General features: G+C 37.5%; 108 protein-coding genes and 7 tRNA genes (2 of these 115 running past the window's edge). 47 read left to right on the top strand and 68 right to left on the bottom strand.

The features are described 5' to 3' along the window. From DHW03_RS17985 to glmM, 5 genes are all read right to left on the bottom strand, one after another. Window positions 1-482, bottom strand: the start of a protein-coding gene (locus DHW03_RS17985; RefSeq protein ID WP_109927207.1) for a cytochrome ubiquinol oxidase subunit I. It extends 850 nt beyond the left edge of the window; only the first 482 of its 1,332 coding nucleotides appear in the window; the start codon lies at window positions 480-482; its stop codon lies off the left edge, out of view. A 198-nt stretch (window positions 483-680) separates the two neighbouring features. After that, window positions 681-1,580: an MBL fold metallo-hydrolase gene (locus DHW03_RS17980; RefSeq protein ID WP_109927206.1), complete on the bottom strand. Its 900-nt coding sequence runs from the start codon at window positions 1,578-1,580 to the stop codon at window positions 681-683. A gap of 69 nt (window positions 1,581-1,649) precedes the next feature. Then, on the bottom strand, window positions 1,650-1,853 hold the full coding sequence (locus tag DHW03_RS17975) for a hypothetical protein (protein WP_109927205.1): 204 nt from the start codon (window positions 1,851-1,853) through the stop codon (window positions 1,650-1,652). Window positions 1,854-2,054: 201 nt separating this feature from the next. Next, the gene (locus DHW03_RS17970; protein ID WP_109927204.1) at window positions 2,055-3,203 is read right to left on the bottom strand and encodes a cysteine desulfurase family protein; all 1,149 of its coding nucleotides are present in this window, start codon (window positions 3,201-3,203) and stop codon (window positions 2,055-2,057) included. 70 nt (window positions 3,204-3,273) lie between these two features. Next, window positions 3,274-4,662 (bottom strand): phosphoglucosamine mutase, encoded by a 1,389-nt coding sequence (gene glmM / locus DHW03_RS17965; RefSeq protein ID WP_109927203.1) that lies wholly within the window; start codon window positions 4,660-4,662, stop codon window positions 3,274-3,276. A gap of 326 nt (window positions 4,663-4,988) precedes the next feature. Here glmM and DHW03_RS17960 point away from each other — a divergent pair, with 326 nt between their 5' ends. The 4 genes from DHW03_RS17960 (at window position 4,989) to DHW03_RS17945 (ending at window position 8,629) form a co-directional block, all read left to right on the top strand. Continuing rightward, the gene (locus DHW03_RS17960) at window positions 4,989-5,720 is read left to right on the top strand and encodes a class I SAM-dependent methyltransferase (protein WP_109927202.1); all 732 of its coding nucleotides are present in this window, start codon (window positions 4,989-4,991) and stop codon (window positions 5,718-5,720) included. Then, window positions 5,717-6,280, top strand: a complete 564-nt coding sequence (locus tag DHW03_RS17955) for a phosphatase PAP2 family protein (protein ID WP_109927201.1) — start codon at window positions 5,717-5,719, stop codon at window positions 6,278-6,280. The genes DHW03_RS17960 and DHW03_RS17955 overlap by 4 nt, the downstream gene beginning before the upstream one ends. 1 nt (window position 6,281) lies before the next feature. Then, on the top strand, window positions 6,282-7,001 hold the full coding sequence (locus tag DHW03_RS17950) for a ZIP family metal transporter (RefSeq protein WP_109927200.1): 720 nt from the start codon (window positions 6,282-6,284) through the stop codon (window positions 6,999-7,001). 83 nt (window positions 7,002-7,084) lie between these two features. Beyond that, window positions 7,085-8,629, top strand: a complete 1,545-nt coding sequence (locus DHW03_RS17945) for a cryptochrome/photolyase family protein (protein WP_109927199.1) — start codon at window positions 7,085-7,087, stop codon at window positions 8,627-8,629. A gap of 30 nt (window positions 8,630-8,659) precedes the next feature. On the opposite strand, the gene DHW03_RS17940 is transcribed toward DHW03_RS17945, so the two are convergent. From DHW03_RS17940 to DHW03_RS17895, 11 genes are all read right to left on the bottom strand, one after another. After that, window positions 8,660-9,157: a 2'-5' RNA ligase family protein gene (locus DHW03_RS17940; protein ID WP_109927198.1), complete on the bottom strand. Its 498-nt coding sequence runs from the start codon at window positions 9,155-9,157 to the stop codon at window positions 8,660-8,662. Between the two features lie 89 nt (window positions 9,158-9,246). Then, a complete protein-coding gene (locus DHW03_RS19550) occupies window positions 9,247-9,600 on the bottom strand; it encodes a hypothetical protein (RefSeq protein ID WP_240618570.1) in 354 nt (117 codons plus the stop codon). A gap of 132 nt (window positions 9,601-9,732) precedes the next feature. Then, window positions 9,733-10,923 (bottom strand): serine hydrolase domain-containing protein, encoded by a 1,191-nt coding sequence (locus DHW03_RS17930; RefSeq protein ID WP_109927197.1) that lies wholly within the window; start codon window positions 10,921-10,923, stop codon window positions 9,733-9,735. 153 nt (window positions 10,924-11,076) lie between these two features. Then, the gene (locus DHW03_RS19365) at window positions 11,077-11,220 is read right to left on the bottom strand and encodes a DUF5522 domain-containing protein (RefSeq protein ID WP_165825460.1); all 144 of its coding nucleotides are present in this window, start codon (window positions 11,218-11,220) and stop codon (window positions 11,077-11,079) included. 83 nt (window positions 11,221-11,303) lie between these two features. Then, window positions 11,304-12,245: an MBL fold metallo-hydrolase gene (locus DHW03_RS17925; protein ID WP_109927196.1), complete on the bottom strand. Its 942-nt coding sequence runs from the start codon at window positions 12,243-12,245 to the stop codon at window positions 11,304-11,306. An 81-nt stretch (window positions 12,246-12,326) separates the two neighbouring features. Next, the gene (gene coaE / locus DHW03_RS17920; protein WP_109927195.1) at window positions 12,327-12,938 is read right to left on the bottom strand and encodes a dephospho-CoA kinase; all 612 of its coding nucleotides are present in this window, start codon (window positions 12,936-12,938) and stop codon (window positions 12,327-12,329) included. Continuing rightward, window positions 12,938-13,885 (bottom strand): CdaR family protein, encoded by a 948-nt coding sequence (locus tag DHW03_RS17915; protein WP_109927194.1) that lies wholly within the window; start codon window positions 13,883-13,885, stop codon window positions 12,938-12,940. The genes coaE and DHW03_RS17915 overlap by 1 nt, the downstream gene beginning before the upstream one ends. A gap of 196 nt (window positions 13,886-14,081) precedes the next feature. Further along, window positions 14,082-14,393: a preprotein translocase subunit YajC gene (yajC, locus tag DHW03_RS17910; protein ID WP_109927193.1), complete on the bottom strand. Its 312-nt coding sequence runs from the start codon at window positions 14,391-14,393 to the stop codon at window positions 14,082-14,084. A gap of 58 nt (window positions 14,394-14,451) precedes the next feature. Further along, window positions 14,452-14,898, bottom strand: coding sequence for a DUF1573 domain-containing protein (locus DHW03_RS17905; protein ID WP_109927245.1), 447 nt, complete (start codon window positions 14,896-14,898; stop codon window positions 14,452-14,454). Window positions 14,899-14,958: 60 nt separating this feature from the next. Further along, window positions 14,959-15,909 (bottom strand): transcription antitermination factor NusB, encoded by a 951-nt coding sequence (gene nusB / locus DHW03_RS17900; protein WP_109927192.1) that lies wholly within the window; start codon window positions 15,907-15,909, stop codon window positions 14,959-14,961. A gap of 48 nt (window positions 15,910-15,957) precedes the next feature. After that, window positions 15,958-17,046 carry a Glu/Leu/Phe/Val family dehydrogenase gene (locus tag DHW03_RS17895; protein WP_109927191.1) on the bottom strand — a complete coding sequence of 363 codons (1,089 nt, stop codon included), beginning with the start codon at window positions 17,044-17,046 and terminating at the stop codon, window positions 15,958-15,960. A gap of 711 nt (window positions 17,047-17,757) precedes the next feature. Between DHW03_RS17895 and DHW03_RS17890 the strand changes: the two genes are divergently transcribed. After that, window positions 17,758-19,548: an ABC transporter ATP-binding protein gene (locus DHW03_RS17890; RefSeq protein ID WP_109927190.1), complete on the top strand. Its 1,791-nt coding sequence runs from the start codon at window positions 17,758-17,760 to the stop codon at window positions 19,546-19,548. A 78-nt stretch (window positions 19,549-19,626) separates the two neighbouring features. Further along, complete coding sequence (locus DHW03_RS17885; RefSeq protein ID WP_056090700.1) at window positions 19,627-19,950, top strand: DUF3276 family protein; 324 nt, start codon at window positions 19,627-19,629, stop codon at window positions 19,948-19,950. Between the two features lie 189 nt (window positions 19,951-20,139). Here the strand turns inward: DHW03_RS17885 and DHW03_RS17880 are convergent, their stop codons facing one another. Next, window positions 20,140-20,601, bottom strand: a complete 462-nt coding sequence (locus DHW03_RS17880; protein ID WP_109927244.1) for a DUF5362 family protein — start codon at window positions 20,599-20,601, stop codon at window positions 20,140-20,142. Between the two features lie 157 nt (window positions 20,602-20,758). Here DHW03_RS17880 and ychF point away from each other — a divergent pair, with 157 nt between their 5' ends. After that, on the top strand, window positions 20,759-21,853 hold the full coding sequence (gene ychF, locus DHW03_RS17875; RefSeq protein WP_109927189.1) for a redox-regulated ATPase YchF: 1,095 nt from the start codon (window positions 20,759-20,761) through the stop codon (window positions 21,851-21,853). 245 nt (window positions 21,854-22,098) lie between these two features. Here the strand turns inward: ychF and DHW03_RS17870 are convergent, their stop codons facing one another. Together DHW03_RS17870 and mgtE are read right to left on the bottom strand one after the other, a co-directional pair. Further along, window positions 22,099-22,719, bottom strand: coding sequence for an HAD hydrolase-like protein (locus tag DHW03_RS17870; RefSeq protein WP_109927188.1), 621 nt, complete (start codon window positions 22,717-22,719; stop codon window positions 22,099-22,101). Between the two features lie 9 nt (window positions 22,720-22,728). Continuing rightward, window positions 22,729-24,105 (bottom strand): magnesium transporter, encoded by a 1,377-nt coding sequence (mgtE, locus tag DHW03_RS17865; RefSeq protein ID WP_109927187.1) that lies wholly within the window; start codon window positions 24,103-24,105, stop codon window positions 22,729-22,731. Window positions 24,106-24,445: 340 nt separating this feature from the next. Here mgtE and DHW03_RS17860 point away from each other — a divergent pair. The 4 genes from DHW03_RS17860 to DHW03_RS17845 all read left to right on the top strand — a co-directional run bounded on the left by DHW03_RS17860 (window position 24,446) and on the right by DHW03_RS17845 (window position 29,174). Beyond that, window positions 24,446-24,517 (top strand) — tRNA-Arg (locus DHW03_RS17860). A 208-nt stretch (window positions 24,518-24,725) separates the two neighbouring features. Beyond that, entirely contained in the window at window positions 24,726-26,210 is a 1,485-nt protein-coding gene (locus DHW03_RS17855; protein ID WP_109927186.1) for an alpha-amylase, read from the top strand. A 200-nt stretch (window positions 26,211-26,410) separates the two neighbouring features. Further along, entirely contained in the window at window positions 26,411-26,965 is a 555-nt protein-coding gene (locus DHW03_RS17850) for a YciE/YciF ferroxidase family protein (RefSeq protein WP_109927185.1), read from the top strand. 16 nt (window positions 26,966-26,981) lie between these two features. Then, window positions 26,982-29,174: a catalase gene (locus DHW03_RS17845; RefSeq protein ID WP_109927243.1), complete on the top strand. Its 2,193-nt coding sequence runs from the start codon at window positions 26,982-26,984 to the stop codon at window positions 29,172-29,174. A 93-nt stretch (window positions 29,175-29,267) separates the two neighbouring features. Here the strand turns inward: DHW03_RS17845 and DHW03_RS17840 are convergent, their stop codons facing one another. After that, a complete protein-coding gene (locus tag DHW03_RS17840) occupies window positions 29,268-29,747 on the bottom strand; it encodes an ankyrin repeat domain-containing protein (RefSeq protein ID WP_109927242.1) in 480 nt (159 codons plus the stop codon). 272 nt (window positions 29,748-30,019) lie between these two features. Here DHW03_RS17840 and DHW03_RS17835 point away from each other — a divergent pair, with 272 nt between their 5' ends. The 6 genes from DHW03_RS17835 to DHW03_RS17810 all read left to right on the top strand — a co-directional run bounded on the left by DHW03_RS17835 (window position 30,020) and on the right by DHW03_RS17810 (window position 35,474). Next, window positions 30,020-31,075, top strand: coding sequence for a sensor histidine kinase (locus DHW03_RS17835; protein ID WP_109927184.1), 1,056 nt, complete (start codon window positions 30,020-30,022; stop codon window positions 31,073-31,075). A gap of 19 nt (window positions 31,076-31,094) precedes the next feature. After that, a complete protein-coding gene (locus DHW03_RS17830) occupies window positions 31,095-31,535 on the top strand; it encodes a response regulator (protein WP_109927183.1) in 441 nt (146 codons plus the stop codon). Further along, the gene (locus DHW03_RS17825; RefSeq protein ID WP_109927182.1) at window positions 31,535-33,154 is read left to right on the top strand and encodes a hybrid sensor histidine kinase/response regulator; all 1,620 of its coding nucleotides are present in this window, start codon (window positions 31,535-31,537) and stop codon (window positions 33,152-33,154) included. The genes DHW03_RS17830 and DHW03_RS17825 overlap by 1 nt, the downstream gene beginning before the upstream one ends. Window positions 33,155-33,684: 530 nt before the next feature. After that, the gene (locus DHW03_RS19200) at window positions 33,685-33,894 is read left to right on the top strand and encodes a hypothetical protein (RefSeq protein WP_133248555.1); all 210 of its coding nucleotides are present in this window, start codon (window positions 33,685-33,687) and stop codon (window positions 33,892-33,894) included. A gap of 616 nt (window positions 33,895-34,510) precedes the next feature. After that, entirely contained in the window at window positions 34,511-34,873 is a 363-nt protein-coding gene (locus DHW03_RS17815) for a response regulator (protein ID WP_109927180.1), read from the top strand. Between the two features lie 340 nt (window positions 34,874-35,213). After that, on the top strand, window positions 35,214-35,474 hold the full coding sequence (locus DHW03_RS17810; protein ID WP_109927179.1) for a hypothetical protein: 261 nt from the start codon (window positions 35,214-35,216) through the stop codon (window positions 35,472-35,474). A 7-nt stretch (window positions 35,475-35,481) separates the two neighbouring features. Here the strand turns inward: DHW03_RS17810 and DHW03_RS17805 are convergent, their stop codons facing one another. The 6 genes from DHW03_RS17805 to DHW03_RS17780 form a co-directional block, all read right to left on the bottom strand. Further along, on the bottom strand, window positions 35,482-37,560 hold the full coding sequence (locus DHW03_RS17805) for a CehA/McbA family metallohydrolase domain-containing protein (protein WP_109927178.1): 2,079 nt from the start codon (window positions 37,558-37,560) through the stop codon (window positions 35,482-35,484). A 122-nt stretch (window positions 37,561-37,682) separates the two neighbouring features. Beyond that, on the bottom strand, window positions 37,683-38,324 hold the full coding sequence (locus tag DHW03_RS17800) for a hypothetical protein (RefSeq protein WP_133248554.1): 642 nt from the start codon (window positions 38,322-38,324) through the stop codon (window positions 37,683-37,685). Window positions 38,325-38,457: 133 nt separating this feature from the next. Next, entirely contained in the window at window positions 38,458-38,754 is a 297-nt protein-coding gene (locus tag DHW03_RS17795) for a GNAT family N-acetyltransferase (RefSeq protein ID WP_109927241.1), read from the bottom strand. Between the two features lie 31 nt (window positions 38,755-38,785). After that, entirely contained in the window at window positions 38,786-39,049 is a 264-nt protein-coding gene (locus DHW03_RS17790; protein WP_109927176.1) for a hypothetical protein, read from the bottom strand. Between the two features lie 103 nt (window positions 39,050-39,152). After that, window positions 39,153-39,953 carry a response regulator gene (locus tag DHW03_RS17785; protein ID WP_109927175.1) on the bottom strand — a complete coding sequence of 267 codons (801 nt, stop codon included), beginning with the start codon at window positions 39,951-39,953 and terminating at the stop codon, window positions 39,153-39,155. Window positions 39,954-39,979: 26 nt separating this feature from the next. Further along, window positions 39,980-40,681 carry a LytR/AlgR family response regulator transcription factor gene (locus tag DHW03_RS17780; RefSeq protein WP_109927174.1) on the bottom strand — a complete coding sequence of 234 codons (702 nt, stop codon included), beginning with the start codon at window positions 40,679-40,681 and terminating at the stop codon, window positions 39,980-39,982. Window positions 40,682-40,919: 238 nt separating this feature from the next. Here DHW03_RS17780 and DHW03_RS17775 point away from each other — a divergent pair, with 238 nt between their 5' ends. The 5 genes from DHW03_RS17775 (at window position 40,920) to DHW03_RS17755 (ending at window position 46,417) form a co-directional block, all read left to right on the top strand. Beyond that, window positions 40,920-41,546, top strand: coding sequence for a peptidase M16 family protein (locus DHW03_RS17775; protein ID WP_109927173.1), 627 nt, complete (start codon window positions 40,920-40,922; stop codon window positions 41,544-41,546). A 139-nt stretch (window positions 41,547-41,685) separates the two neighbouring features. Then, on the top strand, window positions 41,686-43,035 hold the full coding sequence (locus DHW03_RS17770; RefSeq protein WP_109927172.1) for a M20/M25/M40 family metallo-hydrolase: 1,350 nt from the start codon (window positions 41,686-41,688) through the stop codon (window positions 43,033-43,035). 42 nt (window positions 43,036-43,077) lie between these two features. Next, a complete protein-coding gene (locus DHW03_RS17765) occupies window positions 43,078-43,545 on the top strand; it encodes a TspO/MBR family protein (protein WP_109927171.1) in 468 nt (155 codons plus the stop codon). A 47-nt stretch (window positions 43,546-43,592) separates the two neighbouring features. Further along, window positions 43,593-45,890: a patatin-like phospholipase family protein gene (locus tag DHW03_RS17760; protein ID WP_240618569.1), complete on the top strand. Its 2,298-nt coding sequence runs from the start codon at window positions 43,593-43,595 to the stop codon at window positions 45,888-45,890. Further along, on the top strand, window positions 45,887-46,417 hold the full coding sequence (locus DHW03_RS17755; protein ID WP_109927170.1) for a hypothetical protein: 531 nt from the start codon (window positions 45,887-45,889) through the stop codon (window positions 46,415-46,417). The genes DHW03_RS17760 and DHW03_RS17755 overlap by 4 nt, the downstream gene beginning before the upstream one ends. A gap of 88 nt (window positions 46,418-46,505) precedes the next feature. Here the strand turns inward: DHW03_RS17755 and tamL are convergent, their stop codons facing one another. Beyond that, window positions 46,506-48,932, bottom strand: a complete 2,427-nt coding sequence (gene tamL / locus DHW03_RS17750; protein ID WP_109927169.1) for a translocation and assembly module lipoprotein TamL — start codon at window positions 48,930-48,932, stop codon at window positions 46,506-46,508. Here tamL and DHW03_RS17745 point away from each other — a divergent pair. The 4 genes from DHW03_RS17745 to DHW03_RS17730 all read left to right on the top strand — a co-directional run bounded on the left by DHW03_RS17745 (window position 48,923) and on the right by DHW03_RS17730 (window position 50,781). Further along, on the top strand, window positions 48,923-49,669 hold the full coding sequence (locus tag DHW03_RS17745; RefSeq protein WP_109927168.1) for a TrmH family RNA methyltransferase: 747 nt from the start codon (window positions 48,923-48,925) through the stop codon (window positions 49,667-49,669). The genes tamL and DHW03_RS17745 overlap by 10 nt on opposite strands. A 68-nt stretch (window positions 49,670-49,737) precedes the next feature. Then, a tRNA-Cys gene (locus DHW03_RS17740) sits at window positions 49,738-49,811 on the top strand. A gap of 33 nt (window positions 49,812-49,844) precedes the next feature. Beyond that, window positions 49,845-50,015, top strand: a complete 171-nt coding sequence (locus tag DHW03_RS17735) for a spore protein (RefSeq protein ID WP_109927167.1) — start codon at window positions 49,845-49,847, stop codon at window positions 50,013-50,015. A 100-nt stretch (window positions 50,016-50,115) separates the two neighbouring features. Then, window positions 50,116-50,781: a DNA alkylation repair protein gene (locus tag DHW03_RS17730; RefSeq protein ID WP_109927166.1), complete on the top strand. Its 666-nt coding sequence runs from the start codon at window positions 50,116-50,118 to the stop codon at window positions 50,779-50,781. A 438-nt stretch (window positions 50,782-51,219) separates the two neighbouring features. Here the strand turns inward: DHW03_RS17730 and DHW03_RS17725 are convergent, their stop codons facing one another. From DHW03_RS17725 to DHW03_RS17715, 3 genes are all read right to left on the bottom strand, one after another. After that, window positions 51,220-52,248, bottom strand: a complete 1,029-nt coding sequence (locus DHW03_RS17725) for a quinone-dependent dihydroorotate dehydrogenase (protein WP_109927165.1) — start codon at window positions 52,246-52,248, stop codon at window positions 51,220-51,222. A gap of 114 nt (window positions 52,249-52,362) precedes the next feature. After that, window positions 52,363-53,013, bottom strand: coding sequence for an NAD(P)-dependent oxidoreductase (locus tag DHW03_RS17720; protein ID WP_109927164.1), 651 nt, complete (start codon window positions 53,011-53,013; stop codon window positions 52,363-52,365). 64 nt (window positions 53,014-53,077) lie between these two features. Continuing rightward, window positions 53,078-53,488 carry an Rrf2 family transcriptional regulator gene (locus tag DHW03_RS17715; RefSeq protein ID WP_109927163.1) on the bottom strand — a complete coding sequence of 137 codons (411 nt, stop codon included), beginning with the start codon at window positions 53,486-53,488 and terminating at the stop codon, window positions 53,078-53,080. Between the two features lie 205 nt (window positions 53,489-53,693). On the opposite strand from DHW03_RS17715, the gene DHW03_RS17710 reads away from it, so the two are divergent. The 6 genes from DHW03_RS17710 to DHW03_RS17685 all read left to right on the top strand — a co-directional run bounded on the left by DHW03_RS17710 (window position 53,694) and on the right by DHW03_RS17685 (window position 61,627). Beyond that, window positions 53,694-55,601, top strand: coding sequence for an ABC-F family ATP-binding cassette domain-containing protein (locus DHW03_RS17710; protein WP_109927162.1), 1,908 nt, complete (start codon window positions 53,694-53,696; stop codon window positions 55,599-55,601). Between the two features lie 320 nt (window positions 55,602-55,921). Further along, a complete protein-coding gene (locus DHW03_RS17705) occupies window positions 55,922-57,199 on the top strand; it encodes a type IX secretion system plug protein (RefSeq protein WP_109927161.1) in 1,278 nt (425 codons plus the stop codon). 145 nt (window positions 57,200-57,344) lie between these two features. Then, complete coding sequence (locus tag DHW03_RS17700) at window positions 57,345-58,304, top strand: formylglycine-generating enzyme family protein (RefSeq protein WP_109927160.1); 960 nt, start codon at window positions 57,345-57,347, stop codon at window positions 58,302-58,304. A 35-nt stretch (window positions 58,305-58,339) separates the two neighbouring features. Further along, window positions 58,340-59,659 carry a Gfo/Idh/MocA family protein gene (locus DHW03_RS17695; protein ID WP_109927159.1) on the top strand — a complete coding sequence of 440 codons (1,320 nt, stop codon included), beginning with the start codon at window positions 58,340-58,342 and terminating at the stop codon, window positions 59,657-59,659. 15 nt (window positions 59,660-59,674) lie between these two features. Next, complete coding sequence (locus DHW03_RS17690) at window positions 59,675-60,670, top strand: FAD:protein FMN transferase (RefSeq protein ID WP_109927158.1); 996 nt, start codon at window positions 59,675-59,677, stop codon at window positions 60,668-60,670. A gap of 30 nt (window positions 60,671-60,700) precedes the next feature. Continuing rightward, on the top strand, window positions 60,701-61,627 hold the full coding sequence (locus tag DHW03_RS17685; RefSeq protein ID WP_109927157.1) for a hydroxypyruvate isomerase family protein: 927 nt from the start codon (window positions 60,701-60,703) through the stop codon (window positions 61,625-61,627). A 107-nt stretch (window positions 61,628-61,734) separates the two neighbouring features. Here DHW03_RS17685 and gyrB read toward each other — a convergent pair whose 3' ends face one another. Then, entirely contained in the window at window positions 61,735-63,693 is a 1,959-nt protein-coding gene (gene gyrB / locus DHW03_RS17680; RefSeq protein ID WP_109927156.1) for a DNA topoisomerase (ATP-hydrolyzing) subunit B, read from the bottom strand. Window positions 63,694-65,186: 1,493 nt separating this feature from the next. Between gyrB and DHW03_RS17670 the strand changes: the two genes are divergently transcribed. The 3 genes from DHW03_RS17670 to DHW03_RS17660 all read left to right on the top strand — a co-directional run bounded on the left by DHW03_RS17670 (window position 65,187) and on the right by DHW03_RS17660 (window position 67,150). Further along, window positions 65,187-65,783 carry an OmpH family outer membrane protein gene (locus tag DHW03_RS17670; protein WP_109927154.1) on the top strand — a complete coding sequence of 199 codons (597 nt, stop codon included), beginning with the start codon at window positions 65,187-65,189 and terminating at the stop codon, window positions 65,781-65,783. Window positions 65,784-65,849: 66 nt separating this feature from the next. After that, entirely contained in the window at window positions 65,850-66,332 is a 483-nt protein-coding gene (locus DHW03_RS17665) for a nucleoside deaminase (protein ID WP_109927153.1), read from the top strand. Between the two features lie 59 nt (window positions 66,333-66,391). Then, window positions 66,392-67,150 (top strand): EcsC family protein, encoded by a 759-nt coding sequence (locus tag DHW03_RS17660; protein ID WP_109927152.1) that lies wholly within the window; start codon window positions 66,392-66,394, stop codon window positions 67,148-67,150. A 3-nt stretch (window positions 67,151-67,153) separates the two neighbouring features. On the opposite strand, the gene DHW03_RS17655 is transcribed toward DHW03_RS17660, so the two are convergent. Continuing rightward, complete coding sequence (locus DHW03_RS17655) at window positions 67,154-67,558, bottom strand: RNA-binding S4 domain-containing protein (protein WP_109927151.1); 405 nt, start codon at window positions 67,556-67,558, stop codon at window positions 67,154-67,156. A gap of 147 nt (window positions 67,559-67,705) precedes the next feature. On the opposite strand from DHW03_RS17655, the gene DHW03_RS17650 reads away from it, so the two are divergent. Both DHW03_RS17650 and DHW03_RS17645 read left to right on the top strand, forming a co-directional pair. Beyond that, a complete protein-coding gene (locus DHW03_RS17650; RefSeq protein WP_205941024.1) occupies window positions 67,706-68,524 on the top strand; it encodes a 2,3,4,5-tetrahydropyridine-2,6-dicarboxylate N-succinyltransferase in 819 nt (272 codons plus the stop codon). Between the two features lie 69 nt (window positions 68,525-68,593). Then, window positions 68,594-69,721: a glycosyltransferase family 4 protein gene (locus DHW03_RS17645; protein WP_109927149.1), complete on the top strand. Its 1,128-nt coding sequence runs from the start codon at window positions 68,594-68,596 to the stop codon at window positions 69,719-69,721. On the opposite strand, the gene DHW03_RS17640 is transcribed toward DHW03_RS17645, so the two are convergent. Next, complete coding sequence (locus DHW03_RS17640; protein ID WP_165825459.1) at window positions 69,714-70,271, bottom strand: DUF4136 domain-containing protein; 558 nt, start codon at window positions 70,269-70,271, stop codon at window positions 69,714-69,716. The genes DHW03_RS17645 and DHW03_RS17640 overlap by 8 nt on opposite strands. 193 nt (window positions 70,272-70,464) lie before the next feature. Here DHW03_RS17640 and DHW03_RS17635 point away from each other — a divergent pair, with 193 nt between their 5' ends. From DHW03_RS17635 to miaA, 4 genes are all read left to right on the top strand, one after another. Further along, window positions 70,465-71,031 (top strand): L-threonylcarbamoyladenylate synthase, encoded by a 567-nt coding sequence (locus DHW03_RS17635; protein ID WP_109927147.1) that lies wholly within the window; start codon window positions 70,465-70,467, stop codon window positions 71,029-71,031. Between the two features lie 90 nt (window positions 71,032-71,121). After that, window positions 71,122-72,585, top strand: coding sequence for a CCA tRNA nucleotidyltransferase (locus tag DHW03_RS17630; protein ID WP_109927146.1), 1,464 nt, complete (start codon window positions 71,122-71,124; stop codon window positions 72,583-72,585). A gap of 98 nt (window positions 72,586-72,683) precedes the next feature. Beyond that, complete coding sequence (locus tag DHW03_RS17625) at window positions 72,684-73,334, top strand: IS1096 element passenger TnpR family protein (RefSeq protein WP_109927145.1); 651 nt, start codon at window positions 72,684-72,686, stop codon at window positions 73,332-73,334. Between the two features lie 70 nt (window positions 73,335-73,404). Further along, the gene (gene miaA, locus DHW03_RS17620) at window positions 73,405-74,331 is read left to right on the top strand and encodes a tRNA (adenosine(37)-N6)-dimethylallyltransferase MiaA (protein ID WP_109927144.1); all 927 of its coding nucleotides are present in this window, start codon (window positions 73,405-73,407) and stop codon (window positions 74,329-74,331) included. 50 nt (window positions 74,332-74,381) lie between these two features. On the opposite strand, the gene DHW03_RS17615 is transcribed toward miaA, so the two are convergent. From DHW03_RS17615 to rpsU, 25 genes are all read right to left on the bottom strand, one after another. Next, window positions 74,382-75,665, bottom strand: a complete 1,284-nt coding sequence (locus DHW03_RS17615; protein ID WP_109927239.1) for an SGNH/GDSL hydrolase family protein — start codon at window positions 75,663-75,665, stop codon at window positions 74,382-74,384. Between the two features lie 11 nt (window positions 75,666-75,676). After that, window positions 75,677-76,900 carry an OmpP1/FadL family transporter gene (locus tag DHW03_RS17610; protein WP_109927143.1) on the bottom strand — a complete coding sequence of 408 codons (1,224 nt, stop codon included), beginning with the start codon at window positions 76,898-76,900 and terminating at the stop codon, window positions 75,677-75,679. 81 nt (window positions 76,901-76,981) lie between these two features. Beyond that, on the bottom strand, window positions 76,982-77,293 hold the full coding sequence (locus DHW03_RS17605) for a DUF3467 domain-containing protein (protein WP_109927142.1): 312 nt from the start codon (window positions 77,291-77,293) through the stop codon (window positions 76,982-76,984). Window positions 77,294-77,427: 134 nt separating this feature from the next. Then, window positions 77,428-81,714: a DNA-directed RNA polymerase subunit beta' gene (rpoC, locus tag DHW03_RS17600; RefSeq protein ID WP_109927238.1), complete on the bottom strand. Its 4,287-nt coding sequence runs from the start codon at window positions 81,712-81,714 to the stop codon at window positions 77,428-77,430. A gap of 91 nt (window positions 81,715-81,805) precedes the next feature. Further along, window positions 81,806-85,609 (bottom strand): DNA-directed RNA polymerase subunit beta, encoded by a 3,804-nt coding sequence (gene rpoB, locus DHW03_RS17595; RefSeq protein WP_109927141.1) that lies wholly within the window; start codon window positions 85,607-85,609, stop codon window positions 81,806-81,808. Window positions 85,610-85,766: 157 nt separating this feature from the next. After that, window positions 85,767-86,144 carry a 50S ribosomal protein L7/L12 gene (rplL, locus tag DHW03_RS17590; protein WP_109927140.1) on the bottom strand — a complete coding sequence of 126 codons (378 nt, stop codon included), beginning with the start codon at window positions 86,142-86,144 and terminating at the stop codon, window positions 85,767-85,769. A 65-nt stretch (window positions 86,145-86,209) separates the two neighbouring features. Continuing rightward, window positions 86,210-86,731: a 50S ribosomal protein L10 gene (rplJ, locus tag DHW03_RS17585; protein WP_109927139.1), complete on the bottom strand. Its 522-nt coding sequence runs from the start codon at window positions 86,729-86,731 to the stop codon at window positions 86,210-86,212. A 2-nt stretch (window positions 86,732-86,733) separates the two neighbouring features. Next, complete coding sequence (gene rplA, locus DHW03_RS17580; RefSeq protein ID WP_109927138.1) at window positions 86,734-87,432, bottom strand: 50S ribosomal protein L1; 699 nt, start codon at window positions 87,430-87,432, stop codon at window positions 86,734-86,736. A gap of 20 nt (window positions 87,433-87,452) precedes the next feature. Beyond that, window positions 87,453-87,896: a 50S ribosomal protein L11 gene (gene rplK / locus DHW03_RS17575; RefSeq protein WP_010601094.1), complete on the bottom strand. Its 444-nt coding sequence runs from the start codon at window positions 87,894-87,896 to the stop codon at window positions 87,453-87,455. Between the two features lie 175 nt (window positions 87,897-88,071). Beyond that, complete coding sequence (locus DHW03_RS17570; RefSeq protein WP_133248553.1) at window positions 88,072-88,725, bottom strand: hypothetical protein; 654 nt, start codon at window positions 88,723-88,725, stop codon at window positions 88,072-88,074. A gap of 1 nt (window position 88,726) precedes the next feature. Next, window positions 88,727-90,058 (bottom strand): hypothetical protein, encoded by a 1,332-nt coding sequence (locus DHW03_RS17565; protein ID WP_133248552.1) that lies wholly within the window; start codon window positions 90,056-90,058, stop codon window positions 88,727-88,729. Window positions 90,059-90,438: 380 nt separating this feature from the next. Then, window positions 90,439-91,059, bottom strand: a complete 621-nt coding sequence (locus DHW03_RS17560; protein WP_109927135.1) for a hypothetical protein — start codon at window positions 91,057-91,059, stop codon at window positions 90,439-90,441. 643 nt (window positions 91,060-91,702) lie between these two features. Then, window positions 91,703-92,227, bottom strand: coding sequence for a hypothetical protein (locus DHW03_RS17550; RefSeq protein WP_109927133.1), 525 nt, complete (start codon window positions 92,225-92,227; stop codon window positions 91,703-91,705). 3 nt (window positions 92,228-92,230) lie between these two features. Next, window positions 92,231-93,511 carry a hypothetical protein gene (locus DHW03_RS17545; protein ID WP_133248551.1) on the bottom strand — a complete coding sequence of 427 codons (1,281 nt, stop codon included), beginning with the start codon at window positions 93,509-93,511 and terminating at the stop codon, window positions 92,231-92,233. A 208-nt stretch (window positions 93,512-93,719) separates the two neighbouring features. Then, entirely contained in the window at window positions 93,720-94,259 is a 540-nt protein-coding gene (gene nusG / locus DHW03_RS17540) for a transcription termination/antitermination protein NusG (RefSeq protein WP_109927131.1), read from the bottom strand. Between the two features lie 9 nt (window positions 94,260-94,268). Then, window positions 94,269-94,466, bottom strand: a complete 198-nt coding sequence (gene secE / locus DHW03_RS17535) for a preprotein translocase subunit SecE (protein WP_025143264.1) — start codon at window positions 94,464-94,466, stop codon at window positions 94,269-94,271. A 92-nt stretch (window positions 94,467-94,558) separates the two neighbouring features. After that, a tRNA-Trp gene (locus tag DHW03_RS17530) sits at window positions 94,559-94,629 on the bottom strand. Between the two features lie 76 nt (window positions 94,630-94,705). Beyond that, entirely contained in the window at window positions 94,706-95,893 is a 1,188-nt protein-coding gene (tuf, locus tag DHW03_RS17525) for an elongation factor Tu (protein WP_109927130.1), read from the bottom strand. A gap of 126 nt (window positions 95,894-96,019) precedes the next feature. Then, window positions 96,020-96,091: transfer RNA gene (locus DHW03_RS17520), tRNA-Thr, on the bottom strand. Between the two features lie 82 nt (window positions 96,092-96,173). Next, a tRNA-Gly gene (locus tag DHW03_RS17515) sits at window positions 96,174-96,246 on the bottom strand. An 84-nt stretch (window positions 96,247-96,330) separates the two neighbouring features. Next, window positions 96,331-96,416 (bottom strand) — tRNA-Tyr (locus DHW03_RS17510). A gap of 39 nt (window positions 96,417-96,455) precedes the next feature. Beyond that, window positions 96,456-96,528: transfer RNA gene (locus DHW03_RS17505), tRNA-Thr, on the bottom strand. Between the two features lie 229 nt (window positions 96,529-96,757). Further along, entirely contained in the window at window positions 96,758-97,105 is a 348-nt protein-coding gene (hpf, locus tag DHW03_RS17500) for a ribosome hibernation-promoting factor, HPF/YfiA family (protein WP_109927129.1), read from the bottom strand. A gap of 14 nt (window positions 97,106-97,119) precedes the next feature. Then, window positions 97,120-98,004 (bottom strand): tyrosine-type recombinase/integrase, encoded by an 885-nt coding sequence (locus tag DHW03_RS17495; protein ID WP_109927128.1) that lies wholly within the window; start codon window positions 98,002-98,004, stop codon window positions 97,120-97,122. 154 nt (window positions 98,005-98,158) lie between these two features. Continuing rightward, the gene (gene rpsU, locus DHW03_RS17490; RefSeq protein WP_109927127.1) at window positions 98,159-98,353 is read right to left on the bottom strand and encodes a 30S ribosomal protein S21; all 195 of its coding nucleotides are present in this window, start codon (window positions 98,351-98,353) and stop codon (window positions 98,159-98,161) included. Between the two features lie 223 nt (window positions 98,354-98,576). Here rpsU and DHW03_RS17485 point away from each other — a divergent pair, with 223 nt between their 5' ends. After that, window positions 98,577-98,963, top strand: coding sequence for a hypothetical protein (locus DHW03_RS17485; RefSeq protein WP_109927126.1), 387 nt, complete (start codon window positions 98,577-98,579; stop codon window positions 98,961-98,963). 304 nt (window positions 98,964-99,267) lie between these two features. Here the strand turns inward: DHW03_RS17485 and DHW03_RS17480 are convergent, their stop codons facing one another. Together DHW03_RS17480 and DHW03_RS17475 are read right to left on the bottom strand one after the other, a co-directional pair. Next, on the bottom strand, window positions 99,268-100,419 hold the full coding sequence (locus tag DHW03_RS17480) for an acyl-CoA dehydrogenase (protein ID WP_109927125.1): 1,152 nt from the start codon (window positions 100,417-100,419) through the stop codon (window positions 99,268-99,270). Between the two features lie 220 nt (window positions 100,420-100,639). After that, the gene (locus DHW03_RS17475; protein ID WP_109927124.1) at window positions 100,640-101,539 is read right to left on the bottom strand and encodes a ComEA family DNA-binding protein; all 900 of its coding nucleotides are present in this window, start codon (window positions 101,537-101,539) and stop codon (window positions 100,640-100,642) included. A gap of 98 nt (window positions 101,540-101,637) precedes the next feature. Between DHW03_RS17475 and DHW03_RS17470 the strand changes: the two genes are divergently transcribed. From DHW03_RS17470 to DHW03_RS17455, 4 genes are all read left to right on the top strand, one after another. Next, window positions 101,638-103,389, top strand: a complete 1,752-nt coding sequence (locus tag DHW03_RS17470) for a lysophospholipid acyltransferase family protein (protein ID WP_109927123.1) — start codon at window positions 101,638-101,640, stop codon at window positions 103,387-103,389. A gap of 342 nt (window positions 103,390-103,731) precedes the next feature. Further along, window positions 103,732-104,559, top strand: coding sequence for a lysophospholipid acyltransferase family protein (locus DHW03_RS17465; protein WP_109927122.1), 828 nt, complete (start codon window positions 103,732-103,734; stop codon window positions 104,557-104,559). A gap of 156 nt (window positions 104,560-104,715) precedes the next feature. Beyond that, window positions 104,716-105,879 carry a hypothetical protein gene (locus tag DHW03_RS17460; RefSeq protein ID WP_109927121.1) on the top strand — a complete coding sequence of 388 codons (1,164 nt, stop codon included), beginning with the start codon at window positions 104,716-104,718 and terminating at the stop codon, window positions 105,877-105,879. 207 nt (window positions 105,880-106,086) lie between these two features. Further along, entirely contained in the window at window positions 106,087-106,287 is a 201-nt protein-coding gene (locus tag DHW03_RS17455; RefSeq protein WP_109927120.1) for a hypothetical protein, read from the top strand. Here the strand turns inward: DHW03_RS17455 and DHW03_RS19360 are convergent. Next, window positions 106,284-106,445: a FeoB-associated Cys-rich membrane protein gene (locus DHW03_RS19360; protein ID WP_165825432.1), complete on the bottom strand. Its 162-nt coding sequence runs from the start codon at window positions 106,443-106,445 to the stop codon at window positions 106,284-106,286. The genes DHW03_RS17455 and DHW03_RS19360 overlap by 4 nt on opposite strands. Window positions 106,446-106,578: 133 nt before the next feature. Between DHW03_RS19360 and DHW03_RS17450 the strand changes: the two genes are divergently transcribed. Further along, complete coding sequence (locus DHW03_RS17450; protein WP_109927119.1) at window positions 106,579-106,875, top strand: hypothetical protein; 297 nt, start codon at window positions 106,579-106,581, stop codon at window positions 106,873-106,875. A gap of 199 nt (window positions 106,876-107,074) precedes the next feature. Here DHW03_RS17450 and DHW03_RS17445 read toward each other — a convergent pair whose 3' ends face one another. From DHW03_RS17445 to pheT, 7 genes are all read right to left on the bottom strand, one after another. Then, complete coding sequence (locus DHW03_RS17445) at window positions 107,075-108,505, bottom strand: hypothetical protein (protein WP_109927118.1); 1,431 nt, start codon at window positions 108,503-108,505, stop codon at window positions 107,075-107,077. A gap of 110 nt (window positions 108,506-108,615) precedes the next feature. Next, entirely contained in the window at window positions 108,616-111,372 is a 2,757-nt protein-coding gene (locus DHW03_RS17440) for a TonB-dependent receptor (RefSeq protein WP_109927237.1), read from the bottom strand. A 150-nt stretch (window positions 111,373-111,522) separates the two neighbouring features. Beyond that, a complete protein-coding gene (locus tag DHW03_RS17435; protein WP_109927117.1) occupies window positions 111,523-112,038 on the bottom strand; it encodes an Mpo1 family 2-hydroxy fatty acid dioxygenase in 516 nt (171 codons plus the stop codon). Between the two features lie 83 nt (window positions 112,039-112,121). Continuing rightward, window positions 112,122-113,693, bottom strand: coding sequence for a ribonuclease Y (rny, locus tag DHW03_RS17430; RefSeq protein ID WP_109927116.1), 1,572 nt, complete (start codon window positions 113,691-113,693; stop codon window positions 112,122-112,124). A 288-nt stretch (window positions 113,694-113,981) separates the two neighbouring features. Then, window positions 113,982-114,272: a cell division protein ZapA gene (locus tag DHW03_RS17425; RefSeq protein WP_109927115.1), complete on the bottom strand. Its 291-nt coding sequence runs from the start codon at window positions 114,270-114,272 to the stop codon at window positions 113,982-113,984. A 34-nt stretch (window positions 114,273-114,306) separates the two neighbouring features. After that, window positions 114,307-114,597 carry a hypothetical protein gene (locus tag DHW03_RS17420; RefSeq protein ID WP_109927114.1) on the bottom strand — a complete coding sequence of 97 codons (291 nt, stop codon included), beginning with the start codon at window positions 114,595-114,597 and terminating at the stop codon, window positions 114,307-114,309. A gap of 31 nt (window positions 114,598-114,628) precedes the next feature. Beyond that, window positions 114,629-115,343: the end of a phenylalanine--tRNA ligase subunit beta gene (pheT, locus tag DHW03_RS17415; protein ID WP_109927113.1), read on the bottom strand. It continues 1,685 nt past the right edge of the window; the window shows 715 of its 2,400 coding nt (coding positions 1,686-2,400); its start codon lies beyond the right edge, outside the window — the gene reads right to left on this strand; its stop codon occupies window positions 114,629-114,631.

The raw sequence follows: 115,343 nt of genomic DNA, 5'->3' as shown, positions 1-115,343 counted from the left end.
TTGCCATTTTCAAAATCAAAGCCTGCCGGACTGTTCATCCAAGAATTGGCGGCTACCACTAAAATTCCTGAAGCTAGTCCGCTTACGCCTACCACCATTCCGGTAAACCAATGAAACCACTTGTTAAGCTTATTCCATCCGTACAGAAAGAACCCTAAGGCAATGGCCTCAATAAAAAATGCGGTTCCCTCTAAAGAAAATGGCATTCCGAAAATTGGGCCAGCGTGTTCCATGAATTTAGGCCACAGCAAACCAAGCTCGAACGACAGCATGGTACCTGATACGGCTCCGGTGGCAAAAAAGATAGCCACTCCCTTACTCCAAGCTTTGGTTACATTTTTATAAACTTCATCGTTTGTTTTAAGCCATTTATAATGAGATACCGCCATAAAAAAGGGCATAACCATACCAATACAAGAAAAAATAATGTGGAAGCCCAGTGATAAGGCCATTTGAGATCGCGCTGCGAGAAAATCATCCATATCTGATGAGATTTAGTATATGGCAAATATAGTTGATAATGCTTTATCAATATGAGATTTGACTCTTCCAGTTTCTTTTTTCTGAAATATAGAATGTTTATAAATTGAAAAAATATTTGGAGAAATTAATGCATAAAAAAACCGCAGATTTTAGGTTAGAAGGCCTAAATATCTACGGTTGAGATTAATTTTGAAATTTTATGCGCCTGTCAACTCTTCGTAAGCAGCAGTCAAACTTCTTTGAATGCCATCACCTTTCCACTCTGGTGCGCCAGGAATTTCAGTTGCTTTTAAAATATCTTCTTTGCTTTTACCCAACTTAATTTCACCGCCAACGAATGTCATTAAGCTTTTTAAATAATTTTGGTAAGCTTTAATATCGGCTTTATTGCCGGTCACCTTTTCTGGATCTAGACTGTGGCCCCAAATAAATAGCGTATCGTTATCAAATTGATTGGTTATTTTATCTAAAGCGGTAATCCAATTGCCAATGTGTGCTCCATTTTCTCTGTCGATATATGGAAATCTTCTGTTGAATACTAAATCGCCCACATGCACAATATTTGCGTTTTCAAAATGGTAAACGGCATCTCCGTTGGTATGACCAGAACCATAATAGTATGCGCTGATTTTTTCGTCGCCAACTGGTGCTTTCCATCCTGTTCCGAAAGTGGTATCTGGAAGTAATTGTTTATCTAAATTATTCGCCTTTTCTGCGCCTCTTTTTTGATTGACCAAAGCGTTTTGATGTGCGACAACTTTTTCGGCTATACCTTTAAATGAAATGTTACCTGCAGTATGATCGCCATGATGATGGGTGTTGATTAAATATTTAAATGGCTTATCGTTAAGTTTTTTTAATTCTTCAATTACATGTGGTGCCGTGGTTGGAAACTGTGAATCGATTACAGCAAAACCACTCGACGAATTTAACCAGCCGATGGTTCCACCCTGCTCGGTAAAAATACCCACATTATTGCGCAGCGCCTTAAAATTGTATGCCCTTAACGATTGTTGTTGCGCAAAAACATCTGTTTTGTACATCGAGAGCAAGGCCATTGCTAAAGCTGAATTTTTAATAAAATTTCTTCTTTCCATTTGAGATTAATCTAAAAAACCACAGCAAATGCCGTGGTTTAAATTTAATAATTTTTGTTGGTAAAATTGTTAAATGGCTGATCCTGGAGTTGTACCAGGTTCGTGCCCTGGACCAAAAGAATTGTTCTTGCGATCTTTGTCTTTGTTAAAGAGATTTGTGGTCACCTTTGATGATTTATTTTCATCTAAAGTTCTATCTTCTTTAACATCTTCAGCAGTCTTATTTAGTAAGTCGTTCTCAACAACTTTTCCTTTTTCTTTATTGGTTTCCATAGTTATTGTAAATTGATGTACTAATGGAACAAGTGAAAAATTATATTGTTTTTGTTAGTTGTTTTGAGAATGTTATTGTTGGTATGTTTGGTGGCTCACCAAACCTTGAGTTAACTTAAACGCATTGAAGAACCGCCATTAAAGGAAACAAAAAAGTCTCGATTTGCACCGAGACTCTCCTATTTGGTTAGTAAATATTTTTTAGGCTAAAGCATTTTGCTTAACAACCATTTTCACCTTCTCGATCACATAATCCAATTCCTCTTTAGTGGTGTATTTACTAAAAGAGAAACGAACAGAAGGGCGATTTGGGTCGGCGTTGATTCCATTTAAAACATGCGAACCTATATTCGATCCTGATGAACAAGCACTTCCGCCTGATGCACAAATGCCATTGATGTCTAAATTGAACAACAACATATCGGCCATATCCATTTCTGGGAAAGAAACATTTAATACGGTGTAAAGACTTTTATCGGTAGCAGTTTCGCCATTGAAAGAGATTCCGGGTACTTCTGCGATCAGTTGTTCTTTTAAATAGTTCTTTAAACCTTGAATGTGATTTTGGTGCTGTTCCATCTCGGCATAGGCAATTTCTAAGGCTTTTGCCAAACCAACAATACCATAAACATTTTCGGTACCACCACGCATATTGCGTTCCTGTGCGCCTCCGTAAATCATCGGTGGTATTTTAATATTGCTATTTACATACAAAAACCCAACTCCTTTAGGGCCGTGCAACTTGTGTGCGGCACAAACGATAAAGTGTGCTTTAAGCTCGCGTACATTATGTGGATAATGCCCCATCGTTTGAACGGTATCTGCATGATAAATTGCATTGTACTTCTCGCAAATATCACCAACCTTAATCATATCGGTTAGCGTTCCCAATTCATTATTGGCGTGCATTAAAGAAACAAAACTGCGTTCGTTACTCTGCAAAAGAGATTCTAAATGCTCCAAATCAACATTTCCCTTTTTGTCGATATTTACAAAACTGAGTTTATCGATCTCTCCATTTTTTAGCATCATGTTGAGTGTATGTTCAACCGCATGGTGCTCTATTTTTGAAGTAATGGCATGCTTAATTCCATAAGCCGATATACCACAACGAATAGCGGTATTGTCTGCTTCAGTACCACCAGAAGTAAAAAATATTTCGGATGGAGATGCATTTAGCAAATTGGCTACCGTTTTACGTGCCTTTTCCACCAAGGTTCTAACTTCACGACCAAGCGCATGAATGGCAGATGGATTACCAAAATAGTTTTCCATAACATTCGTCATCTCGGCGATTACAGCTGGATCTAATGGTGTGGTAGCCGCATTATCTAAATAAACCCTTTTCATTGTATGAATATTTGAAATTTTGGATAGTTAAAATTGAAATGTTGAAAGCAAAACCCTATAGTTTCTGAAATTAATTCAGTTTCAATATTTCTTTGATATCAGAAATGATTTTATTTGCCAAACTCTCGGCAACAGTTTCATTTTCTGCTTCACTATAAATTCGGATAATTGGCTCTGTATTAGAACGACGCAAATGTACCCATGTTTTATCAAATTCTATTTTTAAACCATCTATCGTACTATAAGGCTGGTTTTTATATTTCTCCTCTACCTGTTTTAATAAATTATCGATATCCATTTCTGGCGTAAGGGTAATTTTGTTTTTCGATATATGGTATGCAGGATAACTACTTCTTAAAAGAGAGATGGATTTTCCGAATTTTGCTAAATGTGTTAAAAACAAAGCAATGCCAACCAAGGCATCTCTACCATAATGAGATTCTGGATAGATAATTCCACCATTTCCCTCGCCGCCAATAATGGCATTGGTTTCTTTCATTTTATTTACCACATTCACCTCTCCTACCGCCGAGGCGTTATATTCTGATCCAGATTTTTCAGTAACATCGCGCAAAGCTCTGGTAGATGATAAATTTGACACCGTATTGCCTGGCGTATTTTTCAACACATAATCCGCAACAGCAACTAAAGTATATTCTTCTCCGAACATACTGCCATCTTCATTTACAAAACATAAGCGATCTACATCGGGATCAACCACAATGCCTAGATCTGCATTTTGCTTCTGTACTTCTTTTGAAATGGCTGTTAAATTCTCTGGCAAAGGCTCTGGGTTGTGTGGAAAATGGCCATCTGGTGTACAATACAATTCGGTAACTCGTGTAACGCCTAAAGCTTTTAACAAAGCGGGGATGAATATCCCTCCGGTAGAATTCACACAATCAATTACGACTTTAAAATCAGCATTTTTAATGGCCTCAACATCAACCAAGGGTAATGCTAAAACTTTATCAATGTGTTTTTGAAGATAGGTATCGTTTTGAACAACCTTGCCAATTTTGTCAACTTCTGCAAATTCGAAATTTGCACTTTCCGCAAGTTCTAAAACTTCAATCCCATCTGTATCGCTGATAAACTCGCCTTTATCGTTAAGAAGTTTAAGGGCGTTCCATTGTTTTGGATTGTGGCTGGCTGTTAAAATAATTCCACCGCCAGCGTTTTCATCTGGTACGGCAATTTCAACCGTAGGCGTTGTAGATAAGCCTAAATCAATCACCTCAATACCCAATCCTTGCAAAGTGCCGACAACCAAGTTATTAACCATTTCGCCAGAAATACGGGCATCGCGACCTAAAACTATTCTTTTGTTATTTGTTTTTTGTACAACCCAACTGCCAAAAGCAGCGGTAAATTTCACTATATCAACGGGTGTTAACCCATCTCCCGCTTTTCCGCCAATTGTTCCTCTTATTCCCGAAATCGATTTTATTAAAGTCACTTTGTGTATTTTATTTAAAGTTCAAAAATAAGAAAAAAAACAAGATGGGCACTATTTAGAGCCGAATCCCTTACTTAATTTACATTGATTTTATATCTATTTATACGATAGATTTTACAGAAATTGGAGTATTGATTGGGGGGAAATGGGTCAGGATTTTTAGAAGCTTTTGCAAGCTTTATGGAAATCACCTAAGCCAATCTACAGTCAAAACACCAGATTCAACTTAATCTTTATGCAATAATGTTGCATAAAAAACACTCAAAACTTTACCATCACTAACAAAACCTTATATTTGTGCCTTTCCAAAATAAAATTGGCTTAATATGCAGCGCAAATGGTTTCAGTATTGGTTTAACTCACCCTATTATCATATTCTATACCAACAACGAAATGATGCAGAAGCCGAATTTTTTATAGATAAACTTACTGATTTTCTCCACCCCAGTACCGATTCTAAAATGCTTGATATTGCTTGTGGCAAAGGGAGACATTCTATTTACCTCAACAAGAAAGGTTTTGATGTTACGGGTATAGATTTATCAGAACAAAGCATAAAATATGCGAAGGCATTTGAAAATGAAAAACTTCATTTTTTAGTGCATGACATGCGTAGATTATTCTACATCAACTATTTTGATATTGCATTGAATCTCTTTACTAGCTTTGGCTACTTTGATACGGAGAAAGATCATGTTAATGCCTTAAAAACCTTTAGGAAATGTTTAAAGGCAGATGGCATTTTGGTGGTTGACTATTTCAACACCGAAAAAATTGTTAGGAACCTAAACTCCTGTGAAACCAAATCGTTAGATGGTATAACCTTTAACATCACAAAAAATGTAAGTGAAGGTAAAATCATCAAGAAAATAAATTTTGAGGACAAAAAGAAGATTTACAATTTCGAAGAACGTGTTCAGGCTTTTAGCTTAGAAGATTTTACCAGGATGATTACAAAGGCTGGCATGGTAATTCAAAATACCTTTGGAAGCTATTCGCTGGATAATTTTGATGAATCGAATTCGGATCGCCTAATTTTAATTTGCAAAAAAGGATGATAGAAAGCATACAGCAATTTGATGTTGATCTGTTTTTGAAAATCAATCGGGGTTTATCAAACGGATTTTTCGATTGGTTAATGCCCCTACTACGAAACCGGTTTTTCTGGTCGCCACTCTATTTGTTTATTGTTGTTTTTTGTATTGTACAATATAAAAAACAAGGCTATTACATTATTGGAATGTTGCTTTTCACCTTTGCTTTGGGCGATTTAATTGCATCGCGTTTGATAAAACCTTTTGTTGCCCGGGTGCGCCCATGCAATGATTTAAGCTTGGCGACCGACATCATCCATCGGGTACCCTGTGGTAGCGGTTTAAGTTTTCCATCAGCACACGCAACCAATCATTTTGCTATTGCCGTATTTTTAATTTTTGTGTTTTATAGCCGTTGGAAACCCATTTTGCCAATAGGGATATTTTGGGCAGCCAGTATTTCCTTTGCACAAGTTTATGTGGGCGTTCATTACCCGGTAGATATTACGGTGGGTGCGCTATTGGGCACAACAATCGGCTTCGCCACCTCAAGAATTTTTAAAACTTTACAACCAGATTTTTAATATGGAAGCTTGGAAATTTTGCGTACTCTTTTTCTGTGCTTTTTTAGGTGGTTCTGCTATATTTTTAGTAAAGAGCGATAAATCTAAATTGTTAAAGCTGATTTTATCCTTCAGCGGGGCATATCTTTTTGCCATTACGGTTTTGCACTTAATTCCAGATGCTTATAGCGGTACGGACAGTCGCGAGATTGGAATATTCATACTGATTGGATTTTTACTCCAAATCTTTTTGGAGCAATTTTCTGAAGGGGTTGAGCATGGACACATCCACAAGCACCACGATGGACAGGTTTTCCCTTATGGAATTATGATTAGCTTGTGCTTACACGCTTTTTTAGAGGGTATGCCACTGGCAAAAGACCAACATAACGAACTCATTTTCGGTATTGCATTGCACCATATTCCCGCAGCCTTTGCCTTAGCCAGTATTTTAATGCAAAATCATTTTAAAAAAGGCAGTATCTTTATGTATTTGCTTCTTTTCGCAGTGATGGCGCCACTCGGTTTTTATGTAAGCATTGGCTTAAGCAACGGAACAATTGGTGGAGTGGATGCCTATTTTAATAAAATAATGGGCATTGTAATTGGGATTTTCTTACACATCTCCACTACAATTTTATTCGAATCCAGCGCAGACCATAAAATTAATACACGTAAAATGGTGGCTGTTTTATTGGGCATCGGCGTGGCACTTATTGGGTTCTTTGCTGGAGGACACTAATTTTTTTCCCTCTGGAATGCGATTCCAAAATCAAAAATGTTGGTATTTGTGTTAAAAGCTATACACTTTACAGTTAATTCTTAATGAAAAGCAAATACAAAACATTACGATTAATATTAGGCGACCAACTCAACCTTCAGCATTCCTGGTATGCAAGTCAGGATGCATCCATTCTGTACGTAATGATGGAGGTTCGGACCGAAACCGATTATGTTTGGCACCACATTCAAAAAGCTTGTGCATTTTTCGCCGCAATGGAAAATTTTGCAACAACTTTAATCGAGCACGGACACCACCGGATCTATCTAAAACTGGATGACCCCTCAAATAAACAAAGCTTCGAAGCGAATTGCGATACAATCATCAAACAATATGACATTGACAAATTTGAATATCAATTGCCTGATGAGTATCGGCTTGATGAATGCTTAAAAGCCTATTGTAAACGATTAGACATTCAGACTGAAGCCTTTGATACTGAGCACTTTTACACTCAACGTGATGAGCTGGGCACATTCTTTTCTGGAAAGAAAGGTTTGCTCATGGAGAATTTTTACCGCGAAATGCGAAAAAAACATCACGTACTGATGGATGGTAAAGAACCCGTGGGTGGAAAGTGGAATTTTGATCAGGAGAACAGAAGTAAATTACCAAAAAACCATAAGCCAAATGCACCAATGTTATTCAATAACAACGTGCAAGCAGCCTTTAATCGCATTACAAAAGCTGAAATAAAAACGATTGGCAATATAAATCCCGAGCAATTCTATTGGCCAATTAACCGAAAACAGGCTATTAAACTTCTCCATCATTTTACAGCATATTGCCTGCCTTTGTTTGGTACTTTTCAAGATGCCATGCACACTGATGAATGGTCTATCTACCATTCCCGCTTATCATTCGCAATGAACGCCAAAATACTGTCTCCGCAGGAAGTAATTGGTGCGGCCATTGCAAGCTGGGAGCAAAATAAAAAAGGCATATCCATCAATCAATTGGAAGGTTTCATCAGACAGATTATCGGTTGGCGAGAGTACATGCGTGGGGTTTACTGGCTCAAAATGCCCGATTTTGAGAAATTGAACTATTTCGACCACCAAAGAAAATTGCCAAATTGGTATTGGACAGGTAAGACAAAAATGAACTGTTTGAAGCATAGTATTAGCCAATCGTTGGAACATGCTTATGCCCACCACATCCAGCGACTGATGATTACGGGAAACTTCGCTCTGCTGGCCGGTATTCATCCCGATGAGGTTGACTTCTGGTATTTGGGGATTTATATTGATGCCATTCAATGGGTAGAAATTACCAATACCAGAGGAATGAGTCAATATGCTGATGGTGGCATCATTGGTTCAAAACCTTATACCGGAAGTGCCAACTACATTCATAAGCAAAGCAATTATTGTGAAAATTGCCATTATGACCGAAGCAAAAAGACAGAAGATAATGCTTGTCCGTTTAACAGTCTGTATTGGAATTTCCATGATCTTCATCGCGAAAAGCTAAGTCTAAATTTTAGGCTTTCCACTGTGTATCGCTTATGGGATAAGATGGCGCCTGCGAACAAGGAGGCGATTTTAACACGTGCCAACTGCTACCTAAATCATCTAGAAGATTTATAACCTTAATCCTATTCAAATTATAGTGGTATATTATTTATTTTCCATGAACGGGAACGAGCGATAATGTTGCCAAGGTCCATCAAGATAGTGCCACAAATCAAGTCCTTCTATTGAAATTTCAAAAGGCTTAAACGTTTGATTTAATTCGTTTAACAAAGCCTTTGCCTCTTCTGGGCTGACCTTATTTTGAATGGTGATGTGTGGCCTAAAGCCTTGCAAATCCTGCGGACTTAAATGTTCTTGAAAAGCCTTGACCAATTGGTGGCGCAAAGCGGAAAGTTCATTACTTTGGATGAAATAAGCAACTCCTCTCCCGGTGCTTTGCAAACGCTCTACAACAGCATTAAATTTTGAATGGGTAATGGATTCAACTACCTCTTCAATATTGGGAATATGAGGTAACTTATGGAAGAGCGTAAGGTGGGCATCAAGAAAGTTTCGTTCTACAGGAAAATGTTCTTTCCGCAACCCGTTAAAAAATAGCTGAGCGTTTTGATCTAATTTAGCCGTGAGGATGTTCGTGTGCATGTTATTTAAGTCCAAAGGTTGGGAAGGGATTTTATCTTAATAAATAAACGGGCTGTAACAATGATAATAAAATTATTGGGATTTATGTTTTAAAGATTTTGAAGATAGGGTTTCAACCGGGGAAATTCTGATTTCCAATATCGCCTATGAATTTCAATAAGCACCAACCCATTTCCTGCCCTGTACCCATATATGGCAGCCGCGGCAGCGTCTTTTTCAACTTTTAAAGATTTGATCGATTTTGGCTTAATCAAACTATCAATTAATCTAGCTTCTATGCTATAATGATGGTTGTTGATCAAAACAAGACACCAAGGCCCAGATGGGATCTTCGTTACAAAACTCGGTGGTATCTTCTTTACAGGCTGTTGAGAATAAGCTTGGTTAGTGATTAAAGTAATGATACAGGTGAGGAGCAATAAAAATGGAACGTATTTTTTCATATATACATGATGTTCAGTATTTACCATTCCATAAATATTTGGATATTTTTTGGAAAGCCCAATTTTCAAACCTTTAATAAAGACGAATGAACAATCTTATTCACATTGATCACCTTAAACTTATTAGCCCCTTTAATTTTTGCTATTTTTTTGATTATAAGGTACATAATTTTCCCATTGCCATGGCGTAAAGGTGTCTCCAATGGCGTAAGCTAATAACTCTTTAAATATACTTTCACCATTGTCGTTGTTGGTCATAATTACAATCGCAATCTTTTTATCTGGAAAGCAAACCGAATAGTGTCCCCAACCATCATCATGTCCTTCTTTAAAAAATGCCCTTCCGTAAGGCGTTTTAAACACGCCAACACCTAATCCATAACCTAAATCAATATTGTCATTATCGGGTCCATCTACAATTGCTAATGGCCCAAACTGACTTTTGGATCTGATTCGAATTTGTTGACTTGTCATGGCCTTAAAAATCTTTTGTGAGAGACCTTCACCACTAATCAATGCAAAATAGAATTTTGTAAAATCAGCCAAAGTGGTACTCATAGAACCACCTGCACTGGCTTCTTTCCACTTCATGAGTTCGTAAGTTTCGCCCTTTGCATTGTGTCCATAACATATATTGTCATCGAAACGTGCTTGCCAAACCTGACTCGTATTTATCATATTAAATGGCTTGAAAACCCTTTCCTGAGAGATGGTCTCATAGTCCTTTCCAGTAATCTGCTCGATAACGAACTGTAGTAGGTAAAGTCCCTCTCCCGAATAGCTATATCGTGTGCCTGGATCAAACTTAAATTTAAGTTTTTTATCGGGTTCAAACCAGCGCCAATTTGGAAAACCTGTAGTATGGGTAAGACACATGCGAGCGGTTATCACTTTATACCGATTATCTTGGATAAGATCTTGATAACCTCTCCTCCAACCTTCTATCTTATAAGCTGTTAAAGGCTTTTTCAGATAATCTACAAGAGGCTTGTCGAGGTCAATCACTTTTTCCTGCACCAGCTGCATTACGATATATGCAAAAACGGTTTTGGCAAATGAAGCTCCATACATCACCGAAGAGGATTGGAAAGGAATTTTTTTGGGCACATCCGCAAAGCCAAACGTTTCAGTATAAGCAGATTTATTGTTATTAAATACAGAAATGGCCACACCTGATACATTTGCGGTTTGCATTAAGTATTCAATTTTTTTGTGCAAACTATCTGCAGGAATTTGGCTTCCATCAAGTCGTTTGATAACCTGTGCGAATGTAGATATAGAAAGAGTTAGAAATACGGAGCAAATAAAAATTCTGAATCTCATAGGGAGCGAGGATTTGGATGGTTTAATTTACTTATTTTATGCGTTTAAGAAGGTTTTGAGGTATGGTTATGAAAATGCTTCTCTAAATTACAAAAATCGATTTATGCTAGCAATTAGCCAAATACCCAATTTGTTGTTGCAAGGTGTGAAAAGCTATTTCTTCTCTTTTTCTTTACCATATCCCCACGGACAATGCTTGCATTTGTTTTTACAACAATAGCCACGCTTTAAGTGGTAGGCTTCTGTAAAAACCATAAAACCATCTTCGTTAAAATAAAAATCCTCTCCTTCTTTCATGTTCAATAAACGAATTATGCTGTTACATCGCGGGCCGTAGATTACCTAACAAGCTCATTACAAATTTGTTGTAAACCGATTTATCAATTTAAAATTTTAACTTCCAATTTACCACCAAAATACTCCTTTAGGGCTCTACCGTCACCATGTAATGTCCAAACCTGGCTGGGTTGTACTTTTTCTATGGTTTCTAAAATTGCATCCCAATCGGCATGGTCAGAAATATAAAGCGAAATTCCATTTTGTTGCTGTAAGTTTTCCCACCCAGAAGCAAAAGCCCTTACAACATTTATCGCCTTGTGGTAACTGTGAAACACCATCGGTGGAACAATATAAACCTGGTTTTCAGAATTGTTCTTCATTACTTTTCTATCGTACATTTTGTACGTGCCTAGCTTTACGCCATAATCTTCGTAAATTTTAACAAAGGGCATAATGCTAAAATGAATCATAATATTTCTGGTTGGACAATATTGGTTAATTAATTGAATCATTCGTTGGCTTTTTCCCAAAGCATAAGCGCCCAACATAATGTTTGCGGATGTTGCGTTTAGTTTCTTAATCTCTTCAGCAGGATCTGGATGTTTGGTTTGTGGTTTTGCAAATGTGCTTTCCGTAATTAAAACATCGGCCTTAACAAATTCAAAAGCTTCGCAAGTTGAATCCGGTTCTATTTTATAATCGCCGGTGTAAAGGTATTTCGTGCCTTGATATTCCATCATCACCTGGGCAGAACCCAAAATATGCCCTGCTGGATAAAACGAGATGGTAACATCTTTAATTTTAAAACTTTGATGATACGCTTTGGTATGAAAATCTACAGCCGCAAATTTGCGGTAGCGGTGTTTCATAAACGTTTCTGTAGGTTTTGTGCAATATACATTAGCACTTCCCCCTATTGCATGATCTCCATGTGCATGAGATACCACCGCCTGTTGAACAGGCTGTTGAGGATCTAAATAAAAATCGCCATAAACACAATACAATCCGGTTGGAGTAATGGTAATAAAATCATCTAAAATCATAAAGGGGATTTATTTGTAGAGTTGCGTCTTGAAGAAACACACATGGTTATAATAATTGATGGGATAAAAAATGGAGTGCAATCAAGATTTTTTGAAATGGCTAGCCGCGTCTAAAAACGCTCGATGCAGCATCATAACTTGCTCGATAATAGAATGTTCCTCATCGTTAACGATAAAATGATTGGCCATCTTCATTTTTTCTTCGTCAGATAGCTGCTTGTCCATCCTAGCCTTCACCTGCTCGGCAGAAACCCCATCTCGAAGCATTACTCTATCCAATTTAGTTTGTAATGGAGCGGTTACGAGAATGGATGTATCACACATCTTGTAAGATTGACTTTCGAATAGCAAGGCCGCCTCTTTTAAGGTATATGGAACATTGCTGGGAATTTGACTTTCCCAAACATCATAGGCCCTGAAAACTGCGGGATGAACGAGCGCATTCAATTTAGCCAATGCGGCCTCATCTTTGAAAACAATACCTGCTAGGTGTTTATTATTCAGTTTTCCATCTTCAAAATAGCTCTCGCTACCAAAGGTATCTTTTATGCCTGCTATCAAAAGTACATCTTCAACCATGATTTCTTTCGCAACGGTATCTGCGTAAAAAACCGGAATTCCCAGTACTTCAAATACCTTGCAAACAGTTGTTTTGCCACTTCCAATCCCCCCAGTTATGCCAACTTTATACATTATTTTTCTATAATAAAATCTACTTTTGAAGGATATGTGCTGATGAGTTTACAGTAATTCGGAAACTGGGTTATTTTTACGGTAAACTGATTGTGGTGTAAGTTCTGCCATTCATCTGCATCTACAGTGGCGGTAATGAAACCCTCGTCCACCTGCGCAAAATTACTTAGTGCAACCAAAAAGGTTACCTTAACTTTTTTTGGATAAAGTTTAATGCTGTTGTAATTTCTATTGTTAACAATCTTTAAAGGCACTTCAACGGTTTTCTCTGTAAATTCATCCACCGGCAATTTTACTTCTACCGATGATGGAAAAATACTAACATTTTTATGTGTACTGTGTTGCATCCAAACCCTAGCCTTTGCACTGCTTTGTACATTGCTTAGTTTTAGTGTATCTGTTGACCATGAGTCTATTTTCTCCAATTCTTCTATTGGTCCGGTAACGGTTACAAATTTTGGATTGAGCAGTATCTCGCTGGATATGCCATATTGCTTTACAAATGCTACTTTTTGAACCAATTTGATTGGCACACGCTTTACTGTTCTTTTGGTAAAATCGAAATATAAAGTATCTGGCTTAACTGAAATTACTTTTTGAGAACTTTCCAATTGCTTATTTACATTATATAGCTGATCAGAAAATACAACAAATTCTTTGGTGTTAAGCTGATTTAAACTTACAGAGATGGATTGAGGGTTTATTCTAAGTCGAGCAAATAGCAATTGCCAACCCGTTCCTTCTACTTGCAAATCAACCGTATCCGACTGCAATGGATGAAAGGCACGCTTTTGGGGAAAATTTTTATAAATCAATACCGTCTTTGCGGTATAAACATATTTATTATTTAAAGCCATAAAAAGCCACGCCCCAACCGCCAACACTAGGCAGGCCAGCAAGCTTAAAACACGTCTTTTCTCTATTTTGGTTAACTTAATAAAGGGCATAATAAATAAATGTGAACAGCAAATCGAATATTAGCAACAACAATATAGCCAAATGTACAAAACTAAACAGGCAAAAAAACAAATCTCCTAGGTTTTGTCTATTGTGATAGGTACTGCTAAGGCTTCAATTTGTTCATCAACTGTAAATAAGAAAGGCTACCCATTTGAGTAGCCTTAATTTGTAAATTTATTGGAATTATGCTTTAGGCGTAACGGCTTTTGTTGCATCTAAAGATACAGCCGATTTATCAAAACGAATTTTTGCACCGCTTTCTACCTCGATTAAGAAAGTGGTTTCGTTTAAGTCTATAATTTTGCCGTGGATGCCCGCTGTGGTAATGATTTTATCGCCTTTACCCAATTCGGCCACTAACTTTTTGTGATCTTTTGCTTTTTTAACTTGCGGGCGAATCATGAAGAAGTAGAAAACCACCATGATTAATACCATTGGTACCACCGTACCCAACATACCACCACCTGCTGCTTGTAAAATTACTGTTGATATCATTTTTGTTTATTTTTTGATTTAAAAATTAGAGCAATAAAAATTGCCCATTACGGATTGATTATTTTGTAAGCACCTCACCTACTAAATGCACTTTATTGATGGTAGGATTTGCATTTGAGGTAATTGTAATCACCTTATCTTGCATATCCATTTTACCTGTACTGTTAAAAACAACCTTTATCGATCCTTCTTTGCCCGGTAAAATTGGTTCTCCCGGAACCTGTGGAACTGTACAGCCGCAAGTTGCCGTTGCGTTTGATACGATTAATGGACTTTTACCTGTGTTTTTAAACTTGAAATTGTGTTGCACTAATTCGCCTTGTTTTATTTTTCCGAAATCGAAGATATCGCGTTCGAATGTCATAACAGGTGCATTTGGTGATGCAATCTTGCTTGTTGTATCGTTGCCTACCGAAACCGTTGAGGCCTCAGGATTATTGGTATTTGCATTGCGACACGCCACAAATGTTAATGAAGCAATAGCAAGGATGAATATTTTTTTCATAGAAATATATTTTAAAAGGAGTTGATTTTCTGCGATAAAAGCAGAAAACCAATTCAATTTTTATTCTTCAATTAACCCACGACCGATTTTCTTAATGGTATTGGTTTTTTTAAGATCGCCTAAAATTTTGTCCAAAATACCATTTATAAAGGAGTTACTTTTCGGTGTACTGTAATCTTTTGATAACTCCAAATATTCGTTGATGGTTACCTTAACCGGGATAGATGGGAAGTTTAGAAGTTCGCAAATCGCCATTTTCATTAAAATGGTATCCATTAATGCAATACGTTCTGATTCCCAATTTTTTGTTCTTTCGGCAATCATTTCTTGATACTTAGCATCATTTTGCAATGTATAAACAAACAAATCCTGCACAAACTTGCTATCTTCAATCCAATCTGCGCTAATTTCGGTTAGCTTATTTTTAAATGGATCTTCTGAAGTAAAGTTTTTCAGTGTTTTGGCCACCATGCCTTTCATCACTTCATGATCTACCTGCCAATTGATAAATTTTTCTTCAAAAACCTGAATAATAGCCTGATTTTTTAGAATAATTTTTCTAAAAATATATTTGATAATATCTTTTGATGATTCTAAACTTTCGTTCGGATCAGCAAGATACGCTGCATATTCTTGTGATGTTTTTAGGGAATTGTAAACTGTTTTACGAATTTCTGGATCGAAACCCCAATCTACTTTGTATTTTTTTATCGCCGATACATACTCGGGATTTTGCTGCATCAATACACTAAACCTATTGTGCAGTAGCTTTAAATTTGGATTTAAATCATCTGCCGTTTTAATGTGCTTGTTTGCACGCTCCGCAGCATCGTTTGCCGTAAACTCGGTAACTTCTACCATGAGCGATATCATCCAGATGTACATTTCGTACACGCTATCGATGCTTTGCATTAAAGTTTTTAAATCACCTTTAATGTCTTTCTTGTCTGCCATTTGCCAAGCAAAAATATTTTGCAAAGCTTTGATTCTTAAGTGCCTTCTATTTAACATGAATGTAAGAACGAGTGTGGTTTTTGAAAACCTATTTTAATAATTAATTTAATATGACGATTTAATTTTTTTAACATCTTCGATCCGTTTTTCAGCAATTCGGTTTGCGGCGATATTGGTTGGTATATGATCTGTTTTACTTAATTTGATAACATTACGGGTTGCATCATAAATGTTTTCTGTTAGCTGTACGGTACGCTTTTTTCCAAAACCCGTTAGCTCAGAATAGCAGGATATTAATCCACCAGCGTTAATTAAATAATCTGGTGCAAATAAAATTCCCTTTTTTAAAAGCAACTCGCTATCTGCAACTTCATCTTTTAATTGGTTGTTTGCCGAACCCGCTATAATGGCAAATTTCATTTTTTCAATCGTTTTGCTATTTACTGTAGCACCCATTGCACATGGAGCATACACATCGGCATCAATTCCAAAAATTTTATCTGCTTCTATGGTTTTCGCCTTGTATTTACGGGCAACGTAGGTTAATTGCTCTTGGTTAATGTCGCTTATTAACACTTCAGCATTTTCTTTTCTAAGCAAAGCAACAAGGTGTTCGCCAACATTGCCAATTCCTTGTACTACAATGGTTCTGCCAGCCAACATATCAGTACCAAAAACCTCTTTAACACTGGCTTTGATGCCTAAATAAACCCCTTGCGCTGTAAATGGAGCTGGATTTCCGGCACCACCTATCGATTCTGGCACGCCCGTAACATGATTGGTTTCCATACGGATAAATTCCATGTCGCGGGTGTTGGTTCCCATTTCTTCTGCCGTAATAAATTCGCCATTCAAGTTTTTAATAAACCTGCCATAGCTGCGCATTAAAGTTTCAGTTTTGTCTTTTCTAGAATCGCCGATGATTACGCCTTTACCACCACCCAAATTTAAACCGGTAATGGCTGCTTTGTAAGTCATGCCTCTCGATAAACGCAAAGCATCTTGTAAAGCCTCAGCCTCGGTGGCGTAGCTCCACATGCGTGTACCGCCCAAAGCAGGTCCTAAAGTCGTATCGTGAATGGCAATAATTGCTTTTAAACCTGTGTCAGGATCATTACAATAAACCAATTTTTTGTGCCCATAGGCACTTAACTGATCTAAAATTGAAATATCTGACGAAGAACTTGCTGGCATATTGTATGTTCGGCTAACTTGTCGCAAAATTAAAAATAAAAACCGTTAATACACGCATTAAAATAAACAATAACAAAATTTGTTCGCCAAGTGCAGGGGCTATTATCTTATTGTTGTAAAAATGATTAGGAAATGAACGTTCAGCTTTTCATCTGAAACACCTGTCCCGCTTTTACTGCTGCCAATTTGAAAAAAATTGGCATTCGTGCAATCGGGTTTATGATTCACGGCTATTGCAATATAGCATCGTTGTTATTAAACCCGATCGGAGCGAGCACGAAGTGAAACGGAGTAAAGCAGAGAGCGGGACTGCATAACCAAAAGCATTACTGAACGTTCATTTCCAAAAAATTATTTGTTTCGCAACAGAAGGCTAAATAAAAATTAATGAGAGCGACCAGGGATTAAAACGGAGAGCGGGACTGCATAACCAAAAGCATTACTGAACGTTCATTTCCAAAAAATTATTCGTTTCGCAACAGATGCCCCAATAAAGATTAATGCGAGCGAGCAGGAATTGAAACGGAGAGCGGGACTGCATGACCAAGAGCATTACTGAACGTTCATTTCCAAAAAATTATTCGTTTCGCAACAGATGCCCCAATAAAGATTAATGTAAGATAAATTTTTATGGTATCTGAGCCTCCTACCACGGCCTTACATGGATATTTATGTGGCTCGAAATAACAAATTTATCTAAGTTTGTAAAATATGAAACATCTGAGCAGATTAAATAAGTATTTTCTAAAATATAAATGGTGGATTATCCCTGGAAGTATTTTCGTTGTCATATCTAACATTTTTGGCGTTGTGCCTGCCCAGGTTATTGGTTATGCGGTAGATTTAATTACCGAAAACATTCAGATTTACAATCTTTTTCAGGGCTTTGATCGGCAAGAAATCATTTACAGCATCTTTAGCAGCAATTTGCTCTATTTCGGCTTATTGGTTATTGCGCTCTATATATTGCGTGGATTATTTCTTTTTTTCATGCGTCAAACCATCATATTGATGTCTAGGCATATCGAGTTTGATATGAAAAACGATATTTACCAGCACTACCAAGAACTGAGTTTGGGCTTTTATCGCCGCAACAACACGGGCGACTTAATGAACCGAGCTACAGAAGATGTAAACCGGGTAAGGATGTATGTAGGGCCAGCCATTATGTACACCATTAATACCTTCGTTTTATCGGTATTAATTATTTGGTCGATGTTTGATGTGAATTCTAAACTGGCTACCTATTGCTTATTGCCACTTCCCTTTTTAGTGGTGATTATTTATTATGTAAATACATTAATTTTTAAAAAAAGCGGAAAAATTCAAGAACGTTTATCCGATTTATCCACTTTTGTGCAAGAACGTTTTTCGGGCATCAGGATTATAAAATCTTATGTTAGAGAAGATTATACCAGAGAAATCTTCGAAGTACAAAGCACAGCTTATAAGAGAGACTCGATGAGCTTGGTTAGGGTATCGGCCTTATTTTACCCAACCATGCTTCTACTAATTGGTTTAAGCACGATACTAACCATTTATATCGGCGGAATCCAAGTGATGAATGGCAGCATTACGGCTGGCAACATTGCAGAATTCATTATTTACATCAACCAACTTACCTTCCCGGTAACGATGCTGGGCTGGGTAACCTCTCTAATTCAAAGGGCTGCAGCTTCACAAAAAAGGATTAATGAGTTTTTGGATATTCCTTCTGATATTCAATCTAAACAAAGCGAAACATTTGATTTACAGGGCAACATTAGCTTTGAAAACGTAAGTTTCACTTACCCTGATACGGGCATTGTTGCTTTGAAAAACGTAAATTTCGAAATTAAAAACGGCGAATTTGTAGCCATTATTGGCAAAACAGGTTCAGGTAAATCTACCTTGGCCAATTTAATTATGCGCATGTACGATGTTCAAGATGGACAAATTAAGATTGATGGAAAGGATCTAACTAATCTGAACTTAAAAAATTATCGTGGGCAGATTGGCTTCGTGCCCCAAGAAGTTTTTCTTTTTTCGGATAGCATAAAAAATAATATTGCCTTTGGTTTAGATGAAGTTACGGATGAGCAAGTGTTTGATGCCGCAAAAAATGCCTCGGTGTACCACAACATAATGGATTTTGAAGAACGCTTTGAAACCATGCTGGGTGAACGTGGGATTACGCTTTCAGGCGGGCAAAAGCAACGGGTATCCATCGCAAGAGCACTAATCAAATCGCCAAAAATTTTAATTTTCGACGATTGTCTCTCAGCGGTTGATACCAAAACGGAAGAAGAAATTTTGCAAAATCTAGGTGAAATTATGCTTGGAAAAACGAGTATTTTGATTGCGCACAGAATTTCGACGATTAAAAATGCAGATAAGATTTTGGTGCTTGATGAGGGCAAAATTATCGAACAAGGCACACACCACCAATTACTTAGCCTAAATGGCGCCTACACAGAGATGTATAACAACCAACTTTTAGAAGAAGAAAGCAGAAGTATTTAAATTCTGTTAAATACTATTTTGAACTTTAAATATTTGCTTTATATTTACCGAAACCAAAAACCAACATCAATACCAACCATGGGAGAATTCGACAACAAAGAGAGAGAAGAAGTTTTTTCAAAGAAAGTAAGAGCAGGTAAGAGAACTTATTTTTTCGACGTGAAGGCTACTCGTTCGGGTGATTATTATTTAACAGTTACCGAGAGCAAGAAAAGATTAGAAGACGGGGTATTCGTAAAACATAAAATCTTTTTATACAAAGAAGATTTCGAGAAATTTGCTGAAGGCTTAACAGAAACTGTTGAATACATTAAAACTCACCAAGATGTTGTTGAAAAACGTTATGAATATTCTGAAAATGGAGAACATAGCGCTAAAACAAATGATGATTTTTCTTTCTAAGTTTATAAATTTCTATATAAAGCCTTTGTTTAAACCACAAAGGCTTTTTTGTATGAGTTCTAATTTGCTGGCATTACAGCATTAATCCATTTCCGAGCGCTTAAAAATAAATCGATTTAGCTGAATTGAGCGCGTTTAACATCTATCTCAACTAACAATAAAAATGTGCTGCTTTAGGGCTTAGGCTAACTATTTCATAGCCAGGCTTGCACCCACGATGAAAATCATGAGGAAATAAAGAAATATAATTGCGATTGTCATGATGCCCCAAAACTTAAACAACGATTTCATGTTAAGCATGGCTTCATTTAAGCTCTCCTGCTCCCCATATAAAACGGCATGCTTGCCTTTATTTGAAAATCGAAACAATAATAAGCTTGGGTAGAAATAGATAAGTGCAATAACGAAGTACATGATGGTTAAGCCAATTCCACCAATACTGGCTAGCGGGCCTAATTGATTTAGCATGGCTGGATTAGCGTTTACCGCGGCACCAATGCTTAAAGAGCCTAAAATCAAAAGTGCTGATAAGATAAAGCCAATGATGGATAAGAACTTGCTCCATTTTGTAATTTCGTAAATGTAGCTGCGCATTTCTTCGGTAACCACTAATTTTACTTCTTGAGGAACGTCTTGTTCTAAATCTTCCATAACCTTAAATCTATAATTTGGGTTAAACTTAGATAAAATATCAATTTCATACAAGCGAAAGGATTTAAATAAAGGTTTTAAAAGCTTATCTTTGCCGACTTTAAGAAAGGTGACAGGTGGGGTTTTTAATCGTAAATTAAATAATTTTAAAATATAAATGGCATTACAATGTGGTATAGTGGGTTTACCAAATGTTGGAAAATCGACACTTTTTAACTGTTTATCAAATGCGAAAGCACAAGCGGCCAACTTTCCGTTTTGTACAATTGAGCCAAATGTGGGGGTAATTACCGTACCTGATGACCGATTGACGAAACTTGCTGAACTGGTTAAGCCGAATAAAGTGCAACCGAATACAATTGAGATTGTTGATATTGCTGGCTTAGTTAAAGGTGCATCAAAGGGAGAAGGCTTAGGTAATCAATTTTTGGGGAATATCCGCGCTACAAATGCAATAATCCATGTTTTACGTTGTTTTGATGATGGCAATGTGATTCATGTTGATGGTTCCGTAGATCCAATTCGCGATAGAGAAATTATTGATACAGAATTACAGCTGAAGGATTTGGATACAGTTGACAAGCGCATTCAGAAAGTAGAAAAAATGGCTAAAACCGATAAAGATGCTAAGCGCACTTTTGAAATTTTGACCGTTGTAAAGGCTCATTTAGAAAGTGGCAGATCAATTCGTACGGCACCACTTCCTCAGGATGATTTCGACTATATTGAAGATTTGGGTTTATTAACCCAAAAACCAGTAATGTACGTTTGTAATGTTGATGAAGCTTCGGTTATTAACGGCAATAAATACGTTGATTTGGTTAAGGCAAATGTTGCCGATGAAAATGCGGAAGTTTTAGTAATTTCTGCGAAAATTGAATCGGAAATTGCTGAACTGGACAGCTATGAAGAACGTCAAGAATTTTTAGCTGATTTGGGTTTAACTGAATCTGGCGTAAATAAATTGATTCGTGCTGCATATAAATTATTAAACCTTTATACCTACTTTACTGCTGGTGTACAAGAGGTTAGAGCCTGGACCATTACCAAAGGTTTTACAGCACCACAGGCCGCAGGCGTAATCCATACCGATTTTGAGAAAGGTTTTATTCGTGCTGAAGTTATAAAATACAACGACTTTGTAACCCTAGGATCTGAAAATGCCTGTAAAGATGCAGGTAAATTAGGTGTTGAAGGTAAAACCTACATTGTTGAAGATGGAGACATTATGCACTTTAGGTTTAATGTTTAACCTACCCATCAGCTAGGAGAAAATTAGCTAATTAATGAATGATTGAATTTTGAATGAAACCGGCAATTTGCTCCAACATTCAAAATTCAATCATTCAAAACTCATTCATTCAAAATTCAATCATTCAAAACTCATTCATTCAAAATTCAATCATTCAAAACTCATTCATTCAAAATCCAATCATTCAAAACTCATTCATTCAAAATCCAATCATTGCTTCACTCAAAACCCAGACAGTCCTTGGCTTAAACTTCCAAACCAAAAGCAGCCAACTGTATCTTGGTGTCTTCGTAACTCGTATGATGTATGCCTTTTAGCCCCAAACCTTCTGCTACTTGTACAAAGAGCATCCGATCATCAATATACAAACTGGTTGCCACGTCACTTTGAGAAATATCGATAGCAACCTTAAAAATATCTGCATCGGGTTTGCGGAAATGAACAAAGCTTGAGGAAACAAAAAAATCGACAAACTCATTGAGTTTAAAGGTATTGATTCGATACTGATTAAGCTCCCTCCCTTCATTACTAATTACGGCCACTTTTAAATTATATTTCTTTTTCAAATCGCAAATGAGCGCAATCATTTCAGGATAAGGCAATGATTTTTTGAACATAAATTCTTTAAAATCATCGTAGCTAAAGCTGCGCGCTTCGAAAAACACAATTCTTTCCAAATATTCATTTAGGGTTAACTTCCCTACCTCATAAGTGTCAAAAGTAAGGTGATGGCGTTCTTCCAAATCAACAGAATCAAGATTGAAAAGTACCGCAGCCTCTCCCCTCGCTTGTCTGTCCCAGCCATTGGTTAATAAAACGCCGCCGATATCGGTAAATAAGGTTGTAATTTTCTTTTGGTTTTCCATGGATGTGAGTTATAGTAAAACGCCTTTCAAAAATAAAACTGCAAAGCTGAAATAGATAATTAGGCCGGTAACATCTACAAGCGTTGCAACAAATGGCGCAGATGAAGTTGCTGGATCGGCGCCCAGTTTTTTAAGCAAAACGGGTAGCATAGAGCCACTTAAAGAGCCCCATAACACCACAAAAACTAAAGAAACGCTAATGGTGGCGGCTATGAGGATCCAATGTTCGCCATATACGTTAGGTGCTGCAACATGCCAAACCAAAATGCGCAAAAAGCCAATCACCCCCAAGCATATACCCAGTAAAAAGCCCGAGGTAATTTCTCTACGCATCACTAGCCACCAATCTTTAATGGTTACTTCTCCAAGTGCCATCGCTTGAATGATTAGGGTTGAGGCCTGTGAACCGCTGTTGCCGCCACAAGAAATGATTAATGGGATAAATAGCGCCAATACGGTGGCTTTATGAATTTGACCTTCGAAAAAGCCCATGGCTGTAGCGGTTAGCATTTCGCCGATCATTAAAATGGCCAGCCAACCCACACGCTTTCTAACCAAATTGAAAATCGAAGTATCTAAATAGGGTTCATCCAAAGCGGCCGAACCACCAATTTTATGCATATCTTCTGTATATTCTTCGTTGGCAATCCATAAAATATCATCAACGGTTACAATACCTAAGAGAATGTTGTTTTCATCTACCACGGGCAAAGCCACGCGGTTATTCATACGGAAGATATTAATGGCGTCTTCCTGCGGGTCGTTGGCTTTTAAGGCGATAAAACGTTTATCGGTTAACTCGCCAATTATAGCATCCGGATCGGCGAGCAAAACCTCACGGATTCGAATATCATCCAAAAGCACGCCATCTTTATTGATAACATAAACTACATCAATGGTTTCCGAATTTTTTCCATACCGCCTAATGTGTGCCAGCACTCGGGTGATAGACCATTCTGGCTTTACGGCGATGTAATCGGGTGTCATTAACCGCCCGATACTATCTTCTTTGTAGCCTAAAAGTGCAAGTGATTCTTTACGTTCTTCTGGTGGCAGAAGCGTAATCATCTTTTTTACAACATCGCCTTTAAGCTCGCTAAAAAGTGCCGTTCGATCATCAGGGGGAAGATCTTTGATGATTTGATTGAGCTTGTTGCCTGAAAGTTTTTTGATGATTCGCTCCTGAGTAGGGAAATCAAGAATCCGAAAAACATTTACCGCCCGATTTAGAGAAATGGTTTCGATGAATTTGGCTGCGTACTGGGGAAGCTCATCAATCAGTTGTTCTACATCAGAGATATTCAGTTCATCCAGATATCGCTTTAAAGCCTTATCGTTCTCTTTTTCAAGCAGTTCCTGAACCTCTTCTACAACCAATTCTTCCATAAACAACTATTTTTTTTATTACATGCCTAAACCTTTATAAACGGTTCGCAAAGGTGCGCTTTTATTTTTAAAAAGCCAATTTTGATTGCCCTATGACTAATTTTTAGCTTCTTCTGAAACATCAGCCTATGTTCGAAACAAGATTTTTTTTCTTCCATTTACATCAACTACAATTTGAGACAAATGAGGTTTATTTGGATCCTCCCCAACCATTTGATTCCTCCATGGGAGCTAAATTAACAGAGAATGCGAAAGCTTGTTTGCATCAGCTGCAATAAACTTAATTTTTGCTTAGATATTACCATAAACTAAGTTTAGGATTTTCTATATTTGCACCGCCGTTCCCGTAGTTCAATGGATAGAATTATGGTTTCCGGTACCATCGATATGAGTTCGAATCTCGTCGGGAACACAAACGAGACATTAGGTTAATCCATAATCTTTGTCTCGTTTTTCTTTTCTAGCCCTCTCAATAAATTCCCACTGCTCCAATTATTGCTTTCTTGAACCAATAACGAACATTGATTTTCTATTCGATGCTTGATGCAAACTTTTTGATTGCTCATGATGTTGTATGGCAATTACGATCTACAACCAAAGTCGTAACTAGAAAATAGAATATGGAAAATTTTACAATGTTGCAGTATTTTCAGTGGTACTATCCTGCCGATGGAAGCTTATGGAAAAAAATGATAACCGAGGCTAATGAGCTTAAAACATTTGGGATTGATACTTTATGGATTCCTCCGGCACACAAAGGTATGGATGGAGGGCAATCTACGGGCTACGATGTTTATGACCGTTACGACCTAGGAGAATTTGATCAAAAGGGCAGCATTGCCACCAAATATGGCACCAAGCAAGAACTGATTGAAGCTGTAGCTGCCGTTCAGGCCGCTGGCATACAAGTTTATGTAGATATTGTGCTCAACCACATGGGTGGTGGAGATGAGACAGAGGAGGTAATGGTGCGGAAGGTAAATCCTGATAATCGAAATGAATTTATTTCTGATCCATACCCCATTGAAGCCTATACCAAATTTACCTTTCCTGGCAGAAATGGAAAATACTCAGAATTTCAATGGGATTTTCAGTGTTTTACAGGCGTAGATTATGATGACCGAACTGGTGAAAGTGCCATTTTTAGCATACAAACCGAATATGGAGAAGGTTGGCAGGATGTATTAGATACAGAAAATGGCAATTATGATTACTTAATGCTTTCTGATATAGATTTTAGAAATCCAAATGTAGTTGAGGAACTTAAAAGATGGGTAGAATGGTATCATGAAACTACAGGCTTTGATGGCTTTAGGTTGGATGCCATCAAACACATGCCGGCTGAATTTTTTAACGATTGGCTGGATCATATCCGCTCGGTAACAGGTAAAGAACTCTTTACTGTTGGCGAATATTGGTCGCCAGGACAGTTGGATGCTTTATTGCAATACATCGAGGCTACTCAGGGCCGAATGTCGCTTTTTGATGCCTGTTTGCAGGCCAACTTTTCTACAGCTTCTAAACAGGGTTCAGATTTCGATTTAGCTACTATTTTTCAAGATACTTTAGTTTCAGTACGCCCAGAACTTGCGGTAACCCTAGTAGAAAACCACGATACCCAGCCCCTACAATCATTAGAGCAAACCGTTGAATATTGGTTTAGACCTTTAGCCTATGCGATGATTTTGCTTAGAGCAACCGGTTATCCCTGCATTTTTTATCCAGATTTATATGGAGCAAGCTATTGTGACGAAGGTAATGATGGTGAAAAGCACGAAATTAAATTAGAGGCCGTGCCTGAAATACAAACCATGCTCGGTCTGCGTAAAAATAATGTTTACGGCAATCAAAGAGATTATTTTGACCATCCAAATTGCATCGGCTGGACGGTTGATGGCGCGGAAGAAAAACCTGGATCAGGTATAGCAGTTCTATTATCAAATGGCTCTGATGGCTTCAAAAAAATGGAAGTGGGCGCTGCTTTTGCAGGCAGGGTTTTCCGCGATCGTTTAAATGTAATTGATAAAGAGGTAGTGATTGATGAAAATGGTTGGGGCGAATTTTACTGTGGGGCTGGCTCGGTGTCGGCTTGGACGGCAGACTAAGATTATTCCATTAGGGATTGCCTGTAAAATCGCTAATTTTTTTGTTATTTCTTTTGGGTATTAATCGCCTTCAATAGGTTTTAATACGCCGTGGTTTTTACTGTATTTTAAGTATTTGTATCAAGAATGCATTTAAATGAATTTATGCAAAACTTTATCTTAAAAACGTGGGTTGTAAAACCAACAGCTAAAGATACATTATGAAAAATCAAGAAAATGGCGGTAGCCCAAAATTTGCCAGTAAAACAAACCAACAAGATGCACCCGCGCTGAGCGAACTCTTTAAGGACTCAATAGCTGATCTTTATTGGGCAGAAAACCATTTGGTAAAAACGCTTCCTAAAATGATTTCAGCTGCTACGGCACCAGAACTTAAAGATGCGATAACTTCCCACCTAGAAGAAACAAAAGTTCACGTTCAAAGACTTGAACAGGTTTTCGAACTTCTCGGTGAAAAGGCAATTGCAAAAAAATGCGATGCAATGGAAGGCATTACTAAAGAAGGTGAAGGCATTGTTGAGGAAACCGAAGCAGGTACCGCAACGCGAGACGTAGGAATTATTCTTGCTTCGCAAAAAGTTGAGCACTATGAAATTGCAAGTTACGGTGGCCTGTATCAATTGGCAACAACGCTTGGCCTAACCGAGATTGCCGATATTTTAGAGCAAACCCTGGCCGAAGAAAAATTAGCGGATGGCAAGCTAACCGACATTGCAGAAAACGAAATTAATTACAAAGCTGCCGAAGAGGCATAAAACTGAGGCAAACACCATGGCTAAAAAAACATCAGAAAAAAGTAAAGCACCTGCTCAGCAGGAAAATGATAAAACAAATCAATTGGAATCATTCGTTGCCGATTCAAGCGGACAATTCATGACCACAAATCATGGATTGAAAATCAATGATGATCAGAATTCACTTAAGGCTGGCGATAGAGGTGCTACTTTATTGGAAGATTTTATTTTAAGGGAAAAAATTACACATTTTGACCACGAGCGTATTCCAGAAAGAATAGTGCACGCAAGAGGATCAGCAGCACATGGAACATTTAAGGTATATGAAGATATGTCTGAATGGACAAAAGCTGCCTTCTTATGTGATCCAGGAGCTGAAACACCAGTATTTGTCCGTTTTTCTACTGTTGCTGGCTCAAGGGGATCAAGCGATCTTGCTAGAGATGTACGCGGCTTCGCCGTAAAGTTTTACACCCAAGAAGGAAATTTCGACCTTGTAGGAAACAACATGCCTGTATTTTTTATTCAGGATGCCATTAAGTTTCCCGATCTTATCCATGCAGTAAAGCCAGAGCCAGATAATGAAATGCCTCAGGCGGCTTCGGCGCATGATACATTTTGGGATTTCATCTCACAAATGCCAGAATCATCACACATGGTGATGTGGGCCATGAGCGATCGCGCACTTCCACGCAGTTACAGAATGATGGAAGGTTTCGGTGTGCACACATTTAGGTTTGTAAATACAGAAGGTGTTGCCAGTTTTGTGAAATTTCATTGGAAACCACTCCTTGGCGTTCATTCCGTAGCTTGGGATGAGGCACAAAACATTTCTGGAAAAGACCCAGACTTTCATAGAAGAGACTTATGGGATGCCATTGAGGCTGGTGCATTCCCAGAATGGGAACTCGGTGTTCAAATTGTACCTGAGGCAGATGAGTTTAAATTCGAATTTGACTTATTGGACCCAACAAAGTTGATTCCTGAAGAACTTGTACCTGTACAACGCATCGGCAAGATGACCCTTAACCGTAACCCTGAGAATTTCTTTTCAGAAACAGAACAGGTTGCATTCCATGTTGGTCATATCGTACCAGGAATAGATTTTACAAATGATCCGCTTTTACAAGGTAGATTGTTCTCCTATACCGATACACAGCTTATTCGCTTAGGCGGTCCAAATTTCCATGAAATTCCGATAAATCGACCTGTTGTGCCTGTAGCCAATAACCAGCGAGACGGCTATATGAGACAAACCATCAACAGAGGAAAAACAAGTTATGGCCCAAATGCCATTGCCAACAACGATCCACAACAAGCTAAAGCAGCAGAGGGTGGCTTTGTAAGTTACAACGAACGCATTGATGCCAAAAAGATTCGCGCAAGAAGCAGAAGTTTCTTCGATCATTTCTCACAGGCACGCTTATTCTTTAATTCTCAAAGCGATCCAGAAAAAAATCACATCACCGATGCATTGAGTTTTGAACTCGGAAAGGTAAAATCGGTGGCGATAAGGGAGCGTATGCTTGCCGTACTTGCACAAATTGATAAGGGCCTTGCAGGCGAAGTGGCTTATGCTTTAGGATTGCATATTCCAAAAATTGCTTTAGAAGATCTAAATAATAGCATTCCAGCGGATGGTGATAGAGCAGAGTATGCTTCAACCAATCCGAAAGGAAGCTTGGCAACATCTGATGCCTTGAGCATGGCACATACGGTAAAGGATACAATTAAAACCAGAAAAATCGCCATTCTTGCAGCCGATGGTGTAAATGAGAAATCATTAAGCTCGGTTAAAGATGCACTCATTGCAGAAGGTGCAGTGGTTCACATCATCGCTCCTAAATTGGGTGAGATTATTTCCGAAGAAAATAAGAAAATTTCGGTTGACGAAAGCCTGCTTACCGCTGCTTCGGTATTGTATGATGCTGTGTATGTACCTGCAGGTGGAAATTCAGTAGCAACACTAGAAGCTGAGGCAGATGCCATACATTTTCTAAATGAGGCTTTCAAGCACTGTAAAGCCATAGCGGCAGATGAAGGTGCATTGCAAGTTTTGGAATCAACTTACTTCTTTAAAAAACTTCCTGCTGATTATGAAGAGGAAACTGTTTTACGAGAAGGAATAATTGTTGGCGATCATGCCAGCAGTTTAACCAAAACGTTTATCAAGATGATTGGTATGCACCGATTTTGGGAACGCGAAAATCCACGAAAAATCCCTGCATAAGGGCACAAAAAAACTGAAGACTTTTTAAAGGTCTTCAGTTTTTTTTTGATTGAAAATTAACCAATCAAAAAGATTATAAACTTATGCCATCAACTAAGCTGGAGTGCTCAGTATTTGTAATCCAATTTCATTTCCTTGTAAAGCCGCAAATTCTGCCGCTGTTTTGCCTTTAACATCCAAAATTGACGGATCTGCACCGGCATCCAACAATAGTTTCAACACATCATTCCGCCCGAACATGGCTGCGAACATCAGTGCAGTACCACCATTGCCATGCTGTAAGTTTAAGTTTGCGCCTTTATCAATCAATAGCTTAGCAATTTCTATATATCCTTTGAATGATACGCCCATCAGTGCAGTATTTCCCCCGGCATCAGCAGCATCCAAATCAGCCCCAGCATCGATAAGTAATCTTGCGGCCTCCAATTGATTGTTGTAGCAGGCAATAATTAAAGCCGTATAGCCTTTTTCATCTCTATAGTTCAAATCTACATTCCTGTTGATGAGCTCTTTGATAACTTCCAATTCGCCTTTTCTAGCTGCTGGAATGATAAGAAGATTTAGATTTTCCATGCATCTACAACCATATTTAACGCTAAAGGTTTTTATAAAATTTAGCCAAGCAACGATTGCTTGCTCACTAACCTTCATTTCGCTAATTGCTCGGTTTGGCGCGGATTAAGACATGGTATTGATATAGTTACATACCTAGCCCGATTAATACCAAAGAATATGCTTATAATGAGTATTATTATGTTAGCTTTATACATTGGCCAGACAGCCTATTCCCCATCATTCTGTTTGGTTTAACCCCCCTCTTATTTTAAGCCGCTGAGCAGAAATTTATGAAAAAAAACGACTCTGATCAGCTAATTATTGCCAAGCGTGAAATTGCTTTCCAAAATGAGGAAAAAGAGAATAGCGCGACTGAGCTCGACATTGCCAAGCATGAAATTGCCTTTCAAAACGCCGAAAAAGAAAAACGTGCAGAGGAGCTAATTTTGGCCAACCGCGAACTGCTCTTCCAAAATGAGGAAAAGGAAAAGCGTGCCAAAGAACTTGTACTTGCAAATAAAGAACTTGCTTTTCAAAACCGCGAAAAAGAAAAACGAGCTAAAGAGTTGATTGCCACAAACAAAGAACTTAAGAAAGCACAAGACAATATTCGCAAGTTGAACGATGAACTCGAACAAAAAGTTGTAGAGCGCACCGCACAATTGCAATTGGCCAATAAAGAATTAGAATCCTTTTCTTATTCTGTATCGCATGATTTAAGGGCACCAATCCGGGCAATAAACGGATATACCAAAATCCTGCTCGAAGATTACTCAGAAAGTTTTGATGAAGATGGAAATCAGGTTTTGGACGCCATCATCAGCAACTCAAAAAAGATGGGTTTACTCATTGATGATCTACTCGCCTTTTCTAAATTGGGCAGAAAAGAGGTGTCGCTTTCTGCGATTAATATGAACGAACTTTTAGAATCTGTTCTGGGCGAGTTTATTACATCAAGCGGAAAGAATAATCAAAAATTTGAAATCAAAAAACTCCCCCCTGCTTTGGGAGATAAGTCGCTAATTAGGCAAGTTTGGATTAATCTCATCTCAAATGCAGTTAAATACAGCGGACACAAGCCAAATCCAAAAATCCAAATCGGCTCTACAACTACAGGCAATGCGGTTACATACTACATAAAAGACAATGGTGCAGGCTTCGATATGCAATATTACGACAAACTTTTCGGGGTTTTTCAGCGCCTGCATTCTCAGGATGAGTTTGAAGGAACAGGAATTGGGCTGGCCATTGTGCATAAAGTGATCATTCGCCACAATGGCAATGTATGGGCAACCTCTGTGCTTGGAGAAGGTGCTTGCTTTTATTTCAGCCTTCGCAAGGCTTAACACATTAAAAAATTAAAATATGAATTACAATAATGTAGAAATCCTTTTTGTTGAAGATAGCCGAGACGATGCAGCCTTAACCATCAGAGCACTTAAAAAAAGTGGCTTTACCAATAAACTTCACCACGTGATTGATGGTGCAGAAGCATTAGACTTTATTTATTGCAGAGGTACTTACGTTTCCCGATCTTTAAAAGACCTACCGAAACTAATTTTATTGGACGTTAAAATGCCCAAGGTATCTGGCATACAGGTTTTGGAAAAACTAAAATCTGATGTGGATTTGAAATCCGTTCCGATTGTGATGCTTACGTCCTCCAACGAGGGGCCAGATATTGAGCAATGTTTTGCTTTGGGCGCAAACAGTTATATTGTTAAGCCTGTAGATAGCGATAAATTTTTTCAATCGATAAAAGAGTTGGGCTTATATTGGATGATTCTTAATCAACCCTCAACCTAATGTCAACGCTAATTCACCCGATATTACGCATTCTTCTGCTGGAAGATAGCGATACAGACGCCGATCTGATTTGTCGCGTGCTCAAAAAATCGGGTTTACTTTTTGATATTCGCATTGTTTCTAATCGAGAGCGTTACGAAGAGGCACTAACAGATTTTTTGCCTCAGCTTATTCTTTCAGATTATGCACTACCCGCTTTTGACGCGGTGAGTGCATTCCGTATGAAACAGACAAATTTCTCACACATTCCATTTATCATCATATCAGGCATTATTGGCGAAGAAAATGTTGTCGAACTAATCAAAGAAGGCGTTACCGATTACGTTTCTAAAAACAGCCTACCCACTTTGCCTTCCAAAATATCACGTGCTATTAGAGAGGCCGACGAAAAAAGAGAAGCCGAGCAGCATGCCTTAGATTTGGCTATACTTTCTGCCAGATTAAGGAAACGTAAAGAAGAGTTGCTAAATTCAAATAGGCTGCTGCAAGATGAAAAAGAAAAGGTTAAAGCCATTAACGCCGAACTTCACCTGCTCAACGCAGAGCTGGAAGAGCGAGTGAGCACACGCACAAAATCTTTAGAAGATAGCGAAAGTCAGTTTAGAAGCATGATGGAAACCATTCCACAAATCGCATGGACCAATACCCATCAAGGAAAAATGATTTTCATCAATCGCAGATGGTCAGACTATACCGGTTTTTCCGAAAAGCAAACTGGTCCGAAAATGATCAATCGCCTCATTCACCATGAAGATTTAAAAACATCTTTCAGGCTATTTGGCGCCATCCTTGCCGATGGTTTAGGGGGAGAGTTTCAAGTGCGCATACGCCGCGGCGATGGCGTTTACCGCTGGCATCTGGTGCGACTTATGCCCATCGAAAAAGGTTCGCAAGCCAACCAAATTTGGATTGGTACGGCTACCGATATTCAGGAGCTTCGTTTATTGCAACAGCAAAAAGATGATTTTATAAGCATTGCAAGCCACGAACTTAAAACCCCAATCACCAGCTTAAAACTATCCCTTCAACTTTTAGATAAGATTAAAGAGAGCAATTCTGCACGCATCCCTGCACTGGTAAACTCTGCAAACAAGAGCTTAGAGAAAGTAAACGTATTGATTGAAGACCTCCTCAATGCCGGTATGGCAAGCGAAGGGCAACTGCACATCAGCAAAAGGAAAATACCTTTAGCAGAAATCGTTTGCGATGGATTCAAGCATCTAAACACCGAAGGGCGTTATGCGGTTAAACTTTCTGGCGATCTTGATATAGAAATTGAGGCTGATCCGGTTAGGATAGGTCAGGTAATCACAAATTTTGTAGATAATGCCGTAAAATACGCGCCACTATCCTTCGAAATTCAGGTGCATATTGAAAAGCAAGCAGAGAAGATTAAAATTTCTGTGAAAGATAATGGCCCAGGCATCAGGCCGGAAAACCTCCGTCATCTTTTTGATCGCTATTATCGGGTTGACACCAGCGGGAGCAGTTATAGTGGCCTTGGCTTAGGCCTTTTCATTTGCGGCGAAATCATTCGTTCGCATCAAGGCGAAATTGGCGTAGAAAGCCAACTCGGTTCCGGCTCAACCTTCTGGTTTACACTGCCGCAGCAAAAATAGAAGCTTGCTTCACACATTTTAGCTTTCGAAGGCTATTTATTTGATTGGATAAGCCACACAGAAATTATTTCTTTTATTTTGGAAAGGTGCTGTACTGCTTCATCGCTCGCCGCAGTCCGTCTTTCCGCTAAATCCCCGATTGAAAAAATCGGGGGATACCGCTTCAATACGGTTTAGGAACGCAGGCTTTTACAAATAGCCATTGGGCTATTGGTTTAATAATCATTTGGGGAACCCCTCAAACACTCAAACAATCGTTAACACTGTTTGGGAAGATGCCTATGCCAAGCACATCAAACAGAAGTAAAATAGACCCGATTGTAATGAAGCCATTCTTCATGGCGTAATGGAAAGCGGGACAGTAGAAACCGACAGGCATTGCAACTGCTCTCCAAGTTTTGAATACATGCTTTGAGTGGAGGCAAGTTTATTTCCTTAGATCAGCCACACCGAAATTATTTTTTCCAATTTGGAAAGGTGCTGCACTGCTTCTTCGCTCACCGCAGTCCGTCTTTCCGCTAAATCCCCGATTGAAAAAATCAGGGATACCGCTTCAATACGGTTTAGAAACGCAGACTTCTACAAATAGCCATTGGGCAATTGGTTTAATAATCATTTGGGTAACACATCAACCAACACTCAAACAATCGTTAACACTGTTTGGGAAGATGCCTATGCCAAGCACATCAAACAGAAGTAAAATAGACCTGATTGTAATGAAGCCATTTTTCATGGCGTAATGGAAAGCGGGACAGTAGAAACCGACAGGCACTGCAACTGCTCTCCAAATTTCGAATACATGCTTTGAGCGGAGACAAGTTTATTTGGTTGGATCAGCCACACAGAAGTTATTTCTTTTATTTTGGAAAGGTGCTGTGCTGCTTCTTCGCTCACCGCAGTCCGCCTTTCCGCTAAATCCCCGATTGAAAAAATCGGGGGATACCGCTTCAATACGGTTTAGAAAGGCAGGCTTTTCCAAATAGCCATTTGGGCAATTGGTTTAATAATCATTTGGGTAACACATCAACCAACAGTGAAACAATCGTTAACACTGTTTGGGAAGATGCCTATGCCAAGCACATCAAACAGAAGTAAAATAGACCCGATTGTAATGAAGCCATTCTTCATGGCGTAATGGAAAGTGGGACGGCAAAAACCGACAGGCACTGCAACTGCTCTCCAAATTTTGAATACATGCTTTGAGCGGAAACAATTGTAACATACACCGCCTTTCTAATGCCAAATCACACACCTTTTTAGAATAATAATCATCAATAAATCAATTAATTACGGATTAACATTTAAAAACTAAATCGATTTTATATGTTTGTAATACTAACTTAAATATAACCTCTTATGCCGAAACAAATTATGATTGTTGAAGACAATGATGAGATCCGAGAGATGTTAGAGTTCCTTCTTCAAAGTGAAAAATATACCGTATGTTCATTTGCTGATGCTGCTGGTTTTAGAGCACAGATTTCAAAAGTTAGGCCCGATGCGCTTATCTTCGATGTATCGCTTCCGGATGGAAATGGTTTAGACCTGTGCAAAGAACTGAGATCGGATCCTGCAACCGTGCATCTCCCAGTAATCATTATGTCTGCCTCAGGCGATCTTTCGGCCATGAGTAGAGCATGCCAAGCAGACGACTTTATTAAAAAGCCTTTTGATATATACGATTTCATCTGCCGTGTAAAAAAACAAATGGTGGGTTGATCATTATACCTTAAAGAAATACACTTCAACAAATATTGGATTGGGGGTAGTTTCCTATTAAATTAATTTCTAAGATGACAGGAATTTATTTACACAATTTTAGTATTGGCCTAAGCAAATTTCAAAACCAATTATAAATCTGTTTGTTACTTTTGTAATTCCTTCATGTTTGAGCGCATGTAAGGGGTTTAGATGGAACGGGCTTGTTAGCTCGTTCCTTTTTTTTTCGCCAATTGAGCAGATTCAACTTTCGCTTAACATTAAGTCACATTCATGTTACCAAGAACAATAGGGTAAAATTACCGTAGTATTAATTAGAGATAAATAGGACTTTTAACGCATGGAAAGTTCAGACAACATAAGCAAAATGAGTTCCTTTTTAAGAAAGGTTAAACAACTTAGGGGTTTTGGCGATATGGATTCTTACAGTTTGGTTAGAGAGTTCAAAAATTTGGTCAATGCATCTGATGGAGAAATTGAGAACATTATCGAAAATATGGCTTCTCCTCAAACTTGGAATTATGGCAAAAATGCATTCATTCAAAACGTAGAAAACATTATTCAGGATATTGCAGCTGAAAAAATGCTAGAGCTATCCTAACCACCAATTATTCTAACCATACCATTTGTGTAAAAGCACCATTTGCAGCAATATCCCAGGCTTCAACCCGTACCCAGGTTTTGCCCTTTAAGTTAATGGGCAAACTAAAGTTTTGCTTTCCAAATGCTTGAGTCTGATTTAAACTTATCCGTTCGCGATATACTTTATTTCCGTCGCCAGAAATGATTTCTAGATAATTGAGCGGAAAAGTCCAATTAAGTTCTATATTAACCATTGCCTTAGCTAGGGGATTGAGTTTTAAAACCGTTCCAGCTGGTTTGCCATTGATGTTAAATTTTGGGATGAGTACCTCCCCCGTTGATACAAAAAATCTTCCATTTTTAATTACATCTAAAACGGGTTGCCATCCATCTTCATATCGTGGAAGTTTATCCATTTGAAGGTAATTTACATTTAAATGCGCATACATCTCATTCTGTTCGGTAATGGTAAAAATATCTGCTTCAGAAATGACATGCTTTTTTAAGCCCCAATTGGCCATATCATCCATTAAATCAAGTACACGCTTACTTAGAGTGGGCAGAGAGAGGTCTGCGGGAATCGCTTTCCAAGCGGCACCCATATAGGTATCCGACTTAAAGAAAGCCTCATCTTTATATCGATCAGGATAACCCGTTGATGCCTTTGTACGGGCATGAGCTACCCAGGCCAATCCCTTTTCTTGCTCTAATAATTTCAGCATTTCATCTTGATTACCAACGTGATATACTTCCCCATACTTACTATCATTTACTTGAAATGGCGTATTGTCTTTTCTAGACATTATCCAATAAATCGGTTTTGGAAACAAAGCAAGCCAATGGCCACCATAAAAATTATTTGCTTCTTCGCCTGGTAAGAGCAGAAAATTAGGATCAGATAAACGCCGTGTTTGTTCAAATAGCGAGTTTAATTCTTTCAAACGTGTACTGTCTGGACCTTTAGGATGGCCAGGTCCATGAAACTCCGCAAGCTTTACAATATTCAAGCCTGCATTTTTTAATACTTCTACAAACTCAGGTTTTTCTGGAACGGGTTTGCCACTAAGTGCCACGTCAGAAATAAATTCATTATGAAAATGACTTGCCATCGTTTTATATCCCTGTAGCGGCGCATAGGTATCGTTATGCGTAAACTGCTTAACTTCGTTTAATGTTGCTTCGGCTTTTTTGGTAGAAATTAGGCAGAAAAAATTTAATCGTTGCTTTGTATTGGGTTTTGCATTGAACCATGGTACATAACGTTTATCGCCCAGTGGATCTTGGCGAATACCAATACCAAACCCTGGTACTAGGTTCAAATAGTGGCTTCCATACCATGTAAATTTGAGGTTGAAGGCTTCATCCAAAGGGTAAAAGTATTGATGCGGCGCTGGAAATAAGGCTAAACTACCGCCTTCATTCTCTCCAATTACGGTACGATATTTAACTTCCAAATTTTTGCTCTCATCTGTTAGTGAAGGTTTTGCAAATTGAATTTTCTTTTTCACATCAGACCAAGCAATGCTTCCCCAAACATCGGTTTTACTGGTTAAGCCTGCATCGTACAAAATGGCGGTAGAATCTGCCGTTGTAGAAACTACAGCTGCTACGTTAAATAGCGGGCTACCGTTAAACAAGGTAATTTCCAAGTCACCACTAAAGCTCTGGGATTGAAGCTGAGAGATCTTGATTATCGTTCTTGAGCCATTTGTTTCCACAGAAGCTTTACGTTTATCAAATTTGATGAGGTTGGTGGTGTAAGGTTTCGAAGGTACTTTATCAAAAAACACGTCCCAGCCACCACTTGATGCACTAAGCGTTCTCTTTCCAACTCGAAGTATGAAAGCTGGGTCAAGGTTTCGCGCAACCACCTTAAAATCGCCATTTTGGTTTAACAAAATGCGATTGAACAAAGGCTTATCTTGATCAAGATCTAAAATCATTTTCCCGATAGTTTTTTGCCCCGTTGGCCAAGTCACGGTGATGAGCTTCTTATTTATAAAAATTTTTGATCCATTTTTCTTTAAGCGCGATAAATCTACTGGAACCTGGGCATATACAAACTGAACATTGACTAATAGAAGCCATAAAAGAAATCTTCTCATTTCGGATGATGTATTTAGGTTAGATCAAAAATTCTATTGCAAGATAATGTAGGTTAAACGTTTTACCTAATTTATCAGGAAAAATGTTAAGAGCAAAAAATGTGAGTTAATCTATATCCGCCTTAATAAATGCCCACAATTATTCGGTTATCATCTCCCGACACTTGTTTCAATTGCCCAAGTCTGTCCTCACCGTCGTATCTGTCAAAATAACTGAAAATAACATCACCTATCGATTTAACATTTCCGATAAGTTCGTCCTCTGAAAATCGATCGAAATAATCGACACCCATTCCATCGATTGATTTCACCTTACCAATCTTTTCTTCGCGGTCAAAGCGGTCGTAATAGCTTATAAGGGTATTGCCTAGGGATTTAATTTTCCCTAGTTCATTCGCATCCTGAAACCGGTCGTAATAAGTTATGTTTAAATCATTAATTGATTTGATTTTGCCTTGAATTTCCGTGGAACTGAATTGATCATAATAATCAAAGATAATGCTGCCTATCGATTTAAGTTTACCTTGTTTATCAATTCCATCAAATCTGCCGTAATATTTTATGGCTTGCCGAGCTGGGTAAACATCTAAAATTTCACCATTTAAATTCAGTGTTACTGTGCAACCATTTACATCAATATTTACAGATTGGATGCCAAGCTTGTAGTTTGAGTTCCCCACATTAACTGAAGAAAAGCTTTGCGCGCTCGCCATGAGCCCTATGCCCATCGCTAAAATGAGCAAGAAATTGCGTTTAAAATTCATAATTATTCCATTTGTGTGTAGGATAAATATAATCATTACAGCCAAAAAATTATTTTCCAAGCAAAAAATAGTTGAGCAAAAAAAATCTCCAACCTGACGTAGATTGGAGATTTCAAATAGATATGGGTATAAGCTAATTTTCTTTTTTCCAAATATCGGCGTATAAATCTGGATGACGATTAAATTGGGCATGAACGTAGGGACATAATGGAATTACTTTAAGGTTCTGTGCTCTGGCATAGGCAACCATCTCAGCAAGCAGTTGGCCTGCATATCCATTTCCCGATTGATCCTCATCTACCTCTGTGTGGTAAACTGTTAAATCATCACCACTTATTTCGACAATCATTTCTCCGATTTTTACTTCTTCAAGATATAAATTGAATGCACTCGGCTCATTCGGAAAGGTTTCAAATTTTATTTCTGCCATCTTAATTTTTATGAAAAATCGAATTTTGGATTTAAAAATCAACCTCAGTTAAAAGCAGTCCTCTTTCCCCTGTTGAGGTTTCTATGGTGTGCAAACCTTTGGCCGATTTCTTAGACAACTCAATCGCCTTTATAATTAAATGCTTTGCAGAAAACCGGAGATTATTTTGCAAACATAAAAGATAATCATTATCTACTTTGTGAAAATCGTAACTGTAACCATTCTTTTGAAGGTTAATGATACTGTTTGTTAGAGATGGATTAAAAATTCTTAATCCTTTTTTTTTGCCTGTCATAATCCATCAAATATTTTAGATTAAATCATCATAATAAATATAGCAATAAGAAATACAAAATGAAAAAATTATAAACAATTGAATTTCAGATGACTAAGAACAACTAACCCGCAGATGCTAAAAATTCTCTCGCCTCATCCCTAGCCCTTTTACAAACTAAACTGATAATTCCAACTCGTGCTTTAAGCTGTTCGAAATTTAGGGCTTTTCTTTCTATGGCATCTAAATGAGCGCCAAGTTTTGAACGCATACCCATGATAAAAATAGTGGAGTGCATTTGGTGCGCCACAAATTTCAGTTCTGCCACATTTTCGTTTACCAAACACTCATCTAACTTGTTTAAATTTTCAGAAATCTTTTCGCAGAATTGTTCTGTTAATCGCTTCTCAAACACTTTATCGCCCATGCTAATTTGCTTCAAATAGTCAAAATCTATAGTTCGGTATTCTGGAACTTTATTGATTTTTTGCTGTTTGGAGGCTGCCTGAGTAAAGATTTCTTGAGGTAGAAACTGCGAAAGCACAGCCACTAACTCCAGCTTACTTATGGGCTTGGAAAAACAGGCATCCATACCCGTTTCAAAACATTGATCTTTCACCTCGTCAATCTCGTGCGATGTTATTGCCACAATTGGGGTATCTATATTTAAAACCTCTCTAATTTCTTGAGCGGTATTGTAACCATCCTTTATTGGTAGCTCAATATCCAATAAAATAAGCTTATATTTTTGTTTTCTAAGTTTTTCAATGGCTTCAAAACCATCACTTACAACATCATAACTCACCAAGTATTCTTTAAAGTAATAAGCAAATAGTTTTTGATTGATGGGATTGTCTTCTACCAACAATAAATCAATAGAGTTATTTTGAACGTCGTTTTTCAAATTTTCTTTTTCACAGATCATAATAACATTTTTAAATAAGGTTTATTTTAAAGTATGTGCAACCTTTTATTTAAGGCTGAACGGTAAGCATCAGAAACTGGAACGAAGTTTTTGTTTATAACCAACGTGCTGCCTTCTACAGTATCTATTTTGCTTAGGTTAACAATAAATGACCGATGCACCCTGGAGAAAGTGTCGGCAGGTAATTTATCTTCTACTGATTTTAAGGAAGAATGAATGGAATGAATTTTATCCACCAAATAAATTTTAACATAATCACCCTGTGCCTCCAGGTAACAGATATCATTTAACTTAATACGTCTTATTACATTAGAATCCCTTATGAAAATAAATTCATCTTTCCTCAATCCTAAAAAAAAAGCACTGTTCTTGTGTTTGTAAAGGCTTTTTGCCTTAATAACCGAACGTAAAAAGCGATCGGGTGAAACAGGTTTTGTAATATAATCCACAACATTCAAATCAAATGCTTCGGCCGCATAGTCTTTCTTAGAGCTAATAAAAATGATTAATGGTTTGGTTTGCCCAAGGCCTTTAACCAACTCTATCCCAGAGATCCCTGGCATTTCCACATCTAAAAAAATGAGATCAATTTTATTGGTCTCAATGCATTGGTAGGCTTCATTCGCATTTTTACATTCGGCAACCAGGTTAAGCGATTCCTCAAACGTAACCAAGTGTTTAATCACACTTCTACAAATTATATCATCATCAACTATGAGGCAGTTCATCTAGCTTTCAACTATTTCCGAATTAAATCTAATACAACCTATTGAGAAACTTTTAGATATTCTACTAATGAACAAAATGAATAAATTTCCAATTTTTAAAAACCACCAAATAATCCAACCCGTATATTACCGCATTCAACTATTGTTTATGCCTTTATATCTCTCTACCATGGGCTTAACCAAATCGCAAGCCTAATTTTGCTGAAAATTAAATTGGATATAACATATTAAAACACGAATGTACAAGCTAAAAACAACCCTATTATCTGCTCTAATTCTACTATCATCTCTATATACTAATGCACAAAATGGTTATAAAGAGCCCATTAATTTTAAGTTAAAAAACGGTATGACCATCATTGTTTCCGAAAATAGTCGATCGGAAAAGGCCTTCTCAAGCTTCACCTTAAATGCAAAAGCATTTCCAAATAAAAAAGATGGTGTGGTAGAATTGTTGAATGCAGTGTTTAACGTGGGTGTTCAAAAAAATACACACATCAGTTTTAAAGATCAAAGCGGAAAGCAATCTACTACTCGCACGGATTTGGATGCCGATTTAGCTGCATTTGCTTCATACATTGAACATGCACAGATTAATCAGAATACCTTTAATCTAGCTAAAGCTAAACTTCTAACAAGCTTAAAGCTTCAGGATTATGATTACGATCAAACCGTAACGGAGAAATCCATCAATGCCTTGTCTTTATCTGATGTTCAAGATTTTTACAACAGCATTACGCCAGATAAAACTTATTTAACCATTGCTGGTGATGTGAATTTAAATGACGCCAAAAACTCAGCAAAAAAAGCATTTGGAAACTGGAGCAAAGGAGAGTACAATACCATTGCATCGCTTTCAAAATAGTAAGTTGTCTTCCTTATATATCATTGGCCTTTCGATTGAATTCGAAAGGCTTTTTTATGTTTAAATTGTTACAGTTAACCTAATTTTATGCATAAATTCATTAAGATGAATCAATACATTAGTATTCTTATTCGGAAACATGAAAAAAATTTACTCCCTCATCATTTTACTTGCTTTAGGATTAACCGTTAAAGCTCAAACGATTGTCAATCGCAATACTGAAATTGAGAAAATGGTTAAGGCCGTTCAGCCCGACTCTTTGAAATCCTACATTTCTAAAATGGTATCTTTTGGAACAAGGAGCACCATCAGCGACATCAAAAGCAAAACAAAAGGAATCGGTGCGGCCAGAAACTGGGTACTTAGCAAGTTTAATCAGTTTGCAAAACAAGGTGATGGCAGATTAACCGCATTTTTAGATACCGTAACGCTAAAAGCCGACGGAAAGAGAGTTGATAAAGATATTCTTCTAGGCAATGCAGTGGCCATTTTAAAGGGGACGGATGCAAACGATAAAAGGGTGTATGTGGTGAGCGGACATTTAGATAGCCGTGTTACGGATGTGATGAATAGAACCAGCGATGCCCCAGGCGCTAATGATGATGGAAGTGGAGTTGCTGGTGTTATTGAAGCCGCTAGAATAATGAGTCAATATAAATTTGCTGCGACCATCATTTTTGTTGCCGTAAGCGGCGAAGAACAATCTTTATTGGGATCTGGTTATATGGCAATGAAGGCCAAAAAAGAAGGTTGGAACATTGATGCCATGTTAAATAACGACATGATTGGAAGCAACAACAGTAGTGAAACGCTGATTATTGACAACACCAAATTAAGAGTGTTTAGCGAAGGCTTGCCAAGTTTCGAGCTCGAAAAGAACGCAAAAAGCATTCGTCAGTTTGGATTAGAAAATGATGGAAAAAGCAGACAGTTAGGCCGTTACGTTAAAGAAATTGGCGAACGTTATGTAGATCAACTCGAAGTAAAATTAATTTATAGAAACGACCGCTTTCTACGTGGAGGGGATCATACACCTTTTGTAGAGAATGGATTTACAGCCGTTAGAATTACAGAGATGAACGAAAATTTCGATCACCAGCACCAAGATTTGAGAACAGAGAATGGCATTAAATACGGCGATTTACAAGAGTTTATGGATTTTGAATACCTCCGAAAAAACACAGCTGTAAATATTGCGGTACTTGCAAACCTATCAAAGGCACCGTCAGCCCCTACAGAAGTTAAGGTTGATGTGAAAAACTTGAGCAATTCTACCTTGCTGTATTGGAAAGCACCTTTAAATGGAATGGCAAAGGGCTACTACGTTTTAATGCGAGAAACCAGCAGCCCTGTTTGGGAAAAGAAATTTTTTACTAAAGCAACAGAACTTAGGGTACCCTACAGCAAAGACAATTATCTTTTTGCAGTTCAAAGCGTTGGAAACGACGATAGTGAGAGTTTAGGCGTAGTACCTAGTATCGGAAGGTAGAAAACTTTAGGTTTTCTCGTTGTTTAAACTCAAATTAGCGGTATGAAATTCTTGGCATTTATTTTAAACCTGGCATTAACCCTAAGCATTGGTGCATTGGGTGGTTTAGCAACGGCACAATCTGTTAAAGTTTGGTATCCAACCTTAAATAAGCCTTCATTTAATCCGCCGAATTGGTTATTCGCACCGGTTTGGACAACCTTATACATCTTAATCGGAATTGCAGCCTATTTGGTTTGGCTTAAGCGTAAAGAAATTGTGCACTTTCCAAGAACGGTTGCCATCTATCTAATCCAACTCATTTTAAACCTGGCCTGGTCGTTTATTTTTTTCTATTTACATGAAATTGGTTTCGCATTGGCAGAGATTATTTTAATGTTGATTGTAATTGTAGTGAATGCAGTTATGTTTTACAAAATCGATAAAAGGGCTGGATACCTATTTATTCCCTACATACTTTGGGTAAGTTTTGCATCATTTTTAACATACAACATCCTCATATTAAACTAATTTAAAAGAAAACCCTATTTTTAGGGGTGTTTACTTTTAAAAGATATTTGCTGATCCTATTCGTGTTGTGCTGTAACCAATTGCAGGCGCAGAAGGTTGGCCTTGTTTTTAGTGGAGGCGGCGCCAAAGGTTTGGCTCATATTGGTACGCTAAAGGCACTAGAAGAAAACCACATTCCGATAGATTACATCACCGGAACATCAATGGGTGGCATAGTCGGAGCCATGTATGCCGCAGGTTATTCTCCAGATCAGATCGAAAAAATTGCACTAAGCAACGATTTCCAAAATTGGGTGAATGGTCGTTATACAAGCGATTACACCTATTACTTCCAAAAAAACGAGGCTAACGCCTCTATGCTCAATGCTAAAGTTGTAATTGATACAGGCTTCCATTTTACTTTCCGCTCTAATTTAATTAACGATATCCCCTTAAATTTCGCCTTTTTAGAACTTTTTTCACAGGCTTCCGCAGCATCTAAGGATAACTTCGATAATCTGTTTGTACCCTTCAGATGTATGGTTGCAGATGTGCTCTCACAAAAAAGCATCACCGTAAGCAAAGGGAGTTTAGCCGAAGCCGTACGTGCCACCATGACAGTTCCAATAATTTACAGACCAATAAAATTAGACGGACAATATGTTTTCGATGGCGGACTTTACAACAACTTCCCTGCGGATGTGATGGAGAAAGAGTTTAAGCCCGACTATGTGATTGGTGCAAATGTTTCGTCAAAAACCTACAACGAATATCCCAAAAACAACGATGATCGATTGATGAATCGTTTTCTGGTATTTATGTTCCTTTCTAAATCAGACTCTACAATGATTGGAAAAAACGGAATTTACATTCAACCCGACTTAACCAATTATAGCGTTACCAATTTCAGTCCTGTTGAAGAGTTGATACAAAAAGGTTATAACGCCACCATGGCAGATATGCCAAGAATAAAAGCGCTAATCAGCAAAAGAGTAAGCGATGAAGAACTTGCCAAGCGTAGGGCGAAATTCAATAGTCAAAAACCTGAACTCGTTTTTAGCAACGTAACCGTGAGCGGCGTAAACAGTCAACAAAAAAAATACATCGAAAGACTTTTCAAAAGCGACAAGGAAACCTTTAATCTTCAAGATATTAAGCGAGGATATTACAAGTTGGTAGCCGATCAAACCTTTGAAACTGTATATCCCAGAATATCCTACCAAGCCGCAACGGATAGTTATACTTTTCAAGTCGTGGCCCAACCCAAAAAAAGCTTTAAACTGGGCGTAGGCGGCAACATTTCTACCCGCCCAATTAGCAATGTTTTTCTCGGTGCCGAATACAATTTCCTCAATAGAAAGGCATATACTTTTGGCACAAGTTTTTACTCTGGCCGCTTTTACGAATCGGTACAAGTTAATGGCCGAGTAGATTATCCAACAAAGCTCCCATTATTTTTGGCTGCAGAACTTACTTATAACCATTGGAACTACTATAATACCAGCCAGATTTTCATCGAAAACCCCCGCCCGATTTACATAGAACAATCTGACAGAAAAATAGATTTGATGGTGGGCTTGCCATTAAACTACAATACTAAAATTGTTCTTCACTCTACTTTTATAAACAACAGCGACCGATACAGCCCCAACAATACTTTCGCCGTTGGCGATTTACTGGACGAAACAAATTTTAACGGCTTTAGAGGATCAGTAAAACTCGAGAAAAACTCCCTCAATCGAAAACAATATGCAACGAATGGTCAAAGCTTCTCGTTGAGTTTTAATTATACCACAGGAAGGGAAAATTATGATCCAGGAAACATTTTCCGCAACACCCCTGGTTATCCAAAGGTTCCAGAATCCAGCCATATCCGCCATTGGGGAAGCATTAAGCTCACCCAAGAAAATTATTTTTTACATTTAAACAGATATACGCTTGGATATTTGGTGGAGGGCGTGATTTCAAATCAGCCCTTATTTAGCACCTACTACTCTACCCTTTTGGTAGCCCCCGCATTTTATCCCCTGCAAGATAGCCGTTCGCTTTTTCTTGATCGATTTAGGGCCACAACTTACCTTGCCGGCGGAATTAAAAATATTTATAATTTTAGAAAAAATTTAGATTTTAGATTAGAGGGTTATTTATTTTTACCCCACAAAGAATTTGAATTGAATAACTTCCAGGATGTAGATTATACAAAAGCAATTACTAAACTGCGTTATGCAGCCACAGCCGGCTTGGTTTACCATACGCCAGTAGGCCCTGTAAGCTTAAGTTATAACTTATATAACGATGCAGTAAAAAGAAATGGTGTATTATTGCATATTGGCTACTTAATTTATAATAAACGTTCTATCGAATGAAACGAATACTTCTACTATCCATTTTATGTTTAAGCGGATTTTTTGCTTCGGCACAAACCGCTGCCATTAATAATTTTTTGGTAAAAGAAAATCTACTTAAGAACAGTAAGCTGGCCATTATCTCCGCCGATTCTTTAAACAACCCAAATGAAAAAATTAACGGGATCTACACCTTCAGCGTTAGTGGCTTTACCCAAAGCCTAAAATTTAACGATGGGATAGCCGTTTTGCAGCTCCCAATTGCTAAATCAACGTTCGTTTACATCAAGCATCAAAACGATAGCGGTACGCACAGTAAGTTGGTATATGTGTATAAAAAAGAAGCCGATTTAACCCCCTATCCCATCAACAGTTTGTGGCTTTTTATCATCCCGATTGTGTTGGTTATTATCGCATTTGCTTTTAGGAAGCTGATTATTTTTGTTGTAATTGCATTTTTAGTATTCGTTTACTTCAACCACAGCAGCGGACTAAACTTAGCAACCTTTTTCGAAAGTATATTTGACGGATTGAAAAATCTATTTTGATGCTATTTTAAATCAATATTCAATTGCAACGCTCTATTAATGGCGTTAACCTAAATAAGATAAAGCTCAACTCCATCGATTAAATCTGTTAGAAAGGCATCCCGATACCGAAATTATATTGTATAAATCGGTAAGTATCAGGCGCATGTGTGAGATTGTATTTATTTTTAAAATCACGCGCTCCAGAAAGAAATTTTCCAATCACCCATTGTTCCGAACCAGAGAATTGAGGGTCTTTAAGTTTTAAGCCAATATCAAATCTGAAAACAAAATATTGAACATCATACCTTAAACCAAACCCTGTACCTATTGCCACTTGCTGAGCCAGCTTACTCAACTTAAATAAAGTAGCCTCGTTTGTGGTAGTCGCTCCATTTGCATCAGTAGAGGTTGTTTTGCTTACATTCCAAACGTTACCCGCATCAATAAAAGTAGCCCCTTTTAATGTAGCACCAAAGAATTTTTTGGCGAGCGTAAATCGATATTCAAAATTGGTTTCTATTTTAAACTCACCCAACTGATCCAGTCCAAAAAGTGATTTTCTTAACAAATCACTAGGCAGTACATCCCTGTTGTAATTTCCAGGTCCGATAGTTCTAGCCTGCCATGCCCGAATACCACTAGATCCACCAGCAAAAAATAGCTTTTCGAAGGGGATACCCGTAATTACCGAGTTTCCATAGGCATAAGCAATACCCGTATTTAAGCGAGCAATGAACTGTTTCTCTCCACCTAAAGATTTGTACCACCTCAAATCTACCTCAGGACGAACATATTGATTGAACGGCAAACCGAAAATCTTCGCTGGATCATTATTTGAGGGATCATTTTTTGCACCTGTAAGTTTTGATATGCCCTGAAGGAGGTTGCCTGCAATATCCATTCCCGCTCTTAGGTAAACAAAGGTTCTAAACTGACTTAACTTATCGGCATTTAAAGAATAGTTGTACTTCATGCCCAAGGTTAAATCTTTCCGAGCCAATAGCGCAGCATAATACAAGTTGTTTAAAACCGTAGTTGCATCCACACCATCAAATAGGTTACCAAATCTATACTCAAAATTCAACGGGGTAAAGGAGTGCAGTTTAGATTTGGTTTCAAACCAATCGTAAGTGATAGAGTTGATGAAAATACGCCTCACAGAAATATCCTGTTGCAAAGCATAAATGTAGCTTGAAGAAAATGTTGTATGCGGCATTCCATTCCCACCTAAAGTGGGATTATAAAAAGGAATCATCAAACGAGGCACAGTTATACTGGCACTAATGGAAAAATCGCGTTGGTAAATGTCTTTAAAAGGCGAAGTACCATTTCCAATTCGAGATTGCAAACCACCTTTAAGTTGAAGTTCAAACCGCTCTGCACCTCTAAACAAATTGTTATTGGTATAGGTATTACTTAAGTTAAATCCAATCGTACCACCATTAAAGGGCACCTCTCCCTCAACACGGTTGCTCATTACCTTCTGAGGAATCAACTGAATGATTGGGTTTATTTTGTTCGATGTACTGTCTCTGTTGAAATAAGTGATTTTTACATTCTTAAAAACATTCAGCTCATACAAACGATCGTAGGTTAAATTCTCGTTGCGAATGTCATACAGATCGCCTTGCTTTAAAAAATCGTACCGGGTTATGGGATTTCTTCGGTATCGCTTTGATAAATCCGTAAAAGACAATCCGCCCGAAGTATCTCTGCTCACATAATTTCGCAATGAATCTGGAAAACCATCAGGACTTGGCGCAATAACGAGGTAGGTGGTTCCAATGTTGTATTGCCTATGCTGCCCTTTTTCAGGATCAGTAACATTCAACCTTAAATCAACTTTGTTTGTTTTCGAAGAAGCTTCAGCGCCAACTACATCGAAATTAACATACGGACGAAGGAAATAAAAATACCCATTCTCTTTCATCACTCTGTGAATCTGCTCCCGTTCGTAACTCAAAGAATCCTCATCATACTGCATCCCCTCCCGAAGATGTGTTAATCCAGGCTTATTGGCATCATATAGTTGTTTAATCTTTGCATTGGGAATCGAGTTCGATAATCGATCAACAACATAAGCAGGCCCAGGCTTAGCTGTAAAATTCACCTCCGCCTTTTTGTCTTTAACTTTAATATCAGAAGTAACCTGAGCTTGAAAATAGCCCTTGCTTTTTAAAAATTTTTGGATTTGAGTACGGGAAATTTCGACCAAAGTGCTGTCTAAAATAGCAGGCGGCGTACCAAAGGGTTTAATGTTATTCGTTTTATAACGACCATCTTTCGTATTGAATAAATTGTAAAGCGGAACGTTTATGCTAAATGCAGAAGCTGGTCGGATGTCTTTTTGAACATAATTGTAGGCTTGCTCCTCAAATTTCTTGTCTATACTATCAATCGTAACTTTCTTAACGATAGATTGATAATCTGCGATGTATTTTGTTGATGAACATGCCTGCATTAACACAATAATAAATAGTAATATTGCAGGGCTTTTCAGTTTAATATTTATTAAGTATTTGTATGCTTTCAAAATCTCAGATCAGTTTTGTTAAATCGTTACATCAAAAAAAATATCGCAAAGAGCATGGATTGTTTCTGGTTGAAGGTATAAAATCATTTAAAGAATTTATACAATCGAGCTTCAAAATTCACAGCCTCTTCTATACAAGTGAACAATACATTTTGTTACCCAAATTGCCAGCAAATATAAACTTATTTGAGGTAAACAACGCTGAATTAGGCAAGATTAGTACATTACAAGCGCCACAAGGCTTAATAGCTTTGGTTTATATCCCTAAAAAGGAAAAAATAAATCATCAAGCGCTTAAAAATCAGTTTTCACTCGTGCTTGATGGGGTTCAGGATCCAGGAAATATGGGTACGATTATAAGAACAGCAGATTGGTTTGGATTTAAAAATATCATCTGCTCTGAAGACTGTGTAGAGGCCTACAATCCAAAAACCGTACAAGCCACCATGGGTTCATTGGCGAGAATAAACATCTATTACGAAGATTTAAATGAACTACTGGATGAAAACGACATTCCAGTTTTCGGAGCACTTTTGGATGGTCAATCTATTTACCAAACCAATTGGGGCAACGAGGGACTAATTATTTTAGGAAACGAGGGAAAGGGGATTTCTGATGATGTGATAAAAAAAATTAATCAACCTGTCACCATTCCTAGAGTTGGAGCAGCCGAATCTTTAAACGTAGCCGTTAGTGCTGCAATTTTTTGCGCTGAACTAGTGCGAGTTAAAAATTAAAAGGTATATTTATTCATTTATATTTGCTAGGTAAGTATTAATTGCTATTTTTGCACCCTTGAATTCAAGGTCGAGTGGCCGAGTGGCTAGGCAGAGGTCTGCAAAACCTTCTACAGCGGTTCGAATCCGCTCTCGACCTCCATTTGTACAAATAAAATTATAAAAGGTTATTACCATGGCAGTTACCAGATTAAAAAGAAAAGACAGAAGAAATAAAAACTTTGCTCAACAAGATGTAGATTTTTTAAAAAGAGCAACTAACATCGAGTTAGGAAGTCGCTCTGCACAACCTAAAAACGACCAATTGGCTAAAAACAACGCTGTTTTAGCTGCTTTGGCAAAATAGTTTTTAATCTTCTTAAGATTTAAAGCATCCTATTGATCACAGGATGCTTTTTTTTTGTGCCCAGAATTTCAATAAATTTATAGCATAAAATTTATCTGGTATGAATCTTCAAGAAACCATATCCACACTTAAATCACTTGCAGACGAAAAAGTCCGTAAACAACATTTAAAAAATGGAGCTAGAGAAAATCTCTACGGCGTCAAGATGGGCGACATTCGAGTTCTGGCGAAGAAAATAAAATCCAATCAAACCTTAGCGCTCCAACTTTGGAAAACAGAAAACATTGATGCCAGATTGCTGGCCATTTTGATACTCAAAGCGAAGGATTTATCCCCCAAAGATGTTGAAGATATGGTATCATCCGAATCATTTGCTTGGGCGGCTGATTGGTTATACAATTACATCATTAAAGAATATCCCGATAATGAACAATTTAGAGCGCGGTGGATGGACTCTGACGACAAAATGCTTGCCCGTGCTGGCTGGAGTTTAATGAGTGGACGAATTGCCAGACAACCAGAAGGTATAAACATCGCCGCTATTTTGGATCGCCTAGAAGCGGAAATGCCAAGTGCGGCACCAGAAGTTCAATGGACGATGAACACAACTTTAGCACAAATTGGCATCCACCATCCAAATCACCGAGCGAGAGCATTATCTATTGGTGAAAAACTTGGAATTTATTGCGATTACCCCGTTTCAAAAGGCTGCACCTCTCCCTTTGCACCTATTTGGATAAATGAAATGGTAAGAAGACAAAAATAGAGAAAGCTTAAAATCTTAGAAAACACCTTATTTACATTCGCAAAATCCCAAACATTTTCGCTAGATAAATCCAAAATTAAAATCGGCCAAATCTGTGTTAATCTGCGCTACCTGATCTGTGTTAACCTGAGGTAATGAATCTGCGTTTATCTGCGGGAAAAATTTTGATAAACATTAACCCTTAATAACCTAAGCAAGAAAAACTAAAATCTGCCTAATCTGCGCTACCTGATCTGTGTTAATCTGCGGGAAAAATTTTGATAAGCATTAACCCTTAATGACCTAAGCAAAAGAAAACTAAAATCTGCCTAATCTGCGCTACCTGATCTGTGTTAATCTGCGGGAAAAATTTTTTTTAAGCATTAACCCTTGATGACCTAAGCAAAATAGAACTAAAATCTCCCACAACACAACAATCAGTAATCCACCTAAAACACTCTAAACCAAACTTTTGCAGATTTGCTTAATCAACCCAGGCCCTTCATAAATAAAACCTGTGTACAACTGAACCAAACTCGCACCAGCATTAAGTTTATCTTGAGCATCCTGAGCAGAGTGGATTCCCCCAACGCCAATAATTGGAAAGGCTCTATTCGATTTTTCTGAAAGATATTTGATCACTTCTGTTGAACGCTCTTTTACAGGCTTACCACTCAAACCACCCATCTCCTCGACCAAATTTTTCTCCGTTGTGAGGTTATCTCTACTAATCGTGGTATTGGTAGCAATGATTCCTGCAATCCCCGTTTCCGCAACAATCTCAATAATATCATCTAGTTGAGCATCCGTTAAATCGGGGGCTATTTTCAATAAAATCGGACGAGCAATATCATTTTTACGGTTACGTTGCTGAAGGGTATTCAAGATTTTTTTAAGTGGTTCTTTTTCTTGCAATGCTCGCAAACCAGGTGTGTTGGGCGAACTTACATTCACCACGAAATAATCAACAACATCAAAAAGCCGATCGAAACATTTGATGTAATCACTAACCGCATCTTCGTTAGGGGTGGCTTTATTTTTACCGATGTTTCCACCAACAACAATATCAGGATGCTTATCTTTTAGTAGTCGCAGGCGCTCTGCCATCACATCAACCCCTTTATTATTGAAACCCATCCGATTAATCAGGGCCTCATCATTTGGCAAACGGAACATTCGGGGTTTATCATTCCCTGGCTGGGGCATCGGAGTAACGGTACCAACCTCAATAAAACCAAAGCCGAGATTGCTAAGCGCTTCCACATACTCACCATTTTTATCAAAACCTGCGGCTAAGCCAACAGGATTTCGAAACTTAATCCCAAAAACCTCTCTCTCCAAACCCTTGATGTGAACATCGAAACTACTTCTAATGATGGTTTTGCCGAGTGGAAATTTATCATTAAACCATTTTAACCGCTTGACAACGAAATAATGAACGTTTTCAGGATCAAATTTGAAGAATATTGGTTTAATAAGGCGATACATGCAACGAAGATAAATAAAATATGGAAAATGTAAAGATGGAAAGAAGGATAAAGGTATATTCCGCAATTGCCCCCTCACATTTTGCCATATTTATTCTAATCTGTTCATTTTTGTTTAGTAGGCAGCTGTAAATTGCTCCTGGTGGTGTGCGTTATTTTCCAGCTCATCAGCCAAAACGATCGACAAATCTTCGACAGATAAAATGGAACGACCATCCTCATTAAAAACAGGAGAAGTTTTTCCCAAGCGATACTTACCTGTACGACCAACCGTAATGCCAGGGTGCATTTCAATCGCCGGACTAAAAAACAACCAATCCAGTTCCTTTTCTTGTTTTAAAACCTTAAAATAATCTCTTACGGCAGATGCTCCAGGATAAATCTCTTTCGGAAATTGAGGGCCATCTACAAGTTGCTTGCCATCAATCTGCAAAGTGCCTGCACCCCCAATAAATATATAACGTTTCAGGCCAGAAGCTTTAACTGCTTTATGTATGGCCTCTGCGCCCCCGAGTGTTTCCTCATAAAGATTTGGATTGCTCCATCCTGGGTTAAATGCACTAATCACCGCGTCAGCGCCTTGTAACGCGGCTATTAATTTAACGGTATCCATTACATCAACAGCAACTTTGGTTACTTTTTTGTCTTCGCTTTCAATTTTATCAATATCGCGGGCTATTGCGATTACTTCATTTCCACGACTAACCAATTCGGTTAAGAGTGCTTTGCCAACAAATCCTGAGGCGCCTATTAATGCTACTTTCATTTTAATTGAATTTTAATTGAATTTTAATTGTAATATATTTTATGACAGTTTTGTTTAAAAATTTTTATTGGAACTTCGAAGTAAAATCTGCCAAGGTTTGACTGGATAGATTTTTAATTAAGGCGCTTTCCGCATCGCTGTAAAGGGTATCCAAGTGCTGGTTAATTTGACGACCAATTGGGCATTTTGGGTTCGGTTCATTTTTGCTTTGCCCGAGCAGATGATGGTTTCTTACAGCAAGGTACACCTCACCAAGATTGATATCAATCGCATTTTTAGCCAAATAAGATCCACCACCTTTCCCTTCCTTGCTATCTACAAAACCATGCTTGCGTAAATTCATGATTTCTTTACGAACCAAAACAGGATTAATATTAATGCTTCCAGCCAAATATTCTGAGCTCACAACCGCCCCCTTAGCATCGTCTAGCAAAGTGAGAATGTGCAAAGAAATGGGAAATCGGCTGTTGTTCATTCTGTAATTTTATTTGTTACAGTACAAAGGTAGATAGATTTTTATAGAATCCAAATTTAATTTTATGCTTTCAGCTTCAGTTTCTAGGAAGAAATGTAAAAATTTCGGGGTGCTTATGAAGATAAAAAGGAAGTAAAAATTCCATTAAACCTATTTCACTTTCCACCTAAAAAAAGCCTTTAAATTTCGTACTTTTGCAGCCGAAATGATTTCAATAAATAATTTAACATTCCTTATTGGCTCCAGAGCCTTATACGACGAAGCAAATTGGCACATCAAACCAGGCGATAGAGCCGGATTAATTGGAGCCAACGGGACGGGAAAATCTACACTTTTAAAAATAATTGTTGGCGAGTATGCCCCTACCTCCGGTACGGTTTCTATGTCTAAAGACCTGAAAATCGGTTACTTGAATCAGGATTTACTTTCATACGATTCTCATCATAGCATTTTGCATGTGGCCATGGAAGCTTTCGAGCGCCAAAATCAATTGCACGATGAAATTGAAGAATTGCTTAAAAAAATCGAAACCGATTATAGCGAAGAAGTTTTATATAAACTGAGCGATAAACAGCAAGAATTTGAAGCTTTGGATGGATACAACATCGAATACAGAGCAAACGAAATTTTAGCAGGTTTAGGATTCAGCACAGCAGACCAATTACGCCCGCTGAATACATTCTCTGGAGGATGGCGGATGCGTGTAATGTTGGCTAAAATTCTGCTTCAAACTCCAGACATTTTATTACTGGATGAGCCAACCAACCACATGGATTTACCTTCAATTAAATGGTTGGAAAACTATTTGATGGGTTTTGAAGGGGCTATTGTCATCGTTTCTCACGATAGATATTTCTTGGATAAGATTGTAAACCGCACCGTAGAATCTCGCAAGGGAAAACTAAATGTTTACGCCGGTAACTACAGTTTCTATGTTGAAGAAAAAGCACTTCGTGGAGAAATTCAGAAAGGTGAATTTAAAAATCAGCAAGCTAAAATTAAGCAAGAAGAGCGCCTAATTGAACGTTTCAAGGCAAAAGCGAGTAAGGCCAAAATGGCCCAGTCTCGAATGAAGGCTTTAGACAAAATGGAACGTGTAGATGATGTGGACGATGATAACCCAACCGTTAACTTCGCCTTTAAGTTTACGAAGCCATCTGGCAGACATGTTGTGCGCATTGAGCATGCAACCAAGCATTATCCAAACGTACACATTTTGCAGGATGCAGAAGCTGTAATTGAAAAAGGAGATAAAATAGCCCTGATTGGCGCGAACGGTAAAGGTAAATCTACCTTATTGAGAATGATTGCAGGAGCGGAGAAATTTGAAGGCTTTTGCGAAACCGGCCACAATGTTACTACCACATTCTTTGCACAGCATCAACTGGAATCACTCCACCTAGAGAATTCCATTTTAGAGGAATTACAAGCCTTTGCGCCTAAACATTCGGATACAGAGCTGAGAAGCATTTTAGGTTGTTTCTTATTTACAGGCGATGATGTTTTCAAAAAAATTAAAGTGCTTTCTGGAGGAGAAAAATCTCGAGTGGCATTGGCAAAATCATTAACTACCGATTCAAATTTCTTAATTCTGGATGAGCCGACCAACCACTTGGATATTCAATCGGTTAACATCTTGATACAGGCATTGCAACAATTTGAAGGTACCTTTATCGCGGTTTCTCACGATAGATACTTCTTAGATAATGTAGCCAATAAAATCTGGTTTATAGAAAACGAACAGATAAAGCAATACCCGGGTACTTATGCCGAATATGAAGAATGGAATAGCAAGCGCGTAATTCCCGCGTCTAAACCCATTCCAATCCAGATGCCAGAAAAAGTAAAAGAGCAACCAAAACCAGCGACTCCAAACTCGGCCAATCAGCTCAAAAAGTTGAATGAAGAATTGAAAAAAACTGAAACTTTAATTGCTGAGTTGGAGCAAAACGTTAAAAGTATAGAAGCAGAACTGGCAGATGAAAATGTTTATGGTAAGGCCGATAAATTGGCAGAAGCAAATAAACGTTACCTCGCCACCAAAAGTGAATTGGATAAAAGCCAAAGTAGATGGGAAGAATTGGCCGGAGAGATTATGGAATTAGAAGGTTAAGCAAAACGCCGACAGAATTAGGGAATGTATCATATTCAAGTTACGTCTGAGGTTAACAAATAATATTTTGTAGCAAAATCATAACGAATTCAAGAGTCAAATTCTGCTTTTGAATTTTTTAACGGTTATTTTTGTGTCTTTTGTGGTTCAAAATAAAATTTTGTCCGCTATAGTTAATTTGGTTTATGATACATCCTCTTTCTTAAAAATTTGAGGGGAAGCAAGGAAAATAAAGTCATCAGTTTCTTTTTAAACTTCAAATTAATTCAAAAATCAGCACCAACCTTTTTTCTCTGGCTTTTACTCTGTACATTTATTCCATGCAGAAAATATTATTTACGATTTTATTTTTCATTCCTACCCTAATCTTTGCGCAATCAGATAAAACCTTTACTTACGAAAACAAAATTTATCTACCCAATATTAAAACCGTTCTTTGCTACAACAGCAATAAAGAACAAAGCCTGCCAGTCATTTTATTAAATTCTGCCGAAACCTTAACATTTGGTTTTGACGATCTATTGGCAGGAACCAAAAACTATTGGTACACCATCGAACATTGCACAGCAGACTGGCAGCCATCGCGCATTTCAAGCATCGATTACCTAGAAAGTTTCAATGATGATCGAATTCTAAATTACCGGTACTCATCCAACACCACCAGAAAATATACCCACTACGAACTCACCCTTCCAAATAACCAGATTCAGCCTAAAATTGGCGGTAACTATTTGCTAAAGGTTTACGAGGATGGCGATTTGAAAAAACCAGTCATTTCTCAACGTTTTTACATAGTGGATAGTCAGGTGGCGGTTGCAGCCGAAGTAAGCAATTCTATGCAGGTTGAAGATCGAAACTACAAGCAGAAAATAAACTTTACCATAAACCACAGCATTCCGATTGCCAATCCATACCAAGATGTGAAGGCTGTAGTCATGCAGAATTTTAATCCAAACACTGCCCAAATCAATACTAAACCTTCTTTCATCCGACCAAATCAATTGGTATATAACGACCTCACCACCAACGATTTTTGGGGCGAGAATGAGTTCAGAAAATTCGATACCCGAAGCTTACGGTACAAAGCAGATAACGTTAAAGATATTTTCAGAGATAATGAATCAGTGAATGTGATGCTATTTCAAGATGCACCACGAAATACAAGTGCATTTGCAAACCAATACGATGAAAACGGCAATTATTTCATAAGAAATACCGACGGCCGCGATGATCGAACCGAATCAGAATATACAGGTGTGCTTTTTACACTGAATGCCCCAGCGCCAAGCCCAAATGGTGAGGCTTATGTACTTGGCAGATTTAACAACTACACATTAAGTAAAGAAAACAAATTGCTTTATGATGCCAGCAGGAAACAATTTTATGGCAACATCCTGCTAAAACAGGGCTTATATGATTATGAATATGTTTGGTTCGATAAAGCCACCAATACCATCGAAACCAAACCTTTTGAAGGTGCCTTTTTCCAAACAGAAAACAGTTACCAAATCTTTGTTTATTACCGCAAGCCCGGCGCTCGTTGGGATACATTAGTAGGTTATGTAAATCTCAGTAATAAGCCTTCTGATAGGAGATAAATCCTTTTACTAACCGGATTAATTGTCAATTATACCTTTATTGTTACACAAATTTTCTTGATTTAAAATCAGAGTATTTACTTTAGTATTTATATATTGAGAAACCAAAAATGCTCATTTAAAAAAGCATCCCTAACCAAGTATTATGATCAAGAAATTAATCGCTTCGGCATTAATCTTTTTACCCTATTTGCCTGTTTTTGCACAGCAGGATTCAAAATCTTATACCCAAAACATTAACGGGACAAAATTAACTTTCGAAATGCTTGCTATCCCAGCGGGTAAATTTAAGATGGGCAGTAAAGCGGGCAAAGCTGATGAACAACCCATCCATGATGTAGAACTAGATGCCTTTTGGATCGGAAAATACGAAGTAACTTGGGATCTTTTCGAACCTTTTCTCTACCGAGATTATGAGCAAAAGGCCAGCACTGAAAAAATTTCTGCCGAAGTAGATGCCGTAACCCGACCAACAAAACCGTATCTCGATATGACCTTTGGCATGGGAAAAGAAAATCAGCCAGCATTGGCTATGACGCAATACAATGCCATTCAATTTTGTAAATGGCTATACGTTAGGACAGGAATTTTTTACCGCTTACCTACCGAAGCCGAATGGGAATATGCCTGTAAAGCAGGTACAACAACGGCTTATTCTTTCGGTAACGATGCTTCCAATCTTAAAGACTACGCATGGTTTAAAGAAAACAGTGGCAATAAAACCCATCCCGTTGGGCAAAAAAAACCAAACAATTGGGGCATTTACGATATGCACGGCAATGTAGCTGAATGGACATACGATCAATATCTTCCAGATTTTTACAAAACCGATAAAAGCACCAAAAATCCAGTAGCCGTACCCGAAAAATTGTATCCAAATTCAGTACGAGGGGGATCTTATGATGAAGTGGCAAAAAATTTAACGTCATCGGTTAGGTTGGCATCCGACCCATCTTGGAAACAGCTCGATCCCCAAATTCCGAAAAGCAATTGGTGGTTTCCAGAAGCCCCTTTTGTCGGAATGAGATTGGTAAGGCCAGCAAAAGCTCCATCAAAAGAAATCATTGATGCCTACTATAACAAATCACCAATAAAAGATTATTAAGAGCAACATACAAAGACCAATATAAACCAACAACAATGGAAAAAGAACCACTTACCCAACAACGAAGAGATTTTTTGAAGGCATCTGCCCTACTCGCAGGTGGCGCAATCATCAGCAGTATTCCACTAGCGAGTGCCTATGCCTCTGGCACAGACACCATCAAGATTGCCCTAATTGGTTGCGGCGATCGAGGAACAGGTGCAGCGTTTCAGGCTTTAAGCACAAAGTTCAACATTAAACTTGTGGCTATGGCCGATGCTTTCCAAGACCGATTAGACAGCAGCTACCAAGCTTTAAGCTCTAAATTTGCAGCTAAAATGGATGTTCCAAAAGAACGTCAGTTTGTGGGCTTTGATGCCTATTTAAAAGCAATTCCATTGGCCGATGTGGTTTTATTGGTTACGCCCCCAGGTTTCAGACCAATCCATTTTGAAGAAGCCGTAAAGCAGGGCAAACAAATTTTCATGGAAAAACCCGTTGCAGTTGATGCCCCTGGTATTAGAAGGGTGTTGGCCGCAGCAGAAGAAGCCAAAAAGAAAAAGCTAAACGTGGTGGTAGGCCTACAAAGGCGGTATCAAACCAATTATCGCGAAGCCATGAAACGCATTAATGATGGCGCTATAGGCGATATTGTTTCTGGTCAGGTATATTGGAACAGCGGAGGGGTTTGGGTTCGGCCACGCACAGCTGGTCAAACCGAGATGGAATATCAAATGCGCAATTGGTATTATTTCAACTGGCTATGTGGCGATCATATTGTAGAACAACATGTGCACAATTTAGATATAGCCAATTGGATTAAAAACGAACACCCCGTTTCGGTGCAAGGAACAGGTAGCCGCGCTTGGAGAACGGGCATAGATTATGGTGAAATTTACGATAATCATGCGCTAGAACTGACTTATCCTGACGGTGCAGTAATTTACAGTCAATGCAGGCATTTTGAAGGCACAAGCAATCGCGTTGATGAATCTTTCCAAGGCACCAAAGGAAAAATCTACCTTTCTGGAAGCAACGAAGCGGTAATTTGGGACGCTAAAGGACGAGAAATTTATCGCCACGATACCAAGGGAAACAAAAATCCGTACCAAACCGAACACGATGAGCTTTTTGAAGCCGTATCCAACGGAGAATATAAATTTGCCAATGCCGACTACGGAGCAACTACCACTTTAACAGGCATAATTGGGCGATACGCAACCTATTCAGGTCAAACCATTAAATGGGATGAAGCTTTAGCGGCTGATAACAGCCTGATGCCAGATCGTTTGGCTTGGGATGCCATGCCCAAAGTGCTTCCAGACTCAAATGGATTGTACCCCTATGCCATGCCTGGAAAAACCAAAGTTATTTAGTGCTAAATTTGATTCATGTACAGTAAGCATTTACTCTTTTTATTGCCTATTTTACTCTTATTTTCTAATGAGGGTGAAATTAGGCAGTACCAGATAAAAGGCTTTGCTCAAGGAACAGATTACACCATAACCTATTATGCAACAGATAGTTTAGTTAGTCAAGCCAATATCGACAGCATTTTGAATAGAATTGATTTGTCCATGTCTCTGTACAAAAAAGGCTCATTAATCAATCAATTTAATACCAGCGAAAAAGAAATTAAAACCGATGCCTTGATAAACGAGGTATTACAAAGAAGTTTTCAAATTAATGAAGATACCAAAGGGATTTTCGATATTACAGTTGCCCCTCTAGTACAGGCCTGGGGCTTCGGACCAATAGAAAATAGAGTTGAGCCTGATAGTTTAGCCATAAAGGCCATTTTAAATTGTGTAGGGATGAAAAATCTGACGTTAACAAAAGGCTATTTAAGTAAAACTAAACCTTGCATACAAATAGATTTGAACGGAATAGCGCAAGGCTATAGTGTGGATGTTATTGCAAGTTACTTAAATAAAAAAGGCATTAAAAGCTACATTGCCGAGCTGGGTGGCGAACTTAGAGTTTTAGGACCGAAGCCCGATGGAAAACCCATGAGGGTTGGTATTGAGGGGCCAGATAGCGATGGTACGCCAATAATTAGGCACATAGCTTCCTTAAATTTTGGTGCCATAACCACCTCAGGCAATTATAGAAAATTTCATCAAAGCGGAAACCGAAGCGTATCACACTTAATTGATTCTAAAACCGGTTATCCCTTAAATAATGAAATGATTAGCGTTACCGTGTTTGCAGATGATGCAATAACCGCCGATGGCTACGACAATGCTTTAATGGGCATGCACTTAAATGAAGCAATAAAATTTGTGGAAGAAAGAAAAAATCTCGAGGCCTATTTTGTTTACCACACAAAAAATGGAGGGGTTGCAGACACCTTAACAACAGGCTTTAAAAAAATGATTATCCAATAAATCGGCTTTCAACCAATTAAAACGCAACAAATGAAGAGAAGTGAATTTATCAGAAACACCTTGTTAACCGCAGGCGCTTTAACTGCCGGAACAGGCATCACCAATAGTTTTGCAGGCGAACAAGACATCTCCCTTGCAGACAAAACCTTTAATCTCGATTATGCGCCACATCAAGGCATGTTTGAAAACCATGCCGGGAAAGGTTTTCTGGATCAGATTCAGTTTATGTACGATAAAGGTTTCAGATCAATTGAAGACAATGGTTTTTTAAACAGATCTGTAGAGGAACAAGAAAAGATAGGCAATTTGCTCTCCAAACTCGGCATGCGTATGGGCGTTTTTGTGGTAGATGGTGGCGACAATTGGAAAACGTCATTAACAACGGGCAAAAAAGAGTTTAAAGATAAATTTATCGAAACCTGTAAAAAATCGGTAGAGGCTGCAAAACGATGCAACGCCAAATGGCTTACCGTGGTGCCGGGTTTTTACGAACGAAATTTGCCCTACGGAAATCAGTTTGCAAATGTAATTGATGCCATGCGTGCCGGTGCAGAAATTTTCGAACCTCATGGCTTAATTATGGTTTTAGAAACCCTAAGCGATACCCCAGAACTATTCCTTCAAAAAACCAACGAAACCTATGCCGTTTGCAAAGCTGTAAAAAGCCCATCTTGCAAAATTTTATATGATATTTACCACATGCAGCGCACAGAAGGCGATATCATTAAAACCATGGAACGTTGTTGGGATGAAATTGCCTACGTTCAAATTGGCGACAACCCAGGCAGAAAGGAGCCCACAACTGGAGAAATCAATTACAAAAACATCTTCAAATTTCTGCATAAGAAAGGTTACAAGGGTGTTATGGGCATGGAACACGGCAATTCCAAAGGCGGAAAAGATGGCGAATTAGCTGTAATTTCTGCCTACAGAATGGAAGACAACTTTCTAAGCTAACAGAGAAATCAAATTTTAAGCACAAACAATCAAAGCAAAAAAAACCTCTTCAAATATGAATTCGAAGAGGTTTTTATATTTAAGATGGCCCAGTGGGGTTTTAGCAATTAAGCATCAATCTTGGCGTATTTAGCATTGCGTTCAATAAACTCTCTACGTGGAGCAACCTCATCGCCCATTAACATAGAGAATGTATGATCACATTCTGCAGCACTCTCAATGGTAGCTTGTAATAAAGTACGAGTAGCCGGATTTAAAGTGGTATCCCAAAGTTGTTCAGCATTCATCTCACCCAAACCTTTATAGCGTTGAATGTGTACACTGTCTTCTTTACCACTACCTTTCAGTCTCTGTACCGCAGCATCGCGTTGTACATCATTCCAGCAATATTCAAAATCCTTACCTTTTTTAACTTGATAAAGTGGTGGCGATGCGATGTAAACGTAGCCAGCTTCAATTAACGCCCTCATATAACGATAAAAGAAAGTTAAAATGAGCGTGGTAATGTGCGATCCATCAATATCCGCATCCGTCATGATCACGATTTTGTGATAACGAAGTTTTGTTAAGTTCAAAGCTTTATCATCCTCAGGCGTACCAATGCTTACCCCAATTGCGGTAAACATATTCTTAATCTCATCGTTTTCGTAAATTTTGTGCTCCATGGCCTTTTCAACATTCAAAATCTTACCTTTTAAAGGCAAAATGGCTTGAATATTTCTATCGCGACCTTGCTTAGCTGTTCCACCTGCCGAGTCACCCTCAACAAGGTAAATTTCGCATTTTTCAGGGTCACTATCAGAGCAATCGGCCAGTTTACCTGGCAAACCAGAACCGCCCATAACACTCTTACGCTGAACCATTTCACGAGCTTTACGAGCAGCTGCTCTAGCCGTGGCTGCCAAGATCACTTTATTGACAATCATCTTCGCTTCTTTCGGATTTTCTTCCAAATAAGCACCCAATGCCTCGCCAACAGCAATATCAACCGCACCCATTACTTCGGTATTGCCAAGCTTGGTTTTGGTTTGTCCCTCAAATTGAGGTTCTTGCACCTTAACCGAAACTACAGCAGTTAAACCCTCTCTAAAGTCATCACCCGTAATTTCCATTTTCAGGTTTTTCAACAAACCCGATTTATCCGCATAACTTTTCAGTGTACGTGTTAAACCCCTACGGAAACCTGCAATGTGTGTACCACCTTCGTGGGTATTGATGTTGTTTACGTACGAGTGTACATTTTCCGAGTAGCTATCATTGTATTGAAAAGCCAACTCAACAGGAACACCATTCTTAATACCATCAATGTAAATTGGCTCAGGTAAGAACGAGGCACGGGTTCCGTCCAAAAATGTAACAAACTCTTTTAAGCCACCTTCCGATTGGAAAACCTCCGATAGGAAGGTTCCATCCTCTAAAGTTTCGCGTTCATCTGTTAAGGTTAATTTAATGCCCTTATTCAAAAAAGCCAATTCGCGTAAACGGCCAGCTAATGTATCGTATTTATATTCAGTTGTTTGCGTAAAAATTGTAGCATCCGGACTAAAAGTTACAATCGTACCACGTTTATCCGTTGTACCTGTTTCCTTAACATCGTATAAAGGTTTACCAATGTTATACTCCTGCATCCAAATTTTACCCTCACGGTGTACTTCGGCTTTTAAGTGTGTAGACAATGCGTTAACGCAACTTACCCCAACACCGTGTAAACCACCAGAAACTTTATAAGTATCTTTATCAAATTTACCACCCGCGTGTAAAACCGTCATTACGATTTCCAGTGCCGATTTATTTTCTTTTGTATTAATTCCGGTCGGAATCCCACGACCATTATCTTCTACTCTAATCGAGTTGCCTTCTAAAATTCTTACATCGATTGTATCAGCATGGCCGGCCAAAGCCTCATCAATTGAGTTATCTACAACCTCGTAAACCAAATGGTGTAAACCTTTAACACCAGTATCACCTATATACATCGAAGGGCGCTTACGCACCGCTTCTAAACCTTCTAAAACCTGTATATTATCTGCCGAATAATTTGACTTTAAATCCTGTTCTTCGCTCATATTTTAATTTGAAACAATAAGTATCAAAAATACGCAAATTTTGGCAATTAAACTAATATGTGGATAAGTTTTGAACTACCGATTCATCCGCAAGAAAATGCTTTCTAGAGGGTTTAAATGAACTTTTGAAAAGCAAAACCTGTGTTTCAATTTGGCGTTACTCCCGCTTTACATTACAAGGCCCGATGAAGAATCGGGCGCTTTCCATTTCAATCGGGTTTGGCCAGCAAAACCACCTCATTTTAACTTAATCCCCTCCCCTCAACCGTAAACAAAAACATCAAGGCATCAGTCAACTAAATCATTGATAGGCAAACCGTTGAATCATCAATCGATGCATCACCCACCAATTTTGCATTAATAAATCTTATAACCTTGGTACGCCACAAAACATGATTTTTACACCGTTCGCCACCTAACAAAGCATTTATTTTCTGCGCCTTTAAACCATTAATAGAAGCACCAATGCGCCACCTAAACCCGACATAAGCGAGCACGAAGTAAAGCGTTTGGCGGGACGAACATTAAAATGAAATACTGCAACTGCTTTCCAAAACATTTAAAAGAGTTTAGGTTCCAAGCTTTTACCGAAGATGATGCCCCAACTATACTTGAAAATCTCTCATGCTTTGCAAGCCCCCAAACATGATTTTTCATATCATTCTCCACCTAACAAGCGTTTAATTTATGCACCTTGACACCATTAATAGAAGCACCAATGCGCCACCTAAACCCGACATAAGCGAGCACGAAGTAAAGCGTTTGGCGGGACGAACATTAAAATGATATACTGCAACTGCTTTCCAAAACATTTAAAAGAAGTTAGGTTCCAAGCTTTTCAGCGGGGATAATATTGCGCATCGAATTAAGACCTCTCGTGCTCGTCAAGCCCCCCACATGAACTTATACCGTTCGCCACCTAACAAGTGTTTGTTTTCTGCGCCTTGATACCACTAATAGAAGCACCAATGCGCCATCTAAACCCGACATAAGCGAGCACGAAGTAAAGCGTTTGGCGGGACGAACATTAAAATGAAATACTGCAACTGCTTTCCAAAACATTTAAAAGAAGTTAGGTTCCAAGCTTTTCAGCGGGGATAATATTGCGCATCGAATTAAGACCTCTCGTGCTCGTCAAGCCCCCCACATGAACTTATACCGTTCGCCACCTAACAAGTGTTTGTTTTCTGCGCCTTGATACCACTAATAGAAGCACCAATGCGCCATCTAAACCCGACATAAGCGAGCACGAAGTAAAGCGTTTGGCGGGACGAACATTAAAATGAAATACTGCAACTGCTTTCCAAAACATTTAAAAGACTTTAGGTTTTCAGCGCGGATGATGCTGAGACTACAATCGAAAATCTCTTCTACTTGGCAAGCCATCAAATGATATTGTAAAGCAGAATTACAAACTATTAGCGGCCTTAACCACTCTTAAATTGCATATAAAAACTAATTTATATAAGTTTGCTAAAATTTATTAAACAACAATGGAAAGAAGAACCTTAAAAACCTTTGGTTTATTAGCAACAGCAGCTATAATTACTACATTTTCTGCATGTCAAAACAAAGACACTAAAACTACTGAAACAAAAAAACCAGATAGCACTGCTGCAGTTTCTGCCACTGAGAAAATCGTATTTGTAAATTCTGATTCTCTATTAACCAAGTACGATTATTACAAAGACCTTAAAGTTAAGTTTGAAGGTAAATCTAAAAACGCACAGGCAGATATCCAAGCCAAAGGACAAGCTTTCCAAAGAGAAGTAGCTCAATATCAGCAAAATGCAGGTACCCTTGCAGCAGATGTACGCAAAGCTACAGAAGAACGTTTAGCACGTAAGCAACAAGAATTGCAAACCTATCAGCAAAATGCTGGCGGTGCTTTGCAAAACGAACAAGCTGCAGAAAACGAAAAATTATACGATAAAGTTGCCGCTTACCTAAAAGGTTACGCAAAAGAAAAAGGTTATAAAATGGTGTTAACCTACTCAAAAGGAAACAGTGCAATTTTATTTGCTGATGAAAGTTTGGATGTAACATCTGAAGTAATTAAAGGCTTAAACGCAGATTACACTAAAAAATAATAACCACATATTTTAAAAGCATGCCCCGCGTAAACGGGGCATTTTTTTTGCTTTAACATTTGCGAGATGAAAGATCAGGAACAACACGAAGAATTTATGCGCATGGCCATTGCGCTGTCTGAACAAAATGTAAAAGAAAATATAGGTGGCCCCTTCGGGGCCGTAGTGGTAAAAGATGGAAAGGTGATTGCAAAATCGGGAAATAAAGTAACCACAACTAACGATCCTACAGCACATGCAGAAGTTTCGGCTATACGCTTGGCCTGTACAGAATTAGGCACCTTCGATTTAAACGGATGTGTAATTTACACCAGTTGCGAGCCCTGCCCAATGTGCTTAGGGGCAATTTATTGGTCGAGAATTGGAATGATTTATTACGGCAATACCAAAGCCGATGCAGGCAAAATTGGTTTCGACGATAAATTTATTTACGACGAGTTAGATAAGCCAATGAACAATCGCAGTTTACCAATTTTACAGTTGCTCAGAGATGAAGCTAGTGAGGCTTTTAAGCTTTGGGAAAAATCACCAATGAAAATCGATTATTAAGATTTCTATTTTTTGAAACAAAATGCCAAGTTCTAAAGTCTAATGTTAAATGATATAATATGACCTACGAACAAAAGATTAGCAGCGAGTTGGATTTTTGGAAGTTTAAAACGCTACAAAATCCATCGCTATTGAGCAAAGTTACGGATGGCGTTCAGAAAAAAATTAACAGTTTTATTCCCGATAAAGTTCATCAGGCCATAACCGCAGCCATTAAGCAAATGGTAAAGGCAGTACTTTTTGGTTCAACCTTTACCACATCAAAGCCAATAACCGATTTAACCTTGATGCACCGAGAAGCGTTGGTGAAGCAAAAAATAGAAAATTATAAAAAAACTGGCGCAGCGGAAGGCGGAATTACAGGTGCAGGCGGCTTTTTAATGAGCCTGGCAGATTTTCCGCTGCTACTGGGTATTAAAATGAAAATGCTATTTGATATAGCAGCAGTTTACGGTTACGATGTGAAAGACTATCGCGAGCGCTTATTTATCCTGCATATTTTTCAATTGGCCTTTTCCAGCAAAAAAGAAAGCAAGAATGTGTTTATCAAAATGCAAGATTGGGATAACCAAGCACATAAATTGCCAACCAATATCGATGAATTTGATTGGTTAACCTTTCAACAACAATACAGAGATTACATTGATTTGGCCAAGCTTGCGCAAATGTTGCCTTTTGTTGGCGCAGCGGTAGGCGCCATAGCCAACTATAAATTAATAGAAAAACTGGGTAAAACCGCTATGATGAGTTATAGGATGCGCCATTTTAACGTTCAATATGCCATAAACAGCAATCCTACAGTGAAAACTCTAAGCTAGAAATTAGTCGTCATTATCCTCAAACAAGCCTCCAATTAAATCGTCGGTTTCTCGCCTATCTTTTTTGGTAGGCCTACCCGTTCCACGATCTCGTTTTAAATTTGGGGCATGAAACATCGATTTAAAAGCTTGGGTTTCTTCAACAGGTGTTAAATCCTTGTATTTGGTTAATGCCGTGGGCGAATCGGTTCGGTTGTAAGAAAGCTCAACCACTTCGATAATTTTCTTTTCAATCCCTTTAGAAACCGAATACACCTCTCCTACTTTTACAATTGATGAAGGTTTAAGGTTTTGCCCATTGAGCTTTACCCGTCCAGCCTTGCAAGCATCAGTTGCCAAACTTCTGGTTTTAAACAACCGAATGGCCCACAAATATTTATCGATTCTAAGTTTTTCTGTCTCTGCCATAAAATTCAAAAGTAACAAATTTGAACTATATGTAGTGTTGATAGCTTGTAATACCTTGTAAACAATTGGAAGCGAACAAAACAATTTAAACAATTAACCATTTAATAAGTAAAAATTGATTTATTTTGCGTAAAATTTAAAAACATCATGTATTCAGATTTAAAGAAACTAATTGAAGCCGCTTGGGAAGATAGAACCCTTTTACAATATAGCAACTATTGCGAAGCCATTGAAGCCGTTATAATGGGCTTAGACAAAGGTGAAATTCGCGTTGCTGAACCTGTTTTAAACTCTTGGGGCATTAATGAGTGGGTAAAGAAGGCCGTAATTTTATATTTCCCAATTCGCGAGATGAAAGAAATTAAAAGTGGCCCATTTGTTTACCACGATAAAATGGATTTAAAAACTGACTATAAAGCAACAGGCGTACGTGTTGTGCCAATGGCAAGTGCTCGTTACGGTTCGTTTTTAGCAAAAGGCGTAATCATGATGCCTTCTTACGTAAATATTGGTGCTTATGTAGATGAAGGTACCATGGTAGATACTTGGGCAACAGTAGGCTCTTGTGCACAAATTGGCAAACGTGTTCACCTAAGTGGCGGTGTAGGTATTGGTGGTGTTTTAGAACCTGTACAAGCTGCCCCGGTAATTATTGAAGATGATTGCTTCTTAGGCTCTAGAGCGATTGTAGTAGAAGGAGTTAAATTAGAAAAAGAAGTTGTTTTAGGCGCCAATGTAGTTTTAACCGCATCAACTAAAATTATTGATGTTACTGGCCCAACTCCTGTAGAATATAAAGGCATAGTTCCTGCACGTTCTGTGGTAATCCCTGGAAGCTATACCAAAAAATTCCCAGCTGGCGAATATCAAGTACCATGTGCTTTGATTATTGGCAAACGTAAAGAAAGCACAGATAAAAAGACATCGCTTAACGATGCGTTGAGAGAAAATAACGTAGCCGTATAAATGGCTTAGGTAAAAGGTTTAAGGCAAAAGAAAGCCATAAACCTTTTATTTTAATCAGAATAAACCTGTATGAATATTGGATACGATGGCAAAAGGGCTGCGAATAACCTAACCGGATTGGGCAATTACAGCCGATCGTTGATAGAAAGTTTAGCATTCCAATACCCAGAAAATCAATATATTGTCTATTCACCAAAGGTGAAGGCTTCCAAGCAAATCAGCACCTTTCTTCAAAACCAAAACATTAAGTTAGCGCTACCAAAAAACGGTAGTTTCTTATGGCGTAGCTTAAACATTCTAAAAGATTTAGTTCGGGATGATATTCAAATTTACCACGGCCTAAGTCACGAAATTCCCTTTGCCATTCAGCATACCAGAATCAAATCTGTGGTTACCATTCACGACTTAATTTTTCTGCGTTTTCCAAAGTATTATAAATTTATTGATCGCAAACTTTATGAATGGAAAAGTAAATCAGCCTGCAAGCGTGCCGATAAAATTATCGCCATAAGTGAAAAAACCAAAGCCGATTTAATTGAATTTTACCAAATTGAACCCAATAAAATTGAAGTGATTTATCAAAGTTGCGATGACCACTTCAAAAGCCCATTCGATGCATCAACATTAAGTAGAATCAAAGCCACTTACAAACTCCCAGAAAAATACATTTTAAGTGTAGGCACGATAGAAGAAAGAAAGAACTTAAAATTAATCGTTACGGCTTTAAAAGACGTTCAGGAAGATTATAAATTGGTTGTAATTGGAAAGCAAACGGCCTATTTCAAAACAGTTGAAAAGGAAATTGACCGATTGGGATTGAGGAAACGAATCCTATTCCTACAAAACATCCCTTTCTCTGATTTGCCAGGCATCTATCAACTGGCATCCATATTTGCTTACCCTTCTTTTTACGAAGGCTTTGGGATTCCAATTATCGAAGCTCTATATTCTGGTGTGCCAACCATTGCGGCAACAGGTTCTTGTTTAGAAGAAGCAGGTGGGCCGAATTCCATCTATGTATCTCCAACAGATTCGAATCAATTAGCAGGTGCTATAAATCAAATCATTAGCAATTCGAAACTTCAAAAAACGATGAAAGAAAAAGGGCTGGAATTTGTTCAAAAATTCAACAGCCCTGTAGTCACTCAGCAATTAATGAATTGCTATTTAAATCTTCTTCCTACGGCAATTACTTAGCAGCAATTGCATTTGGAGGATATTGGTCTAAAATTTCTTTTACACCAGTATTTAATCTTTCTTCCCTTTTGGTAAAACTATCTAAGTTAAAACCACTTCCCTGACCATGCCAAAATAAAATCTTTTTGTTCGGGTCTAAGAAATCAATAATAATGGTTCCTTCGATATATTGATTAACATAGGTGCCACCGCCACCCCAAAATGGAGAACGCCAGCCCCAGCCACCGCCCCAACCCCATCCGCCATAGTAACCTGGGCCATAAACATCTGTTTTTTCCCTAGCCACTACGAATAAGTTTACGAGCATATCCGGACGATCGGACTTGGTAAATCCTTTAGCATTCATTTGCGCCTCTACGGCAGCCATTAATCGGCGTTTGTCTAAATTGTTTAACCTCACCCTCGCAATTCCCTTATCGTAAAAATTGTAAGTTTTGTAGGCATTAAGATCGACGTTTTTGTCGTAGTCGGAAGCTGTTCGGAGTGAAGAACAACCTGCTAATGCAATTACCACAGTAAAAAGCATCAGTAAATTTTTAATTGTTTTCATATGTGTATGTTGTTTAAAATAACCTGTATTAAAAATAACCATTTAAAATCTGAATAGATTGAAACATCTATAATTTTTACAATCAGATTGTTATCCTAAAAACGTTTATAAATGCCTTAATGTTTCAAGCTAAATGTTAAATTATTAAGCATTTACATGATTTAACATATCGTTTTTAAATTAACTTTGCAACATGCTTAGAGATGAAATAAACAAGGCTTTAGAGGTAATTAAGTCTGGTGGCGTAATTCTTTATCCAACAGATACCATTTGGGGATTAGGCTGTGATGCTACCAATGCAGAAGCGGTAGAAAAGCTTTTAAAAATTAAAAATAGACCTGCAGAAAAAAGCCTAATTGTGCTCTTAGATGTTGACAATAAGATTCAGAGCTACGTAAACGAAGTACCGGAGATTGCATACGATTTAATCGAATATGCCGAAAACCCGTTGACCATCATCTTTTCAGGTGCCAAAAACTTAGCTCCGAATGTAATTAACGCCGACGGTAGTGTGGGCATTCGCATAGTTAAACATGATTTTTGCACACCTTTAATCCAACGCTTCCGCAAACCAATTGTTTCAACCTCAGCAAATTTGAGTGGAGAACCCTCACCGAGGTATTTTGATGATCTAAGCCCAGAGATTTTAGAGGCGGTAGATTTAGTAATCGATTTTGAACAAGAAAATCGTACGATTAAAAAACCATCAACCATTATGAAACTCTCTCCCGGTGGTCAATTTGAATTTATAAGGAAATAAATCCCTTTGAGTACAATGCAGGCTTTATTACGCTTAAATCAGCTCAGCATCGAATGTTTTTCTTAATTTCGTCCATTCAACTGCCTTTTTATGCAAGCTAACTTCAGTAATGAAAGTCAGAAATTTCCATTGAGAAATTTAGAAGTTCATTTAAAAGACCCAATATTCCAAACCTTATCTGCCGTAGCAGATCAAAATAACACCGAGGCTTATGTTATTGGAGGATTTGTGCGGGATTTATTTTTAGAGCGTCCATCAAAAGATATTGATGTTGTAGTGGTTGGAAAAGGAATTGCATATGCCGAGGCGGTAGGTAAAAAATTGCACATTAAGGTTGCCGTTTTTAAAAACTTTGGAACAGCCAACATTAAGTATAGAGATTTAGAAGTTGAATTTGTTGGTGCGAGAAGAGAATCTTATCGTTCCGATTCGCGCAAACCAATTGTTGAAGATGGAACTTTAGAAGACGATCAAATCAGAAGGGATTTTACGATAAATGCTTTAGCCATTAATCTCAATGCCCATCGTTTCGGCGAACTTTTAGATCCATTTGATGGGATAAAGGACTTAGAAAATAAGTTAATCCGTACTCCGCTCGATCCAGAAGTGACTTTTTCTGATGATCCCTTACGCATGATGAGGGCCATAAGGTTTGCAAGCCAACTCAATTTTAATATCGATCAGGCTGCATTAAGTGCCATTAAAACGCAGAAAAATCGCATCAGCATTGTTTCAAAAGAGCGAATTACCGATGAACTGAATAAGATAATTTTATCAAAAAAACCATCCATTGGGTTTAAACATCTTTTTGATACAGGTTTATTGCACATCATTTTCCCTCAAATGGCACAGCTTTATGGTGTAGAAATCATTAAGGGAAAAGGCCATAAAGATAATTTCTATCACACCTTGGAGGTTTTAGACAACATTTGCGAAACTACTGACGATTTATGGTTGAGATGGGCAGCCATCCTGCACGATATTGCCAAGCCCGCAACCAAACGTTTTGAAGAAGGACACGGATGGACCTTTCATGGACATGAAGATAAAGGCGCCAGAATGGTTCCCAAAATTTTTGCGCAGCTGAAATTGCCGCTTAACGAGAAAATGAAGTACGTGCAAAAATTGGTGCAATTGCACCTACGTCCTATCGTTTTGGCGCAAGAAACCGTAACAGATTCTGCTGTAAGAAGATTACTTTTTGATGCAGGTGAGGAAATAGAAAGCTTAATGTTGCTCTGTAATGCAGATGTAACCACTAAAAACGAATATAAAAAAACCAAGTATCGCAACAACTTTGAACTCGTGAAAAAGAAGTTAAAAGATGTTGAGGAACGAGATAAAATCCGAAATTGGCAACCACCAATTACGGGCCTCGACATTATGGAAACTTTTGGTTTGGAAGCGGGTAAGGAAGTTGGCCTCATTAAAAACGCAATTCGTGAAGCAATTTTGGAAGGCGAGATAACAAATGATTACAACGAAGCGTTTAATTTTATGCTGAACCACGCAAAACAAATGGGACTAAATCCTGTTAACAAAGAAATTACTTAAAACAACTGCGAAAACAGACAATTAGAGAACCTTTTGTGACTTTTACTGTTTTGTGGTAAAGCAAATTAACTTTATTTTTACGGTTCCAAAATACAATAATGGCTATTTATAAATTTAGAATTACTTTCGAAGATTTTGATGATGTTGTGAGAGAGATCGACATTAAATCAAACCAAACATTTGAAGACCTGCATAAGGCAATACACAAATCGACTGGTTACAATGCCGAAAAATCATCATCATTTTATGTGAGTACGGATAATTGGTTAAAAGGCGATGAGATTGCATATTTACCAAGTGAGCGCAAGAAAGATCGTGTTGTACTTATGGAGAATTCTAAATTAAGTGGCTTTATCGAAGACCCGCATCAAAAATTCTATTACATCTATAATTTTGACCGTCCATACGATTTTCATGTAGAATTGGTTAAAATTGTTCTAGATCCTGATCCAAATATTGAATACCCTTTCCTAGCCAAAAGCTCCGGAGAGGCCCCAAAAATAATGGAGCGAAACAGTCCTCAAGCAGTAGATCCAAGAGGAGCATCGGCCGTTTCTAGTGAATTTGATTTCTTAAATGAAATGAATTTTGTTCCTGAAGATACGGATGAACTAGAAGCCATGGGCGAAATGGGTATTAACGCCGAAGAACGAGATGAAGAAGATGAAACAGAAGAAAGCGACGAATTTGGAGATGAATTTTCGGATAGCGAAAGCTACGAAGATGAAAGCCATAAAGACGACTATTAATCCAAAATAAAATTAAACAATATACAAACGGTCAGATGGATTCATCTGACCGTTTTGTTAAAAAAGCAATATGCCAACAGATAACTTAAAGCCTAAAAAAGCTAAAACCCTTATCTCAGTTGTTGGCCCAACCGCCATCGGAAAAACTGCCCTGGCGATCGAACTTGGGCGTTATTTTAACACCGAAATCATTTCTGCTGATTCCAGACAATTTTTCAAGGAAATGGAAATTGGTACGGCGAAACCCAATCAAGAAGAACTTGCGTCGGTTAAGCATCACTTTATTAACTCACATTCTGTAGAAAAACTTTTTAGCACTGGCGATTTTGAAGTGGAGGCATTGGAAACGCTGCAGGCCATATTTACAGATCGAGATACGGCAATTATAGTCGGAGGTTCTGGTCTATATGTTAATGCCGTACTTAATGGTTTAGATGAAATGCCAGAAATTGATCTAAAGATCCGGGAACAACTCAACGCCCAATTCGAAAATGAAGGGATTGAGGTGATACAAAAAAAACTCGAACAGGTCGATCCAGAATACTTCAACAAAGTGGATCAAAATAACCCTCAAAGAATGATCAGAGGGCTAGAGGTATTTCTTTCAACAGGACGAAAACTGTCATCCATGCTTTCCGCGCAGAAAAAAGACCGACCGTTTAACATCATCAAAATTGGACTCAATACAGATCGAGCAACACTTTATAATCAAATCAACCACCGAGTAGATAAAATGATGGAAAGGGGTTTATTAGAAGAAGTGAAAGGCCTTATTCCTTTTAGAAAGTATAATGCGCTTAATACTGTAGGTTATAGTGAGTTGTTTGATTATGTTGATGAAAAAGTCTCCTTAGCTGATGCTATCGCTGCCATAAAACAGAATACACGCAGGTTTGCAAAACGACAACTTACTTGGTTCAGAAAAGATGAGGAGATAAATTGGTTTGAGCCAGATGAAAAGGAGCAGATTATTGCTTTTATAAAAAAACAGCTTTAAACGAAAAAGGCCTGCAAATCTGCAAGCCTTTTCAATATTTCCGATGAATTTTAGTTCGGGAATTTTACACCTCTATATTGCGTAACATCCACCACAGGAATTGTCGATCCGTATTTGGCATTAATTGCATTAATGAACACATTAGCAATTACCGCATTTCCGCGTGGGGTTAAGTGAACACCATCAAGAGAGAAAGCGCCACCCGTAATGAAAGCCGAATTGATTCCAATTCCATTGATGATAATCCCGGTTTTAACCTGATTTAAGTAAGCGTAAGTATCTGCAATAGCCAAACCTTTGCTATCTGCAAGAGATTTAATGCTATTGTTATAGCTGATTACATAATCTTTAACCTTAGCAACTTCATCTTTATCTAAAACCCAGTTATTTGCAATCGGATTTAAAGGATGCAAACCATAAGGATATGGTGATGATGTAGTTGAACCAAACAAGCCTGCTGATTGGAAAGGCAAACGAATTAAATCTTCACTGGTTGCCGCTCTCACCGTTCCCGTACCCGTTTGGATGTAAATGGCGGCAGCCGCAGGATTGATTGCTTTTGCAGCGTTTAGTAATGCAGCAACCGTTACCGTATTGAAATACGGAATCGCAGTCACATCAGGGATCGTCGCAACAATTCCTTTTTGTCCACCTGCTGAAAGCGAGTTCACTAAATTAGAATACAACAATGCAAAAGTTGATTTATCGGTTAAAACGTTAGTGGCATCAGTCGTTACACCGCCGTTGGTTGCGTATCCTAAAGCATCGTTGTTACCCAACCATAAAGAGAAGAAGGTATGACTTCTACCCTGAATAAATTGAAAATAAGAAGTTACGCCTACTTGCGCATCAGGTAAAAGTCTTTCCAAATATGGATTGGCTGCACCAAAAGGTCCAGCAAAAGCCAAATCTACACGCATTCCAGGTATGCCTAAATTCTGAACTTCACCTGTATATTTCGCTAATCGAGTTGCATCACGATAAGCTAAATTCGTGGTAACTGGTGTTAAGGTAGGCACACCATTAACCAATGCCGTTAAAGATAAATATCCAGATCCATTTGCCTGTGCATCTGTAAAAAATGGCGAAGTAAAACTCCCCCCTCCTACGGTTGCCATTTTCTCGGCCATTAAATTTGGATAAGCTACTTTTTGGCCTTCCAAATACAAACCACCATCAGCAAACCCTGAGGTTAAAGAGTTACCTACTGCTATGTATTTGCTAAAATTTGCCGATCCTGCGGTGGTACCTGCTGGACTTTCAATTTCTGGTTTACAAGAAGCTACAAAAAGTACGCTAGCAACTAAAAGACTATTTAATATATATTTTTTCATCGTAATTTCTCCTACCATTTATAAGTTAATGAAAGCCCTGGTGCATAAACTAGGGTTTTAAAGGTGCCGTTTAAGCCTGTTTCAATATTTTTTTGTGTACGTGATTGAACATCTTCGAAGAAAAACGAAGCATTAACTTCAAACTTCGAAGTAAAAGCGTAACCAGCGCCCGCACTTAAAATATAACGATTTGCATCAGGAGCTTCAGGAGTTACATAGCCATCTTGAACTGGGCTTAAAGCATAACCCACACCGGCCCTTAAAGCCAATTTTTCTGTCGCCTGATGATTGATTCCTAATTTGAATGAAGAACCATCACGATAGTTACGTGCAGATTTTGTATCGGCCAAAGCAGAAGTATTCGTAGCATAATCAAAAGATAAATCTTGATAAATGTGCCATTGAACCCAACTTGCATCGAAAGCTAGTTTTGTTGATTTGGAAAGTGGGATGCCAATGCCTAACGTAGTTGTAGCTGGTAAAGGCAGTTCTGCATTAAATGTATTTCCTGCCGGGAAAGATGTTCTTAATGAATTCGGAACATCAAATTCTGCGCTTCCACCGTCCAGTTTTGTAATAACTTTTGATTTATGGGTAATGGCAAACGTAATGTTGCTTAAGGTATTAATGTAAATACCAGCATTCCAACCATAACCTTTTCCAGTACCATCTAAAGTTACCTTTCCAGAACGTCCATCAGGAAAATTGACAGGAATTGCTCTCTGTAAGTTTACGTCGCCATAATTGTAAACGAAACCTGCTCCAATACCAATACGATCCGTAATTTTTATACTCAAGGTTGGTTGGAAGTAGATTGCTTTAAGATTTAATGAAGTTAAAGCATATTTGCCCGACCAATTGTCGCCCCAATCAACCAATCCGCCAAAAGGCGTATAAACACCCAAACCCAATTTCCATTTATTTGATTTTGGTCCCCAAACGGCGTAAAGCTCAAATGGTGTAGCAATTTTATTTTTTACGTTTTCTGTAACATTAGAATTCGCTTGCTGGAATGCCGACTTGAATAATAATGGATTTCCCCCTGCCGAAATGGAGTTTTTTTCTAAGAAGGTAACTGCTCCAGGGTTAAAAAATACAGAAGCCTCGTCTAACGCCAAGGCAGAACCTGCTCCCGCCATACCGATTTGTTTTTGCCCTTGTAAATTAACCTGGAAGCCCTGTGCCATAACCCATATCGGGAAAGAAAGTAGCGCGCTCAATAAAATTTTTTTCATGTTTATATATGGTTATCGCACAAATATATACTATGCTAACATAGCAAGCAAACATTTGTTTATAAGTATTTTTAAAAGTAATTAAGCTTGTGCTGTTGGCCCTCCAAAACCCATAGGGAATGGCGGTTCTTCCTGAGTTTTGATACGTCCGTTAACCGCTTCAAATTTTTGAAGGTTGTCTTCTAAGGCTGATAATAAACGCTTAGCGTGTTCGGGCGTTAAAATAATTCTTGATTTAACTTTAGCTTTAGGCAAGCCTGGCATTACGCGAATAAAATCAAGCACAAATTCTGTATTGGAATGGGTAATGATCGCAAGGTTTGAAAATACACCCTCTGCAACTTCTTCTGAGAGTTCTATATTTAATTGATTTTCGTTTTGTTGTTCTTCCATAATTGAGTAAAATTAATCTTCGTTCATATTGAGCGAACATAAAGGTAATATTAAACTCGCATTCACAAAAAATTAATAAATAAAAAGGGCTGTCTCAATAATGAAACAGCCCTTTAAAATCATATGATTGATTATTATGCCTCTACTTCTTCTTGTTTCGAAGCTAATAATTTATCGTATTCTTCTTGAGAACCAACGATGATTCTTTCGTAACCACGAACACCTGTTCCCGAAGGAATTAAGTGACCAACAATTACATTTTCTTTCAAGCCTAACATGTTATCACGTTTACCTGCAATAGCTGCCTCATTTAATACTTTCGTAGTTTCCTGGAACGAAGCCGCAGAAATGAACGATTTAGTACCTAATGATGCACGTGTAATACCTTGTAAGATAGAACTTGCAGTTGCTGGTCTTGCATCTCTAACCGTAATCTGTTTTAAATCTTTACGTTTCAACTGAGAATTTTCGTCTCTTAATCTACGTAATGAAACAATCTGACCTGGTTTGAAATCATTTGAATCTCCCGCATCTTCAACAACTTTCTTGTCGTACATGGCATCATTCTCTTCAGCAAAATCCCAACGATCAACAGCATTGTTTTCTAAGAAAATAGTATCTCCTGGATCTTCAATGTGAACTTTCTGCATCATTTGGTGAACAATTACCTCGAAATGCTTATCGTTAATTTTCACACCTTGCAAACGGTAAACCTCTTGAATACCATTAACTAAGTATTCTTGAACCGCTGCAGGTCCTTTAATTGATAAGATATCCGCAGGAGAAATTGAACCATCTGATAAAGGCATACCTGCTTTCACAAAGTCATTATCCTGAACAAGGATGTGTTTAGACAATGGAACTAGGTATTTCTTAACTTCACCATCTTTAGATTCGATTGTGATCTCACGATTACCACGTTTAACACCACCTAAAGTAACCACACCATCAATCTCAGTTACTACAGCTGGGTTTGAAGGGTTACGTGCTTCGAATAATTCCGTTACACGTGGTAAACCACCTGTAATATCTCGGGTTTTACCAGTTGCACGTGGTATTTTAGCGATAATTTGACCAGTTTGGATGGTTTCACCTTCATCAACTGAAACGTGGGCACCCACTGGAATGTTATATCCTTTAATAAATTCGCCTTTCTTATCAACGATTTGTACTGAAGGGTTTTTAGTTTTATCACGTGTATCGATAATCACTTTTTCACGGTGACCTGTTTGCTCATCTGATTCCTCACGATAGGTAACACCTTCTATAATGGCATCAAATTGTGCTTTACCGGCAAATTCTGAAAGAATAACCGCGTTGTACGGATCCCACGAACAGATTTTATCGCCTTTAGATAATTTATCACCTTCCTTAACGAATAAGAATGCACCGTAAGGAATGTTGTTGGTTACGATGATACGTCCGGTACCTGGCTCAACAATTTTGAACTCACCTGAACGACCCAATACAACTTGTACGGTTCCTTCTTCTGTTTGTGTATCAACAGTACGGATGTTTTCAAATTCGATAACACCATCAAACTTAGCTACGATATTTGATTCTGCAGCAATGTTTGATGCAGTACCACCCACGTGGAAAGTACGAAGTGTTAACTGTGTACCCGGCTCACCGATTGATTGTGCTGCAATAACACCAACTGCCTCACCTCTTTGAACACGTTTGCCAGATGCTAAGTTACGACCGTAACATAAAGCACAAACACCACGTTTAGCTTCACAAGTTAATACTGAACGAATTTCAATACCTTCTAATGGAGATTCTTCAATCGCTTTGGCAATATCCTCGTTGATGTCTTCACCAGCACCAACTAACAATTGATTATCTAATGGATTGTAAACATCATGTAATGACGTACGTCCTAAAATTCGATCGTATAATGGCTCAACAATATCTTCTTGATCTTTCAAAGCAGTAGTGTACATGCCTCTTAAAGTACCACAGTCGTTATCGTTAACAATCATATCTTGTGCAACATCATGCAAACGACGAGTTAAGTAACCAGCATCAGCTGTCTTTAACGCCGTATCTGCCAAACCTTTACGCGCACCGTGAGTAGAAATGAAGTATTCTAATACCGATAAGCCTTCTTTAAAGTTTGATAAGATTGGATTCTCAATAATGTCACCACCTGAACCAGATTTTTGAGGTTTCGCCATCAATCCACGCATTCCGCAAAGCTGACGAATCTGCTCTTTCGAACCACGTGCACCAGAATCAAGCATCATATATACGGAGTTAAAACCTTGGTTATCTGACGATAACTGAGTCATAACGAATGTAGTTAATCTGTTGTTGATACGTGTCCAAATATCGATAATTTGGTTGTAACGTTCGTTGTTGGTAATGAAACCCATGTTATAGTTGTTTCTTACCTCTTCAACTTCAGCAGCTGCTTGTTCTAATAAAGTATGTTTTTCAACAGGGATGTTAACGTCTTGTAAGTTGAACGATAAACCTCCTTGGAAAGCCATACGGAAACCTAATTCTTTGATATCATCTAAGAACTGTGAAGAACGAGCCATACCTGTCATTTTCACTACTTCACCAATAATATCTCTTAAAGATTTTTTAGTTAATAGTTCATTGATGTAACCTACTTCTTCAGGAACCAATTGGTTGAATAATACTCTACCAACGGTAGTTTCTGTTAACTTATTCACGATAGTACCATCGCTTTGTTTAACATTAACCCTTACTTTGATGAAAGCATGCAGATCTAATTCTTTCTCGTTATAAGCAATAATTACTTCTTCTGGAGAATAGAAATTCGAATCCTGTCCTTTTACAACTCTAGTGTCATCTGTTCTACGGCCTTTAGTAATGTAATAAAGACCCAAAACCATATCCTGTGATGGTACAGTAATTGGTGTACCGTTTGCAGGGTTTAAGATGTTATGAGCGGCCAACATCAATACTTGGGCTTCCAAAATTGCGGCATTACCTAGCGGTAAATGCACAGCCATCTGGTCACCATCAAAATCGGCGTTGAACGCAGTACACACTAATGGGTGTAATTGAATCGCTTTTCCTTCAATTAATTTAGGTTGGAAAGCTTGGATACCCAGTCTGTGTAACGTAGGTGCACGGTTTAATAATACCGGGTGTCCTTTCAATACGTTTTCTAGAATATCCCAAACTAATGGGTCTTTTCTATCTACAATTTTCTTTGCAGATTTAACTGTTTTCACCACACCACGCTCAATCATCTTACGAATAATGAACGGTTTGTAAAGCTCAGCAGCCATATCTTTAGGGATACCACACTCGTGTAATTTAAGGCTTGGCCCTACAACAATTACCGAACGAGCTGAATAATCCACACGTTTACCTAATAAGTTCTGACGGAAACGACCCTGTTTACCTTTCAAGATGTCTGAAAGTGATTTCAAAGCACGGTTACCTTCAGTTTTAACCGCATTAACTTTACGCGAGTTATCGAACAACGAATCTACAGCTTCCTGCAACATACGTTTCTCGTTACGTAAAATTACCTCTGGTGCTTTAATCTCGATCAAACGTTTTAAACGGTTGTTACGGATAATTACACGACGGTATAAATCATTCAAATCTGATGTAGCGAAACGACCACCTTCTAATGGAACTAATGGACGCAATTCTGGTGGAATAACCGGAACAATTTTAACAATCATCCATTCTGGGCGATTCTCAATGCGTGTATTAGCACCACGGAAAGCTTCAACAACTTGAAGACGTTTTAAAGCCTCATTTTTACGTTGTTGAGAAGTTTCATTAGCTGCTTGGTGACGTAAATCGTAAGATAAAGTATCTAAGTTAATACGTTTCAAAAGATCTTCTAATGCTTCAGCACCCATTTTGGCGATGAATTTATTAGGATCTTTATCATCCAGATATTGATTTTCTTTAGGTAATTTATCTAAGATATCTAAGTACTCTTCTTCCGTTAAGAAGTCCATGTACTTAATGCCATCCTCTTCCATTAAACCGGATTGGATAACCACGTAACGCTCGTAATAGATAATTAAATCAAGTTTTTTAGTAGGTAAACCTAATAAGTAACCGATTTTGTTTGGTAAAGAACGGAAATACCAGATGTGCGCAACAGGCACCACCAAAGCGATGTGTCCCATACGCTCTCTACGTACCTTCTTTTCTGTTACTTCAACACCACAACGATCACAAACAATACCTTTATAACGGATACGTTTGTATTTACCGCAATGACATTCGTAATCTTTTACCGGACCAAAAATACGCTCACAGAACAAACCATCACGTTCAGGTTTGTAAGTACGGTAATTAATGGTTTCTGGCTTCAACACCTCACCGCTTGAGCGCTCCAAAATAATTTCAGGAGACGATAAGCTAATCGTGATTGATGTGAAATTGCTTTTTAATTTATTATCCTTTTTGTAAGACATATCTCTTTCTTTAATGATTGAAGGATGTAGTGAGAGCATGATTGAATGAAAGTTTCCCATCATTCAATCATGCCTTCATTCTTTCATTCAATTAGTCTAACGTAATATCTAAACCTAAACCGCGTAACTCATGTACCAATACATTAAACGATTCTGGTACACCTGGTGTTGGTAGGTTTTCACCTTTAACAATGGCTTCGTAAGTTTTGGCTCTTCCGATTACATCATCCGATTTAACGGTTAAGATTTCTTGAAGAATATTAGCTGCACCAAACGCCTCTAATGCCCAAACCTCCATCTCACCAAAACGCTGACCACCAAATTGAGCTTTACCACCCAATGGTTGTTGTGTAATTAATGAGTATGGTCCGATTGAACGGGCGTGCATCTTATCATCAACCATGTGACCTAATTTCAACATGTAGATAATACCTACAGTTGTAGTCTGATCGAAACGCTCACCTGTTAAACCATTGTATAAGTAGGTTTTACCTGAAGCAGGAACACCCGCTTTAGCAATCCACTCTTCTACCTCAGTGTGGGTAGCACCATCAAAAATTGGTGTTGCAAATTTAACACCTAGTTCTTGACCAGCCCATGCCAAAATAGTTTCGTAAATCTGACCAAGGTTCATACGTGAAGGTACACCCAGTGGGTTCAACACAATATCAACTGGAGTACCATCAGCTAAGAAAGGCATATCTTCATCACGTACAATACGTGCAACAATACCTTTATTACCGTGGCGTCCTGCCATTTTATCACCTACTTTTAATTTACGTTTTTTAGCTACATAAACTTTTGCCATTTGTACAATTCCTGAAGGAAGCTCATCACCTACACTAATCGCAAATTTATCGCGTTTGTAAGCACCAAGTTCTTCGTTAACACGGATACCGTAGTTATGAAGCAATAGTTTAATCATCTCGTTTTTATCATCATCAGTAGTCCATTTGTTAGGGCTAATGTGTGTAAATTCAAGATCTGCTAAAATTTTCTGAGTAAATTTAGCGCCTTTAGGCACAAGTAATTCTTTGTAAATATTGAATACACCTTGAGATGTTTTACCGTTTACAATGGTGAATAACTTGTCAACCAATTCTGCCTTTAATTTCTCAGTAATATTGTTGTACGATTTGTCTAATTTCTCAATAGCCGATTTTTCTTCAGCTTTTGTAGTTTTCTTCGCACGGCTAAATAACTTCGTATCAATTACTACACCTTGGATAGATGGAGGTGTTTTCAAAGAAGCATCTTTAACGTCGCCTGCTTTATCACCAAAAATTGCACGTAGTAATTTCTCTTCTGGTGACGGATCAGATTCTCCTTTTGGAGTAATCTTACCAATTAAAATATCACCTTCTTTTACATCAGCACCGATACGGATAATACCATTTTCATCCAAATCTTTAGTCGCCTCTTCAGAAACGTTAGGGATATCTGGTGTTAATTCCTCTTCTCCACGTTTTGTATCACGTACTTCTAATTCAAATTCTTCAATATGCAATGAAGTGAAAACATCATCACGAACAATACGCTCGTTGATTACAATCGCATCCTCAAAGTTGAAACCTTGCCAAGGCATGAAAGCCACTTTCAAGTTTCTACCCAATGCCAATTCACCGTTTTGAGTTGCATAACCCTCGCAAAGTACCTGTCCTTTAGTAACTTTCTGGCCTTTTTTAACGATTGGCTTTAAGTTAATACAAGTATTCTGGTTGGTTTTTTTGAACTTAATTAAACGGTAAGTTTTGCTGTCACCCTCAAATGAAACCAAACGATCATCCTCGTTACGGTCATACTTAATAGTGATTTCATTTGCATCTACATATTCTACAACCCCATTACCTTCAGCATTGATCAAAGTTCTTGAATCGCGAGCAACGCGACCTTCTAAACCTGTACCAACAATTGGCGCTTCAGGGCGTAACAAAGGTACAGCCTGACGTTGCATGTTCGATCCCATCAAAGCCCTGTTCGCATCATCATGTTCTAAGAACGGAATCAACGAGGCAGCAATTGAAGTAATCTGATTTGGTGCAACATCCATTAAGTCTAATTTCTCAGGCTCAATAATTGGGAAGTCACCCTCATAACGCGCTTTAACGCGTGGGGTTGTGAAATTACCTTTATCATCATACTCTGCATTAGCCTGAGCGATGGTTTTACCATCTTCATCTTCTGCCGATAAATAAATAACGTCTGAATCAACAACTACTTTACCATCTTCAACACGTTTGTAAGGTGTTTCAATGAAACCTAAATTGTTGATTTTTGCATGCACACAAAGTGATGAAATCAAACCAATGTTTGGTCCTTCTGGAGTTTCGATGGTACATAAACGACCATAGTGGGTGTAGTGAACATCACGAACCTCGAAACCAGCACGCTCACGTGATAAACCACCTGGGCCTAAAGCTGACAAACGACGTTTGTGTGTAATCTCTGCTAATGGATTGGTTTGATCCATAAACTGAGACAACTGGTTCGTACCGAAGAAAGAGTTAATTACCGACGATAAAGTACGGGCATTAATTAAATCAGTTGGCGTAAACACCTCATTATCGCGAATGTTCATACGCTCACGGATTGTTCTTGCCATACGGGCTAAACCAACTCCAAATTGAGCATACAACTGCTCACCTACCGTACGTACACGACGGTTAGACAAGTGATCGATATCATCTACCTCTTCTTTTGAGTTGATCAATTTGATCAGGTATTTAACAATCGCAATAATATCTGCTTTTGTTAATACTTTAACCTCATCAGGGGTATTCATTTTCAATTTACGGTTAATGCGGTAACGACCAACATCACCTAAATCGTAACGTTTATCCGAGAAGAATAAACGATCAATGATACCACGAGCGGTTTCCTCATCAGGTGGTTCTGCGTTACGCAAAGCACGATAGATGTTCTCAACAGCTTCTTTTTCAGAGTTTGATGTATCTTTTTGTAATGTATTATATATAATGGTATAATCGGCCTGACTTGCGCCATCTTCTTTTGATAAGATGATGCTTTTTACGCCAGCTTCGATAACCATATCAATGTGTTCGTCTTCTAAAACGGTTTCTCTTTCAAGAATCACTTCATTACGGTCGATAGAAACTACCTCACCTGTATCTTCATCTACAAAATCTTCAACCCATTTTTTTAATACTCTTGCTGCTAGTTTACGACCGATATATTTCTTTAAGCCTGATTTACTAACTTTTACTTCGTCAGCAAGATCAAAAAGCTCCAAAATATCTTTATCAGAATCGTAACCGATAGCACGTAATAAAGTGGTAACCGGGAATTTTTTCTTACGATCGATGTAAGCATACATTACGTTATTAACGTCTGTAGCAAACTCGATCCATGAACCTTTGAATGGGATAACACGTGCAGAATACAATTTGGTTCCATTAGTGTGACGGCTTTGGCCGAAGAACACGCCTGGAGAACGGTGTAGTTGCGAAACGATAACACGTTCTGCTCCGTTGATAACAAATGTACCTTTTGGTGTCATATACGGGATTGTACCTAAATACACATCCTGAATAATGGTTTCAAAATCTTCATGTTCAACATCATTACAAGAAAGCTTTAGCTTTGCTTTTAATGGAACATTGTAGGTTAATCCACGCTCAATACACTCGTGTATATCGTAACGTGGCGGATCAACAAAATAATCAAGAAACTCTAATACGAAGATATTTCTTGAATCTGTTATTGGAAAGTTTTCAGCAAACACTTTAAACAAACCTTCGCTAGAGCGATCGTCTGATGTGGTATCTATCTGGAAAAATTCTCTGAATGATTGCAATTGCACATCCAGAAAATCCGGATAGTCTATAATGTGCTTACTAGTTGCAAAATTTACTCTTTGTTCGACTGTCTTTGCCAATGGACTAAAAGATTTTAGTTTAAGAATAAACTATTTGTTTGGTTCGGGTTTGAAACATTCTCATTAACCAAGCAAAATGAGATGTTTATAAACAGGTAAAGACACCGACATTTTCAGTCGGTGTCTAATACATTTTTAGCTTAGCTAAATTAAGTGATTACTTAATTTCAACTACTGCTCCAGCTTCTTCCAATTGTTTTTTAAGAGCTTCTGCTTCGTCTTTAGCAACACCAGTTTTTAATTCTTTTGGTGCACCATCAACTAAGTCTTTTGCTTCTTTCAAACCAAGACCAGTTAAGTCTTTAACAAGTTTTACAACTGCTAATTTCTGACCACCAGCTTCTTTCAAAATAACATCAAATGATGTTTTTTCTGCAGCAGCAGCAGGTGCATCACCACCAGCAGCAGGACCAGCAACTACAGCAGCAGCTGCAGGCTCGATACCATACTCGTCCTTTAAGATTTGAGCTAATTCGTTAACTTCTTTAACGGTTAAGTTTACTAATTGCTCAGCAAACGATTTTAAATCTGCCATTTTATTAAGATTTTAAAAATTTACGTAAAAATAATTTTGTTTAATTTGCGAACTTAAGGTGTTCGTTAACCTTCTCTTTCTTGTAGAGTTTTAACAATTCCTGCAATTTTACCGCCACTTGATTTAAGCGCAGATATAACATTCTTAGCTGGTGATTGTAATAATCCAACGATATCGCCAATAAGCTCTTCTCTTGATTTCAAGCTTACTAAGTTATTCAATTGGTCATCGCCAACATATACTGATGAATCTATAAATGCTGCCTTAAGTAATGGTTTATCAGATGTTCTTCTCAAAGCTTTAATCAACTTCGCCGGAGCGTTTGCTGTTTTTGAGAATAATAATGATGATGAACCTTTAAGGGCTTCGTATATCTCAGAAGAATCGCCATCTAAACCTTCAATCGCTTTGCGAATTAAAGTGTTTTTAGCAACCTTCATTACGATATCACTTTCAAAACATTTGCGTCGGATGTTATTAATCTGCTCAACAGAAAGGCTAGATGTATCAGCAATATAGAAATTGCCATACTCTTGCATTTGTCCTTGTAGTTCTAAAACTACTTCGTTTTTTTCTTCTCTGTTCATGATTAAATCCCCGCTACTGATTTGGTTTCAATTGCAATCCCAGGACTCATTGTAGAAGACACGTGAATGCTTTTAAAATAAGTTCCTTTTGCAGCAGATGGTTTTAATTTCGAAATTACTTGAATGATTTCAAGTGCATTCTCATAAATTTTGTCTGCTGGGAATGATACTTTTCCTATCGAGGCGTGTATGATACCCGTTTTGTCAACTTTAAAATCAATCTTACCTGCTTTAACCTCAGTTACAGCTTTACCAACTTCGTTAGTTACTGTACCTGATTTTGGGTTAGGCATTAAGTTCCTTGGACCTAAAACACGGCCCAATTTACCTACCTTAGCCATACAAGCAGGAGTAGTGATAATAATGTCTACATCGGTCCAACCACCTTCAATTTTAGCCACATATTCGTCTAAACCTACGAACTCTGCGCCGGCTGCTTTTGCTTCTTCTTCCTTATCAGGAGTTACTAGAGCTAAAACACGTACAGTTTTACCTGTTCCGTGTGGTAAAGTAGCAATACCACGTACCATTTGATTGGCTTTACGTGGATCTACACCTAATGATACATCAATATCAACTGATGCATCGAATTTAGTGGTAGTGATCTCTTTTACCAAAGCAGCAGCAGCCTGTAAAGTATAAGCTTTACCAGCTTCTATTTTAGCATGTGCCTTTTTTTGATTTTTAGTTAATTTCGCCACTGTTGTAAACTGTTTTTTAATTAATTGTTCCAGGGTGCGTCACCAGAAACGGTGATTCCCATACTGCGTGCTGTACCGGCAACCATACTCATTGCAGATTCGATTGTAAATGCATTTAAATCAGGCATTTTATCTTCAGCAATAACTTTAATCTGGTCCCAGGTCACCGATCCAACTTTTTTACGGTTAGGCTCAGCAGAACCACTCTGTAATTTAGTAGCATCTTTTAATTGGATAGCTACAGGAGGGGTTTTGATGATGAAATCGAATGACTTATCAGCATAAACAGTAATTACAACTGGCAATACTTTACCTGCTTTATCTTGGGTACGAGCGTTGTACTGTTTGCAAAATTCCATGATGTTAACACCCTTAGCACCTAATGCAGGTCCTACTGGTGGCGATGGATTTGCCGCTCCGCCTTTGATCTGTAATTTGATCATTGCACTGACTTCTTTTGCCATTTTGTGTTTTTTGTTTATTTAAAACTCAATGTTAAATATTGGAAGCATGTAACATTTTATTCCTTAGACGGTTCTTATACAAAACCAAAAGGACTGCAAAGATATGGATAATCTTGCAGTCATACAATAGATAGAGTAAAAATATTTAATGTGGATGTATAGACGAAATTAATGCTTACCACTCATCTTTAAAATAACTTTTAAACAATTTTTCAATTTCAATTATTGCTATTCTACCTTTTCTACCAGGACACATTTCTTTTTCATAATACTGTGGCGCATAAAAATACAAACGCTTAATGTTTTTTTTCGTAATCAAGTAGAGGCTAATCCCACCTCCATCGTAAATATTTTTATCATATCCATCTTTAGCCTTCGGACAACCTTGCCCGTCAATAGAATCATCATTAATTTGCCAGGGTTGTTGTGTTAATAAGTAATGCCAAAAAGCTGATAAATCATTATCAGTTAAATATTTTGGAGTAAAAAATCTATTGATGGCAATATTTCTACTTTCATAATATTTGTTTATCTTGTAGAGACTATCTCGAATTGCTCTAGGCATATTAATTTTACTTTTATAAAAAGATTTATAAAAATATGCTGTTAAAGTATCAACGCATTTGCTCAAAATAAAATATTCAGGGGGATTGCCCCACGACTTATCGTATCCAAATAAAATTGTACTATCAGCATTTTTTTGTAGAAATTTATGAACTGATGTAATATTTACATCGGGTACGATACTTACATTTTGACCAAATAAATAATTGTTCATTAATACTAAGCATATAATCAATGGATATTTTAAGATTTTATAATTCTTCATTTTAATTACAAATTGGTGTACCTCTTTTTTTCTGATCAGCATAATATTCCCCATTTATGGCGTAAGCTCCAGCGATGCTCGCAATCTCATCTTTTGTAATTACATTCCCATCGCTCATGATAAATGAATCTGGATTTCTCGCATCGATATAGGCTTTCGAATCAGCAAGGCCACTCCATGCAAGAGAGTATGCATCTTTTATGTCCATTCCAAAATAATTGTGCAGATATGTTGCCATCGGGTCAATATACTGTTTTGAAATAGTTTCATGATCGCCTTCTAAAATTTTGCTACCAGAAGTATGAATGTATGCATGAACGGATTCATGAATCAACGTACTAATAAGACTCTCCTTTGAAGAGTTTTTAAAATTGGAAGTTTGCAATGTTATATTTGCTTGAAATATATTACCAACAAATCCACCACCTTTATATTGACCAGCTGTACCGTGATCTGTTGTTCCATCGTAAATATTTAACCGAACTTTTTTACTTGCATCAAATAAAGAGATAATTCCCCCTATCATACCAATAACATCCTTATTTGCGCCCAATGCAGATTGAACAGTTGAGTTAATACATGGGTCCGTGGTTTTATTCTTAATGTCATTTTTATCCCGTGTACTAGCGCTTCCACCACCACCTCCACTTCCACCTCCACCGCCTCCACCAGAGCAGGTCGTATATAAGTAGGTTGAACCAACCTCCATACCATTAATTCTTGTTACGAGATACCAATCAGTACATTGTTGTTTACCAAAACCAACTTCATCTCCTCCTCTCATCAACATTTGAGATTTCAAATCTTTAAGCTTTACGAGGTTGAGTGCGTTTTTAAATCTTCCTTTAATGATATTGCTTCCTTTGATAAACTTATGATCAATATCGAAAACCATAATATTGAAGTCTAAATCTCTTGGTAAAGATACCTTATCAAAGTAAAACAAGTAATTACTAATAATCTGATCTTTTGTATTTCCAACATCAAAACTTGAGCTATTGAAAAGTTCAATTAGATTACCTTTGGTTTCTTTTAAAGAAATATCCACAACCAAATAGGACTGTGTAACAATTTCACTTTCTGATATAGATAGATTCGAAGGCAAGATAACAAAATTCCGATTGTTTAAACGAGTAACGGTGGCGCTATCCCAATCTGGGCTGTAAGTGACTGGAGGTTGTCTATCAAACCAAATCTTTGCTTGTTGGATCAATTCCACATCACTTTGCATTGAGCTATCCTTTTTACATGCATGTTGAAACAGCAAAAGAGCAATACCTAGAAATAATAAAGAAACCCTACGTTGGTTTCTGTTAAATAGATTGTTCGTCATCCCTTATTTTTATTTTAATGGTTACAATAAAATGGGGGATGATTTTTTTTGCAGTTTCGCTTATGCAAAGATATTAGACCAATATAGTACAAAACCTTCTAAAGCAAACCGAGTAGGAAGTAAGTGATTAATTTACTTACTGTCCTCTCACAACACCATATGTGCCGCTCCGCCTTTGATCTGTAATTTGATCATTGCACTGACTTCTTTTGCCGTTTTGTTTTTTTTGCTTATTTAAAACTCAATTTTAAATATTGGAAACATGTAACATTTAATTTTAATGGCGACTTTTTACAAAACCAAAATGACTGCGAAGATTTGAATAATCTTGCAGTCATACAATAGATTAGACAAAATATTTTTTTGACTAAAAAACCTACTTACCATTCCTGTTTGAAATAGGCATTAAACAGATTTTCAATTTTGATTATGACCTGTCTGCCTACTCTACCTGGACAAACTTCTTTTTCATAATACTGTGGCGCATAGAAACTGAGTTGCTTAATGCCTCTTTTGGTGATCAAAGTTAACTTTATATTTGAAGCATCAAAAATCTGATTTTTGAAATCGTTTTTATCAACGGCGCACCCAACTCCATCAATTTGATCATCGTTAATATACCATGCTTTTAAAACAGAAACTTCGTTCCAAAATGCCTTGAGGCTATCGGCAGACAAATACTTGGTATTGAAATAGGGATTAATATCCGCTTCAACTAGCGTATTCTGATATAATCTATAGGCAAGATTATGAGGTAACACGTTTCTCCGATCACTTTTCATATGGGTAATATACGTATAGGTATTAATGGTATCGCCCTTTTTACTGAGTATAAAATATGTGGGTTTAATCCCCCAGTTGCTCTCGTAATGAATTATGATTGTACTATCTGCGTTAGATTTAAAAAACCTTTCTAATGGCATAGCACTATTCTTAACTTGAGCCAAAATGCTTAGACTGAAAAAGTTAAAAATTAAAACAAAAGTTATTTTGTATTTCATGATATACGTTAATATTTACAAGTTAAACGCTGACTGATTGAGGTATCCTTCATTTTCTCCATGGAATATTCCATTATAGTCTGCAACATTTTAACCAAATCTTTTTAATCAACATCCGTGTCAAACCAGAATCTTACAGGCTTGCATAATATAATACGCTTATTTTTGAATTGATGTAGATTCGGAAATAGCCCACCCCATTCACGCAATAATGACTGTTGATTGCTTATATATTGATCATTTAGATTTAAGGCCATAACCGGTATAATAACTACACAGTTTCATAACGGCTAAAAAATATTCTTTCAACCTTAACTGATTTTGTTATTTGATCTACATCCATGGCCTTGCTCAGTTCTATATCTTCTGTTTTAGAAAAATAAATAACGTCTTTCTTCCCTTATTTATCAAGAGATACACTTATAGAAAATATGAATGCCTTTTTAATAAAGGGATTGCTTATATAAGCATCTGTAAGCCCAAGTCCAATTTTAACGTTCTGTTTAGATAAATCGACCTTCTGGCCAGAAACAAACTGAACGTTCGATACAATTGAAAGTAATAAGACAATTATGATTTTTTTATAAGAGGATATATCTTCCAGTATTATTGGTCGAATGTTTATATCTAGCATATTTTGATTTTAATCATAAGTTTTAGTGCCAGTTAAACTCACAATAGGATTCAGATAAATGAAATCATTTGTATGCTTATCTTTATTTCTGTAATCGTAATTGAACATTTTTACAATTTTGTTCTGTAAATCTTCAGCCTCCAACATGGGTACCTTCGAAACTGGATGATTAACATAAGCTATTATTATTCCTACAGGTACAACTATAACGGCTTGCTTTTTGCCGCCCATAACGCTGGTAAAATTGATTGATCTTAAGAAATTAAAATCTTTGTAAAGTACGTAAGCTATGCTATCATTGACACTAATTTTATCAATGATGGTATTCTTACCTTTCAATTTCACACAAATTTCAATGGCAAAAGAATAAAAGTCCACACTATCTTTAAGTTTTTGTTTATTCGGAATACTCGCCTCATTTGATATTAAAAATCCTTCAATCTTTTGATTAATCTCTTTTGAGTTTAATTCACTTTGCGCAAAACATATTGTTAAACTGGTTGCAATGATGATTATTGTGAGTAAGTATCTCATAGGCTATTTAGTTGGGCAGTTTGGGGTTCCTTTTGCTCCCGCATTTTTATCAATATATTTATATGGTGCCATATTAGTCGCTAATTCAGATTTCGTCATTGTTTCACCTGGCTCAGTTGGAAATGATGTATTATCATCGGCTTTGTTGATCACATCACCCATACCAGACCAAGCTAAGCCCCAAGCATCAGCCTTGGGCATGTTATACTTACTCTTTAGGTAATTAGCAATATCTTTCACAAAATTGGCAAAAAGATAATTATGTTGTTCACTGGCAGGTAAAGCCCTATAATTATTGTTTGTTTGTACGAGATAGGCGTGCACAAACTCGTGGATTAAAGCCGCCACAACAGCCTCCTTACTTACGTCATCATAGAATCCATTTTGGAAGGTAATTGCTGCTGTGAACCTCCCATCTGATCCAAACGAAGGGTCTGTTTTAGCTGGTTTAGCTATGTCTCCATTGTAAAGAATTACCCTAACTCCCACATCGTTGCCTGAAAACTTATTTATAATTTCACTCAAAAAACCCTTTACATCCTTATTAGTGGCGAGGGCTTCTGTTATGGTGTTCTTTAAACATGGATCACTAATATTATTTATAATTTCCTTTTGCTTCGAAACTCTATTTCCTTTACCATTCCCCCCGCCACCGCCACCACCAGTGCATGTTGTATATAAGTATGTGGAACTAATTTCAATTCCATTAATTCTTGTTACAAGATACCAATCAGTACATTGTTGTTTACCAAAACCAACTTCATCTCCTCCTCTCATCAACATTTGAGATTTCAAATCTTTAAACTTTACGAGGTTGAGTTCGTTTTTAAATCTTCCTTTAATGATATTGCTACCTTTGATAAACTTATGATCAATATCGAAAACCATAATATTGAAATCTAAATCTCTTGGTAAAGATACCTTATCAAAGTAAAACAAGTAATTACTAATAATCTGCTCTTTTGTATTTCCAACATCAAAACTTGAGTTATTGAAAAGTTCAATTAGATTACCTTTGGTTTCTTTTAAAGAAATATCCACGACCAAATAGGATTGTGTAATAATTTCACTTTCTGATATAGATAGATTCGAAGGCAAGATAACAAAATTCCGATTGTTTAAACGAGTAACGGTGGCGCTATCCCAATCTGGGCTGTAAGTGACTGGAGGTTGTCTATCAAACCAAATCTTTGCTTGTTGGATCAATTCCACATCACTTTGCTTTGAGCTATCCTTTTTACATGCATATTGAAACAGCAAAAGAGCAATACCTAGAAATAGCAAAGAAACCCTACGTTGGTTCCTGTTAAATAGATTGTTCGTCATCCCTTATTTTTATTTTAATGGTTACAATAAAATGGGGGATGATTTTTTTTTTGCAGTTTCGCTTATGCAAAGATATTAGACCAATATATCACAAAATTTTAGCAAAAAAAAGGCATAAAAAAAGCCCAGAATAAATTCTGAGCTTTCTTAATAATTTATGAATTGCTTATTCTTTTTCCACTTGCATATAGTTAAGTTCTAGTGGCGTTTTACGTCCGAAAATCTTAACCATAACTTTTAATTTTTTCTTCTCTTCGTTAACTTCTTCAATTACGCCGGAGAAACCGTTGAAAGGACCGTCCATTACTTTGATGCCTTCTCCAACATAATAAGGCACATTCATGGTTTCGCCTTGTTCGCTCATTTCATCAACCACACCTAAAATACGGTTAACTTCTGCTTGACGCATTGGAATTGGGTTACCTGCCTTATCGCCCAAGAAACCAATAACACTATTGATTCCCTTAATGATGTGTTCTAACTCACCATCAAGTGTGGTTTCTACTAAAACATATCCAGGATAAAAGTTTCTTTCTTTGGCAATTTTTTTACCATCTTTCATTTGGTAATATTTTTCCATCGGTATTAACACCTGAGGTACCAAATGAGAGTAACCTAAACGGCTGATCTCAGCATCAATATACTGTTTTACTTTCTTCTCTTTACCGCTTACAGCCCTTACAACATACCATTTTAGATCGCTCATCAGGAAATATTAATTAGAAAGTGATTTATAGAAAGTATCTAACACAAATGTAGAACCTTTATCCATTGCAAAAATAACCAATGCAATAATTAAAGAAGCTACTAAAACAAGAATCGCAGAACTTTGCAGTTCACCCCAAGTAGGCCATGTAACCTTATTGGTCATTTCATCGTATGATTCTTTTATAAACTCAACTACTTTAGCCATATCTAATGAATTGAATGATTTAGTTAGTGAATGACAGAATGCAAAGTACATTCAATAATTAAAACATCCGCTAATTCAATCATTATTTTAAGCACGGGAACAAGGATTCGAACCCTGATCAAAGGTTTTGGAGACCTCTATTCTACCATTGAACTATTCCCGTAATTAGAAAGCAAAGTACTTAAGTTGATCTCAAGCACCTTGCTTTCAGTATTTCTAATCCCCGAAGGGTTAGCAATTTATTTTAAAATTTCAGTTACCTGACCAGCACCTACTGTTCTACCACCCTCACGGATAGCGAAACGTAAACCTTTTTCCATTGCGATTGCGTTGATCAATTTTACTGTGATCGTAACGTTATCACCTGGCATTACCATTTCAGTTCCTTCAGCTAGTGTAATCTCACCAGTTACGTCTGTAGTACGGAAATAGAATTGTGGACGGTATTTGTTGAAGAATGGAGTGTGACGACCACCTTCTGCTTTTGATAATACATAGATCTCAGCTTTGAAATCTGTGTGAGGAGTTACTGAACCTGGTTTACAAATTACCATACCACGACGGATATCAGTTTTCTCAATACCACGTAACAATAAACCTACGTTATCACCTGCTTCACCATAATCTAAGATCTTACGGAACATCTCAACACCAGTAACTGTAGATTTTAAGTTCTCAGCACCCATACCTAAGATTTCAACTGGATCTCCAGAGTTGATTACACCACGCTCAATACGACCAGTTGCTACAGTACCACGACCAGTGATCGAGAATACATCTTCAACAGGCATTAAGAATGGAAGATCAGTTAAACGTGGAGGAATTGGAATGTAGCTATCTACAGCATCCATTAATTCCATAATTTTTGCTACCCATTTAGCATCTCCGTTCAAACCACCTAAAGCAGAACCTTGAATAACAGGAATATCATCACCAGGGAAATCGTAGAACGATAATAATTCACGAACTTCCATTTCTACTAATTCTAATAATTCAGGATCATCAACCATATCCACTTTGTTCATGAATACAACCAATGAAGGTACACCAACCTGACGAGCTAACAAGATGTGCTCACGAGTTTGTGGCATTGGACCATCAGTAGCAGCAACAACGATAATAGCACCATCCATTTGAGCCGCACCTGTAACCATGTTTTTAACATAATCCGCGTGACCTGGACAATCTACGTGTGCGTAGTGACGGTTTGCAGTTGAATACTCAACGTGCGCAGTATTAATTGTAATACCTCTTTCTTTTTCCTCAGGAGCTGAGTCAATTGAATCGAATGAACGTGCCTCAGATAAACCTGCATCAGCTAAAACTTTTGTAATAGCTGCTGTTAAAGTTGTTTTACCGTGATCGACGTGACCGATTGTACCGATGTTTAAGTGCGGTTTACTACGGTCAAATTTTTCTTTTGCCATTTTATTTATAACTAATTAGTAGGTTAACTTTTTATTATTTTTTATTAATTGTTTTATTGCAATGCAACACAAAAAACCTTGTCCTCTCTGTAACTTAAACAGATTTAACAAAGCTTTATTATCCTGAGCCAACTATGGGAATTGAACCCACGACCTCTTCCTTACCAAGGAAGTGCTCTACCGCTGAGCTAAGTCGGCTTTTTAAAAGCTCATTATTCAATCATTCGCTAGCTCAACGTTTTTAAGAACTAATGAACCAATTCATTAATGAACATTCAAGAGCGGAAGACGAGGTTCGAACTCGCGACCTATAGCTTGGAAGGCTATCGCTCTACCAACTGAGCTACTTCCGCTTTTCTCTAAACAATTGAAGGATTGATTTTAAAATGATCGAATGCTTACGCTCACTCTCCAATCTATCATTCATTCATTTTAGATGGTGGGGGGAGAAGGATTCGAACCTTCGAAATCTTGCGATAACAGAGTTACAGTCTGTCCCATTTGGCCGCTCTGGAATCCCCCCTACTTTTATTTCAAAATATAAACACTTTAAAATAAAAAGAGCCTCCTATCGGAATCGAACCAATGACCTACTGATTACAAGTCAGTTGCTCTACCAGCTGAGCTAAGGAGGCTTTAAATTTTCTGCAATGATACGAAAAATCTTCATTTTTCATATTATTAACGTGTTTTTTAAAACTTTTATCTATTCACAGAACTAACCTTTTCTTTGTGCCTTAATACCGTTTCCGAAAGGGAATGCAAATCTACACAATTATATTTCACTTCAAAATAAATTTGAAAAAAAATTAGCGAACTTTTCAGTTCGCTAACTCAATATTTATTCAATAAAAGAATAGGTGCTTAATAATCAGTTGTTTCGCTTTCGCTTAAAATTGCTTTATGCTCACTTAATTTCGCACGTGTTTTATCCTTATGTTTCGTTATTTGCTTCCTTAAAGATTCAATTGCCAAATCTGTGGCCTCTTCAAATGATTTACATTGCTCTTTTGCGAAGAGGGTGCCACCCGGAACAATGAGTTTAATCTCACTAATTTTGTTGGCTTCGTTTTCTACATTCTCTAATTTTAGATAAACTTCTCCACTGATAATCTGGTCAAAAAACTGATCTAGCTTGTTTGCCTTCTTCTGTATAAAATCTAACAACTTACTATCTGCATTGAAGTGGATTGATTGAACTCCGATTTTCATTTTTCCTCCTTTTTTTACGCCTTTGGATGGGCTTGTTTATAAATTGTTTTTAATCTTTCGATTGAGTTATGCGTGTAAACTTGTGTGGCTGCCAAGCTTGCATGACCCAAAAGCTCTTTAATGGCATTTAGATCGGCCCCTGCGTTAAGCAGTGTTGTTGCATAGCTATGGCGTAGCACATGGGGGCTTTTTCTATCATTGGTTGACACATGTTTTAAGTACGTAGTTACCACACGATATATCAATTTAGGATAAGCTGCTGCTCCAGTGTTTGTAACGATTAATATTAAGGAATTGTTATCAAATTGTTGCAACTTTTTTAACTCGAGATAGGTATTTAACTGATTAATAAGCTGTTTATTTATGGGTATAATTCTTTCTTTATTCCTTTTGCCCAAAACTTTAATTGTTCCTGAGTATAAATCTAGATCTTGCTCTTCTAATTGCAGCAATTCGGCTAAGCGCATACCCGTTCCAAACAACAACTCGATAATAAGATGATCTCTAACCGAAGGAAAGCTATCATCGAAATACTGATCTGAATCTAATAGATGATCCATTTTTTGAGCATCTACAAAAACCGGAAGGCGTTTTGGTATTTTTGGTACTTTGATTAATACAGTTGGGTTCTGACTGATTTTCTCTGACCTTAATAAAAACTTATAAAAGCTTCTTAACGCAGATATTTTTCTGCTAATGCTGTTCTCAGAGGTTTTGTTTTCCATTAAATGAACCATAAAACTGCGAAGATGCGTATGCTTGATTTCCTGAAAACTTAGTTCGAATGTATGCTTGATATATGCCTCAAACTGATCTAAATCTGTTTGATAAGAAGTGATGGTATGCGGAGAGTAGCGCTTCTCGTGAGTTAAATATGTAATAAAACTTGTTACCAACATTCAGTATATTTTGTGGTGCCTTAATATGAAGTTACAAATTGTTTTGATATAAAGAAATCATTAATGAATTGTTTGATTATTTTTTCAAATTACTCTAAAACGAAAAAAGCCTCCAGAAAAAATCTGAAGGCTTTATAAATATATCTTGAACAACTTATACAGTTGGATCTTGATTCATGTTTTGAATATAAACAGCATGTTTAATTTCTGTACGACGAGCTACGGATTTTTTCTCGTATGCTTGGCGACTACGAAGTTCTCTCAATACACCAGTTTTTTCAAACTTTTTCTTGAAACGTTTTAGGGCTTTATCTAATGATTCGCCGTCTTTAATGTTAATAATGATCATAACGCTGAAATACCTCCTCTCGTGGTTTTTAAATCCCTTATTATCGGGGTTGCAAATGTAAGTAAATTATTGAAAATGAGAAACGTTTTTAAAAGAAATAATAAATAAGGAAGAAATCGAAAAACAAACAAGTCGATATATTGTATAAGTTGATGAAAATTTAATTGATCTGTTAATTGCTTTATTATTCAGTTTCAATTCATTTAACTATAAGATTTGATTTATGACAAAAGGTAAAAAAGTATTTTCTATCATCGCGGTATTGGTTATATTACTTGTTGCTGCCATTTCTTACTACCGATATTTCTTTGTTTTTGGAGAAGGTGTTAAAGCTGGCGAACTAAATTACGTGGTTAAAAAGGGCTATCTATTTAAAACCTACGAAGGGAAACTAATTCAAAGTGGGATTAGATCGAAGCAAACTGGAACCCTACAAAACAATGAGTTTGAATTTTCAATATCAGATAAAGCCATTGCTGAAAAGATGATGGCCAATAGCGGGCAATTTTTTGAACTTCACTATAAGGAATACAAGCACTCATTGCCTTGGAGGGGATTTAGTGTTTATGTAGTTGACAGTATTCTTACTTCTAAGGATTTACCAAAATAATTGGGTTAGGGAATCAATGTTGTAAGTTAATGCACATATGTGGTGGAAATTGTGTTTTCGTTCTGCCACATAAACAGGGATTTACACGAAACAAATAATCCTAATGACCAGAGCGGTTCTTTCAGGAGTAAATCGCCTTTATTACATGTTTAGATGGTAAAGGGTGAAGGGTAGAATTACACGCATCTTTCACCATTTTTTCCAAAAAAAATCCGGAGGTGAATATACCTACCGGATTACTCATAAATATTTATTTGGTTTGTTGTTTCCTAATTAAGACTCGCTTTGGTTCTAAGCTTGGTACTTAAATTAATATTTCTCTGGCGATTACAATCTTCTGAATTTCGGAAGTTCCCTCTCCTATTGTACATAATTTACTGTCGCGGTAAAATTTCTCTACCGGAAAATCTTTGGTATAGCCATAACCGCCAAAAATTTGCACGGCTTCGGTTGCTACCCTAACCGAAACCTCTGAAGCAAAATATTTTGCCATGGCAGATTCTTTTGTCATTGGCAAATGCCTGTTCTTCAAATCTGCGGCTTGCCGAATCAACAACTCGGCGGCTTCAATTTCTGTGGCCATATCTGCCAATTTAAAACTAATGGCTTGAAAGCTAGAAATGGGTTGCCCAAACTGCTGACGCTGTTTTGAGTATGCTACCGCAGCATCAAAAGCACCTTTTGCAATTCCTAGTGCCAATGCAGCAATAGATATCCTTCCACCATCCAAAACCTTCATGGCCTGCTTAAAGCCTTCGCCCACATTGCCCAATACATTGGCTTTGGGAACTCTACAATTGTCAAAAATCATCTCTGTGGTTTCTGATGCCCGCATGCCCAATTTATTTTCTTTCTTGCCTGCTGAGAAACCGGGCGTACCACGTTCTACAACGATAGCGGAGATTCCTTTCGAACTTCCTTGTTCTCCAGTTCTAACCATCACAACGGCAATATCGCCACTTTTACCGTGGGTAATCCAATTTTTTGCGCCATTTATAATGTAGTCATCGCCATCTTCTACCGCTGTGGTCATCATTCTTAATGCATCAGAACCGGTGTTGGCTTCGGTTAAACCCCATGCGCCAATCCATTCTGCGCTGGCCAGCTTCGGTAACCACTTTTGTTTTTGCGCTTCGTTTCCGAAGGCTAAAATATGGCCTGTACACAAAGAGTTATGTGCCGCTAACGATAAACCGATTGAACCACAAACTCTGGCAACTTCTACAATTACATCTACATATTCTTGATAGCCCAAACCTGAGCCACCATATTCTTCGGGTACCAATACCCCCATTAAGCCCAACTCCCCCAATTGTTTAAACAATTCTACCGGGAAATGCTGTGCCTCATCCCATTCCATAATATTTGGACGAATGTTTTTCTCTGCAAAATCGCGGACCATGGCCTTTACACTCTGCTGAGTTTCTGTTTCTGAAAAGTTAAAGCTGACGCTCATTAAGTATATATTTTAAGCTAGTTGAGGCAATTATAAACATTTATTTGATAGTTAGTTACCATTAAATATTTGTGCAATTGTAGAATGAAATGGTATTTGGTTCAATTAGTTATTCGATTAATTTGAAAGCTTGAAATATCAAAGAGAAAGTTTTTTTATTTTTTTAATCATTTAATGGGACAGTCCGCATCATTTTTGCTCGGGTGAGGTTGATGAAAACTTAAAAAGTGATGTAAGGAGAAATTTTATCAATAATCTGTTGATTGAGAATGGCAATTTTTTTCAAATCACTTGGACTAGAAAAGGTACCATGTTGTTTTCGGAACTGAATAATGGCATTGATTTGTTTGTAGGATAGATATGGATTAGATTTCAAATCGTTAAATACTGCCGTATTTAGGTTAATGGTTTTAAGCTTTACTGGGCTTAGGGAGATTTGATTTTTGATTTCTGCATATTTTATCGAATCTATTCCGTAAACCTCCATCAGTTGTTCTTTTTTGTAGAAACCACCTAACCGTTCACGATATTTTAAAATTCGGTTGGCAAAGGCGCCACCAATTCCTTTAACTTCATCCAGTTGGGCAGAATCTGCGGTATTCACATCCACAATAACCAAAGCTTTTTTGGCATATTCTTTCTTTTCATACTTGAGCGCATGGCTTGAATAATTTGATGTTTGATTCTCAATATGAACATAAGGCAAAAGCTTTTGGTACATATCTGGCGAAATGGTATACATTTTCTGTAAATCTTCCGCTTTATAAAACTTGCCTCCTTTATTGCGATAATTTACAATGGAACTTGCCTGTTTTACAGATAAACCTAGGGTTTGCCATCCTTCAACATCAATGGTATTGGGATCGAAAGCAAAGAGCCTGGTTTCTTTTGTGGCCTCAAGTTCTTCTATTCTCTCTCTGGCATAATGAAAATCATTCTGATCAGAAATCTCTAATTTCTGAATTTTCGCCAGTAGATTTAGATCATCTTTTTCTGCTGTATGGAATTGTTCGTAAATAAATGGTGTAGCTTTTAAAGCAAATATGATGATGATTAGGAGGAGCAATCCGTTAAATTCTCCTTTGGTGAAGCCAAAATGTTTGTTAAGCCAAATTCTCATTGATGCGATATGACACGTGTATTATAAATATAAATCTTATTTTTGGGATTGCAAAACTCAATGGGTTTGGCAAATCAACATCCTAACAGATATTTTATATGAAGATCATTACGACCTCAGAATTTGCTAAGGCGACAAAGATTGATAAACTTGGTGTGCCTGGATTAGCAGGTTTGATGATGGAGCTGATGAAACTGAATGACATCAACGATGTGTTCTCTCAAAATCAGCATTTTAAGGGCCTAGAATTCGTAGATAAAATTTTAGAAACCATTGGTGTTTCTATAGATTTTGATGAGGAAGATTTGAATAGCATTCCAAAAACAGGGCCATTTATAGCCATTGCAAACCACCCATACGGTGGTGTGGAAGGTTTGGCACTTGTAAAGCTTTTATGTACCGTTAGGCCTGATGCCAAGGTCATGGTTAACTTTATTTTAAAGAAAATCCCAAATCTTGATGAATTTTTTGTGGCCGTTAATCCGTTCGAAAATGTGCAGCATTCATCGAGCATTAGCGGTTTAAAAACGACTTTCGATTTATTAAGGAGTGGCACACCGATTGGTATTTTCCCTGCTGGCGAAGTTTCTACTTTTAAATTGGATGCACAACAGGTTACCGATAGAATGTGGCATCCTGTTGTTGGAAAGCTGATTGCCAAAGCAAAGGTTCCGGTAGTACCTATTTATTTCCATGGCAACAATGGCGTTTTCTTTAACATTTTAAGTTTTATACACCCAACGTTACGCACGGCAAAACTGCCTTCAGAATTTTTGAACAAACAAGGGCTTACCATACAAGTAAGAATCGGGAAACCAATTTCGATTTCAGAAATTTCGCACATGAACAGTACTAATAAGTTAATGGACTTTCTGCGTGCGCGTACCTATGCATTAGGCATTGGCTTGGATAAGGAGAAAAAGCTTTTTAATCCATTAAACTTATTTAAAATTAAGAAAAAACCTGCCGAAATTATTGAAGAAACCTCTAGAGAACTGATTAAACAAGAGGTGCAGACTCTAGAAGACTTTAAGGTTTGGACTGAGAAAAACTACGAAGTGTATATCGTGCCGACCTTAAAAATTCCAAACACCTTAAGAGAAATTGGTAGGTTAAGAGAGATTACTTTTAGAGAGGTTGGCGAAGGAACGAATAAAAAAATCGACCTTGACAATTACGACATCTACTACAACCACTTGTTTATTTGGGATAAGGAACTTGAAAACATTGTAGGTGCCTATCGTATTGGTAAAGGCGACGAAATTTTAGAGAGCATGGGCAGAAGGGGTTTCTATCTTTCCGAATTGTTTAAGATGAAAGATCAGTTTTATCCGATGTTAAGACAGGGCATTGAACTCGGCCGATCGTGGATTAGAAAAGAATATCAAGGTAAACCTCTTCCCTTGTTTTTACTCTGGAAAGGGATTTTGAAATACTTGATAGACAATCCTCAATATCGTTACATGTTTGGTCCGGTGAGTATTAGCAACAACTTTTCTAAATTCAGTAAGGCCTTAATTGTAGATTACATTACCAAAAACCATTTCGATTATGAGATGGCGAAATATGTAAAACCAAAAAATAAATTCAAGGCAGATTTATTGCCAATCTCTACAGATACCTTGGTTGACAGTAGCGAATCGTTTAAAGATTTGGATAGCATTATTGGCGATATTGAAAACTCACACATTAAGATTCCAGTATTGTTAAGACAGTATATGAACTTAAATGCAAAAATTATCTCATTTAATATCGATCCTAAATTTTCTGATTGTTTGGATGGATTTCTGGTTGTAGATACGCATAACATTCCGCCAGAGATGCTGGAAAAACTCGGCAAGAACTTGTAATTTTTAAAATAAAAAAACCCAGACATCCATCTGGGTTTTTTATTATCAACTAACCTAAACTTTATAAATACTAACCAAATATTTATACCACAAAAGTAAGCTGGCCTTGTTAATTTGATATTAATGAAATGTTATTTGTTGGATATTTATTTATACCATTCCTTAACAAATAAATACCGAATACTTTCACATTAATCTATTATCTTTAAATACTCTGTATGAGCTGCGATACCCTTTCGATTTATGAGCATCGAATGTTTCCAAACTTGTATTTAGCTCAAACCATTTAACTCCTTCTTAAGCAGGTTGATTTTGATTAATCAATTTTTTTAAATTCAATCTATGACGGTAATCTCTAAAGAAAATTTTTCTAAGGCAACAGGCATTTGCAATGTGCCTATTCCTGGTTTGGCTTCTTTTTTAATGAAGTTTTTAAAAATTAACGATTTTAATGGGATTATTAAAGATGCGAATGAGCTTGAAGGGCAGGAATTTGCCACTCATTTGCTAGAAATTTTAGGGGTAAGATTAGAAGTTGATGCACGTGATTTAATTAACATTCCACAGCATGGTGCATTTATCGCAATTGCCAATCATCCTTACGGTGCAATTGAGTCGTTGGCTTTATTGAGCACTTTAGCAAAACACAGACCAGATACGCTATTTATGGGAAACTTTCTGCTGAAGAAAATTCCAAATTTAGAGAAGTGCATCATTGCGGTTAACCCTTTTGAAAACGTGATCGATGCTTCGAGTATAAGTGGACTGAAAACGACCTTAAACGCTTTGAAAGCTGGACAACCCGTCGCCATTTTTCCCGCTGGTGAAGTTTCCTCCTATAAGATAAAAACCAACCAAATTACAGATCGGGAGTGGCACCCCGTGGTTGGCAAAATCATATCAAAGGCAAATGTGCCCATTTTACCCGTTTATTTTCATGGCAATAATGGCCTGTTTTTTAGTTTGTTAAAATTAATTCATCCTTCATTGCAAACTGCAAAACTGATATCTGAACTTTTTAACAAAAAGGGCCATGTACTTAAAATCAGAATTGGTAGACCCATTTTTATTGAAAATATAGGTTGTAGAAATTGCAACGTTTCTTTATTGAAATTTTTGAGAACTTCCTTATATGGCTTGGCTAAAAATGAAACCCATCAATCCATGTAAAACCCACCTAATGTTAATTTTATGTTAACTTAAAGGTCTATTCCTCACATAAAGAAATTGTTGCTTTTGTATTATTTATGGTTAAATTTATTTAACCAAATATTTAAGCGATTGATGAGTAGGGTTTGCAAATATTTTTTAAATACATTTTTCTTAATGTGCATTTCTGTAGAATTTTTTACGGTTGCTGCGCAAAACCATTCTTTTGATTTTTATAATGGCACCTTCAATTTCAGTACGGATTCTTCTTCTGAAATTAACACCCCAAAAATTGCATCCCCAAATGCAGTTATAGAATTTTATAAGCAAATCAACTTAAATAATCCCACCTCACTCATTGTTTCGTTAAAAGAATACAAAAACAAATACAATTTAAACGATTGGATTTACTATCAACTGATTAGGAAAACAGCTGAACAAGTTAGCCCTAAGGCCGATAATTATTTTCGATACACCCTCTATAAGTGGTATTTACTAAACAAGTGTGGTTATGATGCACGAATAGCGGTGGGCAACGAACAGATTATTTTTTACGTTCGGAACGATGAAGACATTAGTGATATTCCGTTCTTTATGATTGATGGACAGAAGTACATGTGTTTAAATTATCATGATTACGGAAAGCTATTTAAGCAAGCTGATACCTACAAGCCCATAAACCTAAGCTTCCCGGAGGCAAAAAATTCCTTTTCTTACAAAGTGACCAGGATGCCGGATTTTAAGCCAGAGAGTTATGAAGAAAAAGACGTGGAATTTAATTACCGCCAGAAAATATATCATTTCAAATTAAGGGTAAATGAAAATGTGGAAGCCATTTTTAAAAACTATCCCATTGTTGATTTTGAAACCTATTTTAATATTCCCATCAGTAGAGAAACGTATAGCTCTCTAATTCCTATTTTAAAAAACAACTTAAAGGGGATGAATCAGAAAAAAGGTGTAGATTATTTGATGAGGTTTACGCGCTATGCTTTTCTGTATGAAAACGACGAACAGAATTTCGGGAAAGAGAAACGTTTATCTCCCGAACAAACCTTGCTCAATAAGTACAGCGACTGTGATGATCGGGCGGGCTTGTTTTTCTTTTTGGTAAAAGAAATTTATGATTTGCCGATGATTGCAATCCTCTACCCCACCCACTTAACCATGGCGGTACAGTTTGAAAAACCGATAGGCCAATACATTACATATAAAGGCAAAAAGTATTCTTTCTGCGAGCCAACGCCCCAAGCCACGGATTTAAGAATTGGTGAGGTTGCCGTTGACCTTAAGCACATTAAATATGAGATTGTGTATGCTTACGAGCCAATTAAGAAATAACGTATGCCAGATTGAAGTTAAAATAAAATTAATTCAATGTTAAATTGATGTTATCTTATCAATAACACACTCAATCGTTGTAGATTGGAGGTATATTTAAATACTTAAATTGAATTAACTATTAACAATCCCTATGTCAGCTGTAATTTATACCATCATAAAAGAATACTTTGTTGAAATTCATATCATCCCGTTAAGGCTAGAATCATGTCTCCAATATCTGATGAAAAAGTTTTTGTGTTTCAAACGAGTTTGTACTACAAAAGTAAAAGCCATTTGGATGGCAACCGGCCAGCATCCACCTTTACGTCATTTGCTAATGCAGAAAGACACCTACTTCAGTATTTAGAGGAGTTTCAAAACACGTTAGATTTAGGTGGCGAGATTGTGCGGGGAACACATTTTTAGGCATTCTCTTTATCATCTTTTTCTGGCCCAAGTTCTGTATCGATTACATCTTGCTCGAATTTCTTTTCATCTTTCTTATTCCTGCGAATAATGAAAATGATAAGGGCGAGAACAATGGCTAGAACTGCGGCTACAATCAAATAATTTACATTCATCATTTCAGTGATTAAAATCAGACTTTCTTAAAGCTACCTTAAATATTTTGTATGTTAACCCGATTAGATGTTGTTAACATAATCATAATATGGATTTAATTTTACGATAACATATCTTTGAGCACACAAAAGGTATATGAAAAAAAGTAAGTCTAAATTAAAAAGCCAGTCGGCCAATAAAAAAGAAAAAAAAGCGCTAGAATTAACTTTAACAGTACAAATTAAAGAGTTGATTGCTCAGCTTGGAAAGGTTAAGAAATCAGATAAGGCGATAGAAAGATTCTCGAAAAAGATTGTAAAAAAGCTTTCCATTGAGTCTAAACCTGAGCTTGAGCCTGTTGAATTGGAAACGACTCCCCCTGTGGATGCTATAACTAAGGCGGCTAGACCGAAGTCGGTAAAAAAAACAAAAGCAGAGGTAGAAACTAATTAAGGAATTTACGTTAAGTTTTGCTGATTCAGAGCCCATAGCTTTAGATTTGTGCCCTTCATGAAGCAATAGAAAAGGCATTCAATGATGTTACTTACGAACGCCTCACTTAGCGTTAGCAGCTGAAACGATCTATTGAATTTCTTTTTAAACCAAAAAAGCCAGAAATAATTTTCTGGCTTTTTTGGTTTATAGGTTTTAATTATTTTACTGCACCTGGCGTAGTATAAGCTAATGTTTGAGGATCGAAATGCGCCCAACCAGAAGCCCAGTTTTCAGAACCAAAAGCACCTTTATAAGCTACTGATGTGAAGCCAGCCGTTAATTTTGCGTTTGTGAATGCCGCTCCACTTGCTGCTGCTGAACTCGCAACCACTGTGAAGTTAGGTGTACCAACGCGAGCTGTTGCAACTAAATCTGCTGAATATTTATATGGATCAGTAAAGATGCTTGCCGCTAAAGCCGCTGGGTCAAAAATATTTACAGCTACTAATAATGGATTAACAAGTGCTAAAGCCGTGGCATTAGAAGCTTTTACTTGATTTGATTTGCTATTGCTATTGTAAATTAAGTTGTTAGCGAATACTGATCTGCCAGCAACAAGATTTCCTGAAGAGTTTAATGTTCCACCAGCAGGTAATGCATCATCATAGAAAATACCTTCAGTATAACCTACAATTACAGAATTGAAAATACTAATTGCCGAGTTACGACGAATTTGAGCACCGTGTTGGAAGTTAGCATTAATGCTGCTACCACCTGAACCCACTGGGCCTAAAATTGTCATGTTAGAGAACACAGCAGAGGTTTGAGGAACAGCATTATCACCAGCGGCGTTGTTATCTGATTCGAAACCATTTGATCCTGAAACATCGGCAGTTACAGCTAAACGTTGTGCTAAACCAAATTGAACTTTTCCTGAGAAACCATTGTCTGTATCGAAATCGTCATCCCATGAATCAATAGCTAATAAGTGCGTACAGTTTACAGCACCACCAAACCATTCGAAAGCATCATCACCTGAACGATAAACTTCAATATAATCAATTGTTGTACCTGAACCTACCGAGCCAAAAGTTAATCCGTTAATCTCATTATCAGGACTTAGTGCGATACCAGCGTACTCAATACGCACATATTTCATTGTACCAGAATTATCTGCATTATCAGTACCACCGTGCTTACCTTTATCAGTAGCATCAGATATACCTTCTATTGGCACAGAAGTACCTAAATTGTTTTGTGCTTTACCTAATAAAATTACACCTCCCCAATCACCTTCTTTGCGGGCACCACTAGCAATACTTGAAGTAAATACAATTGGTTTATCAACCGTACCTACTGCATTGATTTTAGCACCTCTAGTAATAACTAAAGCACCTTTTGTAGCTTTATCACCTTTGATGATTGTTCCTGCAGCAATGTTTAAAGTTGCATTATTGGTTACAAAAACATTTCCCTTTAATACATAAATCTTATCTGCAGTCCAAGAGGTGTTAGCCGTTAAATCGCCCGAAACTTCTACCGTATTGGCAGCTAATGGCGGGTTGATATCTTCTTCAACAGTATTTTTTGAACAACTTGCTAAGAAAACCACTACGCTCATTGCGCAAAGTAATAATTGTTTTTTCATTTTATTTTGTTTTTACTTTTCTCAAAGGTGTAACTATAATGTAACACACAGATTAATACAACTTTAAATTATTGTTAAGGATTACAAAAGATTAAATTCTATAATTAACATTAGAAATTATAGGAGAAAGCTAGAGAGAAATTAACCCCAGGTTTATAGCTGCTGATGGTTTCATCTCCTCTCGCTATATCATACTTTTTATCTAAATCGTTATCATAATACTGTGTAATGCGATTATTCAAAATATCGTTAGCGTTGAATTTAATTTCGCCTCTGTTTTTGATAACTTTTAATGCAAGTTGCAAGTCGACAACATTTCTTGGCGCTTCCCATATTGCAGGGAATAACACACCACCTGCAACATTCAGCTTACGACCTACCCTATTGTAAAGTACATTGAAGTTCAATTTGTCTTCCAAGAAGCTGTGTTGTAAACCTGCGTTAATAATATAAGGTGCTTGACCAACCAATGGCCTGTTGGTATCTTTTAAATTTAGCCCGGTATTGTTGGTTTCAACTTTCGATTTGATTAGGGAAAGGTTGGTGTAGAAAGTTGTTTTTTTCATAAAGTCGGTATTCAGTATAAAATCTAAACTCTTTCTGAACTCCAACTCCACTCCATAAACATCAACTTTATCTGAATTGATAAATGTGATTATTCTTGAAGATCCTCCATCACTATTAAAAGATTCTATAGCATTGTGGAATTTTTTGTAAAAACCTGATATCGAAATAATTTGCCCTGCCTGTGGGTAAAATTCAAAACGAATATCAGCGTTATCAATCTTTGCTTCTTTCAGATTTGGATTTCCCTGTTGTAGCGCCAGTAATTCATAATCATAAATCGCTGCTGATGCTAGCTCCCTAAATTCAGGTCTAGCTAAAGTACGGTAGTAAGATGCCCTCAAATTGATCTTTGGCGTAAGGCTATAGGTATAATTTGCTGAGGGTAAAAAGTCAACATAATTATCATCTACTGATGTTTGAGGAGAAGGTACTTTAGAATCCAGGACAACGTTAAATTGCTCAACTCTTAAGCCCCAAACCAATCGAGATTTTTCGCCAAACTTGTTATCCAACATTAAATAACCTGCATTGGTTAGTGAATGTGCATTGTAGCTATCTCCATCCGCAGAAATATCATCTAAAGTATAAGCGCCACTGTTGATTGCATCTAGCGCATATAATCTGCTTATCGGTCTTGTACTAATTTCATCCGCATTAGGCGCACTTGTGTTTGCTTTAAAGCCAACAAATCTAGCATCGAAAGTTCTGTCTCTGTAAATACTACTTACGCCAGCTTTGAAAGTCGAAATCTGGCCAAACATTTTCAAAGGCAAGGTATAGTTTACACCGCCACTGTAATTATCTTCGTTTAGTTTAGAAAACAATCTTGAGTTCTCTTTACTCAATGTACCTGTACTTGCAACATATCTATATTGATCGGTGCCAGCGTCTTGAGGGTTTCTTTGGTAAGAAATCTTTTTTTGATCTGGTTGATCGTTTAAGATGTTGGCATAACTTAATGACCAGTTAATTTTCGAGCTCGACTCACCAATTGCGTGGTTACCTTCGATAGTTGATTTAAACAACGATTTTTGAAGTAAATCGAAAGCGTAGAATTTAATATCTCTTCCTCTATCACTGTTGAAACCGTTTCTTTCCAGGTATGAATCATCATAAGCTCTATTGTAGATATTCTTGAACGTGATTTTATTTTTACCAAAAGAGTAAGCAAAGTTTGCTAGTGCACCTAAGTTTGTAGAAAACCGGTAAATGTTATCGTGATAATCAAAATTCACGTAATCGCGAATTACATCGTTATTTATGGTTTGTGAGTTTCTGTAGGTAAGCGAAAATAATGCGCCTAATTTGTTCTCATTTTTAAACTCTTTAACCCTACCAATCGTAAATTGATAGTTTTGAGTTGGAAGAGCGGTGTTATTATAGATATTCCAGTCTCTAGAAAGTGATTTCATTGCTGCAATGCCTTGCTCAGTGGTAATCCCATTTGCAATTTTAAGTCGTGATGGGAAATTGCTTGGTAGCGCGCGGTCACCATTATCAAAGCCAAAATAATCAGTGGCATTTCTAGCTCCGCTTTTGAAATCTTTAAAAGTAGATGCGGTATTATAGCCTGTACCTACACCAAAACTAATAAAGTTTTTGTCTGGAATATCTTTTGTAGAAATCTGAATTGCACCACCGGTAAAGTCGGCAGGCAAATCTGGTGTGGCTGTCTTACTAACGATTAGATTATCAACCAAATTGGAAGGTACGATATCAAATGAGAAAGCTTTACGATTTGGCTCTGTACTTGGTAATGAAGAACCATCAAGCGTTGCCGTATTGTAACGATCTCCTAAGCCCCTGATTACAACGAACTTATTATCTTGAATGGTTGCACCACTTACCCGTTTCAACACATCAGATGTGTTTCTATCTGGCGACTTTTTGATTTGATCGCTGGAAACACCATCAGAAATTACTGCGCTGTTTTTTTGGCTGGCATATAATGAGTTAATTGACTCTTGCTTGAAACTAGCCCTAACTACTACCTCTTGTAAATTTTGGCCGTTAGCTTCGTTTAAAATAACGTTTAAACTGGTAACTGCTGGAGCCTTTACCTCAACATCAGAAATTTCTTTCGTTTGATACCCTACATAAGAGAACTCTAAGGTGTATTTTCCAGACGCCATAGCTTGAAGGCTATAACGACCATCAACATCTGTTGAAACACCTTTTGTGGTACCCTTAATTTTCACGGTAACACCAATTAAGGTTTCGCCAGTTTTTTTATCGGATATTACTCCAGAAATTTTACCTGTTTGTGCGTAAGCTACAATGCTTAGAAATGAAATCAGCATTGTTAATGCCGATTTTTTAAAAATTGTGATTAAGTCCAATTTGCCTATGTTTAATTTTAGGCAAAGCTATTACCACAATGTTACCTGCAAGTTAGATGTTAATTAAGTTTTGTTTAGCTAAATGTTAACTTAATGTTACCTATGGGCGGATTAGTATTTTATACCCGCTTTCTTACAAATGAAGTGCAATAACCAAATCGGACCTATTAACAGGAATTTAACATCATCTAAAAATGATGGCTTTTTGCCTTCAATTTTGTGCCCGATGAATTGACCAATCCAAGCCAATGCAAAAATGGCTAATGATACTTGCCACAAAGCAGGCCCACCTACTTTCTCCCAATTTTCTAACGACACAATGCCCCAACTCATTAAGAAAACAAGCAACAACATCATGTACGACAATACGGGTGACAGTCGGTAATAGTAATAAATAGAAAAGGCAATAAGAAAGGAAGCCCAGTTTACATAACCATTATATCGACCTAGAAAGCCAATATATGGAAAAGGAATAGCCCAAACTAAGCCCAATAAGCTGAATACAATTAACGGAACACATATCCAATGGATAATTTCATTGGTTTGATTGTTATGGCTTTCCTGATATTTATCAAAATAAACATCAACTGGTCGCTTAATTTCAGTATTAGTTTTTTGCTTGCTCATCTTTTGTAAAAATAAAAAAAGCGATGAACATTGTCATCGCTTTTATATAAAATCTGTGTAATTACCTAATTTGGCGCAATTTGCTACTTTGCAAATGCTACAGAACGTGTTTCTCTGATTACAGTAACCTTGATCTGACCTGGGTAAGTCATTTCGGTTTGGATACGGGTAGAAATATCCGCAGCTAATAATTCTGCCTGCGCATCGGTAATACGCTCACTTTCTACAATTACCCTCAATTCTCTACCAGCCTGAATGGCGAAGGTTTTTTCTACACCTGGATAAGAAAGTGCCAATTCTTCTAAATCTTTTAGGCGTTTGATATAACTTTCTACCACCTCACGGCGCGCACCAGGACGAGCACCTGATATGGCGTCACATGCTTGTATGATTGGAGAAATCATCGATGTCATTTCGATTTCATCGTGGTGAGCTCCAATTGCATTGCAAATTTCTGGATGTTCTTTATATTTTTCGGCCAATTGCATACCTAAAATTGCGTGTGGCAATTCTGGATTATCATCAGGCACCTTGCCTATATCGTGCAATAAACCTGCACGTTTAGCCATCTTAGCATTTAAGCCTAATTCAGCGGCCATTGTAGCGCAGAAATTAGCAACTTCGCGAGAGTGATGTAAAAGATTTTGTCCGTAAGAAGAACGGTAACGCATACGACCAACCATACGGATCAGTTCAGGGTGTAAACCATGGATTCCTAGATCGATTACGGTACGCTCACCAATTTCTACAATCTCATCTTCAATTTGCTTTTTGGTTTTAGCAACAATCTCCTCGATACGTGCTGGATGGATCCGACCATCTGTTACCAAACGGTGCAATGCTAAACGAGCAATCTCTCTTCTTACTGGGTCGAAACCGGATAAAATGATGGCTTCTGGAGTATCATCTACAATAATTTCGATTCCTGTTGCGGCTTCTAATGCACGGATGTTTCTTCCTTCCCTGCCAATAACACGCCCTTTAATTTCATCACTTTCGATGTGAAAGATAGATACTGAGTTTTCAATGGCAGCTTCGGTAGCGGTACGTTGAATGGTTTGAATAACCACTTTTTTAGCTTCTTTACTTGCTGTTAATTTGGCTTCATCAACAATATCTTTAATCTGAATCATGGCCTGGGTCCGCGCCACCTCTTTCAAATTTTCTACCAATTGATTTTTAGCTTCTTCAGCAGATAAGCCTGCGATGGATTCTAATTGGGTTAAGTGCTGATTTTTAAGCACCTCTACTTCCTCTTGCTTTTTAATGGCAAGGTCGGTTTGTTTTTCTAAAAGTGCTTTTTGCTTATCAAGCTCTTGTTCTTTTTTGTTGAAGTTTTCCATACGCTGATTAACAGATTGTTCTTTCTGTTTCATCGTATTTTCGCGTTGGTTAATGCTGTTGTTTTTAGCATTAACTTCTTGTTCATGCTCTGCTTTGAGCTGCAAAAACTTTTCTTTTGCTTCTAAAAGCTTGTTCTTTTTTAAAATTTCAGCATTGTTTTCTGCATCTTTTAAAATCTTTTTCACCTTGTTTTGAGCAGCAATTTCTTGTTGCTTTAACAAGTTACGTAGGAGGAATCTTCCTACCACTACTCCGATAGCTAAACCTGCTATTACGGCAAATACGTATCCTAATATTTCAACTATTTCCATTTTGTTTTTTAAGTAAAAAAAAACCGCAACTATTTTTTTTAAGTCTCATACATTTTAAACCTCAACTAAGCATAATTAGGGTTTAAGCCATTTTCAGGTGCCATAGCAGATGAAATACGCCCTCTTAACCCTATAGATATTGAAGTGTTAAGTTTTATAAAATTTGAAACTCAAAAAAGTAGCTGCGGCTATATTTTTGTGCTATAACTATATTGCCATGCCAGTTATACATCCGTGATTTACAGATGCACAGTTAACCATAATGACAAAAAATATAAAGAACGTACCTTATTTTGAAAAGAAATCGTTTAATAAAACATCCAATTCTTCAACTTTATCAGCAACAGCAGAATCTTGATTTTGTACTTTGTTTTCTGTTCTTAATACGGCTGTTGCATAGTGCAAAACTGCCATAGAAAGTAAATCCTGCTTATCTCTTACCGCATAATTTTCTTGGTAGTCTTTTATGCGTTCATTAATCATTTTTGCTGCCCGTCTCACAATTTCTTCCTCTTCCATATTCACCTTTAAAGGGTAAATGCGGTCGGAAATGGTTATTTTAATCGAGATTTCTCCCATTTGTTTAGCTTAGTTTCTGATTCTTTTGCATTACTTATTTTTTAAGCAGTGCAATACTCTTATCAATCTCCCGCACAAAATCGTTAATTTTTTGTTTAATGTCAAGAGACTTTTCACTGGTGCCCTCAATACTTTTGGCCAATTTTGTAACCCTTAGCTTTTCATCTAGTTCTACATTTTTGCCTTTAGCAGTATCAAGCGCAACTTTTAACGATTGATTTTCAAGCTTTAATAAATCATTTTCTTCTTGCAAAGCATTACATAACTCAATTACTTGGGCTGTTTTTTGTATTACTTTATCTAATTGATCTGCAACAGAAGTCATGAATTTATTTCTAAAAATACGAATTTATATTTTATTTCCTAATTTCTGCGCCCGCTTGTTGGGTTAAATTGGATATTAATTTTTGCATGGTTTGCTCAATCTGCTTATCTGTAAGGGTTTGCTCCTCATCTTGCAGAATGAAGTTTAACGCATAAGATTTTTTACCCTCTGGCAATTTGTCTCCAACGTAAACATCAAACACCCCAACTTCTTTTATTAGCTTCTTATCGGTTTTAAATGCGATACCCTTTAAAGCTTCAAAAGTAACGGTTTGATCAATCAGTAAGGAAAGATCGCGACGAACTTGTGGGTATCTGGAAACCTCTTTGTTTACAATTTTATTCTTCTTAACAATATCCAGTAAGCCCGCCCAATCAAAATCGGCATAAAAAACTTCGGCGTTCACATCTGCCAATTTACGATCTGCTTTTGTAACGGCTCCGAAGCTTACCAACGTTTTATCTCCACGGAAATATTTTATGCCATAAGCAAAGTTTTCATCGTTTAAGGTATCCATTTGATAACTTGAAATGCCCAAACGAGAAAGGATTGCATCAACAGCCGATTTTATATTGTAGAAACTAGCCGATTTAGAGTTGTGATTCCACTGTTCACTTTGCTTTGCTCCAGAGATAACCAAGAGCAATCTTGGGCGCTCTACGTACTTCTCATTAATTAAGTGATAGGTTTTTCCAAACTCATAAAACTTAACATCTGCATTTTTGCGGTTTTGATTATAAGCTACA

It is taken from the genome of Pedobacter yonginensis (assembly GCF_003173595.1).
GTDB classification, from domain to species: Bacteria; Bacteroidota; Bacteroidia; order Sphingobacteriales; family Sphingobacteriaceae; genus Pedobacter; species Pedobacter yonginense.
Note: the sequence above shows the minus strand (reverse complement) of the source record. Positions and strands in the feature narration are given on the sequence as shown.

Excerpts from the sequence above, each read along its gene's own strand:
- DHW03_RS17890 (WP_109927190.1), top strand. The coding sequence starts at position 17,758 with ATGAAACATCTGAGCAGATTAAATAAGTATTTTCTAAAATATAAATGG.
- DHW03_RS17480 (WP_109927125.1), bottom strand. The coding sequence starts at position 100,419 with ATGAGCGTCAGCTTTAACTTTTCAGAAACAGAAACTCAGCAGAGTGTA.
- DHW03_RS17805 (WP_109927178.1), bottom strand. The coding sequence starts at position 37,560 with ATGAGAAGATTTCTTTTATGGCTTCTATTAGTCAATGTTCAGTTTGTA.
- DHW03_RS19550 (WP_240618570.1), bottom strand. The coding sequence starts at position 9,600 with ATGAAAAAATACGTTCCATTTTTATTGCTCCTCACCTGTATCATTACT.
- DHW03_RS17645 (WP_109927149.1), top strand. The coding sequence starts at position 68,594 with ATGAATATTGGATACGATGGCAAAAGGGCTGCGAATAACCTAACCGGA.
- nusG (WP_109927131.1), bottom strand. The coding sequence starts at position 94,259 with ATGAGCGATCTAAAATGGTATGTTGTAAGGGCTGTAAGCGGTAAAGAG.
- rny (WP_109927116.1), bottom strand. The coding sequence starts at position 113,693 with ATGGAAATAGTTGAAATATTAGGATACGTATTTGCCGTAATAGCAGGT.
- DHW03_RS17810 (WP_109927179.1), top strand. The coding sequence starts at position 35,214 with ATGGAAAGTTCAGACAACATAAGCAAAATGAGTTCCTTTTTAAGAAAG.
- DHW03_RS17945 (WP_109927199.1), top strand. The coding sequence starts at position 7,085 with ATGAAAAGCAAATACAAAACATTACGATTAATATTAGGCGACCAACTC.
- tuf (WP_109927130.1), bottom strand. The coding sequence starts at position 95,893 with ATGGCAAAAGAAAAATTTGACCGTAGTAAACCGCACTTAAACATCGGT.
- rpsU (WP_109927127.1), bottom strand. The coding sequence starts at position 98,353 with ATGATCATTATTAACATTAAAGACGGCGAATCATTAGATAAAGCCCTA.
- gyrB (WP_109927156.1), bottom strand. The coding sequence starts at position 63,693 with ATGAGCGAAGAACAGGATTTAAAGTCAAATTATTCGGCAGATAATATA.
- DHW03_RS17695 (WP_109927159.1), top strand. The coding sequence starts at position 58,340 with ATGGAAAAAGAACCACTTACCCAACAACGAAGAGATTTTTTGAAGGCA.
- secE (WP_025143264.1), bottom strand. The coding sequence starts at position 94,466 with ATGGCTAAAGTAGTTGAGTTTATAAAAGAATCATACGATGAAATGACC.
- DHW03_RS17570 (WP_133248553.1), bottom strand. The coding sequence starts at position 88,725 with ATGAAGAATTATAAAATCTTAAAATATCCATTGATTATATGCTTAGTA.
- DHW03_RS17795 (WP_109927241.1), bottom strand. The coding sequence starts at position 38,754 with ATGGCAGAAATAAAATTTGAAACCTTTCCGAATGAGCCGAGTGCATTC.
- miaA (WP_109927144.1), top strand. The coding sequence starts at position 73,405 with ATGCCAACAGATAACTTAAAGCCTAAAAAAGCTAAAACCCTTATCTCA.
- DHW03_RS17455 (WP_109927120.1), top strand. The coding sequence starts at position 106,087 with ATGTCTCCAATATCTGATGAAAAAGTTTTTGTGTTTCAAACGAGTTTG.
- DHW03_RS17660 (WP_109927152.1), top strand. The coding sequence starts at position 66,392 with ATGACCTACGAACAAAAGATTAGCAGCGAGTTGGATTTTTGGAAGTTT.
- DHW03_RS17845 (WP_109927243.1), top strand. The coding sequence starts at position 26,982 with ATGGCTAAAAAAACATCAGAAAAAAGTAAAGCACCTGCTCAGCAGGAA.
- DHW03_RS17870 (WP_109927188.1), bottom strand. The coding sequence starts at position 22,719 with ATGGAAAACCAAAAGAAAATTACAACCTTATTTACCGATATCGGCGGC.
- mgtE (WP_109927187.1), bottom strand. The coding sequence starts at position 24,105 with ATGGAAGAATTGGTTGTAGAAGAGGTTCAGGAACTGCTTGAAAAAGAG.
- DHW03_RS17745 (WP_109927168.1), top strand. The coding sequence starts at position 48,923 with ATGCTTTCAAAATCTCAGATCAGTTTTGTTAAATCGTTACATCAAAAA.
- DHW03_RS17610 (WP_109927143.1), bottom strand. The coding sequence starts at position 76,900 with ATGAAAAAAATTTTATTGAGCGCGCTACTTTCTTTCCCGATATGGGTT.
- DHW03_RS17450 (WP_109927119.1), top strand. The coding sequence starts at position 106,579 with ATGAAAAAAAGTAAGTCTAAATTAAAAAGCCAGTCGGCCAATAAAAAA.
- DHW03_RS17815 (WP_109927180.1), top strand. The coding sequence starts at position 34,511 with ATGCCGAAACAAATTATGATTGTTGAAGACAATGATGAGATCCGAGAG.
- DHW03_RS17655 (WP_109927151.1), bottom strand. The coding sequence starts at position 67,558 with ATGGCAGAGACAGAAAAACTTAGAATCGATAAATATTTGTGGGCCATT.
- DHW03_RS17775 (WP_109927173.1), top strand. The coding sequence starts at position 40,920 with ATGTACAAGCTAAAAACAACCCTATTATCTGCTCTAATTCTACTATCA.
- DHW03_RS19365 (WP_165825460.1), bottom strand. The coding sequence starts at position 11,220 with ATGAAAGAAGGAGAGGATTTTTATTTTAACGAAGATGGTTTTATGGTT.
- DHW03_RS17605 (WP_109927142.1), bottom strand. The coding sequence starts at position 77,293 with ATGGAAGAACAACAAAACGAAAATCAATTAAATATAGAACTCTCAGAA.
- DHW03_RS17470 (WP_109927123.1), top strand. The coding sequence starts at position 101,638 with ATGAAGATCATTACGACCTCAGAATTTGCTAAGGCGACAAAGATTGAT.
- DHW03_RS17465 (WP_109927122.1), top strand. The coding sequence starts at position 103,732 with ATGACGGTAATCTCTAAAGAAAATTTTTCTAAGGCAACAGGCATTTGC.
- DHW03_RS17800 (WP_133248554.1), bottom strand. The coding sequence starts at position 38,324 with ATGAATTTTAAACGCAATTTCTTGCTCATTTTAGCGATGGGCATAGGG.
- DHW03_RS17735 (WP_109927167.1), top strand. The coding sequence starts at position 49,845 with ATGGCAGTTACCAGATTAAAAAGAAAAGACAGAAGAAATAAAAACTTT.
- DHW03_RS17960 (WP_109927202.1), top strand. The coding sequence starts at position 4,989 with ATGCAGCGCAAATGGTTTCAGTATTGGTTTAACTCACCCTATTATCAT.
- DHW03_RS17440 (WP_109927237.1), bottom strand. The coding sequence starts at position 111,372 with ATGCTGATTTCATTTCTAAGCATTGTAGCTTACGCACAAACAGGTAAA.
- DHW03_RS17930 (WP_109927197.1), bottom strand. The coding sequence starts at position 10,923 with ATGAGATTCAGAATTTTTATTTGCTCCGTATTTCTAACTCTTTCTATA.
- DHW03_RS17425 (WP_109927115.1), bottom strand. The coding sequence starts at position 114,272 with ATGGGAGAAATCTCGATTAAAATAACCATTTCCGACCGCATTTACCCT.
- DHW03_RS17790 (WP_109927176.1), bottom strand. The coding sequence starts at position 39,049 with ATGACAGGCAAAAAAAAAGGATTAAGAATTTTTAATCCATCTCTAACA.
- rplL (WP_109927140.1), bottom strand. The coding sequence starts at position 86,144 with ATGGCAGATTTAAAATCGTTTGCTGAGCAATTAGTAAACTTAACCGTT.
- DHW03_RS17840 (WP_109927242.1), bottom strand. The coding sequence starts at position 29,747 with ATGGAAAATCTAAATCTTCTTATCATTCCAGCAGCTAGAAAAGGCGAA.
- DHW03_RS17565 (WP_133248552.1), bottom strand. The coding sequence starts at position 90,058 with ATGACGAACAATCTATTTAACAGAAACCAACGTAGGGTTTCTTTATTA.
- DHW03_RS17855 (WP_109927186.1), top strand. The coding sequence starts at position 24,726 with ATGGAAAATTTTACAATGTTGCAGTATTTTCAGTGGTACTATCCTGCC.
- DHW03_RS17915 (WP_109927194.1), bottom strand. The coding sequence starts at position 13,885 with ATGCCCTTTATTAAGTTAACCAAAATAGAGAAAAGACGTGTTTTAAGC.
- DHW03_RS17765 (WP_109927171.1), top strand. The coding sequence starts at position 43,078 with ATGAAATTCTTGGCATTTATTTTAAACCTGGCATTAACCCTAAGCATT.
- DHW03_RS17950 (WP_109927200.1), top strand. The coding sequence starts at position 6,282 with ATGGAAGCTTGGAAATTTTGCGTACTCTTTTTCTGTGCTTTTTTAGGT.
- DHW03_RS17755 (WP_109927170.1), top strand. The coding sequence starts at position 45,887 with ATGAAACGAATACTTCTACTATCCATTTTATGTTTAAGCGGATTTTTT.
- DHW03_RS17615 (WP_109927239.1), bottom strand. The coding sequence starts at position 75,665 with ATGAAAAAATATATATTAAATAGTCTTTTAGTTGCTAGCGTACTTTTT.
- DHW03_RS17550 (WP_109927133.1), bottom strand. The coding sequence starts at position 92,227 with ATGAGATACTTACTCACAATAATCATCATTGCAACCAGTTTAACAATA.
- DHW03_RS17445 (WP_109927118.1), bottom strand. The coding sequence starts at position 108,505 with ATGAAAAAACAATTATTACTTTGCGCAATGAGCGTAGTGGTTTTCTTA.
- DHW03_RS17835 (WP_109927184.1), top strand. The coding sequence starts at position 30,020 with ATGAAAAAAAACGACTCTGATCAGCTAATTATTGCCAAGCGTGAAATT.
- DHW03_RS17460 (WP_109927121.1), top strand. The coding sequence starts at position 104,716 with ATGTGCATTTCTGTAGAATTTTTTACGGTTGCTGCGCAAAACCATTCT.
- DHW03_RS17850 (WP_109927185.1), top strand. The coding sequence starts at position 26,411 with ATGAAAAATCAAGAAAATGGCGGTAGCCCAAAATTTGCCAGTAAAACA.
- DHW03_RS17560 (WP_109927135.1), bottom strand. The coding sequence starts at position 91,059 with ATGAAATACAAAATAACTTTTGTTTTAATTTTTAACTTTTTCAGTCTA.
- DHW03_RS17730 (WP_109927166.1), top strand. The coding sequence starts at position 50,116 with ATGAATCTTCAAGAAACCATATCCACACTTAAATCACTTGCAGACGAA.
- DHW03_RS17825 (WP_109927182.1), top strand. The coding sequence starts at position 31,535 with ATGTCAACGCTAATTCACCCGATATTACGCATTCTTCTGCTGGAAGAT.
- DHW03_RS17905 (WP_109927245.1), bottom strand. The coding sequence starts at position 14,898 with ATGAAAAAAATATTCATCCTTGCTATTGCTTCATTAACATTTGTGGCG.
- hpf (WP_109927129.1), bottom strand. The coding sequence starts at position 97,105 with ATGAAAATCGGAGTTCAATCAATCCACTTCAATGCAGATAGTAAGTTG.
- rpoC (WP_109927238.1), bottom strand. The coding sequence starts at position 81,714 with ATGTCTTACAAAAAGGATAATAAATTAAAAAGCAATTTCACATCAATC.
- DHW03_RS17980 (WP_109927206.1), bottom strand. The coding sequence starts at position 1,580 with ATGGAAAGAAGAAATTTTATTAAAAATTCAGCTTTAGCAATGGCCTTG.
- DHW03_RS17770 (WP_109927172.1), top strand. The coding sequence starts at position 41,686 with ATGAAAAAAATTTACTCCCTCATCATTTTACTTGCTTTAGGATTAACC.
- DHW03_RS17690 (WP_109927158.1), top strand. The coding sequence starts at position 59,675 with ATGTACAGTAAGCATTTACTCTTTTTATTGCCTATTTTACTCTTATTT.
- DHW03_RS17830 (WP_109927183.1), top strand. The coding sequence starts at position 31,095 with ATGAATTACAATAATGTAGAAATCCTTTTTGTTGAAGATAGCCGAGAC.
- DHW03_RS17885 (WP_056090700.1), top strand. The coding sequence starts at position 19,627 with ATGGGAGAATTCGACAACAAAGAGAGAGAAGAAGTTTTTTCAAAGAAA.
- yajC (WP_109927193.1), bottom strand. The coding sequence starts at position 14,393 with ATGATATCAACAGTAATTTTACAAGCAGCAGGTGGTGGTATGTTGGGT.
- DHW03_RS17700 (WP_109927160.1), top strand. The coding sequence starts at position 57,345 with ATGATCAAGAAATTAATCGCTTCGGCATTAATCTTTTTACCCTATTTG.
- nusB (WP_109927192.1), bottom strand. The coding sequence starts at position 15,909 with ATGTTAAATAGAAGGCACTTAAGAATCAAAGCTTTGCAAAATATTTTT.
- DHW03_RS19360 (WP_165825432.1), bottom strand. The coding sequence starts at position 106,445 with ATGATGAATGTAAATTATTTGATTGTAGCCGCAGTTCTAGCCATTGTT.
- DHW03_RS17665 (WP_109927153.1), top strand. The coding sequence starts at position 65,850 with ATGAAAGATCAGGAACAACACGAAGAATTTATGCGCATGGCCATTGCG.
- DHW03_RS17780 (WP_109927174.1), bottom strand. The coding sequence starts at position 40,681 with ATGAACTGCCTCATAGTTGATGATGATATAATTTGTAGAAGTGTGATT.
- DHW03_RS17710 (WP_109927162.1), top strand. The coding sequence starts at position 53,694 with ATGATTTCAATAAATAATTTAACATTCCTTATTGGCTCCAGAGCCTTA.
- DHW03_RS17650 (WP_205941024.1), top strand. The coding sequence starts at position 67,706 with ATGTATTCAGATTTAAAGAAACTAATTGAAGCCGCTTGGGAAGATAGA.
- rplJ (WP_109927139.1), bottom strand. The coding sequence starts at position 86,731 with ATGAACAGAGAAGAAAAAAACGAAGTAGTTTTAGAACTACAAGGACAA.
- DHW03_RS17955 (WP_109927201.1), top strand. The coding sequence starts at position 5,717 with ATGATAGAAAGCATACAGCAATTTGATGTTGATCTGTTTTTGAAAATC.
- DHW03_RS17705 (WP_109927161.1), top strand. The coding sequence starts at position 55,922 with ATGCAGAAAATATTATTTACGATTTTATTTTTCATTCCTACCCTAATC.
- DHW03_RS17670 (WP_109927154.1), top strand. The coding sequence starts at position 65,187 with ATGGAAAGAAGAACCTTAAAAACCTTTGGTTTATTAGCAACAGCAGCT.
- DHW03_RS17435 (WP_109927117.1), bottom strand. The coding sequence starts at position 112,038 with ATGAGCAAGCAAAAAACTAATACTGAAATTAAGCGACCAGTTGATGTT.
- DHW03_RS17475 (WP_109927124.1), bottom strand. The coding sequence starts at position 101,539 with ATGAGAATTTGGCTTAACAAACATTTTGGCTTCACCAAAGGAGAATTT.
- DHW03_RS17785 (WP_109927175.1), bottom strand. The coding sequence starts at position 39,953 with ATGATCTGTGAAAAAGAAAATTTGAAAAACGACGTTCAAAATAACTCT.
- coaE (WP_109927195.1), bottom strand. The coding sequence starts at position 12,938 with ATGTATAAAGTTGGCATAACTGGGGGGATTGGAAGTGGCAAAACAACT.
- DHW03_RS17895 (WP_109927191.1), bottom strand. The coding sequence starts at position 17,046 with ATGCCAGCAAGTTCTTCGTCAGATATTTCAATTTTAGATCAGTTAAGT.
- DHW03_RS17880 (WP_109927244.1), bottom strand. The coding sequence starts at position 20,601 with ATGGAAGATTTAGAACAAGACGTTCCTCAAGAAGTAAAATTAGTGGTT.
- DHW03_RS17715 (WP_109927163.1), bottom strand. The coding sequence starts at position 53,488 with ATGAACAACAGCCGATTTCCCATTTCTTTGCACATTCTCACTTTGCTA.
- DHW03_RS17630 (WP_109927146.1), top strand. The coding sequence starts at position 71,122 with ATGCAAGCTAACTTCAGTAATGAAAGTCAGAAATTTCCATTGAGAAAT.
- DHW03_RS17975 (WP_109927205.1), bottom strand. The coding sequence starts at position 1,853 with ATGGAAACCAATAAAGAAAAAGGAAAAGTTGTTGAGAACGACTTACTA.
- rplK (WP_010601094.1), bottom strand. The coding sequence starts at position 87,896 with ATGGCAAAAGAAGTCAGTGCAATGATCAAATTACAGATCAAAGGCGGA.
- DHW03_RS17970 (WP_109927204.1), bottom strand. The coding sequence starts at position 3,203 with ATGAAAAGGGTTTATTTAGATAATGCGGCTACCACACCATTAGATCCA.
- DHW03_RS17725 (WP_109927165.1), bottom strand. The coding sequence starts at position 52,248 with ATGTATCGCCTTATTAAACCAATATTCTTCAAATTTGATCCTGAAAAC.
- DHW03_RS17720 (WP_109927164.1), bottom strand. The coding sequence starts at position 53,013 with ATGAAAGTAGCATTAATAGGCGCCTCAGGATTTGTTGGCAAAGCACTC.
- DHW03_RS17485 (WP_109927126.1), top strand. The coding sequence starts at position 98,577 with ATGACAAAAGGTAAAAAAGTATTTTCTATCATCGCGGTATTGGTTATA.
- DHW03_RS17420 (WP_109927114.1), bottom strand. The coding sequence starts at position 114,597 with ATGACTTCTGTTGCAGATCAATTAGATAAAGTAATACAAAAAACAGCC.
- DHW03_RS17635 (WP_109927147.1), top strand. The coding sequence starts at position 70,465 with ATGCTTAGAGATGAAATAAACAAGGCTTTAGAGGTAATTAAGTCTGGT.
- DHW03_RS17495 (WP_109927128.1), bottom strand. The coding sequence starts at position 98,004 with ATGTTGGTAACAAGTTTTATTACATATTTAACTCACGAGAAGCGCTAC.
- DHW03_RS17940 (WP_109927198.1), bottom strand. The coding sequence starts at position 9,157 with ATGCACACGAACATCCTCACGGCTAAATTAGATCAAAACGCTCAGCTA.
- DHW03_RS17925 (WP_109927196.1), bottom strand. The coding sequence starts at position 12,245 with ATGATTTTAGATGATTTTATTACCATTACTCCAACCGGATTGTATTGT.
- DHW03_RS17685 (WP_109927157.1), top strand. The coding sequence starts at position 60,701 with ATGAAGAGAAGTGAATTTATCAGAAACACCTTGTTAACCGCAGGCGCT.
- DHW03_RS17625 (WP_109927145.1), top strand. The coding sequence starts at position 72,684 with ATGGCTATTTATAAATTTAGAATTACTTTCGAAGATTTTGATGATGTT.
- DHW03_RS17640 (WP_165825459.1), bottom strand. The coding sequence starts at position 70,271 with ATGAAAACAATTAAAAATTTACTGATGCTTTTTACTGTGGTAATTGCA.
- ychF (WP_109927189.1), top strand. The coding sequence starts at position 20,759 with ATGGCATTACAATGTGGTATAGTGGGTTTACCAAATGTTGGAAAATCG.